Annotated in this window: 115 protein-coding genes, 1 other RNA gene, 2 pseudogenes and 3 other annotated features (1 of these 121 running past the window's edge); of the genes and pseudogenes, 97 read left to right on the top strand and 21 right to left on the bottom strand. The window is 40.3% G+C overall.

Annotated features, from left to right (window positions below; all coding sequences use genetic code 11):
• From FIU87_RS14955 to pheA, 8 genes are all read left to right on the top strand, one after another.
• Positions 1 to 750: the 3' portion of an Rne/Rng family ribonuclease gene (locus tag FIU87_RS14955; protein WP_152445331.1), read on the top strand. Its footprint begins 702 nt before the window's first position; 750 of the gene's 1,452 nt are visible here — the last part of the coding sequence; the start codon falls outside the window, past its left edge; its stop codon occupies positions 748 to 750.
• 56 nt (positions 751 to 806) lie between these two features.
• Positions 807 to 893 (top strand) — a sequence feature (ribosomal protein L21 leader region).
• Between the two features lie 16 nt (positions 894 to 909).
• Complete coding sequence (rplU, locus tag FIU87_RS14950) at positions 910 to 1,218, top strand: 50S ribosomal protein L21 (protein WP_152445330.1); 309 nt, start codon at positions 910 to 912, stop codon at positions 1,216 to 1,218.
• 15 nt (positions 1,219 to 1,233) lie between these two features.
• The gene (locus FIU87_RS14945; protein WP_152445329.1) at positions 1,234 to 1,560 is read left to right on the top strand and encodes a ribosomal-processing cysteine protease Prp; all 327 of its coding nucleotides are present in this window, start codon (positions 1,234 to 1,236) and stop codon (positions 1,558 to 1,560) included.
• 12 nt (positions 1,561 to 1,572) lie between these two features.
• Positions 1,573 to 1,863: a 50S ribosomal protein L27 gene (gene rpmA, locus FIU87_RS14940; protein ID WP_152445328.1), complete on the top strand. Its 291-nt coding sequence runs from the start codon at positions 1,573 to 1,575 to the stop codon at positions 1,861 to 1,863.
• Between the two features lie 200 nt (positions 1,864 to 2,063).
• Positions 2,064 to 2,597, top strand: coding sequence for a Spo0B C-terminal domain-containing protein (locus FIU87_RS14935; RefSeq protein WP_152445327.1), 534 nt, complete (start codon positions 2,064 to 2,066; stop codon positions 2,595 to 2,597).
• Between the two features lie 63 nt (positions 2,598 to 2,660).
• Positions 2,661 to 3,944 carry a GTPase ObgE gene (gene obgE / locus FIU87_RS14930; RefSeq protein WP_152445326.1) on the top strand — a complete coding sequence of 428 codons (1,284 nt, stop codon included), beginning with the start codon at positions 2,661 to 2,663 and terminating at the stop codon, positions 3,942 to 3,944.
• 84 nt (positions 3,945 to 4,028) lie between these two features.
• Complete coding sequence (locus FIU87_RS14925) at positions 4,029 to 4,472, top strand: ACT domain-containing protein (RefSeq protein ID WP_152445325.1); 444 nt, start codon at positions 4,029 to 4,031, stop codon at positions 4,470 to 4,472.
• A 43-nt stretch (positions 4,473 to 4,515) separates the two neighbouring features.
• Positions 4,516 to 5,382: a prephenate dehydratase gene (gene pheA / locus FIU87_RS14920; RefSeq protein WP_152445324.1), complete on the top strand. Its 867-nt coding sequence runs from the start codon at positions 4,516 to 4,518 to the stop codon at positions 5,380 to 5,382.
• A 139-nt stretch (positions 5,383 to 5,521) separates the two neighbouring features.
• Here the strand turns inward: pheA and FIU87_RS14915 are convergent, their stop codons facing one another.
• Positions 5,522 to 6,058 carry a transcription repressor NadR gene (locus tag FIU87_RS14915; RefSeq protein WP_152445323.1) on the bottom strand — a complete coding sequence of 179 codons (537 nt, stop codon included), beginning with the start codon at positions 6,056 to 6,058 and terminating at the stop codon, positions 5,522 to 5,524.
• 3 nt (positions 6,059 to 6,061) lie between these two features.
• On the bottom strand, positions 6,062 to 7,204 hold the full coding sequence (locus FIU87_RS14910; RefSeq protein WP_152445322.1) for an IscS subfamily cysteine desulfurase: 1,143 nt from the start codon (positions 7,202 to 7,204) through the stop codon (positions 6,062 to 6,064).
• Between the two features lie 128 nt (positions 7,205 to 7,332).
• On the opposite strand from FIU87_RS14910, the gene nadB reads away from it, so the two are divergent.
• The 3 genes from nadB to nadA are packed head-to-tail and all read left to right on the top strand — an operon-like array spanning position 7,333 to position 10,858.
• The gene (gene nadB, locus FIU87_RS14905; RefSeq protein ID WP_253905433.1) at positions 7,333 to 8,952 is read left to right on the top strand and encodes an L-aspartate oxidase; all 1,620 of its coding nucleotides are present in this window, start codon (positions 7,333 to 7,335) and stop codon (positions 8,950 to 8,952) included.
• Positions 8,909 to 9,751, top strand: a complete 843-nt coding sequence (nadC, locus tag FIU87_RS14900; protein ID WP_152446593.1) for a carboxylating nicotinate-nucleotide diphosphorylase — start codon at positions 8,909 to 8,911, stop codon at positions 9,749 to 9,751. The genes nadB and nadC overlap by 44 nt, the downstream gene beginning before the upstream one ends.
• Positions 9,752 to 9,754: 3 nt before the next feature.
• Positions 9,755 to 10,858: a quinolinate synthase NadA gene (gene nadA, locus FIU87_RS14895; RefSeq protein ID WP_152445320.1), complete on the top strand. Its 1,104-nt coding sequence runs from the start codon at positions 9,755 to 9,757 to the stop codon at positions 10,856 to 10,858.
• Positions 10,859 to 11,273: 415 nt separating this feature from the next.
• On the opposite strand, the gene FIU87_RS21280 is transcribed toward nadA, so the two are convergent.
• A complete protein-coding gene (locus tag FIU87_RS21280; RefSeq protein ID WP_216647483.1) occupies positions 11,274 to 11,429 on the bottom strand; it encodes a hypothetical protein in 156 nt (51 codons plus the stop codon).
• A gap of 34 nt (positions 11,430 to 11,463) precedes the next feature.
• On the opposite strand from FIU87_RS21280, the gene safA reads away from it, so the two are divergent.
• From safA to yajC, 11 genes are all read left to right on the top strand, one after another.
• Entirely contained in the window at positions 11,464 to 12,990 is a 1,527-nt protein-coding gene (gene safA / locus FIU87_RS21590) for a SafA/ExsA family spore coat assembly protein (RefSeq protein ID WP_301538631.1), read from the top strand.
• Positions 12,977 to 13,960, top strand: a complete 984-nt coding sequence (locus FIU87_RS14880; RefSeq protein WP_216647481.1) for a hypothetical protein — start codon at positions 12,977 to 12,979, stop codon at positions 13,958 to 13,960. The genes safA and FIU87_RS14880 overlap by 14 nt, the downstream gene beginning before the upstream one ends.
• 34 nt (positions 13,961 to 13,994) lie before the next feature.
• On the top strand, positions 13,995 to 14,735 hold the full coding sequence (gene nadE, locus FIU87_RS14875; RefSeq protein ID WP_152445318.1) for an NAD(+) synthase: 741 nt from the start codon (positions 13,995 to 13,997) through the stop codon (positions 14,733 to 14,735).
• An 82-nt stretch (positions 14,736 to 14,817) separates the two neighbouring features.
• Entirely contained in the window at positions 14,818 to 15,567 is a 750-nt protein-coding gene (locus tag FIU87_RS14870; protein ID WP_152445317.1) for a YhcN/YlaJ family sporulation lipoprotein, read from the top strand.
• A 537-nt stretch (positions 15,568 to 16,104) separates the two neighbouring features.
• Positions 16,105 to 16,671, top strand: a complete 567-nt coding sequence (locus tag FIU87_RS14865) for an intercompartmental signaling factor BofC (RefSeq protein ID WP_152445316.1) — start codon at positions 16,105 to 16,107, stop codon at positions 16,669 to 16,671.
• Between the two features lie 329 nt (positions 16,672 to 17,000).
• Positions 17,001 to 17,612: a Holliday junction branch migration protein RuvA gene (gene ruvA / locus FIU87_RS14860; protein WP_152445315.1), complete on the top strand. Its 612-nt coding sequence runs from the start codon at positions 17,001 to 17,003 to the stop codon at positions 17,610 to 17,612.
• A 21-nt stretch (positions 17,613 to 17,633) separates the two neighbouring features.
• Positions 17,634 to 18,635 carry a Holliday junction branch migration DNA helicase RuvB gene (gene ruvB / locus FIU87_RS14855; RefSeq protein WP_152445314.1) on the top strand — a complete coding sequence of 334 codons (1,002 nt, stop codon included), beginning with the start codon at positions 17,634 to 17,636 and terminating at the stop codon, positions 18,633 to 18,635.
• A complete protein-coding gene (locus FIU87_RS14850) occupies positions 18,632 to 18,832 on the top strand; it encodes a DUF2905 domain-containing protein (protein ID WP_172971169.1) in 201 nt (66 codons plus the stop codon). The genes ruvB and FIU87_RS14850 overlap by 4 nt, the downstream gene beginning before the upstream one ends.
• Positions 18,833 to 18,857: 25 nt before the next feature.
• Positions 18,858 to 19,886 (top strand): tRNA preQ1(34) S-adenosylmethionine ribosyltransferase-isomerase QueA, encoded by a 1,029-nt coding sequence (gene queA / locus FIU87_RS14845; protein WP_152445312.1) that lies wholly within the window; start codon positions 18,858 to 18,860, stop codon positions 19,884 to 19,886.
• 13 nt (positions 19,887 to 19,899) lie between these two features.
• Positions 19,900 to 21,039 carry a tRNA guanosine(34) transglycosylase Tgt gene (gene tgt, locus FIU87_RS14840; protein ID WP_152445311.1) on the top strand — a complete coding sequence of 380 codons (1,140 nt, stop codon included), beginning with the start codon at positions 19,900 to 19,902 and terminating at the stop codon, positions 21,037 to 21,039.
• A 43-nt stretch (positions 21,040 to 21,082) separates the two neighbouring features.
• Positions 21,083 to 21,346: a preprotein translocase subunit YajC gene (yajC, locus tag FIU87_RS14835; protein WP_152445310.1), complete on the top strand. Its 264-nt coding sequence runs from the start codon at positions 21,083 to 21,085 to the stop codon at positions 21,344 to 21,346.
• Between the two features lie 109 nt (positions 21,347 to 21,455).
• Here the strand turns inward: yajC and FIU87_RS14830 are convergent, their stop codons facing one another.
• Positions 21,456 to 21,845, bottom strand: a complete 390-nt coding sequence (locus tag FIU87_RS14830; protein WP_152445309.1) for a TIGR04086 family membrane protein — start codon at positions 21,843 to 21,845, stop codon at positions 21,456 to 21,458.
• A gap of 156 nt (positions 21,846 to 22,001) precedes the next feature.
• Here FIU87_RS14830 and FIU87_RS14825 point away from each other — a divergent pair, with 156 nt between their 5' ends.
• On the top strand, positions 22,002 to 22,664 hold the full coding sequence (locus FIU87_RS14825) for a DUF421 domain-containing protein (protein WP_172971168.1): 663 nt from the start codon (positions 22,002 to 22,004) through the stop codon (positions 22,662 to 22,664).
• A gap of 46 nt (positions 22,665 to 22,710) precedes the next feature.
• On the opposite strand, the gene spoVB is transcribed toward FIU87_RS14825, so the two are convergent.
• Positions 22,711 to 24,267 carry a stage V sporulation protein B gene (spoVB, locus tag FIU87_RS14820; protein WP_152445308.1) on the bottom strand — a complete coding sequence of 519 codons (1,557 nt, stop codon included), beginning with the start codon at positions 24,265 to 24,267 and terminating at the stop codon, positions 22,711 to 22,713.
• Positions 24,268 to 24,399: 132 nt separating this feature from the next.
• On the opposite strand from spoVB, the gene FIU87_RS14815 reads away from it, so the two are divergent.
• The 4 genes from FIU87_RS14815 to FIU87_RS14800 all read left to right on the top strand — a co-directional run bounded on the left by FIU87_RS14815 (position 24,400) and on the right by FIU87_RS14800 (position 28,715).
• Positions 24,400 to 24,687, top strand: a complete 288-nt coding sequence (locus tag FIU87_RS14815) for a post-transcriptional regulator (RefSeq protein WP_152445307.1) — start codon at positions 24,400 to 24,402, stop codon at positions 24,685 to 24,687.
• A gap of 433 nt (positions 24,688 to 25,120) precedes the next feature.
• Complete coding sequence (gene secDF, locus FIU87_RS14810) at positions 25,121 to 27,367, top strand: protein translocase subunit SecDF (RefSeq protein ID WP_152445306.1); 2,247 nt, start codon at positions 25,121 to 25,123, stop codon at positions 27,365 to 27,367.
• Positions 27,368 to 27,469: 102 nt separating this feature from the next.
• Complete coding sequence (locus tag FIU87_RS14805; RefSeq protein WP_152445305.1) at positions 27,470 to 28,360, top strand: cation diffusion facilitator family transporter; 891 nt, start codon at positions 27,470 to 27,472, stop codon at positions 28,358 to 28,360.
• Positions 28,361 to 28,403: 43 nt separating this feature from the next.
• Positions 28,404 to 28,715, top strand: coding sequence for a LapA family protein (locus tag FIU87_RS14800; RefSeq protein ID WP_152445304.1), 312 nt, complete (start codon positions 28,404 to 28,406; stop codon positions 28,713 to 28,715).
• A 169-nt stretch (positions 28,716 to 28,884) separates the two neighbouring features.
• Here the strand turns inward: FIU87_RS14800 and FIU87_RS14795 are convergent, their stop codons facing one another.
• Entirely contained in the window at positions 28,885 to 29,436 is a 552-nt protein-coding gene (locus tag FIU87_RS14795) for a GNAT family N-acetyltransferase (protein WP_152445303.1), read from the bottom strand.
• A gap of 555 nt (positions 29,437 to 29,991) precedes the next feature.
• On the opposite strand from FIU87_RS14795, the gene FIU87_RS14790 reads away from it, so the two are divergent.
• The 3 genes from FIU87_RS14790 to FIU87_RS14780 are packed head-to-tail and all read left to right on the top strand — an operon-like array spanning position 29,992 to position 33,787.
• A complete protein-coding gene (locus tag FIU87_RS14790; RefSeq protein WP_152445302.1) occupies positions 29,992 to 31,461 on the top strand; it encodes a spore germination protein in 1,470 nt (489 codons plus the stop codon).
• Positions 31,462 to 31,475: 14 nt separating this feature from the next.
• Entirely contained in the window at positions 31,476 to 32,669 is a 1,194-nt protein-coding gene (locus FIU87_RS14785) for a Ger(x)C family spore germination protein (protein ID WP_152445301.1), read from the top strand.
• A gap of 20 nt (positions 32,670 to 32,689) precedes the next feature.
• Complete coding sequence (locus FIU87_RS14780; protein ID WP_152445300.1) at positions 32,690 to 33,787, top strand: GerAB/ArcD/ProY family transporter; 1,098 nt, start codon at positions 32,690 to 32,692, stop codon at positions 33,785 to 33,787.
• A 156-nt stretch (positions 33,788 to 33,943) separates the two neighbouring features.
• Here FIU87_RS14780 and FIU87_RS21585 read toward each other — a convergent pair whose 3' ends face one another.
• On the bottom strand, positions 33,944 to 34,153 hold the full coding sequence (locus FIU87_RS21585) for an NUDIX hydrolase (RefSeq protein ID WP_301538674.1): 210 nt from the start codon (positions 34,151 to 34,153) through the stop codon (positions 33,944 to 33,946).
• A gap of 78 nt (positions 34,154 to 34,231) precedes the next feature.
• Positions 34,232 to 34,768 (bottom strand): GNAT family N-acetyltransferase, encoded by a 537-nt coding sequence (locus FIU87_RS14770; protein WP_152445299.1) that lies wholly within the window; start codon positions 34,766 to 34,768, stop codon positions 34,232 to 34,234.
• A gap of 266 nt (positions 34,769 to 35,034) precedes the next feature.
• On the opposite strand from FIU87_RS14770, the gene recJ reads away from it, so the two are divergent.
• The 4 genes from recJ (at position 35,035) to dtd (ending at position 41,066) form a co-directional block, all read left to right on the top strand.
• Positions 35,035 to 37,380 carry a single-stranded-DNA-specific exonuclease RecJ gene (gene recJ, locus FIU87_RS14765; protein ID WP_152446590.1) on the top strand — a complete coding sequence of 782 codons (2,346 nt, stop codon included), beginning with the start codon at positions 35,035 to 35,037 and terminating at the stop codon, positions 37,378 to 37,380.
• A 14-nt stretch (positions 37,381 to 37,394) separates the two neighbouring features.
• Positions 37,395 to 37,907, top strand: a complete 513-nt coding sequence (locus tag FIU87_RS14760; protein ID WP_152445298.1) for an adenine phosphoribosyltransferase — start codon at positions 37,395 to 37,397, stop codon at positions 37,905 to 37,907.
• Between the two features lie 503 nt (positions 37,908 to 38,410).
• Positions 38,411 to 40,609 (top strand): RelA/SpoT family protein, encoded by a 2,199-nt coding sequence (locus FIU87_RS14755; RefSeq protein WP_152445297.1) that lies wholly within the window; start codon positions 38,411 to 38,413, stop codon positions 40,607 to 40,609.
• Positions 40,610 to 40,625: 16 nt separating this feature from the next.
• Positions 40,626 to 41,066 carry a D-aminoacyl-tRNA deacylase gene (gene dtd / locus FIU87_RS14750; protein WP_152445296.1) on the top strand — a complete coding sequence of 147 codons (441 nt, stop codon included), beginning with the start codon at positions 40,626 to 40,628 and terminating at the stop codon, positions 41,064 to 41,066.
• 48 nt (positions 41,067 to 41,114) lie between these two features.
• Here the strand turns inward: dtd and FIU87_RS14745 are convergent, their stop codons facing one another.
• A complete protein-coding gene (locus FIU87_RS14745) occupies positions 41,115 to 42,863 on the bottom strand; it encodes an N-acetylmuramoyl-L-alanine amidase family protein (protein ID WP_152445295.1) in 1,749 nt (582 codons plus the stop codon).
• 131 nt (positions 42,864 to 42,994) lie between these two features.
• Here FIU87_RS14745 and FIU87_RS14740 point away from each other — a divergent pair, with 131 nt between their 5' ends.
• The 4 genes from FIU87_RS14740 to ssrS all read left to right on the top strand — a co-directional run bounded on the left by FIU87_RS14740 (position 42,995) and on the right by ssrS (position 47,045).
• A complete protein-coding gene (locus tag FIU87_RS14740) occupies positions 42,995 to 43,171 on the top strand; it encodes an RNA polymerase subunit sigma-70 (protein WP_152445294.1) in 177 nt (58 codons plus the stop codon).
• Between the two features lie 58 nt (positions 43,172 to 43,229).
• Positions 43,230 to 43,472: a binding site (T-box leader), on the top strand.
• Between the two features lie 259 nt (positions 43,473 to 43,731).
• The gene (gene hisS, locus FIU87_RS14735; protein WP_152445293.1) at positions 43,732 to 45,015 is read left to right on the top strand and encodes a histidine--tRNA ligase; all 1,284 of its coding nucleotides are present in this window, start codon (positions 43,732 to 43,734) and stop codon (positions 45,013 to 45,015) included.
• Positions 45,012 to 46,790, top strand: a complete 1,779-nt coding sequence (gene aspS, locus FIU87_RS14730) for an aspartate--tRNA ligase (protein WP_152445292.1) — start codon at positions 45,012 to 45,014, stop codon at positions 46,788 to 46,790. Before hisS ends, aspS begins: the two co-directional genes overlap by 4 nt.
• A 66-nt stretch (positions 46,791 to 46,856) precedes the next feature.
• Positions 46,857 to 47,045: non-coding RNA, 6S RNA (ssrS, locus tag FIU87_RS14725), on the top strand.
• 194 nt (positions 47,046 to 47,239) lie between these two features.
• Here ssrS and FIU87_RS14720 read toward each other — a convergent pair.
• Positions 47,240 to 47,608 carry a sunset domain-containing protein gene (locus FIU87_RS14720; protein ID WP_152445291.1) on the bottom strand — a complete coding sequence of 123 codons (369 nt, stop codon included), beginning with the start codon at positions 47,606 to 47,608 and terminating at the stop codon, positions 47,240 to 47,242.
• Positions 47,609 to 47,796: 188 nt separating this feature from the next.
• On the opposite strand from FIU87_RS14720, the gene FIU87_RS14715 reads away from it, so the two are divergent.
• A complete protein-coding gene (locus tag FIU87_RS14715) occupies positions 47,797 to 48,564 on the top strand; it encodes a tRNA threonylcarbamoyladenosine dehydratase (RefSeq protein WP_152445290.1) in 768 nt (255 codons plus the stop codon).
• Between the two features lie 73 nt (positions 48,565 to 48,637).
• Here FIU87_RS14715 and FIU87_RS14710 read toward each other — a convergent pair whose 3' ends face one another.
• Both FIU87_RS14710 and FIU87_RS14705 read right to left on the bottom strand, forming a co-directional pair.
• Positions 48,638 to 49,312, bottom strand: coding sequence for an RsfA family transcriptional regulator (locus tag FIU87_RS14710; RefSeq protein ID WP_152445289.1), 675 nt, complete (start codon positions 49,310 to 49,312; stop codon positions 48,638 to 48,640).
• A 135-nt stretch (positions 49,313 to 49,447) separates the two neighbouring features.
• Positions 49,448 to 50,689 carry a replication-associated recombination protein A gene (locus FIU87_RS14705; protein ID WP_152446589.1) on the bottom strand — a complete coding sequence of 414 codons (1,242 nt, stop codon included), beginning with the start codon at positions 50,687 to 50,689 and terminating at the stop codon, positions 49,448 to 49,450.
• A 372-nt stretch (positions 50,690 to 51,061) separates the two neighbouring features.
• Between FIU87_RS14705 and FIU87_RS14700 the strand changes: the two genes are divergently transcribed.
• From FIU87_RS14700 to FIU87_RS14675, 6 genes are all read left to right on the top strand, one after another.
• Positions 51,062 to 51,736 (top strand): YczE/YyaS/YitT family protein, encoded by a 675-nt coding sequence (locus FIU87_RS14700; protein ID WP_152445288.1) that lies wholly within the window; start codon positions 51,062 to 51,064, stop codon positions 51,734 to 51,736.
• 28 nt (positions 51,737 to 51,764) lie between these two features.
• A complete protein-coding gene (locus tag FIU87_RS14695) occupies positions 51,765 to 52,181 on the top strand; it encodes a cysteine metabolism transcriptional regulator CymR (protein ID WP_152445287.1) in 417 nt (138 codons plus the stop codon).
• A 36-nt stretch (positions 52,182 to 52,217) separates the two neighbouring features.
• Positions 52,218 to 53,363, top strand: a complete 1,146-nt coding sequence (locus FIU87_RS14690; RefSeq protein WP_152445286.1) for a cysteine desulfurase family protein — start codon at positions 52,218 to 52,220, stop codon at positions 53,361 to 53,363.
• A 15-nt stretch (positions 53,364 to 53,378) separates the two neighbouring features.
• Entirely contained in the window at positions 53,379 to 54,494 is a 1,116-nt protein-coding gene (gene mnmA / locus FIU87_RS14685) for a tRNA 2-thiouridine(34) synthase MnmA (protein WP_152445285.1), read from the top strand.
• A 92-nt stretch (positions 54,495 to 54,586) separates the two neighbouring features.
• Positions 54,587 to 55,240, top strand: a complete 654-nt coding sequence (locus FIU87_RS14680; RefSeq protein WP_152445284.1) for a tetratricopeptide repeat protein — start codon at positions 54,587 to 54,589, stop codon at positions 55,238 to 55,240.
• An 18-nt stretch (positions 55,241 to 55,258) separates the two neighbouring features.
• Positions 55,259 to 57,658, top strand: coding sequence for an SF1B family DNA helicase RecD2 (locus FIU87_RS14675; protein WP_152445283.1), 2,400 nt, complete (start codon positions 55,259 to 55,261; stop codon positions 57,656 to 57,658).
• Positions 57,659 to 57,870: 212 nt separating this feature from the next.
• On the opposite strand, the gene FIU87_RS14670 is transcribed toward FIU87_RS14675, so the two are convergent.
• Entirely contained in the window at positions 57,871 to 58,422 is a 552-nt protein-coding gene (locus FIU87_RS14670) for a hypothetical protein (RefSeq protein WP_152445282.1), read from the bottom strand.
• 185 nt (positions 58,423 to 58,607) lie between these two features.
• On the opposite strand from FIU87_RS14670, the gene FIU87_RS14665 reads away from it, so the two are divergent.
• The 18 genes from FIU87_RS14665 (at position 58,608) to FIU87_RS14580 (ending at position 77,001) form a co-directional block, all read left to right on the top strand.
• Positions 58,608 to 59,081 (top strand): PRC-barrel domain-containing protein, encoded by a 474-nt coding sequence (locus FIU87_RS14665; protein ID WP_152445281.1) that lies wholly within the window; start codon positions 58,608 to 58,610, stop codon positions 59,079 to 59,081.
• A 15-nt stretch (positions 59,082 to 59,096) separates the two neighbouring features.
• Entirely contained in the window at positions 59,097 to 59,291 is a 195-nt protein-coding gene (locus FIU87_RS14660; protein ID WP_152446588.1) for a hypothetical protein, read from the top strand.
• 23 nt (positions 59,292 to 59,314) lie between these two features.
• A complete protein-coding gene (locus FIU87_RS14655; protein ID WP_152445280.1) occupies positions 59,315 to 59,470 on the top strand; it encodes a YrzQ family protein in 156 nt (51 codons plus the stop codon).
• A 181-nt stretch (positions 59,471 to 59,651) separates the two neighbouring features.
• The gene (locus FIU87_RS14650; protein WP_152445279.1) at positions 59,652 to 60,542 is read left to right on the top strand and encodes a nitrilase-related carbon-nitrogen hydrolase; all 891 of its coding nucleotides are present in this window, start codon (positions 59,652 to 59,654) and stop codon (positions 60,540 to 60,542) included.
• A gap of 299 nt (positions 60,543 to 60,841) precedes the next feature.
• Positions 60,842 to 62,212, top strand: coding sequence for an NAD(P)-dependent oxidoreductase (locus FIU87_RS14645; RefSeq protein ID WP_253905432.1), 1,371 nt, complete (start codon positions 60,842 to 60,844; stop codon positions 62,210 to 62,212).
• 23 nt (positions 62,213 to 62,235) lie between these two features.
• The gene (preA, locus tag FIU87_RS14640; protein WP_152445277.1) at positions 62,236 to 63,522 is read left to right on the top strand and encodes an NAD-dependent dihydropyrimidine dehydrogenase subunit PreA; all 1,287 of its coding nucleotides are present in this window, start codon (positions 62,236 to 62,238) and stop codon (positions 63,520 to 63,522) included.
• A 16-nt stretch (positions 63,523 to 63,538) separates the two neighbouring features.
• Positions 63,539 to 64,963: a dihydropyrimidinase gene (hydA, locus tag FIU87_RS14635; protein ID WP_152445276.1), complete on the top strand. Its 1,425-nt coding sequence runs from the start codon at positions 63,539 to 63,541 to the stop codon at positions 64,961 to 64,963.
• A gap of 113 nt (positions 64,964 to 65,076) precedes the next feature.
• Positions 65,077 to 66,540 (top strand): NCS1 family transporter, encoded by a 1,464-nt coding sequence (locus FIU87_RS14630; RefSeq protein ID WP_152445275.1) that lies wholly within the window; start codon positions 65,077 to 65,079, stop codon positions 66,538 to 66,540.
• Between the two features lie 21 nt (positions 66,541 to 66,561).
• Positions 66,562 to 66,795 (top strand): hypothetical protein, encoded by a 234-nt coding sequence (locus FIU87_RS14625; RefSeq protein WP_152445274.1) that lies wholly within the window; start codon positions 66,562 to 66,564, stop codon positions 66,793 to 66,795.
• A 68-nt stretch (positions 66,796 to 66,863) separates the two neighbouring features.
• The gene (locus FIU87_RS14620; protein WP_152445273.1) at positions 66,864 to 67,097 is read left to right on the top strand and encodes a hypothetical protein; all 234 of its coding nucleotides are present in this window, start codon (positions 66,864 to 66,866) and stop codon (positions 67,095 to 67,097) included.
• Positions 67,098 to 67,232: 135 nt separating this feature from the next.
• Positions 67,233 to 68,840: a PucR family transcriptional regulator gene (locus FIU87_RS14615; protein WP_152445272.1), complete on the top strand. Its 1,608-nt coding sequence runs from the start codon at positions 67,233 to 67,235 to the stop codon at positions 68,838 to 68,840.
• A 145-nt stretch (positions 68,841 to 68,985) separates the two neighbouring features.
• Positions 68,986 to 70,452, top strand: a complete 1,467-nt coding sequence (locus FIU87_RS14610; protein WP_152445271.1) for a CoA-acylating methylmalonate-semialdehyde dehydrogenase — start codon at positions 68,986 to 68,988, stop codon at positions 70,450 to 70,452.
• 51 nt (positions 70,453 to 70,503) lie between these two features.
• The gene (locus FIU87_RS14605; RefSeq protein WP_152445270.1) at positions 70,504 to 71,859 is read left to right on the top strand and encodes an aspartate aminotransferase family protein; all 1,356 of its coding nucleotides are present in this window, start codon (positions 70,504 to 70,506) and stop codon (positions 71,857 to 71,859) included.
• A gap of 56 nt (positions 71,860 to 71,915) precedes the next feature.
• Positions 71,916 to 72,974 carry an AI-2E family transporter gene (locus FIU87_RS14600; protein ID WP_253905431.1) on the top strand — a complete coding sequence of 353 codons (1,059 nt, stop codon included), beginning with the start codon at positions 71,916 to 71,918 and terminating at the stop codon, positions 72,972 to 72,974.
• Between the two features lie 47 nt (positions 72,975 to 73,021).
• Positions 73,022 to 73,251: a binding site (T-box leader), on the top strand.
• Positions 73,252 to 73,297: 46 nt separating this feature from the next.
• Positions 73,298 to 75,931, top strand: a complete 2,634-nt coding sequence (alaS, locus tag FIU87_RS14595) for an alanine--tRNA ligase (protein WP_152445269.1) — start codon at positions 73,298 to 73,300, stop codon at positions 75,929 to 75,931.
• Between the two features lie 79 nt (positions 75,932 to 76,010).
• Positions 76,011 to 76,277, top strand: a complete 267-nt coding sequence (locus tag FIU87_RS14590) for an IreB family regulatory phosphoprotein (protein ID WP_152446586.1) — start codon at positions 76,011 to 76,013, stop codon at positions 76,275 to 76,277.
• A gap of 3 nt (positions 76,278 to 76,280) precedes the next feature.
• A complete protein-coding gene (ruvX, locus tag FIU87_RS14585; RefSeq protein WP_152445268.1) occupies positions 76,281 to 76,697 on the top strand; it encodes a Holliday junction resolvase RuvX in 417 nt (138 codons plus the stop codon).
• A 16-nt stretch (positions 76,698 to 76,713) separates the two neighbouring features.
• Positions 76,714 to 77,001, top strand: coding sequence for a DUF1292 domain-containing protein (locus tag FIU87_RS14580; RefSeq protein ID WP_152445267.1), 288 nt, complete (start codon positions 76,714 to 76,716; stop codon positions 76,999 to 77,001).
• A 29-nt stretch (positions 77,002 to 77,030) separates the two neighbouring features.
• Here the strand turns inward: FIU87_RS14580 and FIU87_RS14575 are convergent, their stop codons facing one another.
• Entirely contained in the window at positions 77,031 to 77,504 is a 474-nt protein-coding gene (locus FIU87_RS14575; protein ID WP_152445266.1) for an Rrf2 family transcriptional regulator, read from the bottom strand.
• Positions 77,505 to 77,941: 437 nt separating this feature from the next.
• On the opposite strand from FIU87_RS14575, the gene mltG reads away from it, so the two are divergent.
• The 8 genes from mltG (at position 77,942) to FIU87_RS14535 (ending at position 86,166) form a co-directional block, all read left to right on the top strand.
• Positions 77,942 to 79,081, top strand: a complete 1,140-nt coding sequence (mltG, locus tag FIU87_RS14570) for an endolytic transglycosylase MltG (protein WP_152445265.1) — start codon at positions 77,942 to 77,944, stop codon at positions 79,079 to 79,081.
• 180 nt (positions 79,082 to 79,261) lie between these two features.
• The gene (locus FIU87_RS14565; RefSeq protein WP_253905430.1) at positions 79,262 to 79,927 is read left to right on the top strand and encodes an O-methyltransferase; all 666 of its coding nucleotides are present in this window, start codon (positions 79,262 to 79,264) and stop codon (positions 79,925 to 79,927) included.
• Entirely contained in the window at positions 79,920 to 80,846 is a 927-nt protein-coding gene (locus FIU87_RS14560) for a peptidase U32 family protein (RefSeq protein ID WP_152445264.1), read from the top strand. Before FIU87_RS14565 ends, FIU87_RS14560 begins: the two co-directional genes overlap by 8 nt.
• 22 nt (positions 80,847 to 80,868) lie before the next feature.
• Positions 80,869 to 82,140: a peptidase U32 family protein gene (locus FIU87_RS14555; RefSeq protein ID WP_152445263.1), complete on the top strand. Its 1,272-nt coding sequence runs from the start codon at positions 80,869 to 80,871 to the stop codon at positions 82,138 to 82,140.
• Between the two features lie 5 nt (positions 82,141 to 82,145).
• A complete protein-coding gene (gene udk / locus FIU87_RS14550) occupies positions 82,146 to 82,781 on the top strand; it encodes a uridine kinase (RefSeq protein ID WP_152445262.1) in 636 nt (211 codons plus the stop codon).
• 162 nt (positions 82,782 to 82,943) lie between these two features.
• Positions 82,944 to 83,417, top strand: coding sequence for a transcription elongation factor GreA (greA, locus tag FIU87_RS14545; protein WP_152445261.1), 474 nt, complete (start codon positions 82,944 to 82,946; stop codon positions 83,415 to 83,417).
• 56 nt (positions 83,418 to 83,473) lie between these two features.
• Positions 83,474 to 85,261, top strand: coding sequence for a peptidoglycan D,D-transpeptidase FtsI family protein (locus tag FIU87_RS14540; RefSeq protein WP_152445260.1), 1,788 nt, complete (start codon positions 83,474 to 83,476; stop codon positions 85,259 to 85,261).
• Between the two features lie 137 nt (positions 85,262 to 85,398).
• Complete coding sequence (locus FIU87_RS14535) at positions 85,399 to 86,166, top strand: YrrS family protein (protein WP_152445259.1); 768 nt, start codon at positions 85,399 to 85,401, stop codon at positions 86,164 to 86,166.
• 401 nt (positions 86,167 to 86,567) lie between these two features.
• Here the strand turns inward: FIU87_RS14535 and FIU87_RS14530 are convergent, their stop codons facing one another.
• Positions 86,568 to 87,734: an IS256 family transposase gene (locus tag FIU87_RS14530; protein WP_152445258.1), complete on the bottom strand. Its 1,167-nt coding sequence runs from the start codon at positions 87,732 to 87,734 to the stop codon at positions 86,568 to 86,570.
• Positions 87,735 to 88,062: 328 nt separating this feature from the next.
• Here FIU87_RS14530 and FIU87_RS14525 point away from each other — a divergent pair, with 328 nt between their 5' ends.
• Positions 88,063 to 89,046 (top strand): nuclease-related domain-containing protein, encoded by a 984-nt coding sequence (locus FIU87_RS14525; protein ID WP_172971070.1) that lies wholly within the window; start codon positions 88,063 to 88,065, stop codon positions 89,044 to 89,046.
• Here FIU87_RS14525 and FIU87_RS14520 read toward each other — a convergent pair.
• Both FIU87_RS14520 and FIU87_RS14515 read right to left on the bottom strand, forming a co-directional pair.
• Positions 89,043 to 89,522 (bottom strand): putative periplasmic lipoprotein, encoded by a 480-nt coding sequence (locus tag FIU87_RS14520; protein WP_152445256.1) that lies wholly within the window; start codon positions 89,520 to 89,522, stop codon positions 89,043 to 89,045. The two genes, FIU87_RS14525 and FIU87_RS14520, sit on opposite strands and share 4 nt — an antisense overlap.
• 63 nt (positions 89,523 to 89,585) lie before the next feature.
• Positions 89,586 to 89,795 (bottom strand): YrzA family protein, encoded by a 210-nt coding sequence (locus tag FIU87_RS14515; RefSeq protein WP_152445255.1) that lies wholly within the window; start codon positions 89,793 to 89,795, stop codon positions 89,586 to 89,588.
• Positions 89,796 to 90,008: 213 nt separating this feature from the next.
• Between FIU87_RS14515 and FIU87_RS14510 the strand changes: the two genes are divergently transcribed.
• From FIU87_RS14510 to FIU87_RS14490, 5 genes are all read left to right on the top strand, one after another.
• A complete protein-coding gene (locus FIU87_RS14510; protein WP_152445254.1) occupies positions 90,009 to 90,650 on the top strand; it encodes a class I SAM-dependent methyltransferase in 642 nt (213 codons plus the stop codon).
• Between the two features lie 76 nt (positions 90,651 to 90,726).
• Entirely contained in the window at positions 90,727 to 91,428 is a 702-nt protein-coding gene (gene mtnN / locus FIU87_RS14505) for a 5'-methylthioadenosine/S-adenosylhomocysteine nucleosidase (RefSeq protein WP_152445253.1), read from the top strand.
• A gap of 28 nt (positions 91,429 to 91,456) precedes the next feature.
• Positions 91,457 to 92,380, top strand: a complete 924-nt coding sequence (locus tag FIU87_RS14500) for a PLP-dependent cysteine synthase family protein (RefSeq protein WP_152445252.1) — start codon at positions 91,457 to 91,459, stop codon at positions 92,378 to 92,380.
• Position 92,381: 1 nt separating this feature from the next.
• Entirely contained in the window at positions 92,382 to 93,518 is a 1,137-nt protein-coding gene (locus tag FIU87_RS14495; protein WP_152445251.1) for a bifunctional cystathionine gamma-lyase/homocysteine desulfhydrase, read from the top strand.
• A 158-nt stretch (positions 93,519 to 93,676) separates the two neighbouring features.
• Positions 93,677 to 95,212, top strand: a complete 1,536-nt coding sequence (locus FIU87_RS14490) for a carboxypeptidase M32 (protein ID WP_253905429.1) — start codon at positions 93,677 to 93,679, stop codon at positions 95,210 to 95,212.
• Between the two features lie 50 nt (positions 95,213 to 95,262).
• On the opposite strand, the gene FIU87_RS21085 is transcribed toward FIU87_RS14490, so the two are convergent.
• Positions 95,263 to 95,436, bottom strand: coding sequence for a membrane lipoprotein lipid attachment site-containing protein (locus FIU87_RS21085; RefSeq protein WP_172971069.1), 174 nt, complete (start codon positions 95,434 to 95,436; stop codon positions 95,263 to 95,265).
• 246 nt (positions 95,437 to 95,682) lie between these two features.
• Here FIU87_RS21085 and FIU87_RS14485 point away from each other — a divergent pair, with 246 nt between their 5' ends.
• The 3 genes from FIU87_RS14485 to FIU87_RS14475 all read left to right on the top strand — a co-directional run bounded on the left by FIU87_RS14485 (position 95,683) and on the right by FIU87_RS14475 (position 98,766).
• Positions 95,683 to 95,913: a YrhC family protein gene (locus FIU87_RS14485; protein WP_172971068.1), complete on the top strand. Its 231-nt coding sequence runs from the start codon at positions 95,683 to 95,685 to the stop codon at positions 95,911 to 95,913.
• 370 nt (positions 95,914 to 96,283) lie between these two features.
• Positions 96,284 to 97,246 carry an ABC transporter ATP-binding protein gene (locus tag FIU87_RS14480; protein ID WP_152445249.1) on the top strand — a complete coding sequence of 321 codons (963 nt, stop codon included), beginning with the start codon at positions 96,284 to 96,286 and terminating at the stop codon, positions 97,244 to 97,246.
• Positions 97,243 to 98,766: an ABC transporter permease/substrate-binding protein gene (locus FIU87_RS14475; protein WP_152445248.1), complete on the top strand. Its 1,524-nt coding sequence runs from the start codon at positions 97,243 to 97,245 to the stop codon at positions 98,764 to 98,766. The genes FIU87_RS14480 and FIU87_RS14475 overlap by 4 nt, the downstream gene beginning before the upstream one ends.
• A gap of 29 nt (positions 98,767 to 98,795) precedes the next feature.
• Here FIU87_RS14475 and FIU87_RS14470 read toward each other — a convergent pair whose 3' ends face one another.
• Positions 98,796 to 99,683 carry a helix-turn-helix domain-containing protein gene (locus FIU87_RS14470; RefSeq protein ID WP_152445247.1) on the bottom strand — a complete coding sequence of 296 codons (888 nt, stop codon included), beginning with the start codon at positions 99,681 to 99,683 and terminating at the stop codon, positions 98,796 to 98,798.
• A gap of 200 nt (positions 99,684 to 99,883) precedes the next feature.
• Between FIU87_RS14470 and FIU87_RS21580 the strand changes: the two genes are divergently transcribed.
• The 9 genes and pseudogenes from FIU87_RS21580 to FIU87_RS14425 all read left to right on the top strand — a co-directional run bounded on the left by FIU87_RS21580 (position 99,884) and on the right by FIU87_RS14425 (position 108,438).
• On the top strand, positions 99,884 to 100,006 hold the full coding sequence (locus FIU87_RS21580) for a hypothetical protein (RefSeq protein WP_301538630.1): 123 nt from the start codon (positions 99,884 to 99,886) through the stop codon (positions 100,004 to 100,006).
• A gap of 31 nt (positions 100,007 to 100,037) precedes the next feature.
• Positions 100,038 to 100,274 (top strand): hypothetical protein, encoded by a 237-nt coding sequence (locus FIU87_RS14465; protein ID WP_152445246.1) that lies wholly within the window; start codon positions 100,038 to 100,040, stop codon positions 100,272 to 100,274.
• Between the two features lie 218 nt (positions 100,275 to 100,492).
• Positions 100,493 to 100,690, top strand: a pseudogene (locus tag FIU87_RS14460) (RNA polymerase subunit sigma-70); the annotation flags it as partial.
• A gap of 298 nt (positions 100,691 to 100,988) precedes the next feature.
• Entirely contained in the window at positions 100,989 to 101,996 is a 1,008-nt protein-coding gene (locus FIU87_RS14455) for a Gfo/Idh/MocA family protein (RefSeq protein WP_172971067.1), read from the top strand.
• Between the two features lie 388 nt (positions 101,997 to 102,384).
• Complete coding sequence (locus FIU87_RS14450; RefSeq protein WP_152445244.1) at positions 102,385 to 103,980, top strand: recombinase family protein; 1,596 nt, start codon at positions 102,385 to 102,387, stop codon at positions 103,978 to 103,980.
• Positions 103,970 to 104,485 (top strand): annotated as a pseudogene (gene sigK / locus FIU87_RS14445) (RNA polymerase sporulation sigma factor SigK); the annotation flags it as partial. The gene FIU87_RS14450 and the pseudogene sigK, both read left to right, overlap by 11 nt.
• Positions 104,486 to 104,909: 424 nt before the next feature.
• Positions 104,910 to 105,536 carry a flavodoxin family protein gene (locus FIU87_RS14435; protein ID WP_152445242.1) on the top strand — a complete coding sequence of 209 codons (627 nt, stop codon included), beginning with the start codon at positions 104,910 to 104,912 and terminating at the stop codon, positions 105,534 to 105,536.
• A 210-nt stretch (positions 105,537 to 105,746) separates the two neighbouring features.
• Positions 105,747 to 107,522, top strand: a complete 1,776-nt coding sequence (locus tag FIU87_RS14430; protein WP_152445241.1) for a M3 family oligoendopeptidase — start codon at positions 105,747 to 105,749, stop codon at positions 107,520 to 107,522.
• A 133-nt stretch (positions 107,523 to 107,655) separates the two neighbouring features.
• Positions 107,656 to 108,438 (top strand): phosphatidylserine decarboxylase, encoded by a 783-nt coding sequence (locus FIU87_RS14425; protein ID WP_152445240.1) that lies wholly within the window; start codon positions 107,656 to 107,658, stop codon positions 108,436 to 108,438.
• Positions 108,439 to 108,499: 61 nt separating this feature from the next.
• Here FIU87_RS14425 and FIU87_RS14420 read toward each other — a convergent pair whose 3' ends face one another.
• Complete coding sequence (locus tag FIU87_RS14420; protein WP_152446583.1) at positions 108,500 to 108,640, bottom strand: sporulation histidine kinase inhibitor Sda; 141 nt, start codon at positions 108,638 to 108,640, stop codon at positions 108,500 to 108,502.
• Between the two features lie 662 nt (positions 108,641 to 109,302).
• Here FIU87_RS14420 and FIU87_RS14415 point away from each other — a divergent pair.
• From FIU87_RS14415 to FIU87_RS14380, 8 genes are read left to right on the top strand one after another with little or no spacing between them, the layout of a single operon-like run.
• Positions 109,303 to 109,818, top strand: a complete 516-nt coding sequence (locus FIU87_RS14415) for a YqeG family HAD IIIA-type phosphatase (RefSeq protein WP_152445239.1) — start codon at positions 109,303 to 109,305, stop codon at positions 109,816 to 109,818.
• Between the two features lie 5 nt (positions 109,819 to 109,823).
• Positions 109,824 to 110,927 carry a ribosome biogenesis GTPase YqeH gene (yqeH, locus tag FIU87_RS14410; RefSeq protein ID WP_152445238.1) on the top strand — a complete coding sequence of 368 codons (1,104 nt, stop codon included), beginning with the start codon at positions 109,824 to 109,826 and terminating at the stop codon, positions 110,925 to 110,927.
• Positions 110,928 to 110,983: 56 nt separating this feature from the next.
• Positions 110,984 to 111,820, top strand: coding sequence for a shikimate dehydrogenase (gene aroE, locus FIU87_RS14405; protein ID WP_152445237.1), 837 nt, complete (start codon positions 110,984 to 110,986; stop codon positions 111,818 to 111,820).
• The gene (gene yhbY / locus FIU87_RS14400) at positions 111,814 to 112,107 is read left to right on the top strand and encodes a ribosome assembly RNA-binding protein YhbY (RefSeq protein WP_152445236.1); all 294 of its coding nucleotides are present in this window, start codon (positions 111,814 to 111,816) and stop codon (positions 112,105 to 112,107) included. Before aroE ends, yhbY begins: the two co-directional genes overlap by 7 nt.
• Before the next feature lie 19 nt (positions 112,108 to 112,126).
• Positions 112,127 to 112,693 carry a nicotinate-nucleotide adenylyltransferase gene (locus FIU87_RS14395; RefSeq protein WP_152445235.1) on the top strand — a complete coding sequence of 189 codons (567 nt, stop codon included), beginning with the start codon at positions 112,127 to 112,129 and terminating at the stop codon, positions 112,691 to 112,693.
• Positions 112,686 to 113,264: a bis(5'-nucleosyl)-tetraphosphatase (symmetrical) YqeK gene (gene yqeK / locus FIU87_RS14390; protein WP_152445234.1), complete on the top strand. Its 579-nt coding sequence runs from the start codon at positions 112,686 to 112,688 to the stop codon at positions 113,262 to 113,264. Before FIU87_RS14395 ends, yqeK begins: the two co-directional genes overlap by 8 nt.
• Positions 113,265 to 113,615 carry a ribosome silencing factor gene (rsfS, locus tag FIU87_RS14385; protein WP_152445233.1) on the top strand — a complete coding sequence of 117 codons (351 nt, stop codon included), beginning with the start codon at positions 113,265 to 113,267 and terminating at the stop codon, positions 113,613 to 113,615. It abuts the gene before it with no gap.
• Between the two features lies 1 nt (position 113,616).
• A complete protein-coding gene (locus tag FIU87_RS14380; protein ID WP_152445232.1) occupies positions 113,617 to 114,369 on the top strand; it encodes a class I SAM-dependent DNA methyltransferase in 753 nt (250 codons plus the stop codon).
• A gap of 126 nt (positions 114,370 to 114,495) precedes the next feature.
• Here FIU87_RS14380 and comER read toward each other — a convergent pair whose 3' ends face one another.
• A complete protein-coding gene (gene comER / locus FIU87_RS14375) occupies positions 114,496 to 115,314 on the bottom strand; it encodes a late competence protein ComER (protein WP_152445231.1) in 819 nt (272 codons plus the stop codon).
• Between the last annotated feature and the right edge of the window lie 29 nt (positions 115,315 to 115,343).

The raw sequence follows: 115,343 nt of genomic DNA, 5'->3' as shown, positions 1-115,343 counted from the left end.
ACCTACCAGCTTTTGAAAAAGAAAGGCTATCCTCTCCGTTTTTATCAAGGAAAGGAAAATCTTTTTAAAAGAAGAGGGTTGGAGCAGGAGCTGGAAAAAGCGCTCAAGAAAATTGTCTGGCTCCCAAGCGGAGGCTACATCATCATCGAACACACCGAAGCTATGACGGTCATCGATGTGAATACCGGTAAATATACAGGGAAGACGACTCTGTCTGACACGGTTCTAAAAATAAACAAGGAAGCTGCCGTTGAAATTGCAAGGCAGCTCCGCTTACGTCATATAGGTGGCATCATTATCATTGATTTTATTGATATGAAAAAGGATGAGGAACGTGCGCAAGTAGTCGCCCTCATGGAAACAGTGGTTAAAAAAGACAGATCGAAAGTAAGAGTTGTTGGTTTTACGGAACTAAACCTCCTGCAACTAACACGAAAAAAAATCAGGGAACCTTTGACCAACCTGCTGCTAGCTCCCTGTACTAGCTGTGAAGGAAAAGGAGTGACATTTTCTGCTAAAACGCTCGCTTACCAGCTAGAAAGAGAATTACTCGAACTGAACAGCAGTGATGCGGAGGCTGTCATTATTGAAGCTCATTCAGCAGTAGCAGAAAGTCTTTCCTATTTGCCAGAAATGAAGGAACGAATAGCCCTTAAGCTTTATTTTAAAGAATCGCGTGAAAGGGGCTCCTTTCAAGTTATTTTTGTTGGGTCAGATAAAGATGCAAATGAACGTTTAAAATCGCTATAACCTTATTGACACCAACGTTTATAGTATGCTAAGATGTTCTTTGTTAGTTTGTAGCACCCGTGCTACAACCGCTCAGTCCAGGTTTATTGAAAATATGACGTATATCGTACATATACCTGACACTGGCGAGTCTGAGTTAACTATAGGAGGTGCAATAGTATGTACGCAATTATTGAAACAGGTGGTAAGCAAATCAAGGTTGAAGCAGGTCAAACGATCTATGTGGAAAAGCTTGATGGTGCGAACGGAGATGTAGTAACTTTTGACAAGGTTCTTTTCGTAGGTGGCAACGATGTTAAAGTTGGTAGCCCACTAGTAGCTGGAGCAACTGTAACAGCGAAAGTTGAAAAGCAAGGCCGTGCGAAGAAGCTTACAGTCTTCAAGTACAAAGCGAAGAAAAACTACCGCAAAAAGCAAGGTCATCGTCAACCTTACACAAAGCTTGTTGTTGATGCAATCAACCTGTAAGCTTAAGGTGATGTAATGATTAAAGTAACAATTAAACGAGACGATCAGCAATTGATCCATTCGTTTACCATAACTGGACATGCAAACTTTGCGAAAAAAGGTGCCGACATTGTTTGTGCCGGTGTTTCCGCAGTTTCCTTTGGAGCTGTTAACGCCGTTATCTCACTTTGTAACGTAACTCCTGATATAGAGCAAGGAGCAGACGGGTTTCTCCGCTGTTCGGTTCCTTCCGATTTGGACGAATCAACATTTGAGAAAGTACAACTGCTACTGGAAGGTATGGTAGTGTCTTTACAGACGATAGAACGTGATTATGGAAATTATATAACCATTTCTAACTAGGAGGTGGAATACATGTTAAGATTAGATCTTCAGTTCTTTGCTTCCAAAAAGGGAGTAGGTAGTACTAAAAACGGACGTGACTCTATCGCGAAACGTCTTGGCGCTAAGCGTGCAGACGGCCAAATGGTTACTGGTGGTTCTATTTTATACCGTCAACGCGGTACGAAAATTTACCCAGGTGCAAACGTTGGACGTGGTGGAGACGACACATTGTTCGCGAAGGTTGACGGAATCGTTCGTTTCGAGCGTTTAGGCCGTGACCGCAAGCAAGTAAGCGTATATCCTGTTGCACAAGAAGCATAATCTTATGCACATGCCCTAGCCTATGTTGTAGGTTAGGGTTTTTTTGTTGAGGAAAGGGTATACAGAAATATTGACAATTTTTTCACTTGGTGTTCGGCAACAAGCCTTCTTTCACCCTCTCTCGCCATTTCTATGCTATAATCGACATATTGAGCAGGAACGGCACGAGAATAAAAAGCAGAGCTAGGAGAACGGTATACATGAGAAAAAGAGAAACGTTGGAAGTTCTTCGTCATTCCAGACATGATTGGCTTAATCGGCTGCAATTGATAAAGGCCAATCTGTCATTAGGGCGCTTTGAGCGAGTAAATAATTTGATCGATGAAATTGTACTAGAGGCAAATCATGAATCAAGTCTTACCAATTTACAGGCTCCGGCGTTTGCAGAATCGTTAATCACCTATCACTGGGAGCCACGCTTATTCTCTATGGAATATGAAGTAATCGGACATCCTGTTGTACTGTCTAAAAAGGACAATATCCTTTTTGAATGGATTACATCCTTTTTTTCTAGGCTTGAACAATCTGTAGATAAAAAAAATGACAACCATGTGTTTTTAAGTTTGCACATGGAAGAATGGGAAGTTCGTTTCTTTTTTGATATAAATGGAATACTAGAAAAGACAAGCTATATTAAAGAGTGGCTCGAAAATCAGCCAGCAGGCTTTACGGTTAATCAAGCCGAAGTTGGCAAAGAAGAAAGTACCATTCAAGTATCATTGCAGTTGCCATGATGCGATAAAAATGAACATAAAAGACAGAACCTTGTCTTTTTATGATATCGGAGTGAATAAACAATGTTTGTTGATCAGGTCAAAATATACGTAAAAGGTGGAGACGGCGGAAATGGAATGGTAGCATTCCGTCGTGAAAAGTATGTACCAGATGGCGGGCCAGCTGGTGGGGATGGCGGAAACGGAGCAAATGTTATTCTTCAAGTTGATGAAGGCCTTCGTACCCTTATGGACTTCCGCTATAAGCGTCACTTTAAAGCTAACCGTGGCGAGCATGGTATGTCCAAAAACCAACATGGTAGAAACTCGGAAAGCATGATTGTAAAAGTACCACCGGGAACGGTTGTCATGGATGATGATACAAAAGAAACTCTTGCTGATTTAACAGAGCATGGACAGCAATTCGTTGTTGCCAAAGGTGGACGTGGGGGACGTGGGAATACCCGTTTCGCTACACCAAGAAATCCTGCTCCAGAGATTTCCGAAAACGGAGAGCCTGGACAAGAGCGCTATGTTATTCTTGAGCTGAAGGTGCTAGCAGATGTTGGACTTGTTGGATTTCCAAGTGTAGGAAAATCCACGCTTCTATCTGTCGTTTCTGCAGCAAAACCAAAAATTGCAGAATATCATTTTACGACCATCGTTCCAAACCTTGGAGTGGTCGAAACAGAAGACGGCCGCAGCTTTGTTATGGCAGATCTACCTGGATTGATTGAAGGAGCACATGAAGGGATTGGACTTGGTCATCAATTCCTCCGTCATATTGAACGCACTAGGGTTATTTTACATGTGGTTGATATGGGAGGACTTGAGGGGCGTGATCCTTACGACGATTTTGTCACCATCAATCAAGAGTTAAAGGAGTATAATCTCCGCTTAACGGAGCGTGCCCAAATAGTTGTTGCTAACAAAATGGATATGCCGGATTCTGAAGAAAACCTGGAGAAGTTTAAAGCACAGGTTGGCGAAGATGTGAAAGTCTTCCCAATATCTGCACTCACAAGAAGCGGTCTTCGTGATCTTCTTTTTGCCGTAGCTGATGAACTGGAGCATGCACCGGAATATCCTTTATATGAAGAGGAAGCAATTGAACAACGCGTGGTATACAAGCATGAAAAAGAAGAACTGGACTTCAGAATTACAAGAGATCCAGACGGGGCTTATGTCCTTTCAGGTGAAAAGCTTGAAAAACTGTTTGTGATGACAAACTTTAACCATGAAGAGTCCATTAGACGCTTTGCCCGTCAGCTTCGTGGTATGGGTGTAGACGAAGCTTTACGTGCACGTGGTGCGAAGGATGGAGACATCGTACGTCTACAGAAATATGAATTTGAATTTGTTGAATAGAATAAAATCACACAGAGGGGATAATTTAGTTTATCCTCTCTTCTTTACATACAAGTAGTCTAACCTTACAAGGAGAGATGGTCGATGTTAGAGGAGAAGTTCTTTTTAGTGCGCGAAGATGTGCTACCTGAAGCGATGAAAAAGTCGTTAGAGGTAAAAGAAATGATTGCCCGTGGAAAAGCAGATTCCATTGCCGAAGCAGTCCAACGAGTGGATTTAAGTAGGAGTGCATTTTATAAGTATCGCGATACGGTCTTTCCGTTTCATACAATGGTAAAAGAAAAAATTATGACCCTCTTTTTCCACTTAGAGGACCAAACAGGTGCACTGTCTCAGCTGCTTGCAACTGTTGCCTCACAAGGCTGTAATGTGCTCACCATACACCAAACGATTCCACTTCAGGGGAAGGCGAATGTAACACTTTCCTTGGATATGTCGGGCTTAAAGGGAGATATTCACACTTTACTTTCCATGTTAAAGCGCTTAGAATTTGTAGATAAAGTAGAGATATTGGGAACAGGAGCTTAACCTATTCTCAAAGGAGCATAGTATAGACAGGAGAGAAGAGAGTATGACACCATCACAGATTGGATTTTTAGGGCCAGTTGCTACATTTACAGATATGGCAGTATCGAAGTTTTTTCCTTCCAGCAAGAAAAAGGCTTTTGCCACCATTCCCGAGTGTATGGATGCGGTTATGGAGGGGAAGGTAGAGGCCGCCGTTGTGCCTCTTGAAAACGCAATTGAGGGATCTGTAAATGTCACATTAGATTATTTAATTCATGACTGCCCATTACCGATTATCGGAGAGCTTACCATCCCAATTAGTCAGCATCTTTTAGTGCATCCAGATTTACTGAAAAAGGGAGGAGAAATAGAGGTCATCTATTCTCATTCTCATGCGATAGCACAGTGCCATAAATATTTACATAAAACCTATCCAAATGCGGTGTATGAAACGACTTCTTCTACTGCTGCTGCGGCAAAGCTCATTGCCGAACACCGACTTTCTAAAAAGGCAGCGTGCATTGCGAATTCCCTTGCTGCAAAAGAGTACAAGCTTGCGGTATTACAGGAAAACGTTCATGATTACGATAACAATCATACAAAGTTTATTGTCTTGCATAAAGACGAAACAGCGAGTATCGCTAGTGAGACGTACAAGAGTGCTGGAGAGAAAACGACCATGATGGTGACACTTCCAACTGACCATTCTGGTGCACTACATCAAGTACTTTCCGTCTTTGCTTGGAGAAAGCTAAATCTCTCAAAAATCGAATCTCGTCCGATGAAAACGGGCCTTGGCAACTATTTCTTCATTATTGATGTGAACGAAAAAGTGGATCATCCGCTTCTGCCACCAGCAATGGAGGAGCTCGAGGCGTTAGGCTGTTCTGTCAAGGTTTTAGGAAAATATTCTAGCTATATCATAAAATAAGCAGGCTCTTTTCTAAAGAATGGTTGCTGAAACTCGACAGCAACGTTGATTACGGAAGTCTTAACTATACGCAGTAGCAACAAAGTATGCGAAAACAGCCAATAAAAAGGATGAACCTTGCGTCAGGTTCATCCTTCTTCTATTCTACAATCATGCCAGCCTCTTTTAAAGCTGCACATGCAGCATCTAGCTTTTCAACAGAATCTGCTTCAATTGTATGAAGGTGTGTTCCATCGGTCAGCTGGGAAAGATAGGAGGCATTTGTTTGTTTAATTTTTCGAATGAAGGCATCTACTTCCGCCCTGGTGCTCACCATCACAGAAGCATTTAAATCCCCATAAACAGGATGCTCAATGCGTACATCCTTCACAGTCACTCCATGATCGACTAGTATGTACAGCTCTTCCTCCGTTTGTTGAGGTTCATGGTAGGAAACAATGATTCTATCCTTCTTAATTGTTTCCCCGTAAGGCTTCATATAGACATAGCCTTGGCTTGTTGCCATGATTGGCTCGTTTTTTGCTTTTAACAGAGAAATGTCCTGGACAATCACCTGTCTACTGACATTTGTCCGGGATGCAAGTTCCCCGCCTGTTAAGGGTTTATCCTCATTTTGTAGCCATTGCAGGAGCAGGTTTCTCCGTTCTTCTCCTAGTACTTTTTTATCTTGATTCATCTCTTAGCCGCTCCTTTTCATCCAATCTTCCAGGATTTCCTTAAACGCAAGGACAAGTGCTTCCAAATCCGTTATGGTTGTATCTTTGCCAAAGGAGACCCGAATAAATTCTCTTGCTTGGTTTGGTGTTTTTCCAGTTGCCAGCATCGTTCTTGAAGGAGATTGTGTGCCTACCTGACAGGCACTTCCTGTAGAAATGGCGATGCCTTTTCGGTTGCATTCTAACATGACATGCTGTCCTTCCATACCAGGAATTCTTAGCCCAATAATTTGTGGCAAGCTCTTCCCTTGCTCTCCTTCTATTTCTATAGGCAAACCTAGCTCTTTAAGCTTTTTAGAAAAAGAACTCCTTAGTGCTTTATAAATTTGTTGTCGTTCCTCTCTTGTTTGTTCAGCCTGTTGGGCAGCAGTAAGGAATGCTGCAATTCCTGGAATATCAACGGTTCCAGGACGCATGCCCTTTTCATGAGTAGTTCCTTCATAAACCGGCCTCCACGAAGCTTCTGGGGCGATGTATAATGCCCCGACCCCTTTAGGACCATAAAGCTTGTGAGAAGAAACAGAGAGACTTGTTAGCTTCCATTTTTCCACATCTATTGGTATTTTACCAAAAGCCTGCACACAATCGCTATGAAAGAGGATATTTTCCTGTTCTAGGATCTTTCCAATTGCTTCAAGAGGCTGAATGATTCCCGTTTCAGAATTTATACAGTGAACGGAAACAAGACAAGTATCCTTACGAATGACTTTTTTTAAGTGAGTGAGGGAGATTAGTCCATGTTGATCAAGCGGAAGAAAGCTAATTTCATAGCCATCTTTTTTTAATGCCTCAAGTAAATGATGGATGGACGAGTGTTCCACTCCCGTACTGATGATATGCTTGCCTTTTTGATTATTTCCTTTTAATAGGGATCGGATGGCAAGATAGTTTGCTTCGCTGCCTCCACTTGTAAAATAGACCCCCTCTTTTTTACCGGAAATCATTCTGGCAAATTCACTACGGCACGTTTCTAGAAGTTGAGAGGATTTACTGCCACTATCATGCAAACTGCTGCTGTTAGCATAGTAGGTTGTTGCTACCTGCTGATACACGTCAAGTGCTTCTTTCGACATAGGAGTGGTGGCAGCATAATCTAAATAAATCATTCGAAAATCTCCTTCCTGATTCAGAAGTGAAAGCTGGTAAACTTTCAATCTGTAAAAAACTCTTGTCATAAGTATAAAAATATGTAAATATAGGTGTCAAGACACTTATGTATACAGGAGGTTTTTTTGTGTCTACACAAAAGCCGGATGTCATTGTAGTCGGAAGTGGACTTTCCGCTTTATTGACCGCAAATTATTCTAGTGAGCAAATGAATGTGATTATTTTCACAAAGTCGAGTAAAAGCGATAATAATTCTTTTCTTGCACAAGGCGGGGTTGCTTGTGCAATCGAACATACTGATTCTTGGCAGCTTCACTATGAAGATACACTCATGGCTGGCTGCTACCATAATAACGAAAAAGCGGTGGAAGCTCTCACAAAGCTGGGGCCTGAGCTGCTACTAGAAATCATTCAACAAGGGATGGAATTTGATAAAGATAAACAAGGAATTTTATCCCTAGGGATGGAAGGGGCTCATTCTAAACGAAGAATTCTTCACGCTGGTGGGGACCAAACAGGAAAAATTCTCATGGAATGGCTGCAATCGACCTTATCAGACAAAGTCACGATTGTGGAACATGAAACCGTTATCAAGATTCTAACAGAAAAAGGGGTTTGTGTTGGCGTTCAAACGATGAATAACCTAGGGCAGAGAAAAGAGTATCGGGCAAAATCTGTGGTATTGGCTACAGGTGGAGCAGGTGCGTTGTATCCTTATACCTCCAACAATGCAAGCATCACAGGGATGGCTTTATCTCTAGCCTATATGGCGGGTGCGGCACTAGCAGATCTTGAATTTATGCAGTTTCATCCAACCATGCTCTCGAAAGATGGGAAGGCAGTCGGACTTGTTTCCGAGGCTGTCAGAGGAGAAGGAGCCTTTCTTGAAAATAGTAAAGGCGAACGGTTTATGGACGGAATTCATCCATTAAAGGATTTAGCTCCGAGAGATGTTGTATCTAGGGCTATTTTTTATGAGTTGGAAAATGGCGAGCATGTTTTCTTAAATATAGAGACTTTAACAAACTTTGAGCAACGTTTCCCGGCGATCACCGCACTTTGTCAGAAGTATGGTATTTCTTTGAAAAATAAACGGATACCGGTTGTTCCAGGTGCTCACTTTTATATGGGTGGGATTCAAACCACCATCAATGGCGAAACCTCCCTTCCACAACTATTTGCAGTAGGGGAGGCGGCGTGCAATGGGGTGCATGGGGCAAATCGACTTGCTAGTAATTCCCTACTAGAAACCATTGTCTTTTCCAAAACGTTAGCAGACCATTTGCAATCGAGCCAATCAAGCGAAAAGAAATGGCAACACACTCCAAAAGTAAAAGGTGAGAACAACGACATTTGGCATAAACGAATGGTTCCTCTTCCGAATAAGTCTGAAATCCAACATATGATGATGCAGTATGCAGGTATTGTTAGGAATGAAGAGGGCTTGCTGACACTTAAGCGCTGGCTTGGAACGTTTACACCTTATTGGGAAGGAGTAGAATTAATTTGCTCCAAACTTCCCTTAGAACAAATAGAAATCATCCATATGCTCCATTTGTGCTACCTCATTACCCTTGCAGCTTTAGAAAGAGAGGAAAGCAGAGGAGCACATTACAGATCAGATTATCCACTAGCAAAAGAAAGCTGGAAACAGCAAAGAATTATTCATCAAGTGCAGGAGGACAGAGGGGAGAGAAACGGTGTTGAACATCATTATGCTAGAAGAGATGCTGCGTCATTTTTATAAAGAAGATATCGGAGAAAGAGACCTTACATCAGAAGCATTATTTACCTGTGAGGATAGAGGAGAAGGGACATTCATGGCTAAAGAATCTGGGGTGTTTGTGGGAGAGCAAATCATCTCCTCCTCCTTTAGGCTCTTTGACTCCACTTCAGAGATCACGTTATTCAAAAAAGACGGGGAATGGGTAGAACGTGGAGAAAGCATTGCAAAGGTAAAGGGACAAATGAAAGCGTTGCTTGGAGCAGAACGAGTAGCCTTAAACCTCATTCAGCGCTTAAGCGGAATTGCGTCGTTAACTAAAGAAGCGATTGCGACTTTAAATTGTGATACAACGAAGGTCTGTGATACAAGAAAAACCACACCTGGGCTTCGAATGCTAGAAAAATATGCTGTCACCTGTGGAGGCGGATCAAATCATCGCTTTGGCCTTTATGACGGGGTGATGATTAAAGATAATCATATCGAATTTGCAGGTTCCATTACGGAAGCTCTCAGGCTAGTTCGTTCAAAAGTTGGTCACATGATCAAAATTGAAGTGGAAACGGAATCTCTAGACCAAGTTAGGGAAGCAGTTGCAGCCGGCGCAGATATCATTATGTTTGATAATCGTACGCCTCAAGAAATAATAGAGCTTATCACCCATGTCCCAGACTGTATTATAACGGAGGCCTCTGGGGGAATAACGCTTGCGAACATTGCCGATTACAGAAATACTGGAGTCGACTACATTTCCCTTGGCTTTCTTACACATTCCGTTAAATCACTTGATATTAGCTTTAATGTTGGAACAAAAGGAGTGTAGAAGATGAACATATTAGATTTAGTAAAAAAAGAACAGGGAATGCTGCCAGAGAGATACCGAAACATGTCAACGGAACTCATGAAAAATAGAGTCCGTGAAATAAAAGAAAAATTCGGGGACGATCTTTTTATTCCAGGTCACCATTATCAAAAGGATGAAGTCATTGAATTCGCTGATGCTACTGGTGATTCGTTGCAGCTTGCGCAAGCGGCAGCAAATACAAGTGCAACGAATATCGTTTTTTGTGGTGTGCACTTTATGGCGGAAACTGCAGATATCTTAACAAATGAAAATCAGGTAGTCGTCCTTCCTGACATGCGTGCAGGCTGTTCTATGGCCGACATGGCCGACATTCATCAGACAGAACGTGCATGGAAAAAGCTAGTGGAGGTTTTCGGGGACACGATGCTTCCGTTAACATACGTCAATTCGACTGCAGCAATTAAAGCCTTTTGTGGAGAGCGTGGAGGTGCAACGGTCACATCATCGAATGCACATAAAATGGTAAATTGGGCTTTTTCACAAAAAGAGCGAGTATTATTTTTGCCTGATCAGCACTTAGGACGTAACACAGCCTATGACCTTGGTGTTCCGCTGGAAGAAATGGCCGTGTGGAATCCTCTGACTGATGAGCTTGAATTTGAAGGAAACCCAGAGAAAGTGAAGGTTATTCTTTGGAAAGGGCACTGCTCGGTGCATGAAAAATTTACGCTTGAAAATATTCGCCACCTCCGTGAAACAGAACCAGAGATGAACATTATCGTGCATCCAGAGTGTACGTGGGAAGTGGTGCAAAAAAGTGATGCGAGCGGAAGTACGAAGAAAATAATCGAAACTATTGAAAGTGCTCCTGCAGGTAGTAAGTGGGCAATTGGGACGGAAATGAATCTTGTGAATCGAATTATAGCGAATCATCCAGACAAAGAGATTGTTTCATTAAATCCTAATATGTGTCCTTGTTTAACGATGAACAGAATCGATCTGCCTCATCTCCTATGGGCATTGGAATCAATTGAATCAGGAGAAGCCATCAATAGGATACAAGTAGAAAAATATGTTGCAAAACAGGCAATTGCCGCACTAGATAAAATGCTGGCTAATGCTTAACTTAAAACAACCGCGGCTGATACATGCTGCGGTTGTTTATTTTTTCACGGAAATCTTACATTTTTATTATTATGAGTAAATAAAGATTGTAAGTTTAGAGAAATTTCTAGCTTTTGATTAAAAAATCGCGGAGACTCCCGTGGAATTAAAGCGATTGACTAGAGACCCCACATTCATAGGAGAGGAGGCTTATAAATCGCCAAGCAGAATGCGGAGCCATTTGCGGAAATGAACAGCGGCTTTTATCTAGTTTTTTAAAGGCTGTTTTCGCAAAGTTTGTTGCTACTGCGTATCTTTAAGACACCCGTCATCAACGTTGCTGTCGTGCTCTTTTCGTGAAGGAATTTTAAAAACGTGGCCATTCTTCTTAGCCCGAAGATTGGAAAAAGTCTTAAAGCCGACTTTTTCTTAGGTTTTAGCAACCATTTTTTAGAAAAGAGCTTTTTAAAAAAATGGGCGCAACAAAAAAAATCTGCTTTTCCCCTGCTATGTCCATAGTTTTAATCATAAACCTTCCTTTTGTCGCATAAGTTGATGTGAAGAATAGTGGCAAAATGCCTAAATCACTCATAGACTGTAGAGACTTTGCTAAGGAGGGAGCATCCTTGAAAATCCATATTGTCCAAAAAGGGGATACATTATGGAAGATTGCCCAGAAATACAACGTGAATTTTGAAGAACTAAAGAAATCAAATTCACAATTAAGCAATCCTGACATGATTATGCCTGGAATGAAAATAAAAGTGCCAATGGCAGGAGTACCGGTTAAAAAAGAAGGCCAGGTAATGGGTGTAACGAAAGAGGCACCTGTGATGGGAGTACAGGCACCAAAAGCGCAACATCCGTACAAGGAAATGCCAAAAAAACCAGCTGTGAAGGAGCAGCCGGTGCAAGAAACACCAAAAACACCATATACACCAAAAATGCCTCAATTAAAGCCTTATTTTCCTGAAGTAGATGTGAATAACTATTTCAATGTAAATGTTCCGGCTAAAAAGCAACCGACAAACATAAAAATGCCGAATGCTAAGATGCCGAATACAAAAATGCCTAATGCTAAAATGCCAAATACAAAGATGCCGAATGCAAAAATGCCGAATGACAAAATGCCAAACACGAAAATGCCGAATGCCAAGATGCCCAATGCCGCAATGCCAAATGTTCCAAAGCCAAAAGAAGAAAGTCCAGAGCAAGTGATGGGTGCCGAGCAACCACCAATGGAGCAATGTTATCCAGTATCACCGGTTATGCCAGGTAGTGGGTTATGCCCACCAAATCCATGCTACCCTCATCATGGTTGGGGACCAGGTTGGGGAGCTCCAGGCTGGGGTGGTCCAGGAATGGGAATGATGCCAGGAATGGGTGGCCCAGGCTATGGTGGTCCAGGAATGGGAATGATGCCAGGAATGGGTGGCCCAGGCTATGGTGGTCCAGGAATGGGGATGATGCCAGGAATGGGTGGCCCAGGCTATGGTGGCCATGGTGGCCCAGGAATGGGAATGCCACAAATGCCAGGAATGCAAATGGGAATGCAGGGAGAGGAATCTCCAGATGATTCTGGTCAAATGCAGCAACAATGGCTACAGCAAATGCAACAGCTGCAGCAGATGGGTCAAATGCCGCAAATGAGCCAGGAAGAAATGGAAACAGCCGTCATGGGCATTCAAGATCAAGGGCAAGAGGGCATGCAAGGAATGCAAGGAATGCAAGGAATGCAAGGAATGCAGGGAATGCAGGGAATGCCACAAATGATGCCAGGAATGGGTCAAATGGGAATGCCAGGGGGTGGAATGCCACAAGGAATGCCAATGGGACCAGGAATGGGGCCAATGGGAATGGGAGGCTATCCGTGTTATCCGATGGGACCTGTAGCGCCAGGAAGTGGGTTTGGACCAATGGGAATGGGAGACTCTCCGCAACAAGATGCGGGAGCAAATCCTGATGGAGATTACGGATACAACATGCCTCAAGGCTATCGTCAAGATGCAGGATTTGGTTATGCACCATATGGTTATCCGCAAATGCCTCCACAAGGCTATTACAATCCACAAGGCTATGGATACGGATATTGGAATGATGAGCGCAAAGAAGGATCTGATTTTGCCGGTCCAGAAATTGATGATGAGAGCTAATCACCATTTTACTAAAGACGATTTCAACCGAAATCGTCTTTTCTTCGGTCTTTTAGAGCAAGCTGGACTACAAATTCATTCTTTTGAAGAATGGAAAAAACACATAATGAAAATAGACACAAACAAAGGGATGTTTGTAGTTAAGGGTTATAAGGAAAAAGATGACTTAGATACAATGATTTCAGTCATCAATCTTCTCCAAAAAAGTGGAAGTGTTAACCTTTCTATGTACCATCCTTTTTATGACCAACAGTACATTTTACAAGTAGATCATTTATATTGGACATTATCCCAATACCTTCCACCGAAAAGAATATTTTCTTTTGTCAAACAAGAAGACAGAGTAGATGGTTTACGTCTCCTGGAGGATTTTCATTTTCAAGCCAAAAATATCTTTTCACAAACGAACCTCTCCATTCCAAAAGAAAAAATGATGTCAAAATGGAAACATCGCTTAATCCAGTTTGAGGACAATCTTCCCTTATTGGAAAAGTGGTTTAATCCCACTACAATTAGTGAAATAGTATATTATAGCCACGTCTCTCTTGAAAAGCTAGAGCCCGTCTGCACAAAAACAGAAGACACCATTCTTCATGGAGATGTGGCTAGTCATAATTTTATTAGAAGTACAGACAATAAGGTGTATTTAATTGACTATGACTTGCTTTCGTCTGGTTGTGAAGAATGGGATCTTGTACAATATGCAAGTAGAATTCTCCCTTTTATAAAATGGAATTCAGAGAAATTTTTTCAAACCTTTCAAAGATATTCGGAAATAAGGAATCATCTATGGTTTTGGAAGGCCCTTTCCTTTCCGATGGATATATTAAGGGAGGGCAACCAATTTGCAAATGAAAGCCAGGAGAACAAGATGGTAATGCCTAAATCTTTTGCGAGTTTCACTTTTTTTCTTTCTACCTGGAGTCTGCGCAAACAATTTTTGACGAATCAAAACAATCTGATACAATAATGAATATTGTTTTATTTGGAGGGAAGAAAACGTAATGGAAGAAAAAATTGCCAAGTTAGTACAGTGGATTCAAGAAAAAGTAAAGACAGCAGGGTTAAACGGAGCAATAGTCGGGGTTAGTGGAGGAATCGATTCCGCAGTCGTCGCCCATCTAATAAAACGAGCGTTTCCTGACAATTCGCTAGGCGTTATCCTACCATGTAAAAGTGACCCTAAAGATCAAGAGTATGCAATGGAAGTCATTGAAAGCTGTGGTATTTCTCATATGACAGTGGATTTATCTCAAACGCATACGGTCTTATTTTCGGAAATGGAAAAACAGCTAAAAGAAAAAGGCGAGTGGAATGAAAAAACGGCACGCTTAGGGGATGCAAACACTAGAGCGCGTTTACGAATGACTACTTTATATGCTGTTGCTAACAATTATGGGTATTTAGTGGTCGGAACTGACAATGCGGCTGAATGGCATACAGGTTATTTTACAAAATATGGCGATGGCGGCGTAGATTTAGTACCGCTTGTTCATTTCACGAAAGGGGAAGTTCGTGAATTGGCAAAAATGCTTGGAGTTCCTGGAAGTATCATCAATAAGCCACCTAGTGCCGGACTTTGGGAAGGGCAGACAGATGAGAATGAAATGGGAACAACTTACAACATGATTGACAGCTATCTAAAAGGCGAAGAAATTCCTGAAAAAGATAAACAAATCATTGATAAAATGCATAAAAACACCGAGCACAAGCGTCAGCTAGCTTATGCTCCTCCAAAATTTTAACAAAATAAAACCCCCCTTAACATGTCAACCTAAGAAAGAGTACACCTTTTGTACTCACTAGACTTGTTAGGGGGTTTTTACATTGAGGAAGTCTCTTTTCACTGTAACCTCTGCTGCACTTTTACTTGGCGGATTAACCGGTTGCGGGCAAAAGGAAAGTGCCACAGATAATAGGTATTACGAGGAAACGAGTCCTATTGGGTATTACACCAGTGAACACAATCCTTATGTAAACAATGACCGTTCCCGAGGGGAGAAAGAAGAGCAGGGAAATGCAAGGGTGATGGAGGACAATGATGGTCCTTTAAACGAAATTCTAGATCGCTCCGTTATCTGGGATGAAAGAAGAGTCAGGCGTGACCGTGATGATGTTGGGAATGTCAGGAACAGAGGAAACAATGGTGGTTATCTAGGGGTTGGTTACCATAATAATCACTATAGCCAAACGGACAAATACTATCATCGTCAGGACAATGGTTTAAGACCAGTTGGGAACCCTTCGTATTATAATATGTACGATGGACGTTTTTCTGAGCGGTTAGTTAATCGTGCGATGCAAGTGGATGGGGTCAAAGATGCCGGTGCCCTCATTAACGATAATGAAGTGCTTGTTGCTGTAGACGTTAAAAACGGTGCAGATGAATCAGATGTAAAACGTCAAGTAAAACGAGCGCTGAATCCCCTTGTTAAGAACAAGGAGCTTAACGTAACGACAAATCAAAGTGCATATAATTCGGTCCGTAGTATCGACAATGAGCTACGCAAAGGAGAATGGCACGTAAAAGATTTAGAACACAACATGCGCGGAATTTACCGCACGATGGACAGATAGAACGAGACAGCCTCTTTTTAGGGGCTGTTTTTTACGGGGAAAGAACGATTATCTTTGGTTATTTGGTGAAAATATAGAGTGAATTTGACTCTGGAGAGCAAAAACATACTTTATTTCAAGGTTTTTGCTGCAAAACAAGAAAATTATGGAAAATAAAGCTTATTGAAAATAGGTTTGGCACGAACTCGAGGAGTTTTGGCACAATTTGGCATGAATTCAGTGCATTTCGGCACAAACTAGGAAAAAGGCGGCTTTAAGACTTTTTCCAGTCATTACTTAGAAGAAAAGTGGCCTTATATCTAAAACTATCACCACGAAAAGAGCACGACAGCAACGTCGATCACGTGTTGCTTAACTATACGCTGTAGCAAAAAAATTTACGAAAACAGCCTTCCAATATTAAAATATACCCCCAATCATTCTTTTCTTTGTACATAATGGTTAAGATTTCTAAAGATGGTCACACTAGTAACGGAAGGATGATATAGCTCTATATTATTACCGTTAAACTACTAAGAATGTGAGGGGGGAATTTCAATGAGACCCATCATACCAAAGAAGTTTTTGCTGATACTTACCGTGTTTGTTGCCTTAATCGGATTTTACTATATGTTTGCAACAGAAGAAGGAGTTGCAGACAAGAATGACTATGTTGACCAAGAAGCCATAGAGGATGCATTTGAAGTAAATGGTCCCTTGACTTTAAAGGTGGTGCTTGAGCGCATTTACTTAGATGGAGAAGTAAGTGAAGAAGTGCTAGAGGAAACCGTTTGGGCGATGGAGGATTTCTGGGCACAATATGAAGCATGGAATGTCATTGATCTCGGTAGCGATCAGGTGGTTTTTCAGCAGTATGTGGATGATATTTCTCCACTGTTAAAAGCAAACGGGTATTTCGGAATCTCTGAGGATGGAATTCTCACCATTTACGAAGGAAAACCAACCGAGGAATCGAAAATTATTCAGTCGTTCTTTCAAATTGATGTTGGCAAGCTGGAAAGTCATCAACATGAAAAGTTGAAAGATGGCATCAGAGTGGTTTCAAAGGATGAGTATGTACAAGTATTGGAAACCTTTAAGCCATATACAACAAATATGCAGTAAAAAGACTGGCTTATGGCCGGTCTTTTTTTCATCTTAACAATAGACTAAAAATATGCTATGTTTTTCTTTGGCTCTTTTCTAAAAGGTGGTTGCTCCCATCGGGGGAAAAGTCGGCTTTAAGACTTTTTCTAATCTAAAAGCTAAGAAAATAGGCACAAGTTTAAATCTTCTCTCACGAAAAGAGCACGACAAAAACAATGCTTTCGAGTACTTTAAAGATACACAGAAGCAACAAAGATTGCGAAAACAGCCTTTTCTTTTGAGCAGATTTGTGTTTTTTCATGTTAAAATGGAGAATAGACAAAGAATCAAAAGGGAGTAGGAAAGCTGTGATTGATTTTATTAGAGGTTTTGTAGAATACGTCTCACCGGAGTATGTGTCAGTGGAAGTTATGGGTGTAGGCTATCAAGTACATACCCCAAACCCCTTCATTTATCGGGTGGATAAGGATAAAGAAGTAACGATTTATACATATCAGCACGTACGAGAGGATATTTTAGCACTGTACGGCTTTAAAACAAGAGAAGACAAGCATCTATTTATGAAGCTCTTGAATGTAACAGGCATCGGACCGAAAGGCGCGCTTGCCATTTTAGCATCAGGTCAGCCCCAGCAGGTGGTCCATGCTATAGAAAATGAGGATGAAAAATTTCTCACTAAGTTTCCTGGAGTGGGGAAAAAGACGGCCCGTCAGATTATTTTAGATCTCAAAGGCAAGCTAAATGATTTAGTTCCAAGTGCTTTTCCAGACCTTTTTCAGCCTGATGTGGAAGTGGCTGCTACCATGCAAGGCAATGCTCCGCTTGATGAAGCAATGGAAGCATTAAAAGTATTAGGCTATGGAGAGCGGGAGATTAAGAAAGTGATGCCTAGCTTAAAAAGCGAAGAGCTTACTACAGATCAATATGTCAAACGAGCTTTACAGCTGTTATTGAAATAATGGGAGAAGGGAGGTTCAATAATGGATGACCGCATGGTGACGCAAGATGCAATGCAAGAGGATTACTCTATGGAGTACAGCCTCAGACCGCAAAACTTACAACAGTACATTGGACAAGATAAAGTAAAAGAAAACCTAGAGGTGTTTATTCAGGCAGCAAAAATGCGTCAGGAAACGCTGGATCATGTTTTGTTATACGGACCTCCTGGACTTGGGAAAACGACGCTTGCGGCTATTATCGCAAATGAAATGGGAGTACAACTCCGGACAACTGCAGGACCTGCCATCGAAAGGCCAGGGGATTTGGCTGCTATCCTCTCCTCACTCGAGCCCGGAGATGTTCTATTCATAGATGAAATTCATCGTCTTCATCGTGCCATAGAAGAGGTGCTCTATCCTGCGATGGAAGATTTTTGTTTGGATATCGTAATTGGAAAGGGTCCAACCTCCAAATCGGTTCGCTTAGATCTGCCGCCGTTTACTCTTGTTGGAGCTACCACAAGAGTAGGCCTGTTAACCGCACCATTACGTGATCGTTTTGGTGTGCTAAGCCGCTTAGAATATTATAATGAGAGTCAGCTTACCGAGATTTGTCTTCGCACTGCGCAGATTCTAGAAATCGGACTGGATGAAGACGCTGCGATAGAAATTAGCAGACGTGCACGTGGAACCCCACGTATTGCAAATCGTTTATTGCGAAGAGTAAGGGATTTTGCGCAGGTTTTAGGAAAAACTACCATAAATGCTTCCCTTGCAAAAGAAGCGCTTGATCGTTTACAGGTAGACAAACTTGGACTCGATCATATTGACCATAAACTTTTAATGGGCATTATCGAAAAATTCCGTGGAGGTCCTGTAGGTCTTGATACCATTTCTGCAACGATTGGTGAGGAGTCTCATACGATAGAGGATGTGTACGAGCCGTATTTATTGCAAATTGGCTTTCTACAGCGCACCCCTCGGGGAAGAGTCGTAACGGAGCTTGTGTATCGTCATTTTAATATGGAGGTGCCAACGGAATAGTGGAACTACCAAAAATGCTGATGATGGTGGGAGCGGTCTTATTAATAATTGGATTCCTCTGGCAAGTCATAGGGAGAATACCTGGTGACATTGTGGTGAAGAAAGGAAATGTAACCTTTTTCTTTCCGATTGTTACCTCTATCATTCTCAGCATCGTATTAAGTTTAATTTTTTATTTTATAGGCAGATTTAAATAGGCTTATGTAAGGAAAAGGTGAAAGTATGAAAATAGATTTATTTGATTTCCATTTACCAGAAGAACTGATTGCGCAAACACCCTTAGAACAAAGAGAAGCATCAAGGCTCATGGTATTAAACAAGGAAACAGGAGAAGTAAGGCATGAAGCATCGTTTCGCGCGATTTTGGACTATGTAAGAGAAGGCGATTGCCTAGTGTTAAATGATACCCGTGTACTTCCCGCTCGACTTTTTGGAGTGAAAAGTGATACAGGCGCCAAAATAGAAGTGCTCCTGTTAAAGCAAGAGGAAGGAGATACCTGGGAGACATTGATTAAGCCAGCCAAACGAGTGAAGGAAGGAACGCTTCTCACCTTTGGGGATGGCAGGCTCACAGCAGAATGTGTAGGAGAAAGTGAACACGGAGGAAGAAAGCTGAATTTCCGTTATGAAGGGATTTTCTATGAAGTACTAGAAAGCCTTGGTGAAATGCCACTGCCACCTTATATAAAAGAGCAGCTTTCTGATCGCGAGCGTTATCAAACCGTTTTTGCCAGAGAGGCGGGTAGTGCAGCTGCACCGACGGCAGGCTTACACTTTACAGAAACCCTTTTGGCAGAGCTTCAGGAAAAGGGAGTGCATACGGCCTTTATAACCCTTCATGTCGGTTTAGGCACCTTCCGCCCTGTTAGTGTGGACACCGTAGAGGAGCATGATATGCATGCGGAATTCTATCAGGTTTCAGAAGGAACGGCACGTCTGCTAAACGACGTTCGTGAAAAGGGTGGTAGAATTATTACCGTCGGAACGACATCTACTAGAACATTAGAAACCATTGTCCGCGATCATGGTAGCTTTAAAGAAGCAAGCGGCTGGACGAATATATTTATCTATCCGGGCTATAATTTTGGTGCAATTGATGGAATGATTACGAATTTCCATCTCCCTAAATCCACCCTCATTATGCTCGTTAGTGCCCTAGCAGGCCGTGAACATGTGATGCATGCGTACGAAGAAGCTGTGAATGCAAGATATCGTTTCTTTAGCTTCGGTGACGCTATGCTCATTATTTAAGAAGGAGATTACAATGACAGCAATTAGATATGAATTAATCAAAACTTGTAAGCAAACAGGAGCGCGTCTAGGAATCGTTCATACGCCTCATGGAAGCTTCGAAACTCCTGTATTTATGCCAGTTGGAACATTAGCAACTGTAAAGACGATGTCACCAGAAGATGTGAAATCCATGGGAGCAGGAATCATTTTAAGTAATACGTACCACCTTTGGTTGCGCCCTGGTAATGACATTGTACGAGAAGCTGGCGGGCTGCATAAATTCATGAACTGGGATCGCGCGATTCTAACCGACTCTGGTGGATTTCAAGTGTTCAGTTTAAGTGATTTGCGTAAAATTGAAGAAGAAGGCGTGCACTTCCGAAATCATCTAAATGGTGACAAGTTGTTCTTATCACCAGAAAAAGCGATGCAAATACAGAACGATCTTGGCTCTGACATTATGATGGCATTTGATGAATGTCCACCGTATCCAGCAACACATGAGTATATGAAAAAATCAGTGGAGCGGACCTCTCGTTGGGCAGAACGCTGTTTAGAAGCGCACCAACGCCCGCAAGATCAAGGTCTTTTTGGAATTGTTCAAGGGGGAGAATATGAGGACCTTCGAAAATTAAGTGCCCAAGACCTCGTTTCGATGGACTTTCCTGGATATGCAGTCGGTGGATTATCTGTGGGAGAGCCAAAAGACGTGATGAACCGTACGTTAGAATTCACAACTCCTTGGTTACCTGATAACAAGCCACGTTATTTAATGGGAGTAGGTTCCCCAGATTCCTTGGTGGATGGTGCTATCCGTGGAATTGATATGTTTGATTGCGTACTTCCGACTAGAATTGCCCGAAATGGGACATTAATGACTAGTGAGGGACGACTTGTTGTGAAAAACGCCAAGTTTGCCCGTGACTTTGGTCCACTTGATCCAGAGTGTGATTGTTATACATGTAAGAATTATTCCAGAGCTTACATTCGTCACCTAATCAAATGTGACGAAACTTTAGGAATTAGGCTTACAACTTACCATAACCTTTATTTTCTGGTAAAATTAATGGAGAATGTCAGACAGGCGATTCGAGAAGATCGTCTTGGTGACTTCAGAGAAGAGTTTTTTGAGAAATATGGCTTCAATAAACCGAATGCGAAAAACTTCTAAAATCTCTTCACATACATGACAAGGGAGAAAGGAGGGCTACAACATGGATGGAATGGCTGGTGCTATTTTACCTTTAGTACTGATGTTTGCAATTTTCTACTTCTTGTTAATTCGCCCACAGCAAAAACGCCAAAAGCAAGTTCGTGAAATGCAGACGAATTTGGAAAAAGGAAACAAAGTAGTAACGATTGGTGGATTACACGGAATTGTGGATGCACTTGATGAGGACAAAGTTGTCATCAAGGCTGGAGATGGATCCCGTCTTACATATGACCGTCAAGCAATCAGAGAAGTGTTTGTCGACTAATTAATAAAAGCATGCCCTCCATTAAGAGGTGCATGCTTTTTTTAGGCTCTTTTTTTGAGGATTGAAACGCCTTAAGATTTTTTTTATATCTAATCAAACAAAAATCTTTTTAGGTTTTAGAGGAATATCCACTACTAAGGTTAACACCAATAATTCCTCCAAGAGCTGCCACCGCAACAAATCCTAAATGAAAGAGCGATTGCTGCAGACTGAAGAGTGAATCACTGCCTAAATATTGAAACAGAAAAATAATCAATGAATAGAGCCCGCCTGTAGCTCCACCCAGCAACCACCCTTTTTCCTTGCCTTTTCCACCAGCGATAAATCCCCCTATAAATAATGTTAAAAACGATAGTGTTAAGACAAGCCAAGCGATGCTCGTTTCTTGGAGGGAAGTGAAGCGCAGTAACAAGGAGAAGATTAAGCTTATGGCAATGGCAAAAATAAAGATAGCGATTACCCCATACAAAATGGCAGAGCCTAGTTTTTTGGATTCCATTGTGTGAAAATCCCCCTTCATAGTACATGCTAAGTAATACAAGCATATTCAGCACAGGAATGGAAAATGCTTCAATTCATGAAATTTATTGTTTTGAAAAAGACTAATACTAATCTTGCTTTATTCCGGTCGCTGGTAAGGGAGGGCAGATGTGTGATGGAAGAAAATGTGATGATGATTGTCAGAACCATCTTTCTCTATATAACCATTCTCTTTATCTTTCGGGTTATGGGAAAACGAGAAATTGGAGAACTTAGTGTCCTCGATTTAGTGGTATTCATTATGATCGCGGAAATGGCTGTAGTGGCAATTGAAAACCCAAAGGATCCACTCATTCATACACTGATCCCCATGTTTCTATTAATGGGAATTCAGATTTTTCTTGCCTATCTATCCTTGAAAAATCAGAAGATCAGACACCTAATAGATGGGAAGCCTAGTGTTATTATCAACAATGGGAAAATTGATGAGAAAGCTATGAAAAAGCAGCGCTACAATTTTGATGATTTATTAGTTCAACTTCGTGAAAAAAACATTCGTAATGTTGCGGATGTTGAGTTTGCGATTTTAGAGCCTTCAGGTAAGCTCTCTGTGTTTGAAAAAAAGCGAGATGAGGAGGCGGAAGAAGGGGAACAAGGTACCCTACATCTTCCTCTCATACTAGACGGTGTTATCCAAGACGAACACTTAACCAAAATCGGACAAAACGAATTTTGGTTAAGGCAAAAGCTCCGTGAACTTGGGTATAAGGAAACAAAGCTCATTTCGTTTTGCAGCTATGATAGCGGCGTGTTTTTTATTGATATTAAAGAAGAATAGGAAGGTGAGGATGCATCAACAGCATTCGCATCTTCCTTTTTTATGACTATCGTGTAAACCATCTTTTTAAAAATGGAATTCGAGTAAGCTCTTCTTTTTTAACAAGACCAAACAAGAGCATTAACACTAGATAGAGAATACAAGTAATGGTTAGCAAAAGCAGCGTTCTTTGTCCAATTCCGAGACTCAGCCATAAATGATCAAGCATCCACTTTCCTACAAATGCACTAATACCCATGATAATAAAGCTTTTCACATAATCACGCACATATAGAGAATAGGATAATACCTTCATGATGGTAGCCATATGCAAAAGCGTGACAAGCATCATACCAATGACGATACCTAGCGCCGCGCCCATAATTCCAAATGCAGGTTTACTAGCAAGGACAAATATGACTGCCGTTTTTACTGCTGCACCAATAAAGCTATTAATCATGGCAGCTTTCGCAAGATCTAATGCTTGCAAAGTTGCCTGAAGTGGTCCCTGAAAATAGTAAAACAAAAAGAATGGCGCCATAATTTTAATGTAAATCGCAGCCTTGGAGCTTCCGTACATCATCAGCATAATCGGCTCTGCATAAACAAAGAGTAAAACAACGGCAATTCCGCCAGTCACAAAGGATAATCGCAATGCCTGTTGCAGTCGATGCTCAATCATGATGGTGTTTTTTTTCGCAGCAGCTTCACTTATGGCAGGAACAAGTGCAGTGGATAAGGAATAAGTAATGAAGGACGGCAGCATCATCAATGGCAAGGCAAAGCCAACAAGCTCACCATATTGTTTGGTTGCAAGGGATGTTGCAACACCTGCAATCGCTAAGCTTTGTGCTACAACAATTGGCTCGAAAAACCAGGCGATGGAGCCGATCATCCTGCTTCCGGTTGTGGGAATGGCAATCCTCATTAGATCGCGAAACGTTTCCTTTCCTTCGCCAACATAGCTGAAAAATTTCTTTCGTAGCCTGAACTTCTTTTTCACTTTAAAAACAAACAGCATGTACAATAACGACATAAGCTCCCCAACAACAGCTGATAGCATCGCACCTGCAGCCGCATACTCAATTCCATACGGTAACAAAGCCTTTGTACAAACAGCGACAAGTGAAATCCGCACAACCTGTTCAATTACCTGCGAAATGGCGGAAGGTTTCATGTTTTGGCGGCCCTGAAAATATCCACGCAGCACAGAAGAAATCGCAATGATCGGAACAACAGGTGCAATGGCCATTAACGGATAGTAGGTTCTAGGGTCTGTAAACAGGTGATTGGACAGATACGGAGCAAGGAGAATCATAGCAGGCGTAAAAACAATACTTAATGCTCCAGTGGTTGCTAGGGAAACGACTAGGATTTTCTTTATTTTACGTGGATTTCCTTGTGCCTCAGCCTCAGCAACCAGCTTAGATATGGCAACAGGTAAACCTAATTGAGTAATTGTGATGGTAAGGACTAGTGTCGGAACGGCCATCATGTAAAGGCCGACACCCTCTTCGCCAATGAACCTAGCGACAACAATGCGATTTACAAAGCCAAGCACTCTTGTAATTAATCCTGCAGCAATTAGTATTAACGTTCCTTTTAAAAAAGTTTGCTTTGTCATGCCTTTCCCTACCTTCTCATTAACTGAGATTTCCATTACAATTAACTATATGCAATGGTAGTGTCCAAGCATGACAAGCATAGGGAAAAATAACGGTTGGAAGTAGAAAAGAAAAAATGGGGGTCTTTTATAATGAAAGAGAGAAATGAGTCAAACGAGCATCCTTATGACATGTTTCGTTATGAGCTTGAGCCTGTTTTACGTAGCAAACTGGAAGAGTTTCAGTTGTTTGGTTATAACACCGTAACAGAGGAAGAGCTTTGGGAGTGCCTGACAAAGAAAAAATGGAAACGCCCAGAAACCAAGCGACTGCATGAATTGGTGAATGATGTATACAGCCTATCTGTTAGTGACTATATGACTTACATTACGATTGAGGCTTACAAAGCTCCAAACTTTTTTGGCGAACAAAAAGCCTAGCTATTTTGCTGAGCAAAAAGCCTAGCTATTTTGACGAACAAAAAGCCTAGCTATTTTGCCGGACAAAAAGCTTTGCTATTCTTGTATGAACAAAGAAGATTAAATTTTCAGCAAAAATTGACACGGATTCCCGAATGAATCATAATGAAACATGATGGCATTACTTTGGCTTTTTTGAATTTTTTTACAGGGCTCTTTTCTAAAAGGTTGTTGCTTAAAACCTAAGAAAAAGTCGGCTTTAAGACTTTTTCAATTTTTAAGCTAAGAAAAATGGGCATATATTTAAATCTCCCTCCACGAAAAGAGCATGACAACAACCTTGCTTACGGGTATTTTAAATATACGCAGAAGCAACAAAGTTTGCGAAAACAGCCTTATACATAATGTACATATTTTTCATCGATTGCAAGAGCAGAAGGAGGATTTTTATTACATGGTCAAAAGAGGACGGATCGTAGCATTCTTTTTACTATTACTACTTATCGGAAGCACAATAGGAGTGTTTACGAATCCCATTACAAAAGACATTAAATTAGGACTGGACCTTCAAGGTGGATTTGAAGTCCTCTATGAGGTTACACCTATCAATGAAAAAAGTGAGATAAACAGGGAAGTCTTACTTAGCACCGTCAGTGCGTTAAACAAACGTGTAAACGTACTAGGGGTAAGTGAGCCTAATATTCAAATTGAAGGGGACGACCGTATTCGCGTTCAGCTTGCTGGTATTAGTGATCAATCAAAGGCCAGGGAGCTGCTTTCAACAGAAGCAAAACTTACTTTTAGAGATGTGAACGACAAGCTATTAATGGATGGTTCTTCACTTGCTGAAAACGGTGCAAAGCAATCCTTTGATCAAAATAATGCTCCAAGTGTAGCGTTAACCTTACGTTCAGCATCTGAATTCGGCGATGTAACAGAAGAAGTATTAAATCACCCTGAGCAAAATCTTATGGTAATCTGGTTAGATTATGAAGAAGGCGTGGATTCTTTTAAAGAGGAATCACAAAAGCAAGATCCAAAATATCTTTCCGCCGCTTCTGTAACGAGTGTATTAAACGACACGAACGTTCAGATTACTGGTAATTTTTCAATCGATTCTGCTAAAGAGCTAGCAGAGCTATTAAATGCAGGATCCCTTCCAGTGGAACTTGAAGAGATCTACTCCACCTCTGTTGGTGCGAAGTTTGGGGAAACAGCCCTTCAGAAAACGGTATTTGCAGGAATTATTGGCGTTAGTTTAATATTTTTGTTTATGCTTGTAGCTTACCGCTTACCAGGCTTTGTAGCAGTCATTACGTTAAGTGCGTATATTTTCTTAATTCTTTTCGTATTTGAAAAAATGAATGGTGTGCTGACTCTCCCTGGAATTGCAGCCCTCATTCTTGGAGTGGGGATGGCAGTGGATGCCAACATCATTACCTACGAGCGGATAAAGGAAGAACTGAAGCTTGGAAGGTCAGCCATGTCGGCATTCCGTGCAGGAAATAGAAACTCCTTATCTACAATTCTAGATGCGAATCTAACAACCCTCCTTGCAGCGGGAGTAATGTTTGTTTATGGTACAAGCTCAGTCAAAGGCTTTGCGACCATGCTAATTGTCAGTATTGTCTTAAGCTTTGTAACGGCTGTTTTTGGTTCACGTCTGCTTCTTGGTTTATGGGTGAACAGCAGATACTTAAACAATAAACCTCATTTATTTGGTGTGAAAAAACAAGATATCTTAGACATTAATACAACAGATGAAAATACCGAACCACCAAACCGTTATAGTAATTGGGATTTTGTGAAGCACCGTAAAAAGTTCTTCCTCTTCTCAGGTGCCATGATTGTTGTCGGTATCATTTTACTTGCGGCCTTCCGTTTAAATCTCGGAATTGATTTCTCAGCTGGTACTAGGGTTGAGATTTTGAGCGACAATTCCTTAACTGCAGAGGAAGTGTCAGAGGAATTAGCTTCCATCGATTTTGAACCGAAAGATGTGGTACTTGCAGGAAACAATAATGAAATTGCCGTTGCCCGGTATGTGGATGATTTCTCGCAAACGGAAATTGCAGAAATCAAACAGCATATTGAAGGAAAATATGGCTCTGAGCCAAGTGTGAGCACCGTATCACCAACGGTTGGAAAAGAGCTTGCAAGAAATGCCTTTTTCGCTGTCTTGATTGCAGCAATCGGCATCATCATTTATGTCACCATTCGATTTGAGTGGTTATTCGCCATTGCAGCCATCGTAGCATTAGCACATGACGCATTCTTTATTGTCGCATTCTTTAGTCTCGTGCGTTTAGAGGTCGATATTACCTTCATTGCCGCATTGCTAACTATTGTGGGTTATTCGATAAACGATACGATTGTTACGTTTGATAGGATACGTGAAAACTTAAAACGCAAGAAAAAAGTAAAAACGTTCGAAGATTTGGCAGACATCGTAAACAAAAGCTTACAACAGACCTTTGTGAGATCTATTAATACGGTCGGAACGGTTGTTGTCGTGGTTGTTGCTTTGTTAATCTTCGGAAGTGAATCGATCACGAACTTCTCTGTTGCATTATTAGTTGGTTTGATTGTGGGAACCTATTCTTCCTTGTTTATTGCTGCACAGCTTTGGTTAATCTGGAAGCATAAACAATTGAGCAAACCAAAGAAAGCACCTGTCGAGGATGCAGAGCCAGAGGTATAATGAACATAGTCGCAGAGCAAATTTGAGCTCTGCGACATTTTTTTTCGGAGAAGACCACCTGTTTCGGGTACAATAGAAGCATGTAGAAAAGGAGTGTTTGAAATGGAACATGAGGAGAGGTTTAAGAAGGCAGAGTTTGCAGCCTTAGTGGGTGTCGTAGGAAATGTCGTCCTTGCGGCATTAAAAGGCTGGGTTGGCGTGATTGCTAACAGTCGGGCACTCGTAGCGGATGCCGTTCATTCTGCGTCAGATGTTGCGGGCTCTCTTGCGGTTTTTATTGGACTAAGAGCAGCCAAACAGCCTCCAGATGAAGATCATCCTTACGGACATGGGAAAGCGGAAAATATAGCAGCTATCATCGTTGCTGTTCTTTTGTTGATTGTAGGGTTTGAAATAGGGAAATCCTCGTTTCAAGCATTTTTTGAACCCATTGAAGCACCAAAAATACTGGCAATTTATGCGGTTATCTTTTCCATCATCGTAAAAGAAGTGATGTTTCAATATAAGTTCAGGTTGGGAAAAAGAATAAAAAGTGATGCAATTATTGTGAATGCGTATGAACACCGCTCGGACGTTTTTTCCTCCATCGCTGCCTTAATTGGGATTGGTGGCGCAGTTCTAGGAGGATACATTGGCGTTGATTGGCTAGTTTATTTGGACCCTGTGGCAGGAATTGTCGTAGCAGTAATGATTGTTCGAATAGCTTGGCATCTAGGCTCCGAATCCATTCATAACACAATGGACCATGTGATGCATGATGAAGACACGGAAGAATTTTATGCGGTTGTAGAAACCGTTCCAGGTGTCCTTCAGATAGATAGCCTTCATGCGAGAGAACATGGTCATTACGTAATTATCGACTTAAAAATTTCTGTTGATCCGTATATTACAGTGGAAGCTGGTCATCAGATTGGGAAAAATGTAAAGGCAAAGCTAATGGAAAATAATGAAGTGCAAGATGTTTTTGTGCATATTAATCCTTATTCAGAATAAATGGATGATATAAGTTTAGTTTATTGGAGGAGGCGAAGAAGCGATGAAAACACAATGGTATTTGTTAGCAGGAATTCTATTTACGATCATAATAGCCGTTTTTGCCGTATTAAATGTAGAGCCAGTTAGTGTGAATTATTTATTCGGTACGGCTGAATGGCCACTCGTTCTTGTTATCTTATTTTCCGCCCTCATGGGAGTCATCATTGCAGGTTCTATTGGAATTTATCAGGTTATTGTATTAAAAAGGCGCTATGCTCAAAAGACAAAAGAAACGCAAAAAGCAGCAGCCACAACACGCGAAAACAAAAACCTTGCAACAAAAACAGACGTGGTAAAAGACAAGCAGAATTAACAGTAACGGGTTCTGATACCTGTCACAAAATACAAAAATGTATAAGAAAATGACCATTAAATTGCCGTTTGATTTGATGGTCATTTTTTATTGAGTTGACGGCATTTCAAAGGTCTCTTTTGTAATAAAACAAGAGTTGAAAAATCAACTCTTGTTCATTATGTTGTCGTTAAATTTTCCTAGCAGGCTTTAATAATTCCCACTCTTCTCTTAAAATGCCCATACGAATTGAATCATAATAATTACCTTCATAAAAGCGTACTTTTCTTATGCGAGCTTCCATTTGCATACCTAACTTCTCTCCAACCCGTATCATTCTATGATTCCCTGACCAAGTCGTTAAACCTACTCTTACAAGCGGTAATGAATTAAATATATGATTTAGCCAAAGTTTCAGAGAGCGAGTTCCTATTCCCCTGTTCCAATTTTGAGATTCGTGTATAACAATACCTAATTCCAGCCAGACAGATTGTTCATCTTCAAAATAGTAAGAAACAATCCCTCTCACGACTCCATCTACGGTAATAACCCACATATTCTCTTTACCAACCCACGTTGGTGCAGTTTTCATGAATTGTTCAAGTGGTATTGATTTATGGGGAAAATAAGGTGCATCCCATTTCTTCCATTCTGGTGCATCTTCTTTGTAAATTAACTCCCATAGTTTCGATAGGTCTTGCTCCTCAATTGGACGGATTATTAAATCGTTATCTTGATACATACAAATCCTCATTTCAAAAATTAGTTTTACATTTTTTGATTGAAAAGAAGATTTGATTCCCTCTACTTTTCAATCACCTTTTTGAATTGAGTATGTTTCATTTTTATCACACCTTTCCTTGTACTAATCTTATTGTATCATTTTACCAATTGAAAGATTAACTGTTTTTTACAAACTTGCCCGATTCTTAAGTGAGGAGCGACCACTATGCTACAATCGCTCCTAGATTATAGTTTTGTGACAGGGAAGAGAACCCGTTAAATTAACAGCATGTTTTTTTTAGGCTGTTTTCGCAAAATTTATTGCTACTGCGTATCGTTAAGACACCTGTCATCAACGTTGTTGTCGTGTTCTTTTCATGGAGGAGTTTTAAACACGTGGCAAATTTTCTTAGCTCGAAGATTGGAAAAAGCAAAAGTCTTTTAAAAAAATAGCTTTATTATAAAAATTACCCAAAACCAATGTATGTCTATTGCGTTAGCATCATTGTTGAATAAATTGGTTAATTTCTGGAAAGTTATTATTAGATCTTATTGAGGCAAAGAGGGATACCGCATGTTGGCAGAGACAATAAAGAACTCCCTGAAAGAAAATAGTGAATTACTGAAAAAGGAGTTTGGAAACAGCTTAGATCTTATGGAACGAGAAATGGTACTTGGTGAGCTAGGGGTTGCTGCTAGTCTCTTTTATATTGAGGGGATTGTGAGAATGGAAGCAATAGAAAAGGCGATTATCATGCCTTGTACATCTATTATGGAAAAAAAAGAAGAAATAGATGGCACGGTAGTAGATTTTTTACGAGTGAATGTCATTAGCACTTTAAATGTCATTTCAATTGCAGATATGAGTAGCCTTGTCACTGGATTGCTGAACGGAAAAACGGTGATTTTTGTTTCAGGTGAGTCATTGTGTCTGTTAGTGGATACTGTTAAGTGGCCGGAAAGAGACGCTCCAGAGCCGAAAGCGCAACGGACTCCCATAGGACCTGATATTGGTTTTAATGAATCCATTACAAATAATCTCGCCCTCATTCGGAAAACGATAAAGGATCCTTGCCTTCGTGTCGAGGAAAATCCAAATGCCGATGTTAAAACGACCATAAAACTTGTGTACCTTGAAGGGAAGGTAGACAAAGAAGTTCTAGATGATGTGAAAAGTAAGCTTCAACAAATGAACATACAAATTATTTTGGACGTCAATTATTTGGAAGAAGCATTAATTACTGAGACACGGTCCACTTTCCCACTCATGCTCTCTAGTGATCGTCCTGACGTAGTAAGTGCGGAGATCTTAAGCGGCAAAATTGGAATACTAGTGGATGGGACTCCCTTTATTGCAACTGTACCTTCTGTGTTTGTGCAATTTTTCCAGTCACCAGACGATTACTATTCCATCAATCGATCGTCTCAAAACAGAAGACTGCTTCGGTTGCTTTTTTTCTTATTGTCACTACTTCTTCCAGGGGTATATATTGCATTTACTCTTTACCATCCGGGGTTAATTCCTACTAGCTTATTAGTAGGCCTACTGGCACAACGAGAAATCGTGCCTTTTCCTACCATTGTGGAAATTGTCATCTTTTTTTGGCTGCTTGTTATCATTACCGAAGGATCGTTACGGCTTCCATCAGGAGTGGTGCTTACAGTCACCATTTTTTCCTCCATTATCCTGGGGCAACAAGCCGTAGAGGCCAAGCTAGTACAGCCGACAACCTTGGTGGTATTAGGAGCTTCCTATGTTATGTCTAGCGTTGTCCCTCTATACAGCATTACGACCTTATATAGAAAGTTGACTTTCCGCTTTATTATTTTAGGATCCATACTCGGGTTGTATGGAATTATGATTGGATTAATTGTATTAATTCTTCATTTAAGCTCGTTACGCTCTTTTGGGGTTCCTTACTTATCCCCGATGGCGCCATTTCAGCTAAAAGACCAGAAGGACGCTTTATTCCGTGTGCCAATTCAATACATTGTCAATAACAAAAAAGAATTAACCAAGGAAGATAAAATGAAAAAACAGTAAGGGCTGAGAAAACGATGTTTAAACAAAACCTCCTGTCCATGATGACCGGCCTATTTTTACTGATTGCTTGCTTACTAGTTGGAAAAAACGTCGAAGATACTCTTCTAAAGGACCTTACCATTGTGTCTGGAATAGGAATTGACATAAAGGATGAGGAGTACCTTGTAACGCTACAAATTTTAAATATTGAAGCCTTGCAAGACTCCAATTCTCAAGTGCAAGGGTTTGTGTTGTATCAAGGGCAAGGAAAAACGATTTCAGAGGCCATCCATCAAGGAATAAAATCCGTTTCCAGATTTATTTTTTTTGATGACATTGAAATGGTTGTGGTGAGCGAAGAGCTTGCACGCACAAAGGGAATTACAGAAGCGGTTAACTTTCTGTTTTTGGAGCCGAATATTTCCTCCAACACCATGTTTTTTGTTAGTAAAGAAGTAGCAGCAAGTGACATCCTGAGTATTTCCCCTCCCATACGGAAGGTGTCGTCCAATCATATCATTGATATTGTGAAGAATATAAAACAGAACGGATCCTTTGCCATTCCAACCTATCCGAATCGAATAAAAAATTTATTACTCAATGCTCCAGTCACCAACAATATTATTCCATACATCAGTATTGTTGGCGACCCAGAAAAAGGGTTAAGTAAACAAGTCCAAGAAACCCCTTTACCTCCTGCAATACTATCTGTTGATGGAATGGCATATTTCAAGTCAGATAAATTAGAGGATTATTTATCCACAGATGAAAGCAAGCACCTTATTTTTCTTACCAAAGGTGTCAAAGGTGGTCTTTTGGAGGGCAATTGTCCAAAAGAAGAGCCAGGTTTTTTTACCTTTAATATTGAAAAGTCGAAAACACGCTTCGAAATAGAATGGAAAGAGCAACAACCAACAATCAATGTCTATGTAAAGCTTAGAGGCATTGTTAGCGAATGGACCTGTAAAACTGATTTTCAATATCCAAATCTTAAGGAATATGAAAAAGTGCTTGAAGAGGATTTGAATAACGGAATAACAGAGATAGTGAATAAAAGTAAAGAGGTAGGAACTGATTTTATAGGCTTTGGAAAAGAAATTTATCTTAATAAACCGAGCAAGTGGCATAAAATTGAGAAGCAATGGGAAACTCTTTTCCCTAAAGTGCCTTACAAGATAAAAACAGAGGTCAGAATCAGTGATACTGGAGATGCCGCTCAAAAAGAGTGACCATAGAAAAGGGTGAAGGAATGATGAACGTTACCAAAATATCTGTTACCCAGGTTTTTGCGTTGCAAACCCTGTTTCTGATGGGATCTTCCATTGTGATAGGGCTAAATTTAGGTGCAGAAGAAAATGCTTGGCTAGTTAACCTCATGGCCTCAGCATTTGGTCTTTTACTCTTCTTCTTTTACATGCTTATTCTAAAAAAAAATGGGTGGCCAGAGTTTCATCAATTACTAGAGAATGCCTTTGGGAAAATAGTCGGAAAGGTTGTGCTGTTTTTATACAGCATGTATTTTTTCTATATTGCCGGACGTGTTATTAAAGATTTTGTTTATTTTATCAGTCAAACACTCTTTTATAACATTGACAATTGGATTGTAGCCATTGCGTCCATTTGCTTGGTTGGCTATTCGGTCATATTAGGATTAGAGGCTGTTGCAAGGACGTCTGAAATTCTGTTAAGCCTGACCTTTTTACTATTGTTTATCATTGCTGTATTTGCGTATCTTTCAGGTGTATTAGTGTTAGAAAACATTAGACCATTGCTAGATATTGAAACCTTGGAATTTAAGGATTGGATTCAATACTTAACCTTTCCTTATGGGGAATTGGTGGTGTTTCTTACTATCTATCCATTCATCAATGACCATAAAAAACTTGTTAAAAAAGGCTGGATTGCTGTGTTACTCAGCGGTCTCGTTCTAATTGGTATTACTGAAATAATCATCGCAATTTTAGGGGCTAAGGTAGCATCCTTTTATACATTCCCTTTAGTCAAAGCCATTGAAATGATTGAATTACTTGGAATCGTACAGCATCTTGAGATATTATCAGCCGTCACTTTCGTCATCGTTGGCTTTATTAAGGTGGTCATCTTTCTAATCGCAGGCGCGAAAGGGGTCACGTATCTCCTACCTGCTCTTCAGGAAAAATTCATTATAGTCGTTCTTTGTGCCATTATCTATATTAGTACCTTCTACATAGGAAAAAATTTACCCGAGCATATCCATATCGGACTTAAATTTGTCCCAATATATATGCACGTCCCTTTTCAGTTCATCATTCCTCTGATCATACTAGCGTTAACATGGTTTAAAATGAAAGGCTCTGTTAAAGCTTAATGTTGATATTTATAGAAAAAACGGAAATTCCATAAAATTGGAAGTTCCGTTTTGGTTTATTGTCTAATTTCACTAACGCACCCTTTACTTGAATACAGCATTCTGTCACTTTAATGATTTTTTATATAAGTTTAATATTGGAAGAGTGAAACTCATTTATTGGTATCCATATCCAGTTTCATCTTTTACTTCTCTTTCACAGGCTTGTTCTGGCGACTCTCCTTCTTCAATGCCTCCACCTGGAAAATTCCAAACAATTGTCCCTCTTTGAACATATTGCTTAACCATCAATACTTTATCTTCCTTAATAATGAAACCTTGTGAAATCTTTATAGTTCCCCTTAAAACGCTATACTTATTGAACAATCCTGCTCCGTTAGCACAAGAAGCGACTGTTCTCTTGTTGAACAATCACCCACCGTAAGCTTAACAATGAAGGTCTAATTAGAAAGGCAAATCATTTAGTTTTATAGGAGTTACTAATTTGTTTTCCCAATCACTTCTAATCATTCCATAGCACAATGAGTCTGAAACACTTCCATCATTATTTTCCCATGACTGTCGTAGGTATCCTTCTTTAACAAACCCACCGTTACTTAGTGTTTTCCTCATAGCTAAGTTATCGCTTCGAGTGTAAGCCTCAATTCTTATTTTTTCATCTGGCAAACTAAAAATATGTTCAACAATCCACTTAACAGCTTTTGTCCCAAACCCTTTACCTCTAACATTATTGGCTAAACGAATGTCAAATAAAGGAATAGTATCACTAATGTCATGAATGATAATTAATCCAATTTTCTCGTCTTGATATTGAATCCAATAAGTTTCTCTGTCTTCTTGATACCACCCTTTATGAAAACCCTTGATAATTTGCTCATTTGAAGGATTTGGATCTGAATGGTAATCCCAAGAATTATTAGTCATGAATGAGACCAAATCATTTATTTCATTTTCAAGTTTTTTAAATTTAAGTTCGTTCATCTCTTCGCCACCCTATTTTTTTCTACTATATAAATACGACAAAAGAAAGTTTTTACCTTTGTAGTAAAAGCTGCTCTCACAGTCTTCACCTAGCTCATATTTGACGACTTAATTTCAGAACAAACGTTAGAATTGTACAAATATCAACAACTAACTTTAACAGAGCCAAATGAAAAAAGATGCCTGACTCTTCTTCTATCTCCAACCCATTATTGAAGCCTCCCTCACACTCTAGTATAATGAATAAAGCTAAGGGAGGAATGACATTGTTAGCTTCAAAATCACGTTGGAATATAAAAAAACCGAATGAAGAACTCATTCAACAATTAGCCCAAACGCTTAATATCGCCCCTCTTATCTCTTCCCTATTAGTTAACAGAGGGATGGATTCAGCTGAGAAAGCAAAGGAATTTTTATATACAGAGCAATTAGATTTTCATGATCCATTCTTACTAAATGAGATGGATGTAGTGGTAAAACGTGTGCAAGAGGCCATTGAAAATGAGGAGAAAATCCTTGTTTTTGGGGATTACGATGCCGATGGAGTAAGTAGCACAACGGTCATGGTAACTGCGCTCAAAGAAATAGGAGCGAATGTGGATTTTTATATTCCTAATCGTTTTACCGAGGGCTATGGTCCTAATGAAACTGCCTTCAAAGAGGCAAAGGAAAATGGTTTTTCGGTCATTATTACGGTGGATACAGGAATTTCGGCTTTGCATGAAGCAAATGTAGCAAAAGAGTTGGGCATCGATCTCATAATTACAGATCATCATGAACCAGGTCCTAAGCTACCAGATGCATTTGCCATCATTCATCCTAAAAAAAAGACTTGTACATACCCCTTTAAAGACTTGGCTGGAGTGGGAGTTGCCTATAAGGTTGCGCATGCGCTCCTTGGGAAAAATCCGGAACATCTCTTGGAAGTTGCGGCAATAGGGACGATTGCGGACCTTGTACCATTGGTGGGAGAGAATCGTCTCCTTGCCTCTAAAGGAATTAAAAAGATGCAACAAACCACAAGGGTAGGATTAAAGGCATTACTGCAAAAATGTGGCGTCGAGCCTCATACCATTACCGAGGAGACGATAGGTTTTTCTATTGGACCACGAATCAATGCTGTTGGACGTCTAGATAATGCTGATCCAGCCGTCCATCTATTAATGACCCAGGATGTTGAGGAAGCAAAGATGCTTTCTGAGGAAATGGAGTCCTACAATAAAGAAAGACAGCAAATCGTCAATACCATTACAGAAGAAGCCATCAAGCAAGTGGAAGAGAAATATCCTCCTGAAAAAAATAGCTTTATTATTGTCGAGGGACAAAATTGGAATGCTGGAGTAATCGGAATTGTTGCATCACGTCTAGTTGACCGTTTTTACCGACCAACCATCGTTTTAAGTCTGGATGAGGAAAGCGGCTTGGCGAAAGGGTCCGCTCGTTCCATAGCTGGTTTTGATTTGTTTGAAAATCTATCTCTTTGTCGTGATATCCTCCCACACTTTGGAGGTCATCCCATGGCCGCAGGAATGACGTTGAAAATGGAGCATGTGGATGAACTAAGACAGAGAATGAACCAAAGAGCGAATGAGCTATTAACAGCAGAGGATTTTATGCCGCTTACGGAAGTGGATATCGCATGCAGTTTAGAAGAAGTGTCACTTAAAACCATTGAACAGCTTGATTTGCTAGCACCATTTGGCGTCGCTAATCCTAAACCTAAAGTATTGCTAACAGAAGTAACTCCACAACAAATTCGTCAGATTGGCAATAAAAGCAATCATTTGAAACTGGTATTAGAACAAGATGGGTCTTCTTTGGACTGTGTTGGATTTGGGTTTGGAGAAACCTATCATCATATTTCACCTGGTGCGACTCTCGATGTGATCGGGGAGCTTTCGATTAACGAATGGAACAATTTCAAGAAGCCTCAATTGTTCTTAGGAGATATGAGAATAAAAGAGAGCCAGCTTTTTGATTTAAGGTCGATAAAGCAGTTAAATCAGACGTTAGCCAGTATTCCAGTGGACAAGCTTCAGATACTTTATTTTAATGAAAGCACGCTTTATGATTTGAAGTTGCAAGAGGAACTGCTTCCTTTTGCAAAACTAGTAACTAGCGATACAAAGCATGACCTTAACGGACAATATGTTGTCATTTTAGACATTCCATCTGAAGAATCGCTGCTTTCCTCTGTTCTTAAAGAAGCAGAGCCTGCTAGAATTTATGCAGCTTTTTACCAGCAGGACACGCATTTCTTTTCTACCATTCCAACAAGAGATGACTTTAAATGGTTTTACGCCTTGCTTGTAAAAAAGGGCAATATTGATTTGAAAAAACATGCCCTAGATATCGCCAAGCATCGTGGCTGGTCAAAAGAAACAGTAGATTTCATCTCGAAGGTGTTTTTTGAGCTAGAATTTGTTACAATAGACAATGGTTTTATCACATTAAATCATGCTGCGAAAAAGCGGGACTTCGAAGAATCTCCTACTTATCGTAAAAAACAACAACAGCTTCAGCTAGAGAACTTGTTTTTGTATTCATCATATAAACAGTTAAAAGCGTGGTTTGATCAGCACTTAACCAAGCAATGCATTGTTCATTCTTAGGAGGAAAAGAGAAAATGGATTTAAAGAAGTATATTACCATTGTTCCCGATTGGCCAAAGCCGGGAATTCAGTTTAAGGATATTACAACATTAATGGATAACGGCGATGCCTATCGCTATGCAACGGACCAAATTGTAGAGTACGCTCGCGACAAAGAGGTTGATTTAATTGTAGGACCAGAAGCGCGCGGCTTTATCATTGGTTGCCCAGTAGCTTACTCTTTAGGAGTAGGATTTGCTCCCGTTCGTAAAGAAGGAAAACTTCCACGTGAGGTAGCCCGTGTGGAATATGGTTTAGAGTACGGGAAAGATGTACTGACTATTCATAAAGATGCTATCAAACCTGGTCAGCGAGTATTAATTACTGATGATCTTCTTGCAACTGGTGGAACCATTGAAGCAACTATCAAGCTAGTGGAAGAGCTAGGTGGAGTGGTAGCTGGAATTGCATTCCTAATCGAACTCTCTTACCTTGATGGCCGCAGCAAGCTTGACGGCTTCGATATCCTAACCTTAATGAAATACTAGGCTCTTTACTAAGGCCAATGCTACACATAAAAACTAGAGCACCCTAAACATGCTCTAGTTTTTTTTATAATAAGAAAATAATAATGAGTTGTTTCTAGCTGTTGATGGTAGCAAAGGCTGTGACTCTTCTCACAGAATGAAGCGAAAGACTTGTGACCCCACAGTAGCCGAGGAGGCTCTCAACTCGACCCAAAAGTATAATTTTTACATGCATTCCTGAAAAATCTGTCGACAAATCTTTATTTTTCCTACATAATCCCTTTACATCCTCTTGAAATTTCACGATAATAAAAACAATATACTTCATTTCATCATGCTCTTTTCTAAAGATTGTTGTTTTTAACCATAAAAAGTCGGCTTTAAGACACGACAGCAACAGTTAATACGTGTATTTGACTTATACGTAGCAGAACAAAGTGTGCAAAAAGAGCTTTTCATAAAGAACGTCAAAACTGTCAATAATGAAAGTCTAAAATAGAGAAATTAAAAAGGTGAGTAGAAATATGGCAAATGAGCAAGTATTAACTGCAGACCAGGTGATAGATAATGCGAGACGCTATCTGAAAGATAACGACATCGCATTTTTAGAAAGAGCGTATGAGTTTGCAAAAAGTGCTCACGCTGAACAATATCGTAAATCAGGTGAGCCCTATATCATACATCCTATACAGGTTGCAGGAATTCTTGTTGACCTTGACCTAGATCCATCTACGATTGCGGCTGGGTTTCTTCATGATGTCGTAGAGGACACCTCTGTTACCTTAGAGGAAATTAAAGACGCCTTTAACGCAGAAGTTGCCATGCTTGTTGATGGCGTTACGAAGCTTGGTAAGATCAAATACAAATCACAAGAAGAGCAGCAAGCGGAAAACCATCGAAAAATGTTTGTTGCGATGGCTCAGGACATTCGCGTTATCTTAATCAAGCTAGCAGATCGCCTCCATAATATGCGGACGCTAAAGCATCTCCCGCAAGAAAAGCAACGTCGTATTTCAAATGAGACGCTAGAGATTTTTGCACCTCTTGCTCACCGTCTTGGGATTAGTAAAATAAAATGGGAGCTCGAAGATACCGCTCTTCGCTACTTAAACCCACAGCAATATTACCGAATCGTAAACCTGATGAAGCGTAAGCGTGCGGAACGGGAGCTTTACATTAAAGAAGTAATGGATGAAGTAAATGACCGTTTAGAGGAAGTTGAAATTAACGCAGAGCTTTCTGGCAGACCAAAGCATATTTACAGCATCTATCGTAAAATGGCTAAACAAAACAAGCAGTTTAGCGAGATTTACGATCTTTTAGCAGTGCGGATTATTGTTAACAGCATCAAGGACTGTTATGCGGTTCTTGGAATCATTCACACATGCTGGAAGCCGATGCCTGGCCGCTTTAAAGACTATATTGCGATGCCAAAGCCAAATATGTACCAGTCCTTGCACACAACAGTGATTGGTCCAAAGGGGGACCCCCTTGAGGTGCAAATCCGTACAAATGATATGCACCAAATTGCTGAGTATGGGATTGCTGCTCACTGGGCGTATAAGGAAGGGAAAGAAACAGATGATCGTGCTTCCTTTGAAGAAAAATTAACATGGTTCCGCGAAATCCTGGAATGGCAAAATGATGCCACCAATGCGGAAGAATTTATGGAGTCCTTGAAAATTGACTTGTTCTCCGACATGGTTTTCGTGTTCACTCCAAAGGGCGATGTCATTGAGTTGCCATCTGGTTCTGTTCCAATTGATTTCTCTTATCGCATTCACTCAGAAATAGGAAACAAAACCATTGGTGCGAAGGTCAATGGCAAGATGGTAACCTTGGATTATAAGCTAAAAACTGGCGATATTATTGAGATACTAACGTCAAAGCATTCTTATGGCCCAAGTCAGGACTGGTTAAAGCTAGCCCAAACCTCACAGGCGAAAAACCGTATCCGACAGTTCTTCAAAAAGCAACGCAGAGAAGAAAATGTGGAAAAAGGCAGAGACCTTGTCGAAAAAGAAATCAAAGGCATGGACTTTGATCTTAAGGAAATTTTGACTGCTGAAAACATTAATCGTGTTTCTGAAAAGTTTAACTTTATGACACCAGAGGATATGTTTGCTGCTGTTGGCTATAACGGTATCACTGCCCTTCAGGTTGCCAACCGTCTAACGGAAAAACAACGCCGCAAGCGTGATCAAGAGCAACAGATCACGGATATTACGGAAAGTGCAGAAAAGAAAAAAACAGCTCCACAAAAGAAACGAAAGGATGCTGGGGTTGTTGTGCAGGGGATTGACAGCCTGCTTGTTCGTCTGTCCAAATGCTGTAACCCTGTTCCTGGAGACGATATCGTCGGCTTTATCACAAGAGGACGCGGGGTATCTGTTCACCGTGCCGACTGTGCCAATGTTGTAGCGGAAGGTACCAATGACCGTCTTATTGAAGTCGAGTGGGAAAGTGATGTAAAAGACAACAGGGAGTATAACGTCGAAATAGAGATTACCGGTTATGACCGTAGAGGGCTTTTAAATGAAGTTCTTCAGGCTGTAAATGAAACGAAAACAGATATTACCGCTGTTTCTGGTCGCTCAGATAAAAACAAAATGGCAACCATTCATATGGCCATCGCCATTCATAATATTAATCATCTGCATAAAGTTGTTGAGAGAATCAAACAAATATCGGACATCTATGCTGTTCGTAGAATTATGCAATAAGCGGGGTTAACAAGTTATGAGAGTAGTTTTACAACGTACAAAAAGAGCGGAAGTAAGAGTAAACGATGAAGTGGTCGGAAAAATTGACCGTGGGGTAATGCTTCTGGTAGGAGTCACCCATGAAGATACACATGAGGATGCTGCTTATGTTGCTGAAAAAGTAGTTAATTTACGTATCTTTGAAGATGAGTTGGAGAAAATGAATTTGTCCCTGCTTGATGTGGAAGGGAGCGTGCTTTCTGTTTCGCAGTTCACGCTATATGGAGACTGCCGCAAAGGACGCCGTCCAAACTTTATGGCTGCTGCAAAGCCAGACCATGCAGAGGAGATTTATGAAAGCTTTAACAAGGAATTAAGGTCTAAAGGTGTGACCGTAGAAACTGGAACATTCGGAGCCATGATGGATATTGATTTTGTTAATGATGGTCCGGTTACCTTACTTGTCGAAAGTAAATAAGAAAATCCGTGCTGTTTTTCCCAATAAGGAAGAAGCAGCACGGATTTTTTAGTTTCCTTTGAAATATTGGGCAAGGCCCTGATAGATAGCCGTAGAGGCCCTTTCTTGAAAGTCTCCTGATTTGACAGTGAGTTCCTCTCCACGATTGCTAATATATCCAAGCTCTAAAAGCAGCGATGGCTGCATGCTTTCTCTTAGTACAAGATAATTTTCCTGCCTAAATCCTCGGTCTCTTAGATTTAAATATTGAACAAGAGAAGAGTGTACATTTTCTGCAAGAACGGCTTCAGAATCCGAATAAAAGTATGTGGTGTTACCTGTTACACTGCTGTCATCAATGCTATCATAATGAATACTGATAAAGGCATCTGCACGATGATAGTTGGCCAGTTGTGGACGATTTTGCAAAGGAACAGATGTATCTGCCTGTCTGGTTAAAAAGACATTTGCCCCAGCAGCCCTCAATTTATCATACAGTAGTAGGGATGTGCGAAGAGTCAAATCTTTTTCAAAAGTTCCGGATGCACCAATTGCTCCAACATCTCTCCCACCATGACCAGGGTCAATCACAATCACTTTGTTAGATAAATACTGTTCTCCACCTGCTCTAGATATTCTTTGTGTGGTTCCTTTTGAAGCAACAATCCAACCAGCAACAAATGCTTCGGAACCGTCAGTAAGTTTAATTTTATACCAATCGTTTTCAATTTCTACAATTGGGTATTCCTCGCCTTTGTTGGCACGATGCACCACTTTAGCACTAGTTGTAGGAGCACTGCGTATGTTAGTGGCATCATCTACTATCACGATGCTTCCTTCTGCAGTTGAAGGTGGGGGAGAGGATGCTTTTATGTTTTTGTCTAGAAACCAACCAGCAAGCCAGCCTCGTTCTCCATTTTCCATTAGGATCTCACACCAATTGTTACGCTCACTCACAATCATCACTTTTGTACCTTGAGGTAGCTGTTCAATCACCGTACCGTTCAAAGAGGGTTCGCTGCGTACGTTTAAAGCTGCCACTTTAATCGTGGCATGACCTAAAACAGCACCTTCAGCTGGTTCCCCTTCTCCAACTGTTGCATAATCACCATGAATCCAGCCAGAAGTTCCTTCAAGCTTTATGTTTAACCAATCCCCATTTTTGCCAATAACCTCTACTTGTTGACCTGTAGATAAGGTTCCAAGCACAGTTGCGTCTGTTGAAGGTTCTTTTCGGATGTTTAGTCCATCTGTTGTAATGGTAGCATGCTGATTTTTTTTGGTAGTTTGACTTTGCTCTTGTTGTTTCTTTGCCTGAATGCTGACAAATTCTTTTGCAACCCAGCCTTCCAACCCTTCACCGCGTACTTTGACCCAATTCTCGTTCTCATCTAAATATTGAATATTTTCCGAGGTAGAGTGGAAATATCCAACCACAGAAAAATTGGTACCTGGACCGGAGCGAATTCTGAGATCATCCGTTAACACTTGAACAGAAGAGCTTCCGCCAGAGCGAGTAGCACTTGCTATTCCCCCTTCACTACTAGCAACTACAAGGTATGAAGCGATCCAGCCTGCTTTAGATGAGGTGACTTGTATTTTTACCCATTCACCTTTCGCTTCCACAACAGGATAGGATTCTCCACGCGATACTTTGGAGATCACTTTTGCATTCACATCAGGTGACTCTCTCACGTTAAGCACGTCTGTTGCAACAACAACTGATTTGTTTGCCAAGGCGGAAGTAGCATTCAAAAACGAAAAGACAGTAGTAAATAGTAAAAGTGCAATAAGAAAAATAGGTAATTTTTGACGCAAATTACTGCCTCCTTATAGAAAGTTCAACAAACTCTTTCTACATAATCGAAAAAAATCCTGCTAAATTTGAAAGATTTCTCCAAAATAAGGACAGGATAGGTAGTAGTGTAGCATAAAAGGAGCGAGTGTGGATGAAATTTAGTGACAAACATAATCGGGCTTATGGAAGCAGAGATGTATTTGGGGTAAGCTTTCATGATTTTATTGAAAAAGAAAAGGACAGCACTTACGTGGAACTTGCTTCTGAATTTGGAATTACTGTGCGAGATGTCAAGTCTCTAAAAAAACAATTAAATCGAATTCAATAATATCTTGACAAGTGGAATCGGAACTATATATACTAGCTAGTATCTTACATAACGATACGAGATACCGATGATGGAGAATAGTAATTGGGAAACACATAGAAAGAGAGGAAATGCCTTAGGCTGAAAGCATTCCATATGATGCCCTGATGAATGAACACTCCGTAGGATCCTCTCTGAAAAAGCTGAATGCTGCTCTATTAGGAGAAGGACGTTGCAGGCGTTAACTGCTTGAGTGGAAGTAATCATTTTTATTGATGCTTCAATTAGGGTGGCACCACGGGATATAACTCCCGTCCCTTGTTTAGTTTTTTAAACAAGGGACGGGGGTTTTTTTATTTTTCAATAAGATTCATTGTGGATGAAGAAAGGTTACACCAAATAATAAATGTTGATATCTAGCTGTTGATTGTAGCAAAAAGGCGGAGACTCAAGCGTGAATGAAGGCGATAGACTGGAGACCCCACAAGCGCAAAGCCTGAGGAGGCTTACAAATCGCCCCGCGGACGCGGAACCATTTTGCGGAAATCAACAGTGGCGGTTATAAAAAGGAGGAACAGCGGATGGCGATTCAAATACCACGCGGTACGCAGGATATTTTACCTGGAACAATAGAAAAATGGCAATACATTGAAGCAAAAGCAAAAGAAATCTGTGAACGCTACAACTACAAAGAAATCAGAACGCCTATGTTTGAAAGCACAGAACTATTCCAAAGAGGAGTAGGAGATACCACTGACGTAGTGCAAAAGGAGATGTACACATTTGAAGACCGAGGAGGAAGAAGTCTCACACTTCGTCCAGAAGGAACAGCTTCTGTTGCAAGGTCGTATGTGAACAACAAAATGTTCGGATCTCCAAATCAACCAACTAAGCTTTACTATATTGGTCAAATGTTTCGTTATGAACGCCCACAGGCAGGACGCTTCCGCCAATTCGTACAGTTCGGTATTGAAGCGCTTGGTAGCAATGATCCTTCCATTGATGCAGAAGTTATTGCCCTAGCCGTAGAACTTTACCAGAGCCTTGGATTAAAAAATCTAAAGGTTGTGATCAACAGCCTTGGTGATAAGGAAAGCAGACAGGCACATAGAGAGGCTTTAATTAACCACTTTCAACCAAGAATCGAAGAGTTCTGTGGGGACTGCCAAGCTAGACTTGAGAAAAACCCATTGCGAATTCTTGATTGTAAAAAGGATCGTAATCACGAATTGATGGCGTCTGCACCATCTATCCTAGAATATTTGAATGACGAGTCCAAAGCTTATTTTGATAAAGTAGTAGCTTACTTAGAGGCACTAGATATTCATTATGAAATTGACCCTAATCTTGTGCGCGGATTGGATTATTACTACCACACAGCGTTTGAGATAATGAGTACCTCTGAAGGCTTTGGTGCCATCACGACACTATGTGGAGGCGGACGTTATAACGGATTGGTTCAGGAAATCGGTGGACCAGAAACACCTGGTATTGGCTTTGCCCTAAGCATTGAAAGGTTAATCTCAGCAATGGAAGCGGAAAATGTGGCATTTCCAACAGAGGATGCTATTGACTGTTATGTTGTAGCCCTAGGAGACAGAGCAAAGGATACGGCAGTTAAATTATTGCATGACCTACGTAAAGCTGGTGTTGTGGCTGAAAAAGACTATCAGGATAAAAAACTCAAAGCTCAATTTAAAGCAGCTGACCGACTCCAAGCAAAATACACCATCGTATTTGGTGAGGATGAATTGGATAAAGGTGTTGTATCCATAAAAGAAATGGAAACAGGTGAACAGCAGGAAGTTTCTTTTCAAGAAGCAGTTCACTACATCGTAAAAAAGAAAAGTAGGGAGAGATCATGATGACTCAAGGAAGAACATACTTCTGTGGCGAAGTCCCACAATCATCTATTGGAGAGACCATTGAATTAAAAGGGTGGGTGCAAAAACGTCGTGATCTTGGCGGACTGATTTTCTTGGACCTGCGTGACCGTACAGGGCTTGTTCAAATCGTTTTTAACCCTGATGTATCGAGTGAAGCATTGCAAACCGCGGAAAGTGTTCGTAACGAATACGTTCTGTATATAAAAGGAACAGTTGTTGCTCGTGATGAAGCAACAGTAAATCCTAATCTGAAAACAGGTGCTGTAGAAGTTCAAGCAGAAGCGATTGAAGTACTAAACGCAGCGAAAACACCGCCATTTGTTTTAGATAACAAAACAGAAGTTAATGAGGACATTCGATTAAAATATCGTTATCTGGACCTCAGACGCCCTATGATGTTTGACACGCTTAAAATGCGTCATGAGGTGACTCGTTCCATTCGTGAGTTTCTAAACAATCAGCAGTTTATGGAAGTGGAAACACCAATCTTAACGAAAAGTACGCCAGAGGGAGCTCGTGATTATCTTGTACCTAGCCGCGTACATCCGGGTGAATTTTATGCCCTGCCACAATCACCGCAAATTTTCAAACAGCTATTAATGGTCTCTGGCGTAGAGCGTTATTACCAGATTGCTCGATGCTTCCGTGATGAAGACTTACGTGCGGACAGACAGCCTGAATTTACACAGGTCGATATTGAAACATCCTTTCTTTCCCAAGAAGAAATTATTGGTATGATGGAAGAAATGATGAGAATGGTGATGAAAGAAACAAAGGGAGTGGAGGTACCTGAAGCATTCCCACGCATTACGTATCAAGATGCCATGAACCGATATGGGTCAGACAAACCGGATACCCGCTTTGACATGGAGCTTGTGGACTTATCAGAACAGGTAACAAACTGCGGATTTAAAGTGTTCAGTGCAGCCGTTGCAAACGGCGGCCAAGTAAAAGCAATCAATGTTAAAGGTGCAGCAGCGAACTACTCCCGTAAAGACATTGATGCTTTAACAGAATATGTAGCTGTTTATGGTGCAAAAGGATTAGCGTGGTTGAAGATGGAAGAAGAAGGGCTGAAAGGGCCAATCGCTAAATTCTTTAATGAAGAAGAACAGCAAGGATTTATCCAAGCATTAGAGGCTGAAGCTTCCGACTTAATCTTGTTTGTTGCTGACAAGAAATCTGTCGTGGCTGATGCACTTGGAGCACTTCGCTTAAAGCTTGGAAAAGAGCTTGGACTTATAGATGAAAGCAAGTTCAACTTCCTGTGGGTGACAGACTGGCCACTCCTTGAATACGATGAAGACGCAGGGCGCTACTTTGCCGCGCATCATCCGTTCACCATGCCAGTTCGCGAAGATTTGCCATTACTTACGTCCAACCCAGGTGAAGTAAGGGCTCAAGCCTATGATTTAGTACTAAACGGGTATGAACTTGGTGGTGGATCTCTACGTATATACGAACGTGACATTCAAGAGAAAATGTTTGAAGTGCTTGGTTTCAGTAAGGAAGAAGCACAAGAACAATTTGGTTTCTTATTAGAAGCATTCGAATACGGAACACCTCCACATGGTGGAATTGCCCTTGGACTTGATCGATTAGTGATGTTACTAGCTGGCAGAACGAATCTTCGTGACACCATTGCTTTCCCGAAAACGGCTAGTGCGAGCTGTATCTTAACAGAGGCTCCAAGCCCTGTTGCAGGTGGGCAATTAGACGAGTTACATTTGTCGCTATCTGTCAAAAAAGAGTAGATTTTCCTATACACTGTTCCCTTGAATTGATGCATGTCTCTGTGTTATGATACTTTCAAGAAGTGGCAAGTCCTGATGTGTTCGTCTAATAACCTATTGTTTTGACCGAACAATAGATTATACGGGAGCTCAGCGTTTTCGTTGTTGCGTACATGCCTTCCATGTGAGGACGTACTATATGCATGAAACAGAGCACCCACCTGCTGTGAGCGGGTTCAAAACGAAGGCATCAACGACGGCACAATTGGGACTTGCCTACATACGAAAAAAACCGACTGTCACTGAGGTGGTAGTCGGTTTTTTTAATATGCTACTTACTAAAAGAATGTTGATATCAACCTAGAAAAAGTCAGCTATAAGATTTTTTTCAATCATTATGCGAAGAAACATTGCTACATGCACGTCAGCAACGTTGATTGCGGGTGTCTTAACAACCGTAGTAGCTACAACTATCTTGCCGATTTTCTGTATCCCGCAGCCTTGGCTTCTTCTTCTGTATGAAACCATTCGACCGGTTTCGTCCGATCATAGAAAACGCCACCAGGAACGTGATATATGTACTCTCCTCGGGCATTTCTGTTTGCTTTAATGCGTGGTGAACTTTCTTTTTCTAAGGAACTTGCTTCTTGGGGTGCTTCCTGTTTTATGGGAATTGATTTTTCCAGTGTTGCTGCGATTGCTGCAATCGTTTGATTCACCTGTAATACAGTAACCTCTTTTGCTAATAGCTTGTTGTTTCTTTCATTTAGCTTAAAGATTGTCAAGAATCCACTTACAAGTACCAAAAAGAAAGATAAGGCTTTCAACAAATTTTTCATTTCTGCTTCCTCGCCTTCCACATATTCTTTTTACTTTTTCCTCCATTATAAGCGATATAAACTACTTTCGAAAATAGAAAATTCCTATATGAGTACTTGCTTTTCACCAAAAGTATGTTATATTCGATTTCGGGTACAATCAATAAAAGAGTAAAGTGAAACAAGTCTTAAATGGAGTTGATATATATATGCTACACCAATTTTCAAGAAATGAATTGGCGATAGGTAAAGAAGGCCTAGATACGTTGAAAAATAGCACAGTCGCTGTATTAGGGATAGGAGGAGTTGGCTCCTTTTCCGCTGAGGCATTAGCTCGTTCTGGAGTTGGCCGCTTAATTCTTGTGGATAAAGATGATGTGGATATTACCAATGTGAACAGACAGTTGCATGCCCTACTTTCTACAGTGGGCAAACCAAAAGCAGATTTAATGAAAGCTAGAATTCAAGACATTAACCCAGAATGTGAAGTTATCTCCTTGAAAATGTTTTATACAGAAGAAACCTATGAGGAATTCTTCAGCTACCAACCGGATTATGTCATTGATGCATCTGATACGATTTCTTATAAAATTCATCTTATGAAGGAATGCCTTAAACGTAAAATTCCGATTGTTTCCAGCATGGGAGCGGCAAACAAAATGGATCCAACGCGCTTTAAGGTTGCAGATATTTCTAAAACACATACGGATCCAATTGCAAAAGTGATTCGTACTCGCCTTCGTAAGGAAGGTATTCACCGTGGCATTAAAGTCGTTTTCTCTGATGAGAGTCCAATCATTATCCGTGAAGATGTACGAAAAACGGTAGGAAAAGAAAATGCGCCAATACGTAAAGCACAAATGCCTCCTTCCTCAAACGCTTTTGTTCCGTCTGTGGCAGGGTTAATTCTTGGTGGATATGTTATAAACGACCTTTTGAAGGACATCAAAATACAGCGTGTCGGTGGACAGCAATAAGAAAAGGAGTTCTGGTCTATTAGGGCCAGCACTCCTTTTTTTTCGCAGAGCAACAAAGTCTGCGAAAACAGTATTACATTACTTCACCTTGTACATTTCCAGTTAATCTTTTTGCACGGTCCATAATTTGAACAAGCATCTCATAGTCTTCGTTAATGGTCGTTTGTTGTGATTCTAGTTCTTGTAATTGTTTTACAAGAGCTTGATTTTTCTTTTTCAATAGTTCATTTTCTCGCTGAAGTCGCTCATTTTCTAAATTTTGCCTGAAATCGGTTTGTTGATTTTGTTGTAAGCTTTGTAAAAACTGGATGCAGTCATCTAATGAAATAGCAGCATCTGTTTGGGCTTTCCGAACAGGAAGCGGTATATATTCTTCATCCTCCATATCCATGTCAAATGGAAGGGAAGAGGATGGAGTTTGTGACACTGTTGGTGCTGGGAGCCACTCTACCTCGACAGGCTTCTTTTTCTCCTGCTTTTTCTGTACTAGCTGCTCTTGTTTGGCCATTTTCTCAAGTGCTCGTTTCTTTTCCTTACGCTGTTTTTTCGCAATTGCAACGGCAGGGTCGTATTTTTTTCGTACCTCGGCATTCCATCTGAATCCACATGCAGCAGATGTTCGGTTAAGAGCATCCCCAACTTCTTCAAAGGCTGCAAGCTGTGTACCACCATCTCTTATGTATCGTAATACGGTTTCTGCCAGCAAAAGATCATCTTCATGTGACCAAGCATCCTGTCTTACCTTCATTACCATTCACTCCTTAAACGTGCATTTTTCTACCATTATTTCCACTAGGGCAAAATAATATACAGGAGTTTACTAGAATGCTGTTAGTTTGCGAGAATTGCCAATGCAAAAAGGAGTACCCATTATTGGTACCCCTCATTTCTTCTTTGTTTTTTCATAGATTTTAGCAAGAGTAGCTTCAAACTTACTGGTTTCTTTTGGTTGATAATAAGACTTATTCTTTAGCTTATCAGGTAAATATTGCTGTGAAACCCAGCCGCTCGGATAATCGTGAGGATAAAGATATTCTACTCCTCGCCCAAGCGATGCTGCTCCTTTGTAATGAGCATCTTTAAGGTGTTGGGGAACTTCTCCTACCAATCCCTTGCGAATATCAGCTAACGCCAGATCTAATGCCTTGTATGCAGAGTTTGATTTTGGAGAAAGACACAGTTCAATGACAGCATTGGCAAGTGGTATTCTTGCTTCTGGAAAACCAAGGCGCTCTGCTGATTCGATCGCAGCTAATGTTCGTGCACCAGCCTGGGGATTAGCAAGGCTGATATCTTCATAGGCAATGACGAGTAACCTTCTTCCAATGCTCACAAGATCGCCAGCTTCTATTAATCTTCCTAAGTAGTGAAGAGCAGCATCTACATCACTGCCGCGAATGGATTTTTGAAAGGCGGAGAGCACATCATAATGGCCATCTCCATCCTTGTCATGATAAAAGCTTTTCTTTTGTAGGCATTCTTCAGCAGTTGCCAAATTTATTTCCACTTTGCCATCTTGGCTAGGTGTGGTGGAAAGGACAGCAAGTTCCAATGCGTTTAAGGCAGAACGGACATCTCCACCACAACCATTTGCAAAATGCTCCATTGCGGAAGCTTCAAGCGTCACATCATAGCTTCCAAGTCCACGCTCCTTGTCAAGAAGCGCTTGCTTTAGCACTCCTTTTATTTCCTCCACCGAAAGAGGATGCAGTTCAAAGATTTGACATCTGCTGCGGATGGCAGGATTAATGGCGTGGTAAGGATTACTCGTAGTTGCTCCGATTAATACAATCCTCCCGTTTTCCAAATGGGGAAGTAGAAAGTCCTGCTTTGCCTTATCAAGACGATGCACCTCATCCAGAATTAAAATAACTTTACCTGACATTTTTGCTTCTTCTGCAACTATTTCCATATCTTTTTTATTATGAACCACAGCATTCAGCGTTCGAAAGGCAAATTCGGTGCTCCCGGCAATCGCTGTAGCAATGGAGGTTTTTCCGATTCCAGGAGGTCCATACAAAATCATAGAGGAAAGGTGCCTAGCTTTGACCATTCGCTGAATGATTTTCCCATCAGCGACTAGATGCTCCTGGCCAACCATTTCTTCTATTGTTCTAGGTCTCATGCGAAACGCTAACGGTTTTTTACTCACGATATCCACCTTCTTTATCCCTTAACAATCCATTCATTTATACACACTCTACCATAATTCCCATCATGGTACGAAATGTAAAACCTTTATGTTTATGCTATAATGAAAGATATTTTTAAAAAAAGGATGTTTTCGCAAACTTTGTTGCTACTGCGTATAGTTAAGCCACACTTAGTTATCGTTGCTGTCGTGCTCTTTTCGTGAAGGAGTTTTAAACACGAGGCAATTTTTCTTAGCTTGAAGATGAGAAAAAGTCTTAAAACCGACTTTTTCCAGGTTAAAAGCAACAATCTTTTTGAAAAGAGTTTTTAAAAAAACATAGAGACAACAGAAGGGTAGAGACAGATGCAAGGTGAGCGGAGACAGGAAACAGGCGTTTTTTTCGCTAAATGGGCGATTTATTTTGTTGGTTTGCTAATAATGGCTTTTGGAATTGTACTAATGATAAGGGCTGATTTTGGCAGTGCCCCATGGGATGTTTTTCATATCGGACTCTTTTACCAGTTTGGTCTGACGATTGGTACATGGTCTATTATCGTAGGCTTTTTTATTTTGGCAATTTCGACCTTGCTTGCAAAAAAACTACCCCAGCTTGGAGCATTTTTAAACATGCTGATGGTAGGAGTGTTTATTGATCTTTACCTAATGATACCAATATTAAAAACCCCGGTGAGCACAGCAGGTAAAATGGGAATGTTATGTGCAGGTATTCTTATCATCGGAGTTGGTATTGGGGTTTATATTTCGTCCCGATGTGGAGCAGGTCCACGAGACAGTCTGATGATTGTTTTAACAGAGAAAACAGGCTGGAAGGTGCAACATATTAGATTAGGAATGGAAATCGTAGTATTATGTTTAGGGTGGCTTTTAGGGGGACCGGTATTTGTCGGAACTATCCTTTTTAGTATCTCCATCGGTACGATTGTTGGCTGGACACTTCCTGCTTGCCAGCGTTTTACAGACAGTTTAATGGAAAAAATTAAGCACAAACAACGTAACAAAGTGAGTGTTCATATATAAAAGATTTTAAAAAATAGGGGTGTTTGCGATGAAAATTTCAACAAAAGGGCGATACGGTTTAACGATAATGATTGAGCTTGCAAAAAATGTCGGTGAAGGTCCGCTTTCTTTAAAGACGATAGCCCAAACCCATGATTTATCCGAGCATTACTTAGAGCAGCTAATTGCCCCTTTGCGAAATGCGGGATTAGTAAAAAGTATAAGAGGGGCTTATGGCGGATATATTTTAGCCGATGAGCCGGCAAAGATAACTGCTGGTGACATCATTCGTGTACTGGAAGGACCTATTAGTCCTGTTGAAGTAATCGAAGACGAAGAACCAGCGAAACGTGAATTATGGATTAGAATTAGGGATGCAGTAAAAGATGTATTAGACAATACCACTCTAGATGACCTTGCAAATTTCAGCGGGGGCGACCAAGAAGCATATATGTTTTATATATAGAAAATAGCACTACTAACGGAAAGGAGGCGTCTGAATATGAAACAAGTGTATTTAGATCATGCGGCGACCTCACCTATGCACCAAGCAGTGATTGATAGCATGCTACCAGTAATGAGAGAAGGGTTTGGTAATCCTTCCAGTATTCATGGATACGGAAGAAAAACTAGACATCTTGTTGATGAAGCAAGGTTTGTGGCGGCCAAAAGCATCGGAGCCAAAGAAACAGAAATCGTGTTCACAAGCGGTGGTACCGAAGCGGACAACCTTGCCATCCTAGGTGTAGCACGTGCAAACCGAGCGCGTGGAAATCATATTATTACTACGCAAATTGAGCATCATGCCGTCCTTCATACCTGTGAACAGCTGGAACGGGAAGGGTTTGAAGTGACTTATCTGCCAGTAAATGAAGAAGGTCTTGTCAATTTAAAAGACCTCGAGGCTGCTCTTCGTGACGATACTATTTTAGTAACGATCATGTATGGCAATAATGAGGTAGGGATCATTCAGCCAATCAAAGAAATTGGACAAATGTTAAAAGAGCATCGTGCCTACTTCCATACAGATGCGGTGCAGGCTTTCGGGCTGTTACCGATAAATGTGGACGAGTGTAGCATTGATTTTCTTTCAGTGTCTGCTCATAAAATTAGCGGTCCAAAGGGTGTTGGATTCTTGTATGCTCGCTCAGGTACGAATTTCTCTCCCTTGTCCTTTGGAGGAGAGCAGGAAAGAAAGCGACGAGCAGGAACGGAAAATGTCGCTGCTATTGTGGGGCTAAAAACCTCGATTGAACTTTCCATGGAAGAAGCAAAGGAGAAAGCATCGCTTTATACAGGCTTTAAAAAGACCATGCAGCAAATTTGGCAAGAGGAGGGTGTTCACTTTGAAGTGAATGCAGGAGAGGGCGAGACCTTGCCACATGTGATGAATGTTTATTTTCCTGGCACAAATGTAGAAACCTTACTGGTAAACCTTGACCTTGCTGGTATTGCAGTCTCCAGCGGCTCCGCATGCACAGCAGGATCCATTGACCCGTCACATGTTCTTGTGGCCATGTTTGGAAAGGAATCAGACCGGATTGCCTCCTCCATTCGCTTTAGCTTCGGCCTTGGCAACTCCGAGGAAGACATAATATACGCAGCGAACACCGTTGCAAAAGTAGTTCAACGATTAGCAAAAAAATAATACGGGGTGATCATAATGACAAAAGCACCAAAGGATACCCGTGTAGTAATAGGAATGTCAGGTGGAGTGGATTCATCGGTTGCCGCACTTTTATTAAAAGAACAAGGCTACGATGTAATCGGCATCTTCATGAAGAACTGGGACGACACTGATGAGTTCGGTGTTTGTACAGCAACAGAAGATTACAATGATGTAATCCGCGTTTGTAACCAAATCGGAATCCCTTATTACGCGGTCAATTTTGAAAAGCAATATTGGGACAAAGTGTTTCAATACTTTTTAGATGAATATAAAGCAGGTCGCACACCTAATCCAGATGTGATGTGTAACAAAGAAATTAAATTTAAAGCTTTTCTTGAGCATGCAATGGATTTAGGGGCTGATTACCTGGCAACAGGGCATTACGCACAAGTGGAATATCGTGATGGCGAATATAAAATGCTGCGCGGACTTGACCAAAATAAAGACCAAACCTACTTTTTAAATCAACTAACACAAGAACAACTATCCAAAGTGATGTTTCCAATTGGCAATATCGAAAAATCTGAGGTTCGTGAGATTGCTAAACGAGCAGAACTTGCAACGGCAACCAAAAAAGACAGCACAGGAATCTGTTTTATTGGGGAGCGCAATTTCAAAGAGTTTCTCAGCGGATACCTACCAGCTCAGCCTGGAAATATGGTGACACTCGATGGAGAAGTAATGGGAAAACACGATGGTCTTATGTACTATACCATTGGGCAACGCCATGGCCTTGGCATAGGTGGCAGTGGTGATCCTTGGTTTGTCATCGGCAAAGACCTTGAAAAAAACGTCCTTTACGTCGGTCAAAGCTTCCACAACGACTTGTTATATTCTGATTCCATTATCGCAACCGATATCAGTTGGGTATCAGACACACCACCTGCTGACGGAACAAGCTGCACAGCCAAATTCCGATACCGACAACAGGATAATCATGTTACCATCTATCACCTAGAAGACAATAAAGTAAAAGTTGTATTTGCAGAACCAATTCGTGCTGTGACACCTGGCCAAGCGGTCGTCTTTTACGATGGAGATGAGTGTCTTGGTGGCGGAACGATTGATCATGTTTTTAAAAACGATGAAAAGCTTTGGTATGTTGGTTAAAAACACGAGAAACCTCTATTCTCTATTGGGAATGGAGGTTTTTCCTGTGTTATACTATCTATGCTTAATTAAAAATCGAGGTGTAATTATTCATGAAAGACCATAACGCAAATGGAATTCAATACCTTCAAGAAGGCAAGTACGAAGAAGCACTTGCCAGCTTTTCAAAAGAAATAGAAGAAAACCCTGACAATGCGGTCGCATACGTGAACTTTGGGAACGTTTTAAGCGCGGTTGGCGAGCTCGATAAAGCAATCCAATTTTTTATACGTGCACTAGAGAAAGATGAAACGATCGGTACTGCTCATTATGGCCTTGGAAATGTTTACTTTCAGCTTGAAAAGTGGGAGGAAGCAAAGCATCACTTTGAGCAAGCGATGAAAAAAGGCGTAAATGACAGTGATACTTTCTTTATGCTTGGTATGACATTATTGCAATTTGAACAACCAAAACTTGCCTTGCCTTATTTTCAGCGGGCGGTAGAATTAAAGCCAGAAGATGCAGAAGCAAGATTTCAATATGGTCTATGCTTAGCAAGTCAAGGCTTGATAAAAGAAGCAATAGTGGAATTTGAGCAGGTGGTAGAGGCAGATGAGTTACATGCAGATGCCTACTACAACCTTGGTGTGGCATATGCCTATCAGGAAAACAGAGAAAAAGCATTAGAGAATTTAGACAAAGCATTAGAGGTGCAAGATGATCACATGCTTGCTGCTCATGCAAAAAAAATACTAACAGAAAACTAAGGAACGGAGGGGAATTCCATGAATGACCAAAAGCAACAAGCATCTCTTGATCTTTTTGAGGAAAATGAAAAGTTTATGAAGGGATCGCACTTGGTGACCATTTTTCACAATGAATCTAACTTGTATTCAGTTGTGCGAATCCGAGTGAGTGAGACAAATGTTGCTTATGAGGAAAAAGAAGCGGTCGTAACTGGATATTTCCCCCGCATTCATGAAGAAGAAACCTACATATTTTTTGGGCAAATGAAAGATCATCCGCGCTTTGGAATGCAGTTTCATGTGGAGCATTTTCGAAAAGATATCCCGCAAACGAAACAAGGCATTGTTCAATATCTTTCCAGCGACCTTTTTTCTGGGATAGGTAGGAAAACAGCCGAAAAAATTGCCGATGCACTTGGTGAAAACGCCATTTCCAAGATTTTAGAAAACCCATCCGTGTTGGACTCCATTCCCAAGCTTTCTGGAGATAAAGCCAAATTACTTTATGATTCCTTAATGGAGCATCAGGGTCTTGAACAAGTCTTAATTGCTCTATCTCAATTCGGCTTTGGACCACAGCTATCGATGAAAATTTATCAGGCCTATAAGGATCAAACACTGGAGATCTTGCAGCAGAATCCCTATCAGCTTGTGGAGACTGTAGAGGGAATTGGTTTTGCGAGGGCAGATGAGCTTGGGAATCACTTCGGCATTTCAGGCAACCATCCCGACCGCATCAAGGCTGGCTGTCTATACATATTAGAGCAATTTTCAATGCAGGACGGTCACTGTTATGTAAAAAAAGAGCAGCTTGTTGAAGCAGTGGCAAGACTTTTAAATGAGAAGCAGCGAAATCTTGTACCGGAAGCGGATATTTCAAGAGAGTTACTGAAAATGGCGGAGGAAGGCAAAATAAAGATCGAGGAAGGCAGAGTGTATTTGCTCAGTCTTTATTTTTCCGAGCAGGGTGTTGTCACCAATATAAAAAGGGTGCTCGAACAAACACAATATGCAGAACAGTTCCCAGAATCAGAGTTTTTACTAGCCTTAGGAGAGCTTGAGGACCGTTTAAAAGTCCAATATGCCCCTTCTCAAAAGGAAGCCATTCAACAGGCATTACTGTCACCGATGCTTCTTTTAACTGGCGGACCAGGGACAGGGAAAACTACGGTTATAAAAGGGATAGTGGAATTGTACGCAGATTTACATGGCTGTTCCTTAGATCCCAATGATTATAGCAAAGATGATCCATTTCCAGTGATGCTTGCAGCTCCAACAGGACGTGCCGCGAAGCGAATGAGTGAATCCACAGGCTTGCCATCCTTAACGATACACCGTCTCCTTGGATGGAATGGATCAGAAGGCTTTATGCATGATGAAGAAAATCCGATTTCCTGTAAGCTACTGATTGTCGATGAAATGTCAATGGTGGATATTTGGCTTGCCAATCAATTGTTCAAATCACTTCCAGAAGATATCCAGGTTGTCTTAGTAGGAGATGAAGATCAGCTCCCATCGGTTGGGCCGGGGCAGGTTTTAAAGGATTTACTCTCCTCTACTGTAATTCCCACGGTGAAACTGACTGATATTTACCGCCAGGCGGACGGATCCTCCATCATTGAGCTAGCACATGATATGAAGGATGGTGTGGTTCCAGCAAACATCGCACAGGCGCAAAAAGATCGTTCTTTTATCAAATGCCAACAAGCGCAAATTTTAGATGTGGTCAAGAAGGTATGCGCAAATGCGCAAACGAAAGGTTATTCTGCCCGTGACATTCAAGTGCTTGCACCTATGTATCGTGGAAATGCAGGGATTGATAAATTAAACGAGATCTTACAAGAGCTCTTTAATCCGAAAAGCCCAAATAGGAGAGAATTAGCTTTTGGCAGCATTGTTTATCGCACAGGTGACAAAGTTCTGCAGCTAGTCAATCAGCCTGAAAGCAATGTGTTTAATGGCGATATTGGCGAAGTGGTCTCTATTTTTTACGCAAAAGAAAACACGGAAAAACAGGATATGGTGATTGTCTCCTTTGATGGAAACGAAGTAACCTATACAAAACAAGATCTCGGACAAATTACGCATGCCTATTGCTGTTCTATTCACAAATCACAAGGAAGCGAGTTCCCGATTGTTGTCCTTCCTGTTGTGAAAAGCTACTATCGCATGCTACGCCGGAACTTATTGTATACAGCAGTAACAAGGTCGAAAAAATTCCTAATCCTATGTGGAGAAGAGGATGCTTTAAGGCTAGGTGTCGGGCGAGCGGATGAACAAGCTCGTCAGACCTCACTAAAGCAAAAGCTTGCGAATAAGCATAGTGTTGATTCTTTAGAAGAAGAAAATCCGGACATTTTAAAGGAAATTCCATTTTGGCATGATGCCAACATTGGCATGGAAAATATCAGTCCTTACGATTTTCTTGAAGAAGAATAACAAAAAGGTGTTTTCGCAAACTTTGTTGCTACTGCGTATAATTAAGGTCCACGGAAAGGAAGTTACTTTCGTGCTCTCTTCGTGGAAAGGATATAATTAGATTGGAAAGACTAAATGCCGACTTTTTCCTTGTTTATTGCAACCATCTTTTAGAAAAGAGCCTAACAAAAAGGCTAGTCCACCTATGGGCCAGCCTTTTTTTGTTGTTAAAATTAAGACAGCTCTTGTTTAATTTCTACTGCTGTGAAGGTAATTGGACCATTCACAAAAACGGCTAAAGCATCTTGTTCTGGATCTTTTTGGGCAGTTAATAAATAGGTAGCGTCTTCTTCCCCTTCTGGAATAATATCCACAAATTGCGATACCGATGCAAGGGCATCATCTCTGTTCTCTGAATCAATTTCAACTACACTTTGATAAATCAGATTGGATGGGGCGATGCTGTTACGATAAATTCTTGTGATTAAATCAGCCACTACTCCTGAGTTATTGTTTGCGTGATATAGGCCTTGTAACCACACTGGATTACCTGGTTTAACATCTCTTAACGTGACAGCTGCTACTACTTGAGGTTGGGTGGTAAGAGGAAAGTTAGTTGGAAGAGGAGAGCTTACGATAGGGTCAGCCGTATCAGATGCAAATCCAACTAGCTTTGCACTGTGCTTTTCTTTTTTACATTTTTTATCATCTACCCACTTGTGTTGTTTTGCTTCTTTTTTGTCGCTTTGTTGGTCTTTTCGAAAGAAATAAAATCTAGTTATCATTCATTTCACCTCCTAGCTTGTTTCTTATTCATATTATTCCTTTTATGGGGGACTGCTTGGTCAAACATGGATAATATGAGGCCTGTTTTTTTTGATTTTCACCTATTTTTAAATGGAAAACCTTTCGCAGTATGAGGAGAGTGAGGAAAACAAAAGCTAGTAATGTTCGAAAAGAGGTGGATTCTTTGAGAACATTTTCTCGTGTGAAGGGGATGCTAATTTACGATATAGCATCTGGAAACAAAATTGGCCGTATCTTAGACTTTTGCATTGAAGAACCAGGACAGCTTAAAGGATTGATTATGGACGGTAAAGGTATTTTTCACCGGCAAAAACTTCTTCCGTTTGAATATATTCAATCCTTCGGTGAGGATGGAGTAATGGTGGACAAACACCTATTAACTCCCATATCAAAGGAAAAAGGGCAGGTTTATTTTCATCATTACCATGGCATTAAAGGCAAGTCTTTTATGACTGGTGAAGGACAAAATCTTGGACTTTTAGAGGATGTATATTTCGATGAGGAAACGGGCACAATCGTAGGATATGAGGTAACGGACGGTTTTTTTGCTGATTTTGTGGAAGGAAAGAAGATAATAAGAAATCCTTCCGACTTAATTATTGGAAAAGATACCGTCGTCGTTTCTGTAATAACCTGACGTGAGGTGTCTGAATTGGTCCTTATTTGTCCGAATTGCAAAAGTAAAGATATTGGTAAGATTGGTGTGAATCAATACTATTGCTGGGGATGCTTTATTGAGCTTTCTGTAGCAAAAGGTGTGGTACACACGCATCAAGTAGAGGAAGATGGTACACTCAGTTCTTTGGATGATTTGTTTCATGAAGACGATCGACAAATTAGTATGTAACTAAAATGTAGGGAGTGAGTCGCATGAACAGAGCAATGACTTCCTTGGTAATGATGGGCTTGGGAGCTGCCGCCACCAGGCTAAGCCGCAATAACAATGTACAGAACTTCCTAGGTGACATGATGTCTAAACGAAATATGAAAAGAATGAGAAAAAAAGCCAAGCGCTGGTTTTCTTAATGAAAGCCCGTTCCTTTTTATGAGGAGCGGGTTTTTTATGTTTTACACTTTGGACAATCAGCACCCCTTATCATTTAACATTATGTATAGTGAAAAAACGCCCTAAAAAAAGTAGAATAAACATAAAGTTCTAATTATTCTAACAATTTAACAAGGCACTCATCAAAAAGGAGGTTAATACATGTCCGACAAAGTGATGATTGGGTTAATTCAAGCTTCCAACGATGTGGATGGAAAGGAAGCTGTGGAAGTTCACAAAAAAGCAGCGATTGAAAAGCACATCAAGCTAGTAAGAGAAGCGAAGGAAAAAGGGGCTCAAATAATTTGCCTGCAAGAAATATTCTATGGTCCTTATTTTTGTAGTGAACAAAATGCTAAATGGTATGAGGCCGCAGAGGAAATTCCAAATGGTCCAACAACAAAGCTATTCCAGGACCTTGCGAAGGAACTCGGGGTAGTTATTGTTTTGCCAATATATGAACGGGAAGGAATTGCAACGTATTATAATACAGCAGCTGTCATTGATGCCGATGGAACCTATTTAGGCAAATATCGAAAACAGCATATTCCTCAAGTAGGGGTTGGAGATCAAGGTCATGGTTTTTGGGAGAAATTTTACTTTAAACCAGGAAATCTCGGGTATCCAATTTTTGAAACAGCCTATGCCAAGGTTGGGGTCTACATATGCTATGACCGGCATTTTCCTGAAGGAGCAAGACTACTTGGCCTTAAAGGAGCTGAAATTGTCTTTAACCCTTCTGCCACCGTAGCAGGACTTTCTGAGTACCTTTGGAAATTAGAGCAACCAGCCCACGCAGTTGCCAATGGTTATTATGTTGGGGCAATAAACAGAGTGGGGTTGGAAGGCCCTTGGAAAATGGGAGAATTCTATGGTCAATCCTATCTCGTCGATCCAAGAGGATCCTTTGTTTCCATAGGAAGCAGAGACAAGGACGAGGTAATCATAGGAGAGATGAACAAAAAATTAATTCGAGAAGTTAGGGATTTATGGCAATTTTACCGGGACAGAAGACCGGAAACATATGATGAAATGACAGCACTATTACCATAACGAATCAAAAGGTGACTCGGTCGTAAGTTTGTGTACCTTATTCCAACTAAGAATATTAGGCACATCCTTTCGATTTGAGTTGCCTTTTTATTTCTAAGCTTTGTTAAAAAAGCTTGTTGAATTTAAATAGTTTTAGCTGTTGATTGGAGCAAATGGCGGAGACTTCTGCGGGAATGAAGCGATAGACCCCGCAAGCTTGCAGAGGAGGCTCACAAAATTGCCCCACAGGACGTGGAGCCATTGTTGCGGAAATTACCAGCGTAGTTTGAACAATGCCAAAAGAAAAGGAGTGTGGATACGTGAAGGGAGCAACGAAACGAATAGAACTGGAGGATTTGGCTTTGAACTTCTTAGAAGTAAAGCCAGGTTTAACAGATAGGGAGGCTGTAGAGGAAGCAAATCGCTGTCTTTATTGCTATGATGCCCCTTGCATTACGGCCTGTCCAACAAGTATAGATATTCCATCCTTTATAAAAAAAATTGCATCAGGTAATTTAAAGGGCTCTGCCACCACCATTATGAGTGCCAATCCTGTAGGAGCAAGCTGTGCAAGAGTGTGTCCAACAGAAGAGCTGTGTGAAGGTGCTTGTGTGTTAAACCATCATACTAAACCTATTGTCATTGGTGACCTACAGCGCTATGCGACAGACTGGGCGATACGTAACGAACAAGTGCTATTTGAAAAAGGAGCCTTCAATGGCAAAAGAGTTGCCGTAGTAGGAGGTGGTCCAGCAGGGCTTTCTGCTGCTAGAGAACTTGCTCGTTTAGGCTTTGGGGTAACCATTTTTGAAGCTGAGGAGGAAGTGGGAGGACTGAATACGTACGGAATCGTATCCTTCCGATTACCAAAACGAATTTCATATTGGGAAGTGGAACAGGTAAAAGGTTTAGATGTAGAAATTCGTACGAATACTCGAGTTGGAGTAGATATATCTCCAGATGAACTTCTGTCCCAATATGATGCCGTTATTTTAGCAATAGGAATGGCGAATGTTCCGATGCTTGGGATTGATGGGGAGAAATTACATGGGGTGTATGATGCTATCGAGTTTGTGAAAGAAACGAAAACAAAATCGATTACGGATCAATGGAAAGGAAAGAATGTGGTCGTAATCGGAGCAGGTAATACAGCGATTGATGGGGCTACCTGTTCGGTCAGACTTGGAGCAGAGAATGTAAAAATCCTTTACCGGCGAACCCAAGAAGAGATGACAGCCTATGATTTTGAATACGAATTTGCCAAACAGGATGGTGTTGAATTCCGTTGGCTCACCGCACCAAAACGAATCATTGGTAATGAGCATGGAGAGGTCACGGCAATCGAATGTGTGAAAATGAAGCTAACCAGTCCAGGTAAAGATGGGAGAAGAAAACCTGTCGAGGTGGAAGGTTCAGAATTTTTATTACAGGTAGATGTCGTAATTAAGGCCATTGGGCAGACAAGGTACACAAGTCTGATTGAAAGCTTTGATCTTTCCCATAACGGTGGTGTGGTAATGGTAGACCCACTTACCCATCAAACCTCGAATGCAAAAGTTTATGCCTGTGGGGATGTGATTTTTGGAAAAGGCATTGGAGAAGCAATGGTTGTTACAGCCGCGCAACAAGGCAAAGAAACAGCTTATGCTCTTTATAATAAGTTAGTGAAATCAACAATAGAAACAGCTTAAATCCTATGTGAGGGGGGAACAACTTGGCAGATTTATCAATAAATTTTGCAGGAATAAAATCACCAAATCCCTTTTGGCTTGCGTCAGCCCCACCGACTAACTCGGGCTATCAGGTACAACGCGCCTTCGAAGCAGGCTGGGGGGGAGCGGTTTGGAAAACGCTTGGTGATCCCATCATTAACGTAACTTCAAGGTTTGCTGCGGTGAGCTTTAATGGCCAACGAGTGGCTGGTTTTAACAATATTGAATTAATTACAGACCGACCACTTGAAGTGAACCTTCGAGAAATCGAAGAAACAAAAAAGAAATTTCCTGATCGAACGCTAATAGCTTCCTTAATGGTGGAACCAAAGCAGGAAAAATGGCATGAAATTGTGAAAAAAGTGGAAGCGGTCGGAGTGGATGGTCTCGAGCTGAATTTTGGCTGTCCTCACGGCATGGCAGAAAGAGGAATGGGTTCTGCTTCTGGACAGGTGCCAGAGCTTGTAGAAAAACAAACCTATTGGGCTAAAGAAATGGCGAAAACACCTGTTATTGTCAAGCTCACACCAAATATTACAGATATTACCATGACTGCAGAAGCGGCTGTTAGAGGCGGGGCGGATGCTGTGAGTATGATTAATACAATCAACAGCCTAGCAGGGGTGGATTTGGACAGCTGGAATACCATTCCCCATGTTGGAGGAAAGGGTGCACATGGTGGATATTGCGGTCCTGCAGTGAAGCCAATTGCGCTAAACATGGTTGGTGAGTGCGCGAGAAATCCAAGAATCAATGTTCCGATATCTGGAATGGGTGGTGTCTCTAATTGGCAAAATGCCGTCGAGTTTATGCTGATGGGTGCTACAGGTGTGCAAGTATGTACGGCAGCCATGCACCATGGCTTCCGGATTGTAGAGGATATGCTAGATGGGTTAAATCATTATCTCGATGAAAAAGGCATAAAAAGTGTCATGGACCTAGTTGGCAAAAGCGTTCCTAAATATTCCGATTGGGGGAACCTCGACCTCAATTATAAAATTGTCGCGAGGATAAATCAGGATACCTGTATTAACTGTAATAAATGTCATATCGCCTGTGAGGACACCTCTCATCAGTGTATTGATATGTTAAAGGATGCCCAAGGTAAATCATATTTACGAGTAAGGGAAGAGGATTGTGTTGGATGCAACCTTTGCTCGATTGTTTGTCCGGTGGATGATGCGATTTCCATGATTGAACTCCCTCATGAACAACCTCCTATGACGTGGAATGATCGTCAAACTGCTTTAGGACTTTTACAAAAATGTGAAGCAGATACCATGAAATAAGGAGGACGAAAAAATCATGTCAGGAAAAAAGTTAATTAAAAATGGAATCATTGTCACGGCAAGTGATCAGTATGAAGCAGATATACTCATTGATGGGGAACAAATTTGTTCTATTGGTGTGAATCTAACTGCTCCAGGGGCAGAGGTCATTGATGCAAAAGGGTGCTATGTATTTCCTGGTGCCATTGATCCGCACACCCATTTGGATATGCCTTTTGGGGGTACAGTGACAAAGGATGATTTTGAAAGTGGAACAATGGCCGCGGCCTTCGGTGGCACCACCTCTATTATTGATTTCTGTTTAACAGAAAAAGGCAAGCCGCTCGAGGATGCAATCCAAACGTGGCATAAAAAATCCAAGGATAAAGCTGTCATTGATTATAGCTTCCATTTGATGATTGGTGAAATGAATGACAAGGTGCTCTCTCAGCTTCCTCAGGTTATAGAGGAAGAAGGAATTACCTCTTTTAAAGTTTTTATGGCCTATAAAAATGTCTTTCAAGCTGATGACGCAACCCTTTTTCATACGCTTAAAACCGCAAAAGATCTTGGCGCTCTTGTAATGGTGCACGCTGAAAACGGAGATGTGATTGATTATTTAACAAAAGAAGCCTTGGAGAAAGGAAATACAGATCCAATTTATCATGCGCTGACAAGGCCACCTGAAGTGGAAGGGGAAGCAACCGGTCGAGCTGCTCAGCTTACAAAGCTAGCAAATTCTCAACTGTATGTGGTCCATGTTTCTTGTGCTGAGGCTGTCGAAAAAATAGCAGAGGCAAGGAATAAGGGAATAGAAGTGTGGGGCGAAACGTGCCCACAATATCTAGCACTTGACCAAAGCTATCTCGAAAAACCTAACTTTGAAGGCGCAAAATATGTTTGGTCCCCTCCACTGCGAGAGAAATGGCATCAGGATGTATTGTGGAATGCCTTAAAGAGTGGGCAGTTGCAGACACTTGGATCGGATCAATGCTCCTTTGATTTTGATGGGCAAAAAAGTCTAGGAAAAGGTGATTTCACCAAAATTCCTAACGGTGGCCCAACGATTGAAGATAGAGTTAGCATTTTATTTTCAGAAGGAGTAAAAAAAGGCAGAATCAGCATTAACCAGTTTGTGGACATTGTCTCCACACGGGTGGCAAAGCTGTTCGGTATGTTTCCGAAAAAAGGGACCATTGCAGTGGGAGCGGATGCTGACATTGTCATATTTGACCCTAATAAAGAAAGAGTTCTATCCTCTTCCACTCATCATATGGCAGTAGATTATAATGCCTTTGAAGGGATGAAGATAACCGGCGAGCCAGTTTCTGTCATGGTACGGGGAGAATTCGTGGTACGTGATAAACAGTTTGTAGGTAAAGCAGGATATGGGAAGTATTTGAAACGAAAAAAATATGGAGCAACAGAAAAACAAAAACAGAACGAGACATTGCCTATTTAACGAAGAATTCGTAGCATTCCAATAACAACAACCTCCATATGCTTGGCCTTCGCTATTGCTTTTAGGTCAAGCATTTGTTTTACAAAAAAAGACGATGATGGGGTGTTGAAAAGATGAAAAAAGCAAGCTATTTGAAATCACCAGATCTTTTACCAATTTCACATGCTGGAAGAAAAATTGGAACGCTTGGTTTTGCTGTCATGTGGGTTGGGATGGCCGTAGTACTTGCTGCATTTGCCATTGGGGGAGCGGGTGTTCAAAGTTTATCTCTTGGCTGGGTTATCCTCGCTACGATTATTGGAAGTGTCGCTATTGGACTATTCATGACGATTACAGGTGATATTGGAATTGAGCATGGTTTGTCCTTCCCAGTATACATGCGTGCACCATTTGGAACGGTCGGTACCCATATCCCATCCATCATAAGAGGGTTAGCTGCTTCCTTTTGGTTTGGGATAAACACATACTTTGGTGCCACTGCTATGAATGCCATTCTTTTTACTTTGACAGGTTTTGATAATTGGTTTGTCTGCTTTTTAATCTTTGCTGCAATACAGCTGTTAAATACGGCGTTAGGCATCAAAGCGGTGGAGCGTTTTGCAGACCTTGCTGCACCAATTATCATCATAATTTCCGCATGGATGTATACCACATTATCAGATAAAGCCCTAGAGCAAGGAAGAGAGGTTTGGTCTTGGATAGAAAGCCCGGTAACAGGTGGTGCTGCCGTTACGGCATTTCTTGTCGTCATTTTCAGTAATATGGGCTTTTGGGCGACACTTGCTGCAGATATCCCTTCCATTTCTAGATTCATTAAAGCACCAAAATATGAAAGAAGCTGGTTAAAACGGAATAAATCAAGCATCGTCGGCAGTGTCGTCGCATTGCCAATCACCCAAACCTTCATGGTAGCAATCGGTGGAGTATCTTATATTGCTGTAGCAAACTATGATCCTGTATTGGCCCTGCAGGAAGCAGCAACAGGGATTGTGCTCGGTGTTTTATTGTTAATGATCATTTTCGCTCAATGGTCTACCAATGCTTCTGCAAACCTAATTCCAGCAGCAACTATTTTTTCTAATGTTGGGGGTCCAAGAGTTCCGTTTTGGGCTGGAGTTGTCATTGCGGGGATCGTTGGATCAATAGTGCAGCCTTGGAATTTGTTCGGAATTCTTATTCCAGTCCTACTTATCGTTGGAGGAATTTTATCTGCTATCGTTGGAATTTTATTCGCAGACTACTATTTATTAAGAAAGCGACGAGTCAATGTGCATGATCTTTATGAGGAACACGGCCAATTCAGCTATACTAAAGGGTTCAATCTTGCTGGTTTTATCGCATGGATTGCAGGTGGTGCAGCAGCATACTATCTTGCCAATTATTCTTTTATTGTCGGCTTTGTCGTAGGTGCAGGTCTTTACTATGTTTTAGCAAAGTACTGGTACTTCCGGAAATATGAACAGGCGGAAATTACAGACCCAGATGATGAAAAATACTTGGGAATAACCGTTGGCAGAGATTGGGTAATCAAGGAAGAGGCTGAATATTATGAAACACCAGAAGAGCTCTCTAGTTAAAAAAAGTAGGAGGAATAGATTTTGAGTGATTACCAACAATATGTAGCAGAAAAAGAAAAAATTGATTTTTTTATCGTGAAAGGCTATCACATAAAATCTGTAGAAGAAAATTTAGAAGGCTCTTTTCTTTTACTTGAGAAAAACGGAGATGAAAAAGAAAATGTGGAGCAACAAACCCTTCACATTAAGCATGCAGATGCTAGAAAGTATTTCGCATCCATTCTAATCAGGCAACAACGTGGAGAATTTTTATAAATTCCTCATAGACTAACCATAACAAGAATAAAATCATGTAAACTGCTTCGTGAAAGGAGTATCGATAGATGGAATATCAACTCAAATGTAAAGAAAGTGCCTATCCCTGTGAAGTAACGATTGATGAGGATAACAACAGATTTACGATCCGAAAAGCGGATTCTAGTGGAGAATACTTTAACTCGCCAGAAGAATTGGTACATTGGATTTTAGAAAACTGGGATTCCAGTGATTTCAATGACGAAGGAGAATTTCAAGAAATGCTCCAAGAAATTCAGCTAACGTTCCCAATAAATAATTAAGGTTAAGGGTGACAAGTCGAGGGTGCTTGTCACCTTTTGTGTTTATTTGTCAGAATATTTAATAAAATTATGATGTTTTTTCCTTTATAATAAGAAGATGGACAATCCACACTGATAACGTGATGAGGTGAAGAAATGAAAGCGATACTGTCACTGCAGGAAATTCTCCAAAACAAACAGTTCGAAACAGCCAAAGTCATTGCTGGAAGTAAGGGACTGCATCAGCAGGTTAAATGGGTTCATGTAGTGGAAATAGCCCAAATAGAAAAACTATTAAATGGGCACGAATTGATTCTATCCACAGGCGTTTCTTTTGGTCAGGATATCGAAAAGTTTCAAAGCTTTGTTCAACAATTAATTAACTGCAAGGCAGCAGGATTATGCATAGAAAAAGGCAGCTATATCCCCGAGATTCCACCGGAAATAATTCACTTAGCAAATAATGCACAATTTCCTCTTATCCTTTTCCATCAAGAAGTGTCCTTTGTTGACATTACACAGGAAATTCATTCTGTACTAATTAATCATCAGTATCAAAAAATCACCCAGCTAGAAAACTACTCGCAAAAGCTTAATAAAAAGCTACTTACACTTACTCATGAAAATGAAATCCTCACCTACCTACAAGAACATCTTGAAGTTCAGGTGATTTTTGAATATAGCAACAAGGAGAAAATCTTTATCCCAGATGTTCCGATTCATGATCGAAAAAAATACCTCTGCCACACGCATTCTCCAGCTACTACCGAGTATTATTGGAGACAGCCGGTTTATGTAATGGAAAAGCAACATGGAATGATTCATTTCTTATCAGAAACAAGAGTTTTAACAGATTATGACCATCTGTTGATAGACAGGACAGTAACGGCGCTTGCGCAACATATATTACGAGGATTATACGTAGAAGAAAAAAGAAGATTAGAAGAAAGTGAATGGCTAAGAAGCTGGTTGGAAGGCGGGCAGACAAAGGAGGCGATTCGAAATTTTCTTGGTAGAAATGATAGCTTTTTTCAAAAGAGCGGGATGGTGCTGCTTTGCAGAAAAGGAGACCCACAAGCTCCCTCATTGGATAAAACCTACTTGACCCTTTTATTTCGATCGACCTTTGAAAAGCTCGGCTTTACTTTGTTTTTCACTGAGATGAAAAATACCCTAACCATCATCATGTTACATAGCAGGGAAGAAAAGAGCTGGAAAGAAAGTATGAAGGAAGGAGTTAAAGCGCTGCTTGATAAGCAGAAGGATAAAAAAGGGAATCCCACGCTTCGACTAGCTGCAGGAAAATATGTGCAGCCTCTTGATCAGCTTTCCAAGAGTTTTCAATCTGCCTGGGAGGCATTGCAAATTCAAGAGCAACTATTAAAAGGAGAAGTTTTTTCCTGTTTTGAAGAACTCCATATTTATCGTCTTATTTCCTTCATGCAAAGGCAGCATGATCTCCGGGAATTTGTAATGGAGTATTTAGAGCCAGTCATTCTTTATGACAAAAAACATAATGGGAAATTGCTAGAAACGCTAAAAGTCTATCTTTCCTGTAATGGTTCAAAAAAAGAAACCGCAAGCAAGCTTTTTATTGTTAGACAAACACTCTATCACCGCATTCAGAAGCTTGAAAGTCTTTTAGGAGAAGACTTCATGAACCCAGAAAAACGGCTAGTCATCGAGTTTATGGTAATGGTCTATGAATATCTTCATACAACTTCTGGGTATCCAGAGGGAGAAAGTAAAGTGCGATCTTTTTAGAGGTCAGCACTTTTTCTTTTGGTAGCAAAATGTTAGCTAATACATACAATTCGTTTTACACTTTGTCTAATGAAAGACTTTTTGATTTGTCAGATAATAGTCGTAAGACCCTTTTCATAATTTCCAAAAAGGAGGAGGAAGAGTTGTGACTTTAACTTCAAACAAAACGGTTGTCCTACAAAATTTTATTAATGGCGTATGGGTGGACTCTAAAGGAAATGAACAGCATGAGGTCATTAATCCGGCCACAAATGAGTGCCTTGCTAAAGTTCCAATCTCTACAAAAAGTGATGTGGAGGATGCTGTAGAAGCAGCTCAAGCAGCGTTTAAAACGTGGAAAAACACCCCTGTACCAAAGCGTGCGAGAATTCTATATGCCTACCATCATCTCTTATCGAAACATCACGATGAACTTGCAAAATTAATTGTGTTGGAAAATGGAAAGGCATACAAAGAAGCACATGGTGAAGTGCAGCGAGGGTTAGAATGTGTGGAATTTGCAGCAGGAGCTCCCACTTTGATGATGGGAGAATCCCTGTCCAATATCGCCGAAGAAATCGATTCAAGTATGTATCGCTACCCACTCGGGGTTGTGGGAGGCATTACACCATTTAATTTTCCGATGATGGTACCCCTATGGATGTTCCCACTTGCCATTGCTTGTGGAAATACCTTTATACTCAAACCTTCAGAGCGTACCCCAATGCTTGCCAATCGACTTGTTGAACTATTTAAAGAAGCAGGAGGTCCTGATGGGGTACTAAATATCGTGCACGGGGCACATGATGTAGTAAATGGGTTATTAGATCATGGCGCTGTGAAAGCTATTTCTTTTGTCGGCTCACAACCAGTAGCCAAGTATGTTTATGAAACAGCAGCAAAAAATGGCAAGCGTGTGCAAGCTTTATCAGGAGCGAAAAATCATCATGTGGTGATGCCAGATGCCAATGTGGAAAAAGCAGCGCAACATATTCTTACCTCTGCGTTCGGAAGTGCTGGGCAGCGTTGTATGGCCTGCAGTGCTGTTGTGGTGGTGGGAACTAACGAGAAGTTTGTCGAGGAATTAAAAGCAAAGGCAAATGAACTTTCGATCGGAAATGGAATGGATGAAGATGTGTTGTTGACGGCTGTTATTAGAGACTCTCACAGAGAAAAAGTGCTTGGGTTTATCACCCAAGGAATTTCAGAAGGGGCATCATTAATTCGAGACGGAAGAAAAGAGATGGAGGAACATTCGGAAGGCAATTTCCTAGGTCCGACAATTTTTGATCATGTTACGCCAGAGATGACGATTGCCAAAGAAGAAATCTTTGCACCTGTATTAAGCCTTCTGCGAGCAAAAGACTTGGATGAAGCCCTCTCACATATTGAAAAGTCCCGGTTTGGCAACGGAGCTACCATTTATACAAAAGATGCCAAGGCAGTCCGACAATTCCGGGAAGAAGCAGACGCAGGAATGATTGGAGTTAATGTTGGGGTTCCTGCGACAATGGCATTTTTTCCATTTTCCGGCTGGAAGGATTCTTTCTATGGCGACCTGCATGTGAATGGGAAGGATGGTGTCAATTTCTACACCCGCAAAAAAGTGATCACATCACGATTTGATTTTTAGATTTTCATATCTTCAAAGGGGGGGACCCTCCTTGAAAAGGGGAGAAGTGAAATGGGAAAGATAAATCAAACGGAAAATTTACTTGCTCAGGATGACCGCTTTGTTTGGCATTCTATGAAGCCATATACGCCAGATGCAACGATGGTGATAAAAGAGGCAAAGGGAGCTTGGATAACAGATATCGATGGCAAGCAATACTTGGACGGCATGGCAGGATTATGGTGTGTAAACGCAGGATACGGAAGAACAGAGCTTGCAGAAGCCGCATATGAACAGTTAAAAGAGCTAGCTTATTTTCCACTCACCCAAAGTCATGTGCCTGCTATAAAGCTTGCTGAAAAACTTAATGAATGGCTTGAGGATGATTATGTTATTTTCTTTTCCAATAGCGGTTCAGAAGCAAATGAAACCGCCTTTAAAATTGCCAGACAATATCATGCTCAAAAAGGAGAATCGGACCGATATAAAATTGTCTCCAGATATCGCTCCTATCATGGCAATACCATGGGTTCTCTAGCTGCTACAGGTCAAGCTCAGCGAAAGTATAAGTATGAGCCGCTAGCACCAGGGTTTGTGCATATTCCACCACCTGATACGTACAGGATGGAGGATGGTCATCTTGAGAATACGATGAAAATGCGTTGTGTGACAGATGTGGATCAGGTAATGACCTGGGAGTTAAGTGAAACGATTGCTGCCATGATTATGGAGCCCATCATCACAGGGGGTGGAATCTTGACTCCGCCAGAGACCTACATGCGTGATGTCCATGATATATGCAAAAAGCATGGAGCGCTATTAATAGTAGATGAAGTGATTTGTGGCTTCGGCAGAACAGGGAAAAAATTTGGTTTCATGAATTATGGTGTCCAGCCTGATATTATTACAATGGCCAAAGGAATCACTAGTGCCTATTTGCCTTTGTCTGCAACGGCGGTCAAAAAAGAGATTTATGAGCAGTTCAAAGGTAGCCAAGAATATGATTATCTCCGCCATGTAAACACGTTCGGAGGTAGTCCTGCCGCGTGTGCCCTTGCCTTGAAAAACTTAGAGATTTTAGAGTCAGAAAGATTGATGGAACGTTCAGCAGAAAAAGGCGCCATCCTATTAAGTGAGTTAAAATCACGACTTTCCAATCATCCAAATGTTGGCGATGTCAGAGGAAAAGGACTCTTAATAGGAATAGAGCTGGTAAAGGATAAAGCTACAAAAGAGCCAATAGAAATAGGCAAAACCAATGAAGTGATTGGCTACTGCAAAAAGAAGGGGCTACTTATTGGGAAAAACGGAGCGACAGTGGCCGGTTATAATAATGTTCTAACACTTTCTCCACCACTTACGATAACGGATGATGACCTTCAGTTTATGATCCAAACAGTAGGAGAGGCCCTATCACAACTGAAATAAAAGTTCGTATATTTAAGCAGAACTAAATAGAAAATAACGAGTAGGAGGCGTTTCTCTTGGAAAAACAGAAGAAATGGCTGTTACGGCTAGGTACACTTCTACTCGTTATGATAATTTTATATGTGTTTATGAAATTAAGTCCCTTATGGCAACCAATACTTCGGGTTGTTTTTGTTATTAGTATTCCGTTTTTTATTAGTATTTTTATCACCTATTTGTTGCATCCGGTTGTGGAGAAAACACATAACCGTGGAGTTCCAAGACCTGTAGCTATTTTGGTCATATATTTGTTGTTTTTTGGTAGCCTTGGCCTTGGCCTCTATCATGGAATCCCCGTTATTATTAAACAGTTCCGGGAGCTTTCTGATAATTTCCCTCAATATGCTGAAACATATAGTACCTGGATTAAACAGATTCATAAATCCACTGCAACCTGGCCTGATGGGGTTCATACGAAAGTGGACCAAACGTTTAATGAATTTGAAGCGATGCTCTCAAATTTAATGACAAAGATTGTTAAAGGGCTAAAGGGAATCTTAAATTCCTTTTTCATCCTTATTGTCATTCCTTTCATAGTTTTTTATTTGTTAAAGGATTATGATCAGGTGAAAAAAACCATCTGGTATCTTACTCCCCGTAAATGGCGTGAAGGTGGAATTGCATTCTTAAAAGATGTGGATCTCTCCCTAGGAAGCTATATCAGAGGACAGCTTACCGTATGTTTGCTTATAGGTGTTTTAGCATCAGCGAGCCTATGGATCAGTGGTATGAAGTATGCCCTTGTCCTTGGGGTCATTATTGGAATTACCAATGTTATCCCGTATTTTGGTCCCATTATTGGTGCGTTTCCAGCCGTCATTATTGCGTTAACAATGTCATTTAAGATGGTGATCATTGTCGTTGTCATTATTTTTGGCCTGCAATTTGTGGAGGGAAACATATTATCTCCGTTGATTGTAGGAAAAAGCCTGCATATTCATCCGGTGTTTATCATTTTAGCACTGTTAATTGGTGGGGAAGTGGCTGGTGTAGTTGGGTTAATCTTAGCAGTTCCGGTATTTGCTATCTTAAAGGTTACCTTAACCCATGTAAGTGCACATTTTATCAAGCATTGACATTCCACATTCTCTTGCATATAATCGAAACATAAAAGCTACATACAAGTAATTCAAAGAAGGATCAAAGTACGTTACAGACCATTTTTTGGGAGCAAGATTTGCTCACGTAGAGAGGAGTTCCGAGGCTGAAAGAACTCTAAAATGAAGGGTAACGGAAAGCTAATCCAGAGTGCAGCGTAAAATGTTGCCGGCTTGCCCCGTTAAACGCAGTCTGAGAGATGGCTATTTTTAGTCATAATCAGGGTGGTACCGCGAGAACACTCTCGTCCCTGTTTTATAGGGACGGGAGTTTTTTATGTTTAAATAAGGAGGTAATCAAAATGAAAAAGTTAACATCTGCTGAAGTTCGCCAAATGTTTTTAGATTTCTTTAAAGAAAAAGGACACGCAGTCGAGCCAAGTGCATCCCTAGTACCACACGAAGATCCATCCCTACTGTGGATCAATAGTGGAGTGGCAACCTTAAAAAAATACTTTGATGGACGTGTGATTCCACCAAATCCACGCATTTGTAATGCGCAAAAATCGATTCGGACGAACGATATTGAAAACGTAGGAAAAACTGCGCGTCATCATACATTTTTTGAAATGCTCGGAAATTTTTCCATCGGGGAATATTTCAAAAAAGAAGCTATTGACTGGGCTTGGGAGTTTCTTACTAGCGACCAATGGATTGGCTTTGATGAGGAAAAACTATCTGTTACCATTCATCCAGAAGACGAAGAAGCATACAAATACTGGAATGAAGTTATAGGAGTGCCAGCTGAACGGATTATCCGCTTGGAAGGGAACTTCTGGGATATTGGGGAAGGCCCGAGTGGTCCAAACACTGAAATTTTCTATGACCGTGGAGAAAGCTATGGTAACGATGCAAATGATCCTGAACTTTATCCAGGAGGGGAAAATGAGCGTTACTTAGAAATTTGGAACCTTGTATTTTCAGAGTTCAATCATAACCCTGATCATACCTATACCCCACTACCAAAGAAGAACATTGATACAGGTATGGGACTTGAGCGAATGGTTTCTGTTATTCAGGATGTTCCAACAAACTTTGATACGGATTTGTTTATCCCAATTATTGAAGCGACAGAAAGTGTATCAGGAGAGAAATACCGTAAGGACCATGAAAAGGATGTAGCGTTTAAAGTAATCGCAGACCATATTCGTACGGTAACTTTTGCGGTGGGAGACGGAGCGCTTCCATCAAACGAAGGGCGTGGCTATGTGCTTCGCCGCCTGTTAAGAAGAGCTGTTCGGTATGCAAAGCAACTTGGAATCAACCGTCCATTTATGTTTGAGCTTGTGCCTGTTGTGGCGGAAATCATGGTCGATTTCTACCCAGAGGTAAAAGAAAAGCAAGAGTTCATCCAGCGAGTGGTGAAAACGGAAGAAGAGCGCTTCCATGAGACGTTAAATGAGGGGCTTGCGATTCTATCAACTGTGATCTCTAAAGCAAAAGAAGAAGGAAGGACCGTTATTTCAGGATCAGATGTGTTCCGTCTTTATGACACGTACGGGTTCCCAGTTGAATTAACAGAAGAATATGTGGAAGAGGATGGCATGACTCTCGATCACCCTGGCTTTGAAAAGGAAATGGAAATGCAACGCGAGCGTGCCCGCGCTGCTCGTCAGGATTCTAGTTCCATGCAGATTCAGTCTGGTGTGCTTGGCGAAATTCGCTCTGAAAGCAGCTTTGTAGGTTATAATCAATTGACGGTAGAGTCAACGCTTTCTGTTATCGTGAAAAATGGCGAGCTTGTAGATACGGCTGGTGCTGGTGAGGAAGTACAAATTATTTTGTCAGAAACTCCATTTTATGCCGAAAGCGGCGGACAGGTGGCTGATCATGGATACCTAGCTACCGAAAGTGGACGAGGGTTTGTGAAGGATGTGCAAAAGGCTCCAAATGGTCAAAACCTCCACACTGTCATCGTGGAAGAAGGAGAGCTTCATCGAGAGCAAGCAGTAAAAGCAGAAGTGCATGCACAAAACAGAGCGCAAATTGTGAAAAACCACACGGCAACGCATTTACTTCATCAAGCGTTAAAAGACGTTCTAGGAACACATGTTAACCAAGCAGGTTCTCTTGTTACTTCTGAAAGGATGCGCTTTGACTTCTCTCATTTTGGCCAAGTAACACAGGAAGAAATGGAAAGAATTGAAGCGATTGTGAACGAGAAAATTTGGGCAAGTATAAATGTGGTCATTGAAAACAAGAGTATTACGGAAGCGAAAGAAATGGGAGCAATGGCGCTGTTCGGAGAAAAATATGGCGATATTGTCCGTGTCGTTCAAGTGGATAATTATAGCATCGAGCTTTGTGGAGGCTGCCATGTTTCAAACACTTCCGCGATTGGGTTGTTTAAAATTGTAAGTGAGTCAGGAATTGGAGCAGGTACACGCAGAATCGAAGCGGTAACAGGTGAAGGTGCGTATCGCCTTATGAATGATCAGGTGCAATTGTTAAAAGAAGCGGCAGGGAAATTAAAGACGAAACCGCAAGATGTAAGCTCCCGTATCGACGCCTTACTTATCGATTTAAAAGAGCTTCAAAGGGAAAATCAGTCTTTATCTGCAAAGCTTGGGAATATTGAAGCATCCTCCCTTTCCTCGAAAGCAAAAGACGTGAACGGCGTCACGATGCTTGTGAGTAAAGTAGCTGGAACCGACATGAACAATCTCCGCACAATGGTGGATGATTTAAAAACAAAGCTTGAGTCTGGTATCATAGTACTTGCAAGTGTGCAGGACGGAAAAGTAAACATTTCCGCTGGTGTGACAAAAGATCTTATTGAAAAAGGCTATCATGCTGGTAAGGTAGTAAAAGAGGTAGCAACTCGCTGTGGCGGAGGCGGTGGGGGCCGTCCTGATATGGCACAAGCTGGTGGAAAGAACCCAGAACAAGTCGACTCTGCGCTGCAATATGTAGAAGAATGGATAAAATCCGTTTAACATTGACGACATTTGGTGTACAATATAGGTAACAATTTACATGCAGATAAATAAGAAGTCTAAGAGAGAGGTGCAAATGATGAGCTCCTTTGACAAAACAATGAAGTTTAACTTTACGGAAGATGCATTGGAAGCGAATGTTGATGACGTTTTAATTACGGTATATGAGGCCCTGCAGGAAAAAGGCTACAATCCAATTAATCAGATTGTCGGCTACTTACTTTCCGGAGACCCTGCTTATATTCCCCGTCACAAAGACGCGAGAACACTGATTCGTAAAATTGAGAGGGACGAGCTAATTGAAGAGTTAGTAAAATCGTACCTAGAACAGCACCGCAAGGAGTAGTACATGCGCATTTTAGGCTTAGACGTTGGGTCCAAAACCGTTGGTGTCGCAGTGAGCGATGAAATGGGATGGACTGCACAAGGATTGGAAACGATAAAAATTGACGAGGCAGTCAACAACCTCGGCTTTAAACGATTAAAACAGATAATCGCAGAGTACAAGCCGGAAAAAGTAGTGATTGGCTTGCCAAAGAATATGAATGGCTCTGTAGGTCCACGTGGCGAAGCTAGCCAAGCATATGGAGCAAAGCTAACAGAAAAAACGGGACTCCCCGTCATCTATTGGGATGAACGTCTTTCCACTGTTGCAGCAGAAAGAATTCTGCTGACAGCAGATGTTAGCAGAAAAAAAAGAAAACAAGTGATTGATAAAATGGCTGCAGTTGTTATTTTACAAGGATACTTAGACAGTCAACAATAATTTTGAGGTGATTAGAATGGAACACGGAGAACAGCATATTACAGTAGTAGATGAAAACGGCAACGAGCAGCTTTGTGAGGTTTTGTTTACGTTCGAATCAGAAGAGTTTGGTAAATCATACGTACTTTATTATCCAGTAGGGGCAGATGAAGACGACAATGAAGATATCGAAATTCACGCTTCTAGCTTTGTGCCAAATGAATCTGATGAAGGTGGCGATCTTGAGCCAGTTGAAACAGACGAAGAGTGGGACATGATTGAAGAAATGTTAAATACCTTCCTAGCAGAGGAAGAAGAACAATAAACAACCTAAAAAAAGAGGACATGCAGAATTCACGATTCTGTATTGTCCTCTTTTGTTATTTCTGTTTGAATAGATACTAATAACGAACGTAGCTGGTTTTTATTTTTAACTAAATCATGCAAGGTGTATTGATCAAGAACGTTCAAAAATGCCTGAAGTGCTTGGTTAAGTATTCCTTTTAACGAACAGCTTGGTGAAATAATGCATTGATTGTCTTCAGAAAAGCATTCCACAATCGTAAAATCCTCTTCGGTTTCTCTAACTAGCTTTCCGATATTTATTTCCGATGGCTCTAAGGCTAAGCTTAATCCACCGTTTCGTCCTCTTATCGTTTCGACGTACCCTAATTTTCCAAGATGAAAGGTCACCTTCATTAAATGGTTTTTGGAAATACCATAGGCTGTAGCGATGTCTTTGATTTGCACAAGTTTCTGCGAATCTGGCGTGCTGGCTAAATATAGTAATACTCTTAATGAGTAATCCGAATAAAGTGTAAGTTTCATATGCTCCCTCCACTTATTTATTTTAGCATAAATGGTCATGTCATTTATAAAGGTAAAACTACTAATTAGCAACAAAATTATTTTTAAAAAGCTGTTTTCGTAAACTTTGTTGCTACTGCGTATGGTTAAGCAAAACGTGATCGACGTTGCTGTCATGCTTTTTCGTGGAGAAAGTTTCAGATATCTGGCAACTTTTCTTCGAATAATGACTGGAAAAAGTCTTAAAGCCCACTTTTTCCAAGTTTGTAGTAACAATCCTTTAGAAAAGAGCTTATTGAAAAGTATGAAAATAAATAGGGCAAAAGTAATGTGTTTTTTGAAAAAAATGATAGAATATGATGTAGGATTGTGTCGGAAATGTAAAATACGTTGTTTTTTTGTCAAATACATCATAAATTTGTTGTATAATTAACTGGTGCGCGAGAGGGGGTCTTTTTTTGTCTGAGAAAAATAATAAAGACTTGATACAAGAAAAATTAAAAGAGAAACATTTTGAAGCGAAGATTGTTCGCCGTATTGTATTTACTGTTTTTGTCATATTGATGCTTGCCATCACAGCAGTAATTGGCGGTGGATACTTCTATATAAAAAATGCGCTACAACCGGTAGATGAAAAAAATACTGATTCAAAAATGGTGGAGATTCCGATAGGCTCTTCTCCAACAGCAATTGGTCGAATTTTAGAAGAAAACGGGATTGTACATCATGGGAAGATCTTTCGATATTATACGAAATTCAAAAATGAATCTGGCTTCCAAGCCGGAGAATATGCACTAAGTCCTTCCATGAAGCTGGATGAAATAATTGGGCATTTAAAGCAAGGAAGAGTGGAGCAAGAAGTGGTGTTTCAAATTACAATCCCTGAAGGTCGTCAGCTCGAACAAATAGCAGAAATCCTCGAAAAAAGAATTGGTATATCAGAGGACGAATTTATTGCAACTGCCAACGATAAAAAATACTTAGAAAGCTTAATGGGGAAATTTCCGAAAATAATTACGGAGGATTTGCTAGATGAGGAAATTCGCTATCCATTGGAAGGCTACCTTTTCCCGGCAACCTATCCTTTCTATGTAGAAAATCCGACAGCTGAAGAAGTCATTGAGACAATGCTACAAAAAACACAGGAAGTGCTCGAAGAAGAAAAGATTAGAGTTGCTCTTGCAGAGTCAGAATTGAGCACACATGAATTATTGACAATGGCTAGTTTGATTGAAGCAGAAGCAACCTCACAAACAGATCGTGAAATGATCTCTAGTGTCTTTTTTAACCGTTTGGATGTGGGAATGCCATTGCAAACTGACCCAACTGTTCTCTATGCTTTAGGGGAGCATAAGGATAGAACTTTGTATGAGGATTTAGAGGTCGACTCCCCATATAATACCTACAAGAATCAAGGGTTACCACCGGGTCCTATTGCTAATGCTGGTTATTCATCGATACAAGCAGCACTAAAGCCTGCTGATACTGACTTTTACTATTTCCTTGCAACTCCAGATGGAACCGTTATTTTTAATGAAACATTGGATCAGCATAATATCGATAAAAATGAACATATCTCCGATCAAGATAACAGCTAATGGTAAATTGGGTAAAGCGGAATTTAATTCGCTTTCCCTCTTTTTTTGTGATAAAATATATCGAGTTGTTTTGAACTGAAAAAAACATTCTACCAGAGGCTCCTCCATGAGGTTACCTCTCTTTTCTTTGTGTTTTTCTAGCTTAAGACAGTTTTTTGAGAAGAAGGAGGCGTCCTAACCTTGGAAGCCAATAATGATAAATTAATCTCCTATTTAGAGGCACTAGCTACCCCTAGAAGTGCACTTGTCTCAAAAATGGAGAAACTAGCAAGGGAAGACAATGTTCCGATTATGGATTTAGTTGGAATGGAGACCCTGCTACAACTACTTCGATTAATAAAACCAACCCATATTCTAGAAATTGGAGCGGCCATTGGGTACTCTGCTATACGAATGGCAGAAGCTCTGCCATATACAACAATAGTGACCATCGAGCGAGATGAACAACGATTTCATCAAGCAAAAGCACATATAAAGGAAGCAGGCTTAGAGGATCGCATTCACTTAATTTTTGGCGATGCCCTAGAAGTACTGGATACGGTAAAAAAACATGCCCCGTTTGACTTGATCTTCGTTGACGCAGCTAAAGGTCAATATGAGCGTTTTTTCTCCATGTATGAAACTTGCTTAACCCATTCAGGCACGATTATTACAGATAATGTCCTTTTTCGCGGCTTAGTAGCTGAGGACATCAACACGATTGAACCGAAAAGAATAAAGAACTTAGTGAAAAAAATCGACCGTTACAACCATTGGTTAATGAATCATCCAGATTATCAAACCACTATTTTGCCAGTTGGTGACGGTATTGCCATCAGTATGAAACGAGGTGACAAACATGAATAAACCAGAATTGCTAGTAACTCCTAAAAACATTCAGCACCTCGAAGATTTAATCTTTGCAGGAGCAGATGCTTTTGTGGTTGGGGAACAACGCTACGGACTAAGGCTTGCGGGAGAGTTTTCAAGAGCTGAAGTAAAAAAAGCGATTGAGCTTGCGCATGCGCACGATAAAAAGGTGTATGTTGCCATGAATGCACTCTTTCATAATGAAAAAGTAGACGACCTATCTGCCTATCTGACTTTCTTAAAAGAAGCAGGGGCAGATGCCGTTATCTTCGGAGATCCTGCAGTGCTTATGGCTGCAAGAGAAGCTGCGCCTGACATGAAGCTGCACTGGAACACAGAAACAACTGCCACCAATTACTACACCTGCAATTACTGGGGCAGAAAAGGTGCTAAACGTGCCGTATTAGCACGCGAGCTGAACATGGATGCGATTGTGGAGATAAAAGAAAACGCAGAAGTGGAAATCGAAGTGCAAGTGCACGGCATGACTTGTATGTTCCAATCCAAGCGCTCCTTGCTTGGGAATTATTTTGAATACCAAGGCAAAGCCTTAAAGGTAGAAAAAACCCAAGATGCGGCGCTGTTGCTTCATGATAAAGAGCGCAACAACAAATACCCTGTTTTTGAAGATGAAAACGGGACACACATCATGAGTCCAAACGATATGTGCATTATCGATGAATTAGAAGAAATGATCGACGCAGGTGTGGATAGCTTTAAAATTGATGGTATCCTGCAAACACCAGACTACATGGTAGAAGTAACGAAAAAATATCGCCAAGCCATTGACCTTTGTGTCGAAAACCGAGATCAGTATGAAGAGGTTAAAGATGAGTTATTCGCGGAGCTTGAAGGATTACAACAAGAGCATCGTCCGTTAGATACAGGATTCTTCTTTAAGGAAACGGTTTATTAATTAGGGAAAGGAGGTAGCTGATATGACCACGTATGTAAATGAAAAGATATCAAAAGTTGTAGACGGAAAAAGAATCATTGTAAAAAAACCAGAATTACTTGCTCCTGCAGGTAATTTAGAAAAGCTCAAAATAGCTGTGCAATATGGTGCGGATGCAGTTTTTATTGGCGGGCAGGAATACGGGCTCCGTTCAAATGCAGGAAATTTTACACATGAGGAAATGGCAGAAGGTGTACAATTTGCCGAAAAATTTGGCGCGAAAATTTATGTAACCACAAACATATTTGCCCATAACGAAAACATCGACGGCTTAGATGAATATTTGCAAGGAATTGAGAACGCCGGCGTGCATGGCATCATTGTCGCAGATCCACTTATCATTGAAACGTGTAAAAGAGTGGCACCACGCCTTGAAATTCACTTAAGCACCCAACAGTCCTTGTCCAATTGGAAAGCAGTACAGTTCTGGAAGGAAGAAGGGTTAGAGCGTGTGGTGCTGGCTCGTGAAACAAGTGCAGATGAGATTAGAGAAATGAAGGAAAAAGTCGACATTGAAATTGAAACCTTCATTCATGGCGCTATGTGTATCGCCTATTCAGGACGATGCACACTTAGTAACCATATGACTGCACGTGACTCCAATCGTGGTGGATGTTGCCAATCCTGTCGCTGGGATTACGATTTGTATGAATTGGACGGAGCAGCGGAGAAGCCCCTTTTCACAGAAGAGGATGCACCATTCGCAATGAGTCCAAAGGATTTAAAGCTAATAGAATCGATTCCTCACATGATAGAACTTGGAATTGATAGTTTGAAAATAGAAGGACGCATGAAATCTATTCACTACGTTGCTACCGTTGTGAGTGTCTATCGAAAGGTCATAGATGCCTATTGCGCTGACCCAGATAACTTTGTGATTCAGCAAGAATGGCTAGAAGAGCTTGATAAATGTGCTAACCGTGAGACTGCTACAGCCTTTTTCGAAGGAGTCCCAGGGTATAAAGAGCAAATGTTTGGCAACCATAGCAAAAAGACAACCTTTGATTTTGTAGGACTAGTACTTGATTACAATCCTGAAACTCAAATCGTAACTCTGCAACAGCGAAACTTTTTTAAGCCAGGAGAGGAAGTCGAATTCTTTGGCCCTGAAATAGAGAATTTTACCCAAAAGATAGAAAAGGTTTGGGATGAAAGAGGTAACGAATTAGATGCCGCCCGTCATCCACTGCAAATCGTCCAATTTAAAGTAGAAAAACCGGTCTATCCAAACAACATGATGCGAAAGGGGCAATAAGGAAAATGGGGAAAAAACCGATCGTAATCGGAGTGGCCGGAGGTTCTGGCTCGGGAAAAACAAGCGTTACAAAAGCAATTTTTGAGCATTTCACGGAGAGATCAATTCTGATGCTTGAACAGGATTACTATTATAAGGATCAAACAGATGTACCAATGGAAGAGAGACTTAAAACCAATTATGATCATCCTTTGGCATTTGATAACGACCTATTGATTGACCATATTAAAAGCTTGCTACACTATGATAGTGTGAAAAAACCGGTATATGATTATACCCTGCATACAAGATCATCTAAAGTCATTGAAGTGGAACCAAAGGATGTAATTATTGTAGAAGGAATATTGGTATTAGAAGACGAACGTTTGCGTAACTTAATGGATATAAAGCTATTTGTTGATACAGATGCCGATATCCGTATCATCAGACGCATGCTTCGCGATATCAAAGAGCGCGGACGTACCATTGATTCTGTGATAGAACAATATGTTACAGTTGTTCGCCCGATGCACAATCAATTTATTGAGCCAACGAAAAGATATGCAGATATCATCATCCCAGAAGGCGGACAAAATCACGTTGCGATTGACCTGATGGTAACAAAAATTCAAACAATTCTTGAACAAAAAGAGATTTTGTAATAACATATGAGAAGCTAGAGAATTTTCCAATTGTGGAAGGAACGACGATGTATTCCATTTAATGGATACATCTTTTTCCACATTTACATACGCTTTATACTCAAGCAATTAGATAGATACATGTAAATTGGGGAATGCAATTACTAGAAGGAGTGAATAGTCATGGCACAAGAGAAAGTATATCCAATGACACAAGCTGGGAAAGACAAGCTTGTTCAAGAGCTAGACAATTTAAAATCTGTACGTCGTAAAGAAGTTGTAGAGCGTATCAAAATTGCTCGTAGCTTCGGTGACTTATCCGAGAACTCTGAGTACGATTCTGCAAAAGAAGAGCAGGCATTTGTCGAAGGGCGTATCACCCTTTTAGAACAAATGATCCGCAACGCAAAAATCATCCAAGAAGATAAGGAAACAGATGCAGTTGGTCTTGGAAAAACGGTTACATTCATTGAACTTCCTGATGGCGATGAAGAAACATACACCATCGTTGGTAGTGCAGAAGCAGATCCGTTTGAAGGGAACATTTCTAACGAATCTCCAATGGGTAGCTCTCTAATGGGCAAACGTGTAAACGATGAAGTAACCATTCAAACTCCAGGCGGAGAAATGAACGTCCGCATCGTTTCAGTAAAATAAAAGCAATTGATTAAATACCATGCACCTCGTCAACAATGTTGATGAGGTGTTTTTATATGCAACGGTTAATTAAAGGGAGAATAAACAAACTTGGAATCTGTGTGGTTTTGCTATTAAGTTTGTTAATTGGAAGACTTGTGCAGCTGCAGCTTGTTAGTACAGAATCTTTTTCAAAAGCGCACATCAATTTAATAGAGGCAAGTGTGAGGCAACGCACGCAAGCCCTGGTGGTAGATGAAGGCAGGGGACGTTTTATCGACCGACACGGACAGCCGCTCACACATGATTATTATCCAAGTGTCATTCTGTTTCCCTTTTTAAATGGGCTAGATTGGCCGAAAGAAGAAGTGGCAGCTATTCTTGAAATTCCAGTTTCCACTATCAATCGCTTACTGGCAGAAGCGGAAAAACCCGTCATATTAAATGAGAGCTTAACAGAAGCGAAAATGGAAAGTATTAACGAACTTGACTACCCAGGCATTGTTGCGTTGTACCGGCAGTTTAAGCTAGATGACCAGGTTGCAGAGCATGTGATTGGGTATACAAGTGAGAATAAAGATGTATTTCTAGAGCGCTATCCAGACAAGGTTTCCAAAGAAAATTACTCTGTCCACACGCCAATTGGTCAATCTGGATTAGAGGAAGCCTTTGATGAAATCATTTTGCCAGAGGGTACCACCCAGCTTTTATATCATGTCGACCGTTTTGGCGGACCGCTATTTGGCATTGACGTTCGATATATGGGGCCATCCAATCCGTACTATCCTGTGTCCGTGAAAACAACGATAGATAAAGAAGTTCAAAGGCTGGCGGAGAATGTGTTGGAGCAGCATCAGGTGGAAAAGGGCGGCATAGTCGTGATGGATATTGCAACTAATGAAGTGCTCGCAATGGCATCGAGACCCACGGTAGATAACAAGAATCCTGCAGCAGGGCAAGGAGCTCAAAATCTAATGCTCGAGCCACATTTTCCAGGCTCCGTCTTTAAAACAGTCGTTGCCGCTGCGGCCTTTGAAGAAAATATTATTGATGAAAAAATGACGTTTAATTGCGATCTAAAAATTAATGGGGAGATAGAGGATGAATCTGGACGCAAGGGGATATTGAATTTGGAATCTAGCTTCTCCCAAAGCTGCAATTACACATTCGGAGAGCTCGGTAAAAAGCTTGCTGAAAAAAACGTGAATGCTTTAGATAAATATGCGGAAATCCTCGGACTGAGCGGAACGGTGGGCTGGAAAGGAGACATGTTTGGTTTTGAGGATTTTCAGCAAATCCCTAAAGAAAGACAAGGAGTTGTTTGGCAGGGAGAGGATGAAAAGCGAGTTCCCCTTGCTGTTGCTCAAACTTCCATCGGACAAAAGGATGTTAAAGTAACCCCACTTTCTGTTGCAAACATGATGGCCACCATTGCGCGTGGCGGTCAATCAATGGAAGTAAAGCTTGTGCAGGAGATACTCTATAAAAACGGTACACCTTTATTCACGTTTTCTGACCATAAACGCGATGTGGATATGCTGTCCTCTTATACTGTGATGCAGCTCCAGCATTTGTTGCGGGAAGTGGTCGCAGCGGAACAAGGCACAGGACGTTTGATGCAAGGGCTACCGTATCAAGTCGCAGGGAAAAGTGGAACAGCTCAGACAGGCATATATGTGGCAGGTGACCCCGAGCAAGGAGAATATTATAATCGTTGGTTTGCAGGCTATTTTCCAATTCAAAGTCCGAGATACGCTATGGTAGTGGTGAATCTAGACGTTTTAGAACATGAGTATCCAAATACCCCGATTTACATTGATATGGTAAAAGGATTATATGATTTGGACATGCAGAAAGAACGATGAAGATTACTTTGGTGTAACAAACTTGTAATCCGTTTGTTACCTATGTTGTCCCCTTTTTACTGTCTATTCAGCAGTATTGATGTTACAATAAACTATTGTAATTATACTATTTTTGGTACTGTCTAGGAGGGACGCATATGCCTTTAGACTTTAATAAAGGTGGCTCACGATACGGCCGAACAACAAAGCGTAAGAAAAACAACATGGTATTAAATATCTTGATTGGTATTGTCTTTATATTTATTGTAGTTCTTGCTTCATCCTTGTTTTTTGGGAAAAATGATCCTGCATCCGTTTCAGAAAATCAACTGGCAACAGATGAGCAAGCACTAAACAAAACAGAAGAAAACTCTGATAAAGAGAAAGAGGCAACTAAGGAAGCAGCTGCTGAAGAGAAAGAAGCGGAAGCGAAGGAAGCGGAAGAAAAAGCGGCAAAGGAAGAGGCTGCTGCTGAGAAAGAAGCGAAAGAAAAGGAAAAAGCAGAGAAGGAAGCTGCTGAGAAAGAGAAAGAAAAAGAGAAAGAGAAAGAGAAAGACGAAGAATCTGAATCTGATTCTGATCAAGAGGGAACAGAGGTTACAGAAAACTCCGATGACCCAAACGTTATAAAAACGATGACGAATCCGGGATGGGGTCCAGTTGGAACAGAACAATCTGAGCCTCATACATCTGTGTACGATGAAAGTCATGTCGACTGGAAAGAAAAGCTGGATGCTGTACACGCAGCGACTGGTTTGAAAAGTGGAGATTACACGTTGATGTTCATGGGTAACGGCGGAAGCGCACACACTTCGGTTGCTTCTATTTCTGTGAAATCTAGTGGGGAAAACTATAAGGTATACCTAGAGTGGGTGACCGAAAAAGGTTGGAAGCCTACGAAGGTGGAACAGGTGAAGGAACTATAATACGAAATTGGGTTAGCCCGCTCTGGCTGTTGTGCTGGGGTGGGTTTTTTGTTGGGTTTTGGTTGGAAATGGAAGTGCTGCGTTAAGTGCTTGAAGTGTTTGTTTTGGTTGGGGGTGTGGGGGGCGGATGGGTTGCTGGTGGGAGAGTGTACCGGCGGGCGAAAAATGTCGAGGAGTGTCGAATGGCATTTATAAGTCAAGTCCTTAATATTGTGTAAAATTCCTTACAAGTGTTTTCAACTGTTAAAAGTTTATAGTTTATTGCCCTCATATTTTTTGAGCGAAACTTCCATGGTATTATCTCTTCATAGCCAGGGTGGGCTGTCAAAGGTTCTTCACTTTGACAGCTCATTCTGGCTATGAAACAATCCATGATGGAAGTTCCACGCAAACAATAGTAACTATTTACTAAAGGACTTTCTCTTTGCGTAAACAGTTTGTTGATAGTGTAGTAAGACAGCCCCCACTAAACGAAAAGCTGACTGAGTGTTAGGGAAAATCCGTATTACTCTTTCTCTTCTACGAACCTCCTGGTTTAACCTTTCTAAACAATTCGTACTCCTAATATGAGGGCGGATGTTTTGTGGGTGTTCCATATATTGAATGGTATCTTCAAAACCTTCATCAAGAACTTTTAAGGCTTTTTCATATCTCGTGTTCTCCGCAAATTGGCTCATGAGTTCCTCTTTGAAGTTTCTCATATCTTCAATCGTTACAGCTTCAAAAATACGTTTAATCATTGTTCTGATTTCTAAGGAATCTTTCTTAGGGAGTTTCTCAAAAATGTTTCGTTTGAAGTGTACGTTACATCTTTGCCAGCTAGTACCAATAAATTCCCGTTGAATAGCTTTTTGTAGACCTTGATGAGCGTCAGAAACAACTAGTTTAGGTGATTGAAGCCCTCGTGATTTAAGCTGTTGGAAAAAACGAGACCAGCTTTCATAGTTTTCGACATGATCAACCTGAAGACCAAGAATTTCACGTTGGTTTTTATCCGTCAGAGCTGTCGCAATATAGATAGCTTTGGAGACAACACGATGGTGCTCCCGCACCTTGGTATACATAGCGTCTACAAAGACAAAAGGATAGTAGGTGTCATTAAGAGGCCTCTTGGCCCAGTCATTAACGATAGGATCTAGCTTTTGAGTAAGAGAAGACACAAACGATTTGGAAACATTTTCTCCGCAAAGCTGTTCCACAATATGCGTCACCTTACGAGTGGATACACCATTAATGACCATTTCTACCATGGAGAGAACGAAGGCTTGGTCACATCGGGCATATTTTTCGAAAACGGAAGGTGAAAAATCACCATTTCGAGTGCGTGGTACTTTGAGCTTTAGTTTCCCAATACTCATCGTAAATTCACGTTCATAATAGCCATTACGATAATCCAAACGCTCTATTGAGCGTTCATAAGCAGCAGCTTGTAAGTATTCATCTCTTTCTTTTTCCATGTATTCATTTAGCACCAGTACAATCGCAGATCTAACTACTGCTTCCATATTAGAATTCATTACTGCATCTTTTAAAAGGTCGATATCTAGGTTAAACTGTAATTGAGTCATTCTTATTCCTCTTCTCATTGTTTATCGTCGTTGAAAACAGTGTTGACAAGAAGGAATAAAATGACTCTTTCTTTTTACACAATTATATGGACTTAATCCATTTATATTGGGAAAAGGCGCAAATAAAACAGAAACAGCGCAAATAAAATCAAAAAGGCGCAAATAAAACAGAAATAGCGCAAATAAAACGAAAACAGCGCAAATAAAATAAAATTTCCGCAAATAAATCAGCTCACAGGAAGTTTTCTTTAAAAATCTCAGAAAAAATACAGGTAATTTTCTCCCGCTAGCGAAATAAGTACTGGAAAACTACTAAATGGAGGTTAAAATGATCATAAAACAAAGAGAAAAGCCAGTTAGATTGCTAGCCCATGAGGCTGGAATGAGAAGAGTCCCTAAAACTCATCCAAAATACCCTCAGATTGAAAAAGAATATTACAGATTGCATTATGGATACAAAGGTGAAGAAGCTATGGATTACTACTCCTCCTTTCTGCCACACGAAAACTATAAAGTACTACATGGACTAAGGATTCAGGATACAAAAGGAAGGCACTTTCAAATGGATTCTTTACTACTCTCGCCAACACATGGCGTAATCTTAGATTCAAAATACATAAACGGAGTATTAGAATTTGATTTAGATAACAGCATCCTAATTCGTCACAAGGATGAAGGACATGAAAGGTTTGGTGATCCGTTTTCCCAATTAGCTAGACAAAAATGTCAACTAGAGGGTGTAATAGATAATTTAAAGTATCCACCACTCCCCATCTATACTCAAGTTGTCCTCACTCATAACCAAGCTAGGCTGCACCCAAACACTCCTACTCTTAAAAGCCAACTTTCTTTTCATACGAATCTCCCATTAAGAATGCAAAGGATAAATGATCTTAATAAAAATACGGTTTTGACAAATAAAGAACTTCAAAAGTTGGCCAGGACTTTAAATCGGAAACACGAATCGGATTCCTTTAATTTCATGGAATACTACGGGTTATCTAATTCAGAAATTCTAAAAGGAGTTATCTGCTCAAACTGTTTATTCTCTCCAATGCGCAAGTATTTACAAGTGTGGAAATGTCCAGGTTGTATGAGTGTGGAGAGGGCTTCCATTGTCCCAACTCTATTTGATTTTAAGTATTTGGGGTTAGGAGATACCATAACCAATCAAGAACTAAGAGATTTTATATATATTGATTCAGTATTTGTAGCTTCCAGGCTATTAGCTAGCCAGAATTTTCCCCACAAAGGCAACAAAAAAGGCCGAACTTACCTTCTTGAATTCGAAAATAAAAAACCACCACCCTAATCCCCGGCAGTGTCTTTCTTCACCTCTAATCCAAATGCATACGAAACGGTGCCACCTGGATTGCTATTCCATATCACATCATAACCGAAATAGTACACGCCTTCTTCAGTTGGAGCATGAAAAGTATGCTTGTTAATCAAAACGGTCTCCCCTTCATAGGCATCGGTAAACGAGTATTCCAGTGTTTCCTCATCAGGGGCGATACTTTCTGGAAATACAAATTTCAGCTCCATGCCTGGAGCAACCTCAATAATGTCTTCAAAAGTTACTAAGTGAACATAGCCTGCAGTGTCGGTACAAACTCCTTGATTTCCATAATCCCAGCAATATGCACCTTGAATCAAATCGTATGTATCCTCGCCCACCCCAACCTGAACAAGTGGAGGCATCTCCCCTAGACCAGTACCAGCACCTAAACTACTTCCACACCCCGCTAGCAGAGCGGTCATCAAAATACCTAATATCCATTTCCTCAATTTCGCCACCACCGCCTCTCTACCTTATAGACGAATGGTGGTTTCCAAAAGTTACAAATTAAACTACTTTGTATTTAGCTTAAAATGTACCACTGCACTGTAAAACCGGCGGCCATCCCCATCCACATGCATTTGATGAGATACGCTATGGACTCCGAGCATGATAGCCCTGTTATGGTCAATTTGTTCGGCAATTTTTTTCTCGAGTGTTTTTAGATCTTGGGCTTCAAAAAACTCACATTTATCTTCAAGTAAACTAAAGTCGAAATTCATTAAATCCAACTCCTTCAATCGGGATTATTTATCTGAAAACTCACAACTTTCTTAACCGTTAAAAACCTTGTTTTGCCAGGGTTCTGAGACAATCTTACCAAACTATTTCGTTGAAGAAAATAGGAAGATGTGATAGATTAAGAACAGTTATTCTTTTAATTCATACTATACTCATAGGAATTATATATTTTAAAAAATAGTGGAGTGATATATATGGGACGTGAATTTGTTGAATTGTTTAATGATTGGGCTAATTATTATGATGCAACCGTAAGTGGGAAGGATCAGGAGTATGCAGAGGTGTTTCGAGGTTATGAGGATATTTTAAAGGACGTGGCAGTTAAAGCGATTAGTCCTGTTGTGGAATTTGGCGTTGGCACTGGCAACTTAACGCAGGAGCTTCTGAAGGAAGGACACAAAGTTTTTGCTATTGAGCCATCAAAAACGATGAGAGAAAAAGCGGCAGAAAAGCTTCCAAACAATGTGATCATTGAGGATGGAGACTTTTTGAGCTTTCCTGAGCCGTCTGAACAAATTCAGTCTATCGTTAGCACGTATGCTTTCCATCACCTTACTGATTCTGAAAAAGAAGAAGCAATTGCCTACTATGGAAAGTTACTTGATAAAGGTGGTAAAATAGTATTTGCTGACACGGTCTTTGAAAACAAAGAGGCGTACGATGCGACAATTGAACAGGCAGAAAAACATACATTCCTGAATTTAGCAAACGATTTGAAAACGGAATATTATACAACGATGGAAGTACTCACAAGTCTTTTTGAAAAGCATAGCTTTACAGTGGAGTATCAGCGTTTTAATCATTTTGTCTGGGTAATGGAAGCAACAAAACAATAATGGTCCGCCGTCTTTTCTCTCTTTTTAAAGAGGATCGGCCTGGCGGCTAATCTTATGGAAAGAGGGAATTTAACAAATGAAAATAGCAATCATTGGAGCAATGGAAGAAGAAGTTACGATTATGCGAGAAAAAATTGCTGGTATGGAGACAACAACTGTTGCTGGTTGTGAATATTATACAGGAACGTTAAATGGTGTTGAGGTAATTCTTTCTAAATCGGGTATCGGAAAAGTAAATGCTGCGCTTAGCACTGCTTTGCTGTTAGAGAGGTTTCAGCCAGATGCAGTGATAAACACTGGTTCAGCTGGTGGTTTCTCACCTGCGTTAAATGTAGGAGATGTGGTTATTTCAACGGAAGTGCGTCACCATGATGTGGATGTTACGGCATTTGGATATGAGTATGGACAAGTTCCTGGACTACCGGCGGCGTTTGAAGCGGATGCAAAATTAATGACCGTGGCAAAAAAAGCTGCAGAAAATGTTAGTGGTATGCAAGTGGTAGAAGGCTTGATTGCTACAGGAGATTCCTTTATGAATGATCCAATCCGTGTAGAAGCAGTTCGGGAAAAAATGCCAGAGCTACAAGCTGCGGAAATGGAAGCGGCGGCAATTGCGCAGGTGTGTCATTCCTTTAAGGTTCCATTTGTGGTCATTCGTGCACTTTCTGATATTGCTGGAAAAGAATCCAACATCAGCTTTGATCAGTTCTTAAGTAAAGCGGCATTGCACTCTTCTATGTTGATTGAGAACATGCTAACAGAATTAAAAAACGCATAAGGTACGGCTGAAAGCAGGGGGAAACAAAATGAAAGTATATAAAAATGTTCATAGTCTCATTGGCAATACTCCGCTTGTGGAGTTAAGCAATGTAGAGTTGCCAAAGGGAGTGCGGCTTTTTGCGAAGCTGGAATTTTATAATCCTGGTGGAAGCATTAAGGACCGGCTTGGAAAAGAGCTATTAGAGGAAGCAATACGTACTGGAAAGCTAAAAGAAGGGGGCACCATTATTGAGCCTACTGCTGGAAACACCGGAATTGGCTTAGCGCTGGCGGCTGTTGGCACGAGCTATAAAGTGATGGTGTGCATGCCGGAGAAGTTCAGTATCGAAAAGCAGGAGCTCATGAAAGCCCTTGGTGCAACAATTGTGCATACTCCAACCCCGCTTGGGATGAAGGGTGCAATAGCTAAAGCGCAGGAGCTTTTAAAGGAAATCCCGAATTCCTATTGTCCTCAGCAGTTCGGAAATCCAGCAAATCCAGAAACGTACTATAAAACACTTGGTCCGGAGCTTTGGGAACAGCTAGATGGTAATGTGGATGTGTTTGTTGCTGGAGCAGGTACTGGTGGAACATTTATGGGAACAGCAAGGTACTTAAAGGAAAGGAATCCTTCTGTGAAAACAGTGATTGTGGAGCCAGAGGGATCCATCTTAAATGGTGGCGAGTCCGGTCCTCATAAAACTGAAGGAATCGGAATGGAATTTTTGCCAGGATATATGGATGAAGCGTATTTTGATGGGATTCATACGGTATATGATGTGGATGCGTTTGATCGTGTGAAAGAATTAGCGCAAAAAGAAGGGCTGCTTGTTGGAAGCTCTTCCGGTGCAGCGTTGCATGCGGCATTACTGGAGGCGCAAACAGCGAAGGAAGGTACCAACATCGTGGTTATATTTGCCGATAGCAGCGAGCGTTATTTAAGTAAGAAGATTTATGAAGGAGGCATTTAACATGCATAAAAAAACGAAGCTGATACATGGTGGGATTTTTGGAGATCCGCATACAGGGGCAGTATCCACACCAATTTATCAGGTAAGCACATATAAGCAAGAGAGCGTTGGGAATTTTAAAGGGTATGAGTACTCGAGAACAGGAAATCCAACGCGTCATGCATTAGAAGAATTGATTAAGGATTTGGAAAACGGAAAAGCGGGCTTTGCGTTTGGATCTGGTATGGCGGCGATTACAGCTGTGATGATGCTGTTTAACAGTGGAGACCATGTTGTGTTTACAGATGATGTGTATGGTGGGACTTACCGCGTCATGACGAAAGTGTTAAACCGTATGGGCATTGATTCTACTTTTGTGGATACTTCTAATGTAGAAAACATTGAAGCGGCCATTAAAGATAACACAAAGGCAATCTTTATTGAAACACCGACGAATCCATTGTTAAAAGTAACAGATATTCAAAAGGCTAGTCTTGTTGCGAAAAAGCATAATCTCTTAACGATTGTGGACAATACGTTCAGTACGCCATACTGGCAAACACCAATTACTTTAGGTGCAGATATTGTATTGCATAGTGCAACGAAATATATTGGCGGTCATAGTGATGTGGTTGCTGGCCTTGTGGTTGTAAATTCTGAGAAACTAGCAGAGGATTTGCATTTTGTTCAAAACTCTACTGGTGGTATTTTAGGGCCTCAGGATTCATGGCTATTAATGCGCGGCATTAAAACGCTGGGCTTGAGAATGGAAGCGACAGAGAAAAACACACAGCGTATTGTGGAATTCCTTGAAAGTCATCCGTTTGTAGGGAAAGTGTATTACCCAGGACTTGAGGACCATCCAAATCACGAGGTAGCAAAACAGCAGGCAGGTGGCTTTGGTGGAATGGTATCCTTTGATATTGGAAGCGCGGAAAAAGCGGATCAACTCTTGGCTAGAATTAAATACTTCACCCTAGCAGAAAGTCTTGGAGCGGTTGAAAGCTTAATTTCTGTTCCAGCTCGAATGACGCATGCATCTATCCCTGCTGAACGTCGTGCGGAGCTTGGTATTGTTGATGGGCTTGTCCGTATCTCTGTAGGGATTGAAGATGTAGAAGATCTTATCGCAGACTTAAAACAAGCAATAGAAGGTTAAGCAACTCCCCTTAGAAGAGGAAACTCTTTTAAGGGGTTTTTTATTTTGGAAAAATAAAATCTTTATTTCAAAGCAAATATTATTCCTATAGAGTAGAAATCTGCTATAATATGTAAGAATACATACTATTCATACTATTTCTACTAGGGGGAAAACAGATGTCTACCGTTCCTGTTTTAGAAAAAAGCATTCAAGAAAAAGTGGACGCATTTACTGCATTAGATGAAAAACTTTGTCATTATAGTGATGTATTGGGCTTATTAAGCTGGGATTCCAAAACAAAAGCACCAAAAAAAGGGAGATCTCTTTTTGGAAAAGCTAGAGGGACACTTTCGACTGAGGCTTTTAAGCTTTCCATCTCTAATGAAATGGGAGAGCTGCTAGCGTTTTTAACCGAGGAGAAGGTAATGGAACAGCTTGATGCTGTAACAAAGGCTTGTGTAATGGAGCGAAAAAAGGATTATGATAAATCCATAAAAATTCCTGCTCAGGAATATCAGGAGTATGTAGTGCTTGTTAATGATGCAAATGAGGCATGGGAGGCTGCTAGAGAAAATAATGATTTTGCTTCCTACGCGCCGGTGTTAGAAAAAGTACTAGCCTTTAAAAAGAAGTTTGCGGAGTATTATGGATATGAAGGACATCCATATAATGCTCTTTTAAATGAGTTTGAGCCTGGATTGACTGTCGAAACATTAGACCCACTTTTTAAAGAGCTACGTGAAAAAAGTGTAGAAATTTTAAACAAAATTAAGGCGTCCAAGTCACAACCACGTGAAGATATTTTTGCGCAAGATTATGATGTGGAGGCGCAAAAGAGATTTAATCAGTATTTGTTGCCACTAATCGGTTTTGATATGGATGGCGGACGCTTAGATGAGACGGTTCATCCGTTTGCATCCTCAGTAAATACCGGAGATGTTAGAATTACCACGCGGTACTTAAAGGATAATGTCAGATCTGCTATTTTTGGCACCATTCACGAAGCAGGTCATGGAATGTATGAGCAAGGTGTAAACCCTGAATTTGAGGGTAGAGTGATTCGCCGTGGAACCTCATTTGGCATTCATGAGTCACAGTCTCGTTTCTTAGAAAACATGGTTGGTCGCAGCAAAGAATTTTGGGTGTACTTCTATAAAGACTTGCAGGAACATTTTCCAACACAATTACAGGATGTGTCGTTGGATGATTTTTATCGTGCCGTCAATAAAGTAGATCCTTCCTTTATCCGTGTAGAAGCCGATGAACTGACCTATAATTTGCATATCATGATTCGTTATGAGGTGGAGAAGGGTCTTTTTGCAGGGGAGTATGAGGTAAAGGACCTTCCAAAAGTGTGGAATGAAAAAATGGAAGAGTATTTAGGAATCACCCCTCCAACTGATACATTAGGTGTGCTACAAGATGTACACTGGTCCTTTGGTGGCTTTGGGTACTTCCCTTCTTATTCATTAGGAAATCTTTATGCAGCACAGATTTTATACACGTTCCTAAAAGAAATGCCAGACTTCTACGATAAAATTGAGCAGGGAGATTTTAAAGCAATTCGTGAGTGGCTAGGGGAAAACATTCATCAGTACGGAAAGCTATACTCTCCAAATGAATTGATTGTCAGATTAACAGGAGAAGAGCTTGATGCGAAGTACCTTGTTCGCTATTTAGAAGAAAAATACTCTGAAATTTACAAGTTCTAATAAAGAAAGCCAGATGTAGGAAAGGTGACTTTTCCGTACATCTGGCTTTTTTAATCTTCGTCGTTCTTTTTCGTATAAAGCGTACCGTCTTTTGTGTTTTCATCTGCACTTTTTTGGGATTCTGGTGGTGGATCAACGATGATGACCTCTTCGGTACTATTCACTCCAGGAGAGCAGGCGGTTAAAAATGCTACTAGAAAGAAGCCAAAAAATAGCTTATTCATGAGGTCCCTCCTTCATTAATTTTCCTACTATTATAACGAGGAATAGAAGCTGATGACAGGGTTGAATCTAGTAAAAATCAGATTGATTCTTTATACCTGAATAGGTTTTATTATTAAGTGGGAATAAGGGTGCAAGCTAGAGAAATTACTGGAAACATCCGCTTCTTTTGTCACCGAAAGGGAAAATTTTCAAGCCTCCCTATCTATTAATCTATGTTAAGCTAAAAGGAGATGGGAGGTTTCTCTATGAATGTAAAAGAGCTTCAAGGAAGAATGCAGGATTACGTTAGATTTTCCATTGTGTTAACGACAATAAGTGTATTTTTATATATTGGAGTTGCCTTTCAAAACGCAGGAAAAGCGTCTCTTCAATTGTATAGCATGATGGGTACTACCGTCCTATTACTCGCTTTTGCAATATTTTTTGGTTTTAAAGCAAGAAAAATAAAACAACAATTACTAGAGCATGAAGAATAAGAAACAAAGAGGAGTCAGGTTAATGGGCTCCTCTTTTTTATATTATCTTTTTGATTTTCGGTAGACACAACCTTCCTTAAAGCATTTTCTTTTGCATCGTTCGCCCCCGTTTTGATATGATGGTTTTTCCTCACATGAACTAACATGGGACTTCACGAGTGATTAATGCCTTTCACATATTCTGGATAGAATCCACAGCCTGAAAAATAAAAAAACATCTGTTCATTTTTGACACCTTATTCAAGAAAAAATCTTGCCAAATATACCATGATGGGAGAGTTTGCGGTTTAAGTAAGTATGCAATAGGGTAAGTATTGTTTGTACTTTTGGAAACACTAAAAAATAGTAGATTATTGAGGAGTGCATAGGATTGATAACCTTTCGGGATGTAACAAAAACATACGATGATGGGACGACTGCCGTGCAATCGTTCAATCTTGAGATTCGTGAAGGAGAGTTTTTGGTTCTCATTGGACCGAGTGGGTGCGGAAAAACCACAACTCTCAAAATGATCAACAGATTACATAAAGTATCAACGGGGGATATTCTTATTGATGGAAAGAGCATAACAGATCACAATATTCATGAGTTGCGATGGAACATTGGGTATGTGCTACAGCAAATTGCTCTTTTTCCACATATGACCATTGAAGAAAACATTGCGATTGTCCCAGAGTTAAAATCTTGGAAGAAGAAAGAAATTAGTAAACGAGTGGACGAACTATTAGAACTGGTAGGTTTAGAGCCTGATACATACAAAAAGCGCAAGCCTTCTGAGCTCTCAGGTGGGCAGCAACAACGTGTGGGAGTGGCCAGAGCGCTTGCGGCAAATCCCCCGATTATCTTAATGGACGAGCCGTTTAGTGCCCTTGATCCCTTAAGCAGAGAGCAGCTGCAACAGGATTTTTTGAAGCTAAAAGAAAAAATTCAAAAAACCATCGTGTTTGTTACGCATGATATGAATGAAGCATTAACGCTTGGAGATCGTATTTGTTTGATGAAGGATGGAGAAATCGTTCAGGTAGGAACACCACAAGAGTTTCTTCATCATCCTAAAAATGATTTTGTAAAATCTTTTATCGGAAACAGACAAAGCGTTCTGCAGATGCCATTAGGAGAACTTCTCGAGGAATTTGTCTTAATGAACACCTCCCAATATCCATCTCCTAAAGAAGTGGATAGCAGCACTTCTTTAGGAGAAGCGCTTGAAATTTTCAGTATAGAATCTGCCATAACCATTACACATCAAAACTCACCAGCTGGTGTCCTTACAAGAGAAAATGTGTTGCTTTTCCTTCATAAGCACAGCAAAGAAGGGGGAGCTGTTTCATGACTTTTTTACAGGATCTATTTGAAGCACGAGGGGACCAACTTTGGTCTGCAATACTTGAACATATTCAAATCTCTGTCATTGCATTAGCCATTGCGGTTGTCATATCCGTTCCTTTGGGGATTTATTTAACTCGTCAGGAGAGAATTGCTGAGCCTGTTATTGGAATAACGGCTATCCTTCAGACGATTCCATCCCTTGCCCTTTTAGGTTTATTAATTCCACTCGTTGGAATCGGATTTGTTCCAGCAGTCATCGCCCTATTTCTATATGCACTTTTGCCTATTCTACGGAATACCTATACAGGAATCAAAGAAGTGGACACTAGCTTAAAAGAAGCGGCAAAAGCAATGGGAATGACGTCGATGAAACGGTTGTTCAAAGTGGAGCTGCCTCTTGCGCTTCCAGTCATAATGGCGGGAATCAGAACAGCAATGGTGCTGATTATTGGTACGGCCACCATCGTTGCCTTAATAGGTGCTGGGGGATTAGGAAGCTTGATCCTTCTTGGTATTGATCGAAACGACAATGCCTTAATTTTACTTGGAGCAATTCCAGCTGCCCTGCTTGCCATTGTTTTTGATATGATCTTAAGAATTATCGAGATCTCAGCCAAAAAAGGCTCAGGGAAAAAAGCATTCATCGCAGGAATCGTGGTTGTCCTTCTCTTCCTTTCTCCATTTGCCGTTATGAAAGCGACTGAACCAGATCTTGTCATTAGTGGGAAAATTGGAGCAGAACCAGACATTATCATTAATATGTATAAGCTATTGATAGAGAACGAAACTGATTTACAAGTGGAGCTAAAGCCTTCATTAGGTAATACAACCTTCGTATACAGAGCATTGAAAAATAAAGAAATTGATATCTATCCGGAGTATTCTGGGACAGCTATCATTACATTACTTGGAGAGGAACCTGTTAGTATTGACGAGGAAGAAGTATTCGAGCAAGCCAAAGCAGGCTTATTAAAACAAGATGATTTATACTATCTGCAGCCAATGGGCTTTAATAATACTTATGCATTAGCAATTCCAGAAGAATTTGCTCAACAAAATGACATTGCAACAATCAGTGACTTGAATGGAGCGAAAAACGAAATCAAAGCAGGATTTACGCTAGAATTTTCAGACAGAGAAGATGGATACCTTGGTATTCAAGAACTGTATAACATCACATTTGAAAATCTAACTACGATGCAGGCCAAATTACGTTATCAAGCCATTGAAAGTGGGGATGTAAATCTTGTGGATGCCTATTCGACAGACGCTGAAATTCAGCAATTTAACTTAAAAGTGCTAGAGGACGACAAAAATCTGTTTCCTCCATATCAAGGTGCACCACTGCTGCGTCAAGACACGATAGAAGAGTATCCAGAGCTAGAAGACATATTAAACAAATTGGAAAATCAGATTAATGATGATGAAATGAGAAATATGAACTACCAAGTCACCGTAGAAGGGAAAACACCATATGAGGTGGCCAAAGAATTTTTAAAAAGTAAAAACCTCTTAGAGGAATAAAAAAAACTAGGCAGCGATGCCTAGTTTTTTTATTCCATTAATACGGAAAGCTCATTGATCTTCTCTTTAATGTGTTTTACGAAAATCTTGTTCTCTTGAATAATAAAAATATGAATGGATTTGTTATAGTATTCAATGGCAATGTCATTGCATTGAAGCAAGCTGTAGTTGTATCCAATATGATAATAAAGATTGCCTAGTCCATACAGGCTGTTTTGTTTTACACACCATTTAATTGCTTGAATACATGTGTCGTTTGATTCTTCTAATCTTTTTAATCGAGTAAGAGTTTTTGCTTTATTATATAATATTTTTGTTTTAATTGTTGGATCTTGATGATATGGTAATTTCATGTAACTTTCAATAGCGCGGTTAAAAATTATTAAAGCATCTTCGCAGTTATTTGTTTCAAAATGAACGATTGCCATACTATTCAATATTTCAATTTCTCTTTCTCCTAACAATTTCGATGTCATTTTGGTTAGGTCCAGAGCATTTTGTAATAGCCTTAAAGCCTCTTTTTTATCTTTTTTTAAATGATAAATACAAATTCCTTCCGTAGATAGGAGAAATTGTTTATTTTTACGATTGTTTATAAATAGAGGATTTTTTCTTTCATTCTCTACAATTGCGTAAACTTCCTCGAATTCACTGCGATTCATCAAATTTCTTACTTGAACAAATACCTCTTTTACATAGGATAACTGGGGATTTGTGGCTAAATCATAAAAATAATTTATGTCCACACCTAGTCTTTCTGCGATATAATATAAGGTGTTAGCTAATGGATACACTTCCCCTTTTTCAATCTTACTGATCTGTGACTGCGTACAGATCCCTTCACTCAGCTCAGCTTGTGATAAGTTTAGAGCAGACCGTAGGATTTTTATCTCTTTTCCTATTAATGAAAAATCCACTTTCTATCACATCCTAAATAATAAAATATTCCTAGAGTTATAATTTCCTATAAAATACGAAGTAAATGGGAGAAAATAATGTATTTGTCCATTTAAACGCTTAATTTCGGGAAAATTATGATTTTTTATTATAGTGTAAAATACTTATAAAGCTAGTTTAATACGTAATAAAAATAAAAAATGGAAAGAGGTAATGAAAGATGAAAAAGTTTGTTTTAACGTTTTTGGTTGTTTCATTAACTTTGTTCGGTGCTAGTGCAGTAACTTCTCATGCTGCTCCTTCTGATGATTACAAAAAGAATGAATTACCACCTCTATATTAATTCATAATTTCCAAAAAGGAAGGTTGATACCATGTCAGCGACAAGTACTAACACTTTTGAGCTTACATGCTTTTGGTTTATCGTAGTGGATCGTGAGCAAAAGGCACGTAGGCGATATCGGGTTGCCCAGCTTGTAGATTACAAAAATAAAACATATGCAGAAGTCTCTAAGTGGTTTGAAACATTGTTTCAAGAGTACAGTGTTGTGAAAGTAGGCAAGGGAACCATACCTTCTAAACTTAAAAGATACCCTTATATTCAGTATTAGAATCTTCCTAGTCTCTAGGAAGGTTTTTTTTATTTTGCATGTTGAACACTTGTTCTATATGTTAAAATTGTACCATTAAATAACTTTTTTTTGCATAGAAATTTGTAAATGGATGTGCAAGAAAGGATTATTTTACATCGTACTTGCACACTTTCCATTTCTTTTACATAAGAATTACTATTGGGCCTTTGCCTAAGCATTCTAATGGAGGTGAAAGTGTGTCAAGCATACTAGCATCGGTAGGATACTTACTTAAAGAACTTGTTTTTCTAGTTTCTTACGTCAAGAACAATGCATTTCCACAGCCACTGTCATCAGGAGATGAAGCGAAATATCTGAAATTGATGGCAGAAGGGAATGATGAGGCAAGGAATATACTTATTGAGCATAACTTGAGATTAGTGGCGCATATTGTCAACATATTATGAATAAGAAACCATGTCAAAATAAGATTAGCAAAATGTATAAGATTGCAGGAACGTTTAAATTGGATAGAAAAGGATCTAAGTACCCAAAAGTATAATAAAATGGGACAAGCTCCTCTGTAGTCGTGCTATCCGTTTAATTCTAATGAAAAACATAGAGGGGTTAGTGAACATACTTAGAAAACCCTTCTATGTTTTTTTATATGATAAAATATGTTTACGTAATTATGGAATGTAAGCTAAGTTTTTGAAACAATTTTCTATAAAAATGAAGAACGAGGGGAATAGAATGATTAATCTTGCGCTACTTGGAGCGTGGCATGTTCACACAGAAGGATTTTTGCATGCTGCTCTAGCAACCAATAAATGCCAACTTACGGCTGTATGGGACACGAATGAAGAAAGAGGAAAAACACTTGCAAAAAAATATGGTGTCCCATTTATCGAACAATTAGAAGAGTTGCTTAGAATGGAAGAAATTCATGCAGTGATGGTGGAGTGCGAAACTACGCTTCATAAGGACGTAATAATCAAAGCAGCACGTGCAAAAAAACACATTTTCACCGATAAGATCCTCACCACTACCACACAAGAAGCAGAGGAAATCAAGATGGAGGTTGAAGAAAACAATGTGTCGTTTTTTATCAGTCTTGAGTCAAAAGAAATTGGAGCCTATGCCTATGCAAAAAAACTTGCAGATGAAGGAATACTAGGGGACCTAACGTCTCTATATTTCAGAAGAGCTCATCAGGCAGCCCTTGTTCCTACGATGCTCCCAGATTATTGGTTTGATGCGTCACAAACTGGGGGCGGTGTAACACTCGACCTTGGGTGTCACGGATTTTATCTTCTCACGCATTTTCTAGGAAAACCCAACACAGTGACGAGTAGAATGGGGGAGAGGATGGGAACAGGAAACGACGAGATTTCCACAACGATCGTAGAATTTGAAGGTGGGGCAATCGGAACGGCTCATACTTCCTTTTTATCCTACAAACTAGATAATATGCTTGAAATCATAGGAACAGAGGGCATTCTTCTTGTATCCGGAACACCTGATACGACTTTTCGGATGTTTCTACAAACTAAAAACAAATTAGGATACGAAGAACTTACTCTTGTACCAGCTACCCAGTTTCCAGAAGATGTTATGCCAAGTGCTGAGTTCGTCGAGATGCTTTCTGTTGGAGAAAAAGAACATCCACTCTACAACATGCAGTGTGCATTGGAATTAACGCGTCTTGTTGAAAGTGCATACGAATCTGCTAAATCTAACACAACAATGGAAATCCATTGAACCATTAAATATGAAAAAGCTCCTGTTTCGGAGCTTTTTCATATTTAATCTTGATCATGCTATAAATAATCTTGGGAGTATTATTACCTACTTTATTTAAGTAATAGTACAATCATCCGAACTCATACCTTGTGTTGAGGTGATGAAGTTTGGCCAAAGAAATAAGTTTCATCTATCACCCAAGCACAGATAGAGAAGTTGACGCGGAGCAAGTCAAACGGATTCAACTGATAATCGCAACCCTCCTCGTCAAAAGCGTTTTAAAAAAAGCTGCTGAATAAAGCAGCTTTTTTTGTTGGTAGAGTAGCTATAAAGTTTGCGAAAACAGCCTTTAATAAAGATGGTTAACTTGAATATACATAGTGGTAAAAAGGTTAAGGAGTTTTTTATGATTGGAATTTATTGTCGTGTGAGTACACAAAACCAAGCAGATGAGGGATATAGCCTAGAAACACAAGAAGAACTTTGTATGAAAAAGGCTAAGCAACTTGGGTTCTCCATTAAAGATGTAAAGATTTATCGGGAAGAAGGTCGCAGTGGCGAGGATATCGACCGTCCTATGATGAACGAACTACGTGATGATACAGCTAACGGTTTAATTACGAAAGTCATCATCACTGACCCTGATCGACTGACAAGAGATTTAACCGACAAGCTTATTGTCTGTAAAGAGTGGGATCGACAAGGGGTAGAGATACTCTTTATTGATACGGAATATCAAAATACACCAGAAGGTCAAATGTTCTTTAATATGAGAAGTGTCTTTGCTCAATATGAATTAGCTCAAATTAGAAAACGAACGATTAGGGGGCGCCTTAGAGCAGTAGAAAAAGATAAAAAGATTATGCCAATGAGGGTAGCACCGTATGGTTATGATTATAAAGATGGAGAATTGCAAATAAACGCTCAGGAAGCCGTTTTTGTAAACAAGATATATAAATGGTACCTAGAAGGCCAAACGCTTCGAGGAATAGGGGATAAACTCTACCAGGAAGGTGCGCTGCCTAAACGAAAAGAAAGCAAGAATTTTGGAGCAACATCCATATCTAGAATATTAACAAGTGAAATTTATATCGGAAAATATATCTACAATAGAAGAGAAACTAAAAAAATCTGGGGTGAACGCACACAATCAGGAAAGCAGAAGAAAACATATAAACTTAGAGATGAAAGCGAATGGATTACAGTAGACGTACCACCTTTGATTGATATAGAAACCTTTGCAAAAGCTCAAGATAAACGTCAGAAAAATAAACGAAAAGGTGGGAATGTGAAGCAACAGTATTTGTTTAAGGGAATGATTCGTTGTAAGAATTGCGGTAGAATATGGGAATGTACAACTTATAACGGGAGAACAGATAAAAAAACAGGAGAAAAGAAAAAGTACTCTGTATACCGTTGTCCTAATCTAAACCCAAAACGTTATGGAAACGGAATAGAAAAATGTGATTCACAAAGCATTAGAATTGAACTGCTGGAAAGTTATATATTTGATATGATACAAAGCACACTAGCAAACAAAGAGGTATTCGTAGAAGCAATTAAAAAAGAAGTAGAGAATAAAGATGACACACTGGATGATCAAATCGAAGAACTGAAAAAGAAGATAAAGAAAAAAGAAGAAGAACGAGATCGAGTAAAAAGAATGTTTGTAGTAGCTCAAGTGATAACAGAAGATGAAATGCTTAAAGACATGAAAAAAATAAATGAAGATATTAAGATATTTAAAGAAAAGATTATAATGTTAGAAGCTAAATTACAGCAGCAAGAACAAAAGGAACTTAGCAAAGAACAAGTGTATAGCATCATCCAAAACATTGAACATCTCTTTAATAACAATACTATGAAGTTTGAAGAGAAGCGACAGTTAATGGAGATATTAGTACAAGAGATCGCAATTGATGCGAAAAGTAACCCAATAGGAATCACCATAAAAGGGCTTTTGGATGACATTGCTTCTAGTACACAATACCAAAAAATTTGAAAACACCGGCGAGGATTCGGAGGACTTAATTTCTATTGGAACTATTGGTTTGATAAAGGCTATTGAAAGCTTCCATGCTGGAAAAGGAACGAAGCTTGCAACATATGCGGCACGTTGTATTGAAAACGAAATTCTTATGCATTTGAGAGCGTTGAAGAAAACGAAAAAAGACGTCTCCCTTCATGATCCAATCGGCCAGGATAAGGAAGGTAACGAAATAAGCTTAATTGATGTGCTGAAATCGGAATCTGAGGATGTTATTGATACGATTCAGTTAAATATGGAATTGGAAAAAATTAAAGTGTATATAGATGTTCTTGATGAAAGAGAAAGAGAGGTAATTGTTGGACGGTTTGGACTTGATTTAAAGGATGAAAAAACTCAGCGAGAAATTGCAAAGGAACTTGGCATTTCGAGAAGCTATGTGTCGAGAATTGAAAAAAGAGCATTGATGAAAATGTTCCATGAGTTTTATCGAGCAGAAAAGGAAAAGAAAAAACAATAAAATGTTCACCTTGGTTAAAACCAAGGTGTTTTTTTATGAAAATCCAGAAATATTCCGCATTTGCCCTGTCTCTTTTCTTGGATGTGCATATGGTAATAGTGTAAATACCTATAAGGAGAAAGGGGTTGTGTAAGAATGTATCCTTATGGAGGATTTGGAGGTCCATGTTGCCCACCACCTTACCCGGGATATGGGTTTGGATATGGAGCAGGATGGTTATATGCCCTACTGGTTATTGTGTTCATCTTGCTACTGATTTGTGGAGCGTTTTGGTTTAAAAATAGCTTGTATAGATAAGCTTATGCATTATTGCATAAGCTTTTTCTTAGGAGATTTCAATGCTTTCTTTTGCGTTTCAAACTCCTTTAACAGGGTAAAGAATAATGTTTCACCACTACTATATGAAAAAGGAGGAACATTGCGTATGACAAAAGCACTTTTCCTAAACTGTTCACTCAAATCTTCCAACGAGGAATCTAATACTGAAGCTCTTATGAAAGAGGTAATCACCCATTTCAACAACGAAAACGTAGAGTCTGAGATCGTGAGGATGACAGATTACGATATTAAATTTGGTGTTAGTGAGGATGAAGGCTATGGGGACGAGTGGCCACAAGTATTTCAAAAGGTAATGTGTGCAGATATTGTCATTATCGGAACACCACTTTGGCTTGGTGAGAAGAGCAGTATCGCAACGATGGTGATGGAGCGACTATATGGCGGCAGCGGATTAACGAATGACAAGGGACAATATATTTACTACAACAAAGTTGGTGGAGTGGTTATAACGGGGAACGAAGATGGCGCGAAACACGCGGCAGCGTCATTACTTTATGGGCTATCGCATATTGGCTTTACAATCCCACCAAATGTCGATACATACTGGGTTGGCGAAGCAGGTCCGGGATCATCGTATATTGCAGCGAATGGTCATACAAATGATTTCACGATGGAGCATGCCAAGATTATGGCGTATAACCTGATTCATTTTTCAAAGATGCTTCAAAACAATCCAATTCCTGCAGAAGGTAATGTGATAGAGCAAAACTAGTATTCCAATAAAAAGGGCTGTGTCCATTATTGTGGGATAGCAGCCCCCATGAGTAGGATCACAGACGAATGGATGTGCTTTTTAAGTCTACTTTTGGCTTTAATATTTCGTTACTCGAAAATTACGCTAATCAAATAGTTTAGAATTGTAGAAAAATTGAATTTTTTCGTATATAATACAACTATTAAAGGAAAAAGGGGGAAAAAGAAAATGACAACAAAAACATATAGCGAAACATGGGACCTTGACGTCTTTTTTCAAGGTGGAAGCAAATCAGAGCAATTTCATACATACTTAACGGAAATACAGTCGGATTTACAGGAGTTTGAGAAACAAATCCAGGCATTTACATCTGACAATCTAGAGGAAGTCCTCTCTTCCTATGAAAATGTGGTAAAAAAGGTCGTTCAGTCCTCCGCTTTCATTGGCTGCTTACTTGCTCAAGATGTGACAGATAAAGAGGCAGCGCAATTACAAGGGAAGATTGCTCAACTTCATGCTAAGCTGCAGGTACAGCTTGGAGCACTTGATGAAAAATTGGTAGAAATTGATGAGGCTACATGGGCAACTCTGTTACAAAAAGATGTTTTTCAACCTCTGGAATATATTTTAAATGAAAGAAGACGCAGGGCTGGAGATAAATTACCAGCTGCACAGGAAAAGCTCGTCACTTCCTTGGCAGTGGATGGTTACCATGCATGGGGGAAACTATATAATTCCATCGTTGGTTCTATCAAAGTTTCTGTGGAAGAGAATGGAGTAAATAAAGAGCTTTCTGTAGGACAAGCACATAATCGTTTTTCTAACGGAGATCGTGCGATTCGTAAAAAAATAGCAAACGCTTGGGAAATAGCATGGGAAGGGCAAGCAGATACTATTGCTGCAGCTCTTAATCATCTTGGAGGCTTTCGCTTACAAGTATACGAGCAACGCCGCTGGGACTCCGTGTTGAAAGAACCACTTGAAAATAACCGAATGAAACAGGAAACACTTGATATGATGTGGCAAGTAATTACTGATAATAAAGGAATGTTAAAAAAATACCTTGAGCGAAAGGCAAGCTTGTTAGGACTTGAAAAATTGAATATGTACGATGTATCAGCTCCCCTTTCGGCTGAGGAAACCATCCTTTCTTATCAAGAAGGAGCAGAGTTTATCACAGAGCAATTTGCAAAGTTTGGTCCAGAGCTTACAAAATTCACCGAAAAGGCATTTGAAGATCGTTGGATTGAAGCGGAAGATCGTGCAGGCAAACGTCCTGGCGGCTTTTGTACAAGCTTTCCTGTTTCAGGGGAGTCGAGAATTTTCATGACATACTCAGGAACACTCTCCAATGTGTCTACGCTAGCTCACGAGCTTGGGCATGCGTTCCACCAACATGCCATGCATGGCGTTCCTACATTAAACCGCTTCTATGCAAGTAACGTGGCAGAAACAGCATCCACATTTGCGGAAATGATTGTAGCAGATGCTGCCGTAAAATATGCAAAAGATGAGGAAGAAAAAATCTCTCTATTAGAGGATAAAATTCAGCGTAGCGTTGCTTTTTATATGAATATTCATGCTCGTTTCTTATTTGAAACAAGATTTTATGAAGAACGTAGAAATGGACTTGTGAGTGTAGAAAAGCTAAATGAGTTAATGGTGGAGGCGCAAAAAGAGGCCTACTGTGATGCTCTTGGGGAATATGATCACACATTCTGGGCATCAAAAATGCATTTCTTTATTACTCAAGTACCATTCTACAATTTCCCTTATACGTTTGGTTACCTTTTCTCATTGGGAATTTATACGCAAGCACTAGAAGAAGGAACAAACTATGAAGAAAAGTATATGGCGTTGTTGAAAGACACCGCTTCTATGACCGTAGAAGACCTTGCTATGAAGCATTTAGGTGTAGACCTCACCAAGCGAGATTTCTGGGAAAAAGCAGTTCACAAATCGCTTGAAGATGTAGAAGAGTTTTTAAAGCTAACAGAAAAATAATCAGTAGAACAAAAAGGCAGCCCAATTTGCGGCTGCCTTTCGTTATGTACATAAAAATGGTATAAAACAAAAAGAAAGTAATGATATAATAGCTTGCATGAAGAAAATGTTTGAAAGTATGGAGGAATAAACATTGTTAAAAAGTATTTATAGACTTTCCATTGAGTTAACCAATCATCGTCTGTCGTCAATGCTAGTTAAACGATTCGCGAGTTCGAAGCTAAGCAAAAGGTTTATCCCGTCATTTGCCAAGGTATATAACATTAACATAGAGGAAATGCAGCACAATATGAATGAATTTCCTACGTTGCAGAAGTTTTTCATTCGTAGCCTAAAACCAAATGTCCGGCCAATAGATATGACGAAAAATTCAGTTGTAAGCCCTGTGGATGCAGTGATTGAGAAAAAAGGCACCATTACAAATAGCCTCTTGTTAACAGCTAAGGGAATTGATTACTCTGTAGCGGAAATGCTCTCTGATGAAGAACGAGCTGAAAAATACATGGGTGGAACATTTATGGTGTTATATTTGAGTCCGAGTCACTATCATAAAATTCATATTCCCATTTCAGGTGAAATCACCAAGCAGTGGACCCTTGGAGGAAAATCATACCCTGTAAACCAACTAGGGTTAAAGTATGGAAAGGATCCACTAGCAAAGAATTATCGCCGACTAACAGAAATTGAAAATGATGGGAAGCATGTTACAGTTGTGAAAGTTGGAGCAATGTTTGTAAATAGTATTGAACTTACACATGAAAGTGAGCAGCTCGTAAAAGGAGAAGAAATGGCTTACTTCTCATTTGGATCTACCGTAATACTGCTGTTTGAAAAAGGTTCTTTTGAAATAGACGCAAAACTTAGGGAAAAAGAAGAAGTAAAGGTTGGCCAGAAAATAGGGACGTGGAAAAGCTAGTAAGATTAGTTACTAGCTTTTCCAAATTCAGAAAACAAAAAAAAACCGGATAACCGGTTTTTTATGAAGATGCTTTTATGCGATAGCTAAGGGAGCGGCGCTTAATCTCCAATTCAATTAATTGGATAAAATCAGTGCTTAACTTTAGTTCCAATGCTTTGTGATAGGACTCCAGTAAAAGTTCATCCGAAAGTTTTCTCATCATCATGGCCTCAGCCTAACACCTCCTAATTTTTAAGTCACTATGTATTTCCGAGCCTTAATTTTTGTTAGTCTATATTCTAAAAGTTGCTCATATAATGTTAAGTTTGATGGTTTGTATGATTACTCTAACATGTAATATTTGTTAGAACAACCGTTCTGTTATCCACAGCGAGTGGTGGATAACATGTGGGTAAATTGTTTATAATTACCAATAAACTAGATTTCTCAGTCTGTATAGTGTAGATAACGTTATCCACAGGCGATGGAAAACAAAGGAATTTGTCGAAAAATATTTTTCAAGTCCTTATATCTTGTTTGAAAAAAGGTCTTTTCTAAAAGATTGTTGCTAAACACATAAGAAAAAAGTGGCTTGAAGACTTTTTCTAGTCATTATTCAAAGTAAAATATTTAATAATTCCTCCACGAAAAGAGCACGACAGCAACGTTGATTACCTGTTGCTTACCTATACGCATTAGCAACAACGTATGCGAAAACATCCTTGAAAAAATGTATAATAGCATGATTAATGGAGTTTTATCAATAATTTGCTTAACAGAGTGAAAGAATTTAGGTAAGATGGTAAAGTGTTTAAAAGGGATTGTAGACCTTTGAATGACCATAATAAAACATAACGATAGAAATGTTTAGAAGGTGATGGAATGATAAAGTATTTTTTGCCAGCACAGCACGTAAAGAGTGTGTTTGAAATAAAGCCTACGGAATTAAAAGAAAAAGGAATTAAAGGAATTATCACAGACCTTGACAATACCTTGGTGGAATGGGACAGACCAGAAGCAACACCCGCACTAATCGAATGGTTCAAAGAAATGAGAGACGCGGGCATTGCCGTTACAGTTGTTTCCAATAATAACTTAAAAAGAGTGAAATTCTTTTCCGATCCTCTAGAAATTAATTATATTTATGGAGCGAGAAAGCCAATGCGCAGAGCGTTTCGTCGAGCGCTTAAGCAAATGAAGCTACAAAAAGAAGAGGTCGTTGTAATTGGTGATCAATTGCTAACAGATGTTCTTGGGGGAAATAGACTTGGACTTCATACCATCCTCGTTGTTCCGGTTGCCCAGACAGACGGACTTATTACAAAATTTAACCGCCGTGTAGAAAGACGCATCCTATCGTGGATGAAGCGAAAAGGGATGATTAATTGGGAGGATTAACACATATGGAAGAACAGCTAGTTTGTATTGGATGCGGAGTAGCCATTCAAACAGAAAATCCAAACGAATTAGGATACGCACCACCATCATCTTTAGATAAGGAATCTATTATTTGTAAACGGTGCTTCCGTTTAAAGCATTATAATGAAATTCAAGATGTGTCCCTCACAGATGATGACTTTATTCGTATTTTAAATTCCATCGGTCAGACAAAAGGGCTTGTTGTGAAGATTGTTGATATTTTTGACTTCGATGGAAGTTGGTTACCTGGTTTGCATCGCTTTGTTGGGAACAACAAGGTACTGTTAGTTGGAAATAAAGTAGATTTGTTACCAAAATCCGTGAAGCCAAATAAGGTGATCAATTGGATGAAGCAGATGGCCAAGGAACTTGGATTAAAGCCTGAGGATGTTTTTTTGATTAGCGCCGATAAGGGAATTGGTGTAAAAGAGTTGGCACAGTCCATTGAAAGCTATCGGAATGGTGAAGACGTGTATGTGGTTGGCTGTACGAATGTTGGAAAATCCACCTTCATTAATCGCATTATACGTGAGTTCTCGGGAGAAGAAGATGTGATTACGACGTCACAATTTCCCGGTACTACTTTAGATTTGATCGATATTCCGTTAGATAACGGTGCCTTTTTACATGACACACCAGGCATTATCAACCGCCATCAGATGGCTCATTATGTAGACAAAAAAGATTTGAAATATATTTCTCCCAAAAAGGAAATCAAGCCGAAGATATTCCAGTTGAATGAGGGACAAACCTTATTTTTTGGAGGGTTGGCTCGTTTTGACTTCGTAAAGGGAGCGAGAAATTCTTTCACCTGCTATGTTTCGAATGAACTATACATTCATCGCACCAAGCTTGAAAACGCAGAGAATGTCTATCAAGAGCATCTCGGGGATATGCTAGTGCCTCCGGGTGAAGCATATAAAGATTCATTCCCAGAGCTTGTGGCACATGAATTCGTCGTAAAAGAGCCGAAAACAGATATTGTATTCTCTGGTTTAGGCTGGGTTACCATCCATGACGCCAACGTAAAAATCATCGCTCACGCACCAAAAGGTGTTGGGGTAATGATTAGAAAATCATTAATTTAATTGGAATTATCGACGTTTAACCTAGCCAAATGTTTTTAAGAAGGGAGGAGACGAGGGTGAAAAGTCTATACGGTGTTATAGGTGCTCCTATTGCGCACTCTATGTCTCCACTTATTCATAACGATGCCTTTTTTCACCATGAAATAAATGCTCACTACCACGCATTTCATGTTGAAAAAAATGAATTGAAGGCTGCTGTAGATGGAATGAAAGCACTTGGTGCAGGTGGCTTTAACGTCACCATCCCTCACAAAGAAGCAATCCTTCCCCTTTTGGATGAGGTGGATATAGCAGCAAGGAAAATAGGTGCTGTAAACACAGTAGTCAATCACGAGGGTCGATTTATCGGCTATAATACAGATGGACAAGGGTATGTACGGGCTTTAAAGGAAAAAGTAAATCCTGAGGGAAAGAATATCCTTATTATTGGTGCAGGTGGAGCAGCACGAGCGATTTTATATACACTTGCAGCGGAAAAGGATGTGCATATTACTGTATGTAATCGCACGGCTGCAAAAGCACAAGAATTACTTGAAGAATTTGGATTAGAGCAGATTTCCACAAGTCTTACGGTACAAGAAGCCCAAGGGCAACTTTCAACGTTCGATATTGTTATTCAAACAACATCTGTAGGTATGTATCCAGCTATAGATGAATCCCCTTTTCCAAATGGGGTTTTTCGTGAAGGTGCCATCGTAAGTGATATCATTTATAATCCTTTGAAAACAAAATTGCTTCAAGATGCAGAACAACAGGGAGCTTTCATTCAAAACGGGGTTGGAATGTTTGTGTATCAAGCAGCCCTTGCATTTGAACTTTGGACAGGAACTTTCTCAAATACAAAGAAAATGGAACAAATAGTATTGGATAAACTAGGAGGAAAACCATGTTAACAGGTAAACAAAAAAGATTTTTACGTGCGGAGGCACATCATCTTGACCCGATCTTTCAAGTAGGAAAGGGTGGCGTCAACGAAAACATGACAAAGCAAATTTCTGAGGCGTTAGAAGTACGTGAACTGTTAAAGGTAAGCGTTCTTCAAAACTGTGAAGATGACCGTAAAGAGGTAGCTGAGGAGCTTGTTAAAGGAACAAAAGCAGAGCTTGTTCAAGTGATTGGCAATACCATCATTCTGTATAAACAATCAAAGGAAAATAAACAAATCGTATTACCAAGATAATCTTTATGGAGGGATTCGTTTGAAGAAAATCGGTATCATCGGGGGCACCTTTGACCCGCCGCATATGGGACATCTTATCATAGCAACCAATGTGCGAGAGAAATTAGCGCTCGATGAAATTTGGTTTATGCCAAACCATATTCCTCCTCATAAACAAATGGATTCGATCACCTCTTCTGAAACCAGGGTAAAGTTGTTAGAAGCAGCCACTCACTCGAATCCCTTTTTTAAAGTGGAGACGATAGAGCTTATGAGGGAGGGTCCCTCCTATACATATGATACAATGGTATTGCTAAAAGAAAAGCATCGTGATAAACAGTTTTATTTTATCATTGGTGCTGATATGGTGGAATTCTTGCCAAAATGGTACAAGATTGATCAGCTTCTAGATATAGTTAGCTTTGTTGGGGTAAAGCGTCCAGGATATACCTTTCAAACATCTTATCGAATACTAGAGGTGGAAGCACCCCAGCTTGATATTTCTTCAACGTTGATACGCTCTCGCATCAAGGATGGTTGGACCTCTCAATATTTTGTACCAGATGGTGTAAGAGAAATAATAGAGGAGAAACAGCTGTATGGATAGAGAGAAAGCGTTACAAATGGTCAAAGAACAGCTCACACCGAAAAGGTATGATCACACAATAGGGGTGTTAAATACCGCTGTAGAATTAGCAAAAAGAAATAAAGTGGATGTGAAAAAAGCCGAACTTGCAGCTATTTTCCATGATTATGCCAAGTTTCGTAATAAGGAAGAGATGAGGCAAATTATCATTGATCAAAAAATGCCCCAAGACCTTCTGCAGCATCATGATGAATTATGGCATGCCCCAGTTGGAGCTTACCTTGTGAAAATGGAAGCAGGAATAGATGACGAAGAGATTTTAGAGGCTATTAGATGCCATACTTCGGGCAAAATAAATATGAGTCCTTTAGACAAGGTATTGTATGTAGCGGATTATATAGAACCTAGTCGTGATTTTCCTGGTGTAGAAGTAGTAAGGGAATCGGCAAAGAATTCGCTAGATATTGCCGTTGTTCAGGCGATGAAAAATACTATATTATTCTTGTTACAAAGAAATCAGCCCATTTACCCAGATACGTTTCATGCATATAATGATATGACAATGAAGGTAAAAGAAAGGAAGTTAACATAAATGTCAAATGAATTATTACAGCTTGCAGCAAAGGCTGCTGACAGCAAACGAGCAGAAGAGTTGGTAGCATTAAATATGCAGGGAATTTCCCTTGTTTCCGACTATTTTCTCATTTGTCATGGTAATTCTGATAAGCAAGTGCAGGCAATCGCCCGTGCGGTAAAGGAAGCAGCAGAGGAAATAGGACAACAAGTCCGCAGAATGGAGGGCTTTGATGAAGCTCGCTGGATTCTAGTGGATCTGGGAGATGTTGTTGTACATGTGTTCCATCGTGATGAGCGTGGTTATTACAATCTGGAACGTCTTTGGGGAGATGCTACCCGCGAAAACATAGAAATTGGTTTAGCTTAACATGGCATATGAACATTTTGCTTACGTTTATGACCACCTGATGCAGGATGTCCCATACGACAATTGGGTTTCATTCGTACGCACGATGAAAGAACGACATCTAACAGACTTATCCAGAGGCTTTACCGTTTTGGATGTGGGCTGTGGCACAGGGGAGTTAGCACTGCGTTTTGCAAAAGAAGGCTGGAAAGTTTCTGGCGTGGACCTTTCAGAGAGTATGCTAACTGTCGCGCAAGAAAAAGCAGAAAAAGCTGGAGCTTCCATTACCTTTTTTGAACAAAATATGGCAGAGCTTGATGGTTTTTCAGGAACTGATTGTGTGACTATATTTTGTGATTCCATCAATTATCTACAAACAGAGGCAGATACGCAACAAACTTTTCAGGCTGTTTATCGTCAGCTGAAAAAAGGTGGTCTGTTCTTTTTTGATGTTCATTCCATATACAAAATGTCACAAATATTTATGAACAACACGTTTGCTAGTGATGACGAAGAGGTTGCTTATATTTGGAACAGCTTTCCTGGAGAGCATCCTAACAGTGTGGAGCATGACTTATCATTTTTTGTACAAGAGGAACATAGGGACACCTACCAAAGATTTAATGAATTACATAAACAGCGAACGTTTCCTGTTGAAATATATAAAAGCTGGCTTTTGGAAGCCGGTTTTACCGTTTTAGCTGTGACTGGTGATTTCTCCACCGAACATTTGGAGGAATATGCAGAGAGAGTATTTTTCGTTGCACAAAAATAGGCCCCTCAATATGAGGGGCCTATTTTTTTTGAAGGCTGTTTTCGTAAACTTTGTTACTTGCGTATAGGTAAGAAAAAAGCTTTTTTAAAAAACATGCAGGGATTTGTCTAACATTGGAGAATAAGGTTATTGAAATTGTTTTTTTACTTCTGTAAGGTCTTCTGCAAACTTCTCATGTGTTTTTTGAATCAAATGATGAAACACATCGCCAAGCTCACCTTCGAGTACTTTAATTCCTTCCCCGGTCACACCGCCTTTTACACAAACCTTTTCTTGTAATGTTTGCAATGTGTAAATATCCTTTTCGATTAGCTTACCCATCCCAATGATCATTTGAGAGGCTAAATCCGTCGCTTGCTCTTTGCTGATCGCCGTTTCGCTCACTGCCCCGTCAATAAAACGCTGTAAAATGTAACTAAAAAAAGCAGGACCACAGCTGACAATATCGGAAGCGACTCTTGTGACATTCTCCTCAATGTGAATCGGGGTAGAGATGTTCGAGCATATTTGTAAAAGAAAGTCCTTATACTCCTCACACAAGTTATCGCCAAAAGTAATCAACGTGACCCCAGACAATGCTCGGTTTGTGATACTTGGAATAATCCTTGCTACCTGACAACTAACAATTGCTTGCAATTGCCGAACAGATACGGGACTAGTGATAGAAATTACACATTTTTCAGGAGTTAAACAAGAATTAATTTCTTCTAAAAGGGGGTGCATATCCAGTGGTTTGACACATAAAAAAATGATATCTGAATGGATTACTACTTCTTTAGGAGTTTCAGCCACAACAATATCCTCATATTTTTCTTGTATATGATACGCCTTTTGTAACGAGCGATTTGTAATCGTGAATTGTTCAGGAGGTACGGCACTCGAATCAATAAACGATTCTATCAGGATTTTCCCCATGTTTCCTGTTCCAATCATTCCAATTTTCATTATTTTCCCCTCCTTTAAGCAAACGTTTC

The sequence above is a fragment of the Bacillus sp. THAF10 genome, from assembly GCF_009363695.1.
GTDB lineage: Bacteria > Bacillota > Bacilli > Bacillales > Bacillaceae_I > Sutcliffiella_A.
Note: the sequence above shows the minus strand (reverse complement) of the source record. Positions and strands in the feature narration are given on the sequence as shown.

Bases quoted from the DNA above. Each gene is read 5' to 3' on its own strand.
- rplU (WP_152445330.1), top strand. From the start codon at position 910: ATGTACGCAATTATTGAAACAGGTGGTAAGCAAATCAAGGTTGAAGCA.
- FIU87_RS14945 (WP_152445329.1), top strand. From the start codon at position 1,234: ATGATTAAAGTAACAATTAAACGAGACGATCAGCAATTGATCCATTCG.
- rpmA (WP_152445328.1), top strand. From the start codon at position 1,573: ATGTTAAGATTAGATCTTCAGTTCTTTGCTTCCAAAAAGGGAGTAGGT.
- FIU87_RS14935 (WP_152445327.1), top strand. From the start codon at position 2,064: ATGAGAAAAAGAGAAACGTTGGAAGTTCTTCGTCATTCCAGACATGAT.
- obgE (WP_152445326.1), top strand. From the start codon at position 2,661: ATGTTTGTTGATCAGGTCAAAATATACGTAAAAGGTGGAGACGGCGGA.
- FIU87_RS14925 (WP_152445325.1), top strand. From the start codon at position 4,029: ATGTTAGAGGAGAAGTTCTTTTTAGTGCGCGAAGATGTGCTACCTGAA.
- pheA (WP_152445324.1), top strand. From the start codon at position 4,516: ATGACACCATCACAGATTGGATTTTTAGGGCCAGTTGCTACATTTACA.
- FIU87_RS14915 (WP_152445323.1), bottom strand. From the start codon at position 6,058: ATGAATCAAGATAAAAAAGTACTAGGAGAAGAACGGAGAAACCTGCTC.
- FIU87_RS14910 (WP_152445322.1), bottom strand. From the start codon at position 7,204: ATGATTTATTTAGATTATGCTGCCACCACTCCTATGTCGAAAGAAGCA.
- nadA (WP_152445320.1), top strand. From the start codon at position 9,755: ATGAACATATTAGATTTAGTAAAAAAAGAACAGGGAATGCTGCCAGAG.
- FIU87_RS21280 (WP_216647483.1), bottom strand. From the start codon at position 11,429: ATGAGTGATTTAGGCATTTTGCCACTATTCTTCACATCAACTTATGCG.
- FIU87_RS14880 (WP_216647481.1), top strand. From the start codon at position 12,977: ATGATGAGAGCTAATCACCATTTTACTAAAGACGATTTCAACCGAAAT.
- nadE (WP_152445318.1), top strand. From the start codon at position 13,995: ATGGAAGAAAAAATTGCCAAGTTAGTACAGTGGATTCAAGAAAAAGTA.
- FIU87_RS14865 (WP_152445316.1), top strand. From the start codon at position 16,105: ATGAGACCCATCATACCAAAGAAGTTTTTGCTGATACTTACCGTGTTT.
- ruvB (WP_152445314.1), top strand. From the start codon at position 17,634: ATGGATGACCGCATGGTGACGCAAGATGCAATGCAAGAGGATTACTCT.
- queA (WP_152445312.1), top strand. From the start codon at position 18,858: ATGAAAATAGATTTATTTGATTTCCATTTACCAGAAGAACTGATTGCG.
- tgt (WP_152445311.1), top strand. From the start codon at position 19,900: ATGACAGCAATTAGATATGAATTAATCAAAACTTGTAAGCAAACAGGA.
- yajC (WP_152445310.1), top strand. From the start codon at position 21,083: ATGGATGGAATGGCTGGTGCTATTTTACCTTTAGTACTGATGTTTGCA.
- FIU87_RS14830 (WP_152445309.1), bottom strand. From the start codon at position 21,845: ATGGAATCCAAAAAACTAGGCTCTGCCATTTTGTATGGGGTAATCGCT.
- FIU87_RS14825 (WP_172971168.1), top strand. From the start codon at position 22,002: ATGGAAGAAAATGTGATGATGATTGTCAGAACCATCTTTCTCTATATA.
- spoVB (WP_152445308.1), bottom strand. From the start codon at position 24,267: ATGACAAAGCAAACTTTTTTAAAAGGAACGTTAATACTAATTGCTGCA.
- FIU87_RS14815 (WP_152445307.1), top strand. From the start codon at position 24,400: ATGAAAGAGAGAAATGAGTCAAACGAGCATCCTTATGACATGTTTCGT.
- secDF (WP_152445306.1), top strand. From the start codon at position 25,121: ATGGTCAAAAGAGGACGGATCGTAGCATTCTTTTTACTATTACTACTT.
- FIU87_RS14805 (WP_152445305.1), top strand. From the start codon at position 27,470: ATGGAACATGAGGAGAGGTTTAAGAAGGCAGAGTTTGCAGCCTTAGTG.
- FIU87_RS14800 (WP_152445304.1), top strand. From the start codon at position 28,404: ATGAAAACACAATGGTATTTGTTAGCAGGAATTCTATTTACGATCATA.
- FIU87_RS14795 (WP_152445303.1), bottom strand. From the start codon at position 29,436: ATGTATCAAGATAACGATTTAATAATCCGTCCAATTGAGGAGCAAGAC.
- FIU87_RS14790 (WP_152445302.1), top strand. From the start codon at position 29,992: ATGTTGGCAGAGACAATAAAGAACTCCCTGAAAGAAAATAGTGAATTA.
- FIU87_RS14785 (WP_152445301.1), top strand. From the start codon at position 31,476: ATGTTTAAACAAAACCTCCTGTCCATGATGACCGGCCTATTTTTACTG.
- FIU87_RS14780 (WP_152445300.1), top strand. From the start codon at position 32,690: ATGATGAACGTTACCAAAATATCTGTTACCCAGGTTTTTGCGTTGCAA.
- FIU87_RS14770 (WP_152445299.1), bottom strand. From the start codon at position 34,768: ATGAACGAACTTAAATTTAAAAAACTTGAAAATGAAATAAATGATTTG.
- FIU87_RS14760 (WP_152445298.1), top strand. From the start codon at position 37,395: ATGGATTTAAAGAAGTATATTACCATTGTTCCCGATTGGCCAAAGCCG.
- FIU87_RS14755 (WP_152445297.1), top strand. From the start codon at position 38,411: ATGGCAAATGAGCAAGTATTAACTGCAGACCAGGTGATAGATAATGCG.
- dtd (WP_152445296.1), top strand. From the start codon at position 40,626: ATGAGAGTAGTTTTACAACGTACAAAAAGAGCGGAAGTAAGAGTAAAC.
- FIU87_RS14740 (WP_152445294.1), top strand. From the start codon at position 42,995: ATGAAATTTAGTGACAAACATAATCGGGCTTATGGAAGCAGAGATGTA.
- hisS (WP_152445293.1), top strand. From the start codon at position 43,732: ATGGCGATTCAAATACCACGCGGTACGCAGGATATTTTACCTGGAACA.
- aspS (WP_152445292.1), top strand. From the start codon at position 45,012: ATGATGACTCAAGGAAGAACATACTTCTGTGGCGAAGTCCCACAATCA.
- FIU87_RS14720 (WP_152445291.1), bottom strand. From the start codon at position 47,608: ATGAAAAATTTGTTGAAAGCCTTATCTTTCTTTTTGGTACTTGTAAGT.
- FIU87_RS14715 (WP_152445290.1), top strand. From the start codon at position 47,797: ATGCTACACCAATTTTCAAGAAATGAATTGGCGATAGGTAAAGAAGGC.
- FIU87_RS14710 (WP_152445289.1), bottom strand. From the start codon at position 49,312: ATGAAGGTAAGACAGGATGCTTGGTCACATGAAGATGATCTTTTGCTG.
- FIU87_RS14705 (WP_152446589.1), bottom strand. From the start codon at position 50,689: ATGAGACCTAGAACAATAGAAGAAATGGTTGGCCAGGAGCATCTAGTC.
- FIU87_RS14700 (WP_152445288.1), top strand. From the start codon at position 51,062: ATGCAAGGTGAGCGGAGACAGGAAACAGGCGTTTTTTTCGCTAAATGG.
- FIU87_RS14695 (WP_152445287.1), top strand. From the start codon at position 51,765: ATGAAAATTTCAACAAAAGGGCGATACGGTTTAACGATAATGATTGAG.
- FIU87_RS14690 (WP_152445286.1), top strand. From the start codon at position 52,218: ATGAAACAAGTGTATTTAGATCATGCGGCGACCTCACCTATGCACCAA.
- mnmA (WP_152445285.1), top strand. From the start codon at position 53,379: ATGACAAAAGCACCAAAGGATACCCGTGTAGTAATAGGAATGTCAGGT.
- FIU87_RS14680 (WP_152445284.1), top strand. From the start codon at position 54,587: ATGAAAGACCATAACGCAAATGGAATTCAATACCTTCAAGAAGGCAAG.
- FIU87_RS14675 (WP_152445283.1), top strand. From the start codon at position 55,259: ATGAATGACCAAAAGCAACAAGCATCTCTTGATCTTTTTGAGGAAAAT.
- FIU87_RS14670 (WP_152445282.1), bottom strand. From the start codon at position 58,422: ATGATAACTAGATTTTATTTCTTTCGAAAAGACCAACAAAGCGACAAA.
- FIU87_RS14655 (WP_152445280.1), top strand. From the start codon at position 59,315: ATGAACAGAGCAATGACTTCCTTGGTAATGATGGGCTTGGGAGCTGCC.
- FIU87_RS14650 (WP_152445279.1), top strand. From the start codon at position 59,652: ATGTCCGACAAAGTGATGATTGGGTTAATTCAAGCTTCCAACGATGTG.
- hydA (WP_152445276.1), top strand. From the start codon at position 63,539: ATGTCAGGAAAAAAGTTAATTAAAAATGGAATCATTGTCACGGCAAGT.
- FIU87_RS14630 (WP_152445275.1), top strand. From the start codon at position 65,077: ATGAAAAAAGCAAGCTATTTGAAATCACCAGATCTTTTACCAATTTCA.
- FIU87_RS14620 (WP_152445273.1), top strand. From the start codon at position 66,864: ATGGAATATCAACTCAAATGTAAAGAAAGTGCCTATCCCTGTGAAGTA.
- FIU87_RS14615 (WP_152445272.1), top strand. From the start codon at position 67,233: ATGAAAGCGATACTGTCACTGCAGGAAATTCTCCAAAACAAACAGTTC.
- FIU87_RS14605 (WP_152445270.1), top strand. From the start codon at position 70,504: ATGGGAAAGATAAATCAAACGGAAAATTTACTTGCTCAGGATGACCGC.
- alaS (WP_152445269.1), top strand. From the start codon at position 73,298: ATGAAAAAGTTAACATCTGCTGAAGTTCGCCAAATGTTTTTAGATTTC.
- FIU87_RS14590 (WP_152446586.1), top strand. From the start codon at position 76,011: ATGAGCTCCTTTGACAAAACAATGAAGTTTAACTTTACGGAAGATGCA.
- ruvX (WP_152445268.1), top strand. From the start codon at position 76,281: ATGCGCATTTTAGGCTTAGACGTTGGGTCCAAAACCGTTGGTGTCGCA.
- FIU87_RS14580 (WP_152445267.1), top strand. From the start codon at position 76,714: ATGGAACACGGAGAACAGCATATTACAGTAGTAGATGAAAACGGCAAC.
- FIU87_RS14575 (WP_152445266.1), bottom strand. From the start codon at position 77,504: ATGAAACTTACACTTTATTCGGATTACTCATTAAGAGTATTACTATAT.
- FIU87_RS14560 (WP_152445264.1), top strand. From the start codon at position 79,920: ATGAATAAACCAGAATTGCTAGTAACTCCTAAAAACATTCAGCACCTC.
- FIU87_RS14555 (WP_152445263.1), top strand. From the start codon at position 80,869: ATGACCACGTATGTAAATGAAAAGATATCAAAAGTTGTAGACGGAAAA.
- udk (WP_152445262.1), top strand. From the start codon at position 82,146: ATGGGGAAAAAACCGATCGTAATCGGAGTGGCCGGAGGTTCTGGCTCG.
- greA (WP_152445261.1), top strand. From the start codon at position 82,944: ATGGCACAAGAGAAAGTATATCCAATGACACAAGCTGGGAAAGACAAG.
- FIU87_RS14540 (WP_152445260.1), top strand. From the start codon at position 83,474: ATGCAACGGTTAATTAAAGGGAGAATAAACAAACTTGGAATCTGTGTG.
- FIU87_RS14535 (WP_152445259.1), top strand. From the start codon at position 85,399: ATGCCTTTAGACTTTAATAAAGGTGGCTCACGATACGGCCGAACAACA.
- FIU87_RS14530 (WP_152445258.1), bottom strand. From the start codon at position 87,734: ATGACTCAATTACAGTTTAACCTAGATATCGACCTTTTAAAAGATGCA.
- FIU87_RS14525 (WP_172971070.1), top strand. From the start codon at position 88,063: ATGATCATAAAACAAAGAGAAAAGCCAGTTAGATTGCTAGCCCATGAG.
- FIU87_RS14515 (WP_152445255.1), bottom strand. From the start codon at position 89,795: ATGAATTTCGACTTTAGTTTACTTGAAGATAAATGTGAGTTTTTTGAA.
- FIU87_RS14510 (WP_152445254.1), top strand. From the start codon at position 90,009: ATGGGACGTGAATTTGTTGAATTGTTTAATGATTGGGCTAATTATTAT.
- mtnN (WP_152445253.1), top strand. From the start codon at position 90,727: ATGAAAATAGCAATCATTGGAGCAATGGAAGAAGAAGTTACGATTATG.
- FIU87_RS14500 (WP_152445252.1), top strand. From the start codon at position 91,457: ATGAAAGTATATAAAAATGTTCATAGTCTCATTGGCAATACTCCGCTT.
- FIU87_RS14495 (WP_152445251.1), top strand. From the start codon at position 92,382: ATGCATAAAAAAACGAAGCTGATACATGGTGGGATTTTTGGAGATCCG.
- FIU87_RS14490 (WP_253905429.1), top strand. From the start codon at position 93,677: ATGTCTACCGTTCCTGTTTTAGAAAAAAGCATTCAAGAAAAAGTGGAC.
- FIU87_RS21085 (WP_172971069.1), bottom strand. From the start codon at position 95,436: ATGAATAAGCTATTTTTTGGCTTCTTTCTAGTAGCATTTTTAACCGCC.
- FIU87_RS14485 (WP_172971068.1), top strand. From the start codon at position 95,683: ATGAATGTAAAAGAGCTTCAAGGAAGAATGCAGGATTACGTTAGATTT.
- FIU87_RS14475 (WP_152445248.1), top strand. From the start codon at position 97,243: ATGACTTTTTTACAGGATCTATTTGAAGCACGAGGGGACCAACTTTGG.
- FIU87_RS21580 (WP_301538630.1), top strand. From the start codon at position 99,884: ATGAAAAAGTTTGTTTTAACGTTTTTGGTTGTTTCATTAACTTTGTTC.
- FIU87_RS14465 (WP_152445246.1), top strand. From the start codon at position 100,038: ATGTCAGCGACAAGTACTAACACTTTTGAGCTTACATGCTTTTGGTTT.
- FIU87_RS14455 (WP_172971067.1), top strand. From the start codon at position 100,989: ATGATTAATCTTGCGCTACTTGGAGCGTGGCATGTTCACACAGAAGGA.
- FIU87_RS14450 (WP_152445244.1), top strand. From the start codon at position 102,385: ATGATTGGAATTTATTGTCGTGTGAGTACACAAAACCAAGCAGATGAG.
- FIU87_RS14435 (WP_152445242.1), top strand. From the start codon at position 104,910: ATGACAAAAGCACTTTTCCTAAACTGTTCACTCAAATCTTCCAACGAG.
- FIU87_RS14430 (WP_152445241.1), top strand. From the start codon at position 105,747: ATGACAACAAAAACATATAGCGAAACATGGGACCTTGACGTCTTTTTT.
- FIU87_RS14420 (WP_152446583.1), bottom strand. From the start codon at position 108,640: ATGAGAAAACTTTCGGATGAACTTTTACTGGAGTCCTATCACAAAGCA.
- FIU87_RS14415 (WP_152445239.1), top strand. From the start codon at position 109,303: ATGATAAAGTATTTTTTGCCAGCACAGCACGTAAAGAGTGTGTTTGAA.
- yqeH (WP_152445238.1), top strand. From the start codon at position 109,824: ATGGAAGAACAGCTAGTTTGTATTGGATGCGGAGTAGCCATTCAAACA.
- yhbY (WP_152445236.1), top strand. From the start codon at position 111,814: ATGTTAACAGGTAAACAAAAAAGATTTTTACGTGCGGAGGCACATCAT.
- yqeK (WP_152445234.1), top strand. From the start codon at position 112,686: ATGGATAGAGAGAAAGCGTTACAAATGGTCAAAGAACAGCTCACACCG.
- rsfS (WP_152445233.1), top strand. From the start codon at position 113,265: ATGTCAAATGAATTATTACAGCTTGCAGCAAAGGCTGCTGACAGCAAA.
- FIU87_RS14380 (WP_152445232.1), top strand. From the start codon at position 113,617: ATGGCATATGAACATTTTGCTTACGTTTATGACCACCTGATGCAGGAT.
- comER (WP_152445231.1), bottom strand. From the start codon at position 115,314: ATGAAAATTGGAATGATTGGAACAGGAAACATGGGGAAAATCCTGATA.